The organism is Rhizobium sp. SYY.PMSO, assembly GCF_046840415.1.
In the GTDB taxonomy this organism is placed as follows: domain Bacteria; phylum Pseudomonadota; class Alphaproteobacteria; order Rhizobiales; family Rhizobiaceae; genus Rhizobium.
The window spans coordinates 3,277,544-3,367,500 of record NZ_CP177349.1; the positions used below are offsets into that span (position 1 = coordinate 3,277,544).

The 89,957-nt window shown below is 61.9% G+C and carries 78 protein-coding genes; 36 read left to right on the plus strand and 42 right to left on the minus strand.

All coding sequences use genetic code 11. The annotated features are described in order from the left end of the window. Positions 1–140: 140 nt before the first annotated feature. The 4 genes from purH to htpX all read right to left on the minus strand — a co-directional run bounded on the left by purH (position 141) and on the right by htpX (position 6,132). On the minus strand, positions 141–1,757 hold the full coding sequence (purH, locus tag ACJJVH_RS15885) for a bifunctional phosphoribosylaminoimidazolecarboxamide formyltransferase/IMP cyclohydrolase (protein WP_412064328.1): 1,617 nt from the start codon (positions 1,755–1,757) through the stop codon (positions 141–143). A 173-nt stretch (positions 1,758–1,930) separates the two neighbouring features. Next, positions 1,931–3,577, minus strand: coding sequence for a heparinase II/III family protein (locus ACJJVH_RS15890; RefSeq protein WP_412064329.1), 1,647 nt, complete (start codon positions 3,575–3,577; stop codon positions 1,931–1,933). Between the two features lie 150 nt (positions 3,578–3,727). Continuing rightward, positions 3,728–5,137 (minus strand): RsmB/NOP family class I SAM-dependent RNA methyltransferase, encoded by a 1,410-nt coding sequence (locus tag ACJJVH_RS15895; protein WP_113372181.1) that lies wholly within the window; start codon positions 5,135–5,137, stop codon positions 3,728–3,730. Further along, complete coding sequence (gene htpX / locus ACJJVH_RS15900) at positions 5,134–6,132, minus strand: zinc metalloprotease HtpX (protein WP_113360477.1); 999 nt, start codon at positions 6,130–6,132, stop codon at positions 5,134–5,136. The genes ACJJVH_RS15895 and htpX overlap by 4 nt, the downstream gene beginning before the upstream one ends. 110 nt (positions 6,133–6,242) lie before the next feature. Here htpX and ACJJVH_RS15905 point away from each other — a divergent pair, with 110 nt between their 5' ends. Further along, positions 6,243–6,461, plus strand: a complete 219-nt coding sequence (locus ACJJVH_RS15905) for a DUF1674 domain-containing protein (RefSeq protein ID WP_112795785.1) — start codon at positions 6,243–6,245, stop codon at positions 6,459–6,461. A gap of 163 nt (positions 6,462–6,624) precedes the next feature. Here the strand turns inward: ACJJVH_RS15905 and acs are convergent, their stop codons facing one another. Continuing rightward, positions 6,625–8,583 (minus strand): acetate--CoA ligase, encoded by a 1,959-nt coding sequence (acs, locus tag ACJJVH_RS15910; protein WP_113405141.1) that lies wholly within the window; start codon positions 8,581–8,583, stop codon positions 6,625–6,627. A gap of 223 nt (positions 8,584–8,806) precedes the next feature. Here acs and ACJJVH_RS15915 point away from each other — a divergent pair, with 223 nt between their 5' ends. Beyond that, positions 8,807–9,520, plus strand: coding sequence for a DUF1013 domain-containing protein (locus ACJJVH_RS15915; protein WP_412064330.1), 714 nt, complete (start codon positions 8,807–8,809; stop codon positions 9,518–9,520). Positions 9,521–9,880: 360 nt separating this feature from the next. On the opposite strand, the gene ACJJVH_RS15920 is transcribed toward ACJJVH_RS15915, so the two are convergent. Beyond that, positions 9,881–10,540 (minus strand): YggS family pyridoxal phosphate-dependent enzyme, encoded by a 660-nt coding sequence (locus ACJJVH_RS15920; protein WP_412064331.1) that lies wholly within the window; start codon positions 10,538–10,540, stop codon positions 9,881–9,883. Beyond that, positions 10,519–10,704, minus strand: a complete 186-nt coding sequence (locus ACJJVH_RS15925) for a hypothetical protein (RefSeq protein ID WP_412064332.1) — start codon at positions 10,702–10,704, stop codon at positions 10,519–10,521. Before ACJJVH_RS15925 ends, ACJJVH_RS15920 begins: the two co-directional genes overlap by 22 nt. 37 nt (positions 10,705–10,741) lie before the next feature. Between ACJJVH_RS15925 and leuS the strand changes: the two genes are divergently transcribed. From leuS to holA, 3 genes are read left to right on the plus strand one after another with little or no spacing between them, the layout of a single operon-like run. Further along, positions 10,742–13,372 (plus strand): leucine--tRNA ligase, encoded by a 2,631-nt coding sequence (leuS, locus tag ACJJVH_RS15930; protein ID WP_412064333.1) that lies wholly within the window; start codon positions 10,742–10,744, stop codon positions 13,370–13,372. Next, on the plus strand, positions 13,362–13,883 hold the full coding sequence (gene lptE / locus ACJJVH_RS15935) for an LPS assembly lipoprotein LptE (protein WP_113360467.1): 522 nt from the start codon (positions 13,362–13,364) through the stop codon (positions 13,881–13,883). Before leuS ends, lptE begins: the two co-directional genes overlap by 11 nt. 13 nt (positions 13,884–13,896) lie before the next feature. After that, positions 13,897–14,934 (plus strand): DNA polymerase III subunit delta, encoded by a 1,038-nt coding sequence (gene holA, locus ACJJVH_RS15940; protein WP_412064334.1) that lies wholly within the window; start codon positions 13,897–13,899, stop codon positions 14,932–14,934. 174 nt (positions 14,935–15,108) lie between these two features. Here the strand turns inward: holA and ACJJVH_RS15945 are convergent, their stop codons facing one another. The 8 genes from ACJJVH_RS15945 to hemE all read right to left on the minus strand — a co-directional run bounded on the left by ACJJVH_RS15945 (position 15,109) and on the right by hemE (position 23,995). Continuing rightward, the gene (locus ACJJVH_RS15945) at positions 15,109–15,993 is read right to left on the minus strand and encodes a ParB/RepB/Spo0J family partition protein (RefSeq protein WP_112795771.1); all 885 of its coding nucleotides are present in this window, start codon (positions 15,991–15,993) and stop codon (positions 15,109–15,111) included. 31 nt (positions 15,994–16,024) lie between these two features. Continuing rightward, a complete protein-coding gene (locus tag ACJJVH_RS15950) occupies positions 16,025–16,822 on the minus strand; it encodes a ParA family protein (protein WP_113372190.1) in 798 nt (265 codons plus the stop codon). A 21-nt stretch (positions 16,823–16,843) separates the two neighbouring features. After that, the gene (gene rsmG / locus ACJJVH_RS15955) at positions 16,844–17,461 is read right to left on the minus strand and encodes a 16S rRNA (guanine(527)-N(7))-methyltransferase RsmG (protein WP_113372174.1); all 618 of its coding nucleotides are present in this window, start codon (positions 17,459–17,461) and stop codon (positions 16,844–16,846) included. 26 nt (positions 17,462–17,487) lie between these two features. Next, positions 17,488–19,371, minus strand: a complete 1,884-nt coding sequence (mnmG, locus tag ACJJVH_RS15960; RefSeq protein WP_412065180.1) for a tRNA uridine-5-carboxymethylaminomethyl(34) synthesis enzyme MnmG — start codon at positions 19,369–19,371, stop codon at positions 17,488–17,490. A 108-nt stretch (positions 19,372–19,479) separates the two neighbouring features. Next, complete coding sequence (mnmE, locus tag ACJJVH_RS15965; protein WP_412064335.1) at positions 19,480–20,802, minus strand: tRNA uridine-5-carboxymethylaminomethyl(34) synthesis GTPase MnmE; 1,323 nt, start codon at positions 20,800–20,802, stop codon at positions 19,480–19,482. Between the two features lie 149 nt (positions 20,803–20,951). Continuing rightward, entirely contained in the window at positions 20,952–22,217 is a 1,266-nt protein-coding gene (gene rho, locus ACJJVH_RS15970; RefSeq protein ID WP_004127423.1) for a transcription termination factor Rho, read from the minus strand. A 198-nt stretch (positions 22,218–22,415) separates the two neighbouring features. Further along, the gene (gene hemJ, locus ACJJVH_RS15975) at positions 22,416–22,961 is read right to left on the minus strand and encodes a protoporphyrinogen oxidase HemJ (protein ID WP_412065181.1); all 546 of its coding nucleotides are present in this window, start codon (positions 22,959–22,961) and stop codon (positions 22,416–22,418) included. Next, a complete protein-coding gene (gene hemE, locus ACJJVH_RS15980) occupies positions 22,961–23,995 on the minus strand; it encodes a uroporphyrinogen decarboxylase (RefSeq protein WP_412064336.1) in 1,035 nt (344 codons plus the stop codon). Before hemE ends, hemJ begins: the two co-directional genes overlap by 1 nt. 401 nt (positions 23,996–24,396) lie before the next feature. Here hemE and ACJJVH_RS15985 point away from each other — a divergent pair, with 401 nt between their 5' ends. Genes ACJJVH_RS15985 through dnaQ form a run of 5 tightly spaced genes read left to right on the plus strand, consistent with a single transcriptional unit; the run spans position 24,397 to position 28,034 of the window. Continuing rightward, a complete protein-coding gene (locus tag ACJJVH_RS15985) occupies positions 24,397–25,218 on the plus strand; it encodes a pyruvate, water dikinase regulatory protein (protein ID WP_412064337.1) in 822 nt (273 codons plus the stop codon). Positions 25,219–25,251: 33 nt separating this feature from the next. Next, positions 25,252–25,851, plus strand: a complete 600-nt coding sequence (locus ACJJVH_RS15990; RefSeq protein ID WP_412064338.1) for a Maf-like protein — start codon at positions 25,252–25,254, stop codon at positions 25,849–25,851. Continuing rightward, positions 25,844–26,701 (plus strand): shikimate dehydrogenase, encoded by an 858-nt coding sequence (locus ACJJVH_RS15995; protein WP_412064339.1) that lies wholly within the window; start codon positions 25,844–25,846, stop codon positions 26,699–26,701. Before ACJJVH_RS15990 ends, ACJJVH_RS15995 begins: the two co-directional genes overlap by 8 nt. Beyond that, positions 26,701–27,300 carry a dephospho-CoA kinase gene (coaE, locus tag ACJJVH_RS16000; RefSeq protein WP_412064340.1) on the plus strand — a complete coding sequence of 200 codons (600 nt, stop codon included), beginning with the start codon at positions 26,701–26,703 and terminating at the stop codon, positions 27,298–27,300. Before ACJJVH_RS15995 ends, coaE begins: the two co-directional genes overlap by 1 nt. Before the next feature lie 17 nt (positions 27,301–27,317). Next, on the plus strand, positions 27,318–28,034 hold the full coding sequence (dnaQ, locus tag ACJJVH_RS16005) for a DNA polymerase III subunit epsilon (protein WP_113434419.1): 717 nt from the start codon (positions 27,318–27,320) through the stop codon (positions 28,032–28,034). A gap of 82 nt (positions 28,035–28,116) precedes the next feature. Here dnaQ and secB read toward each other — a convergent pair whose 3' ends face one another. After that, positions 28,117–28,599 (minus strand): protein-export chaperone SecB, encoded by a 483-nt coding sequence (gene secB / locus ACJJVH_RS16010; RefSeq protein WP_112795756.1) that lies wholly within the window; start codon positions 28,597–28,599, stop codon positions 28,117–28,119. 96 nt (positions 28,600–28,695) lie between these two features. Further along, positions 28,696–29,214 (minus strand): FxsA family protein, encoded by a 519-nt coding sequence (locus ACJJVH_RS16015; RefSeq protein WP_113384980.1) that lies wholly within the window; start codon positions 29,212–29,214, stop codon positions 28,696–28,698. 146 nt (positions 29,215–29,360) lie between these two features. Here ACJJVH_RS16015 and ACJJVH_RS16020 point away from each other — a divergent pair, with 146 nt between their 5' ends. The 5 genes from ACJJVH_RS16020 (at position 29,361) to gyrB (ending at position 34,707) form a co-directional block, all read left to right on the plus strand. Then, positions 29,361–30,062: a Tim44/TimA family putative adaptor protein gene (locus tag ACJJVH_RS16020; protein ID WP_112795753.1), complete on the plus strand. Its 702-nt coding sequence runs from the start codon at positions 29,361–29,363 to the stop codon at positions 30,060–30,062. Beyond that, complete coding sequence (locus ACJJVH_RS16025; RefSeq protein WP_412064341.1) at positions 30,059–31,177, plus strand: murein transglycosylase A; 1,119 nt, start codon at positions 30,059–30,061, stop codon at positions 31,175–31,177. The genes ACJJVH_RS16020 and ACJJVH_RS16025 overlap by 4 nt, the downstream gene beginning before the upstream one ends. Further along, positions 31,177–31,761 carry a Smr/MutS family protein gene (locus tag ACJJVH_RS16030; RefSeq protein WP_113434416.1) on the plus strand — a complete coding sequence of 195 codons (585 nt, stop codon included), beginning with the start codon at positions 31,177–31,179 and terminating at the stop codon, positions 31,759–31,761. The genes ACJJVH_RS16025 and ACJJVH_RS16030 overlap by 1 nt, the downstream gene beginning before the upstream one ends. Then, positions 31,758–32,123, plus strand: a complete 366-nt coding sequence (locus tag ACJJVH_RS16035) for a helix-turn-helix domain-containing protein (RefSeq protein ID WP_112795749.1) — start codon at positions 31,758–31,760, stop codon at positions 32,121–32,123. The genes ACJJVH_RS16030 and ACJJVH_RS16035 overlap by 4 nt, the downstream gene beginning before the upstream one ends. 148 nt (positions 32,124–32,271) lie before the next feature. Continuing rightward, the gene (gyrB, locus tag ACJJVH_RS16040) at positions 32,272–34,707 is read left to right on the plus strand and encodes a DNA topoisomerase (ATP-hydrolyzing) subunit B (protein WP_412064342.1); all 2,436 of its coding nucleotides are present in this window, start codon (positions 32,272–32,274) and stop codon (positions 34,705–34,707) included. Between the two features lie 64 nt (positions 34,708–34,771). Here the strand turns inward: gyrB and ACJJVH_RS16045 are convergent, their stop codons facing one another. Both ACJJVH_RS16045 and ACJJVH_RS16050 read right to left on the minus strand, forming a co-directional pair. Further along, on the minus strand, positions 34,772–35,371 hold the full coding sequence (locus ACJJVH_RS16045; protein WP_412064343.1) for a nitroreductase family protein: 600 nt from the start codon (positions 35,369–35,371) through the stop codon (positions 34,772–34,774). 73 nt (positions 35,372–35,444) lie between these two features. Then, entirely contained in the window at positions 35,445–35,744 is a 300-nt protein-coding gene (locus ACJJVH_RS16050; RefSeq protein ID WP_113360439.1) for a DUF2218 domain-containing protein, read from the minus strand. A 159-nt stretch (positions 35,745–35,903) separates the two neighbouring features. Here ACJJVH_RS16050 and ACJJVH_RS16055 point away from each other — a divergent pair, with 159 nt between their 5' ends. The 11 genes from ACJJVH_RS16055 (at position 35,904) to ACJJVH_RS16105 (ending at position 48,084) form a co-directional block, all read left to right on the plus strand. Then, on the plus strand, positions 35,904–36,857 hold the full coding sequence (locus tag ACJJVH_RS16055) for a glutathione S-transferase family protein (RefSeq protein ID WP_412064344.1): 954 nt from the start codon (positions 35,904–35,906) through the stop codon (positions 36,855–36,857). Positions 36,858–36,921: 64 nt separating this feature from the next. Next, complete coding sequence (locus ACJJVH_RS16060; RefSeq protein WP_412064345.1) at positions 36,922–38,340, plus strand: pyridoxal phosphate-dependent decarboxylase family protein; 1,419 nt, start codon at positions 36,922–36,924, stop codon at positions 38,338–38,340. 132 nt (positions 38,341–38,472) lie between these two features. Further along, complete coding sequence (locus tag ACJJVH_RS16065; RefSeq protein ID WP_113384985.1) at positions 38,473–39,315, plus strand: fumarylacetoacetate hydrolase family protein; 843 nt, start codon at positions 38,473–38,475, stop codon at positions 39,313–39,315. Between the two features lie 298 nt (positions 39,316–39,613). After that, complete coding sequence (locus ACJJVH_RS16070; protein ID WP_112795736.1) at positions 39,614–40,891, plus strand: polyhydroxyalkanoate depolymerase; 1,278 nt, start codon at positions 39,614–39,616, stop codon at positions 40,889–40,891. A 335-nt stretch (positions 40,892–41,226) separates the two neighbouring features. Then, on the plus strand, positions 41,227–41,667 hold the full coding sequence (locus ACJJVH_RS16075; RefSeq protein WP_112795734.1) for a DUF2852 domain-containing protein: 441 nt from the start codon (positions 41,227–41,229) through the stop codon (positions 41,665–41,667). A 102-nt stretch (positions 41,668–41,769) separates the two neighbouring features. Next, positions 41,770–42,531, plus strand: coding sequence for a SprT family zinc-dependent metalloprotease (locus tag ACJJVH_RS16080; RefSeq protein ID WP_113372162.1), 762 nt, complete (start codon positions 41,770–41,772; stop codon positions 42,529–42,531). 412 nt (positions 42,532–42,943) lie between these two features. Next, positions 42,944–43,618, plus strand: coding sequence for a phosphoribosylanthranilate isomerase (locus ACJJVH_RS16085; protein ID WP_112795730.1), 675 nt, complete (start codon positions 42,944–42,946; stop codon positions 43,616–43,618). Then, on the plus strand, positions 43,615–44,829 hold the full coding sequence (gene trpB / locus ACJJVH_RS16090) for a tryptophan synthase subunit beta (RefSeq protein ID WP_113400332.1): 1,215 nt from the start codon (positions 43,615–43,617) through the stop codon (positions 44,827–44,829). The genes ACJJVH_RS16085 and trpB overlap by 4 nt, the downstream gene beginning before the upstream one ends. Before the next feature lie 10 nt (positions 44,830–44,839). Beyond that, a complete protein-coding gene (trpA, locus tag ACJJVH_RS16095) occupies positions 44,840–45,679 on the plus strand; it encodes a tryptophan synthase subunit alpha (protein WP_112795726.1) in 840 nt (279 codons plus the stop codon). 108 nt (positions 45,680–45,787) lie between these two features. Next, positions 45,788–46,699: an acetyl-CoA carboxylase, carboxyltransferase subunit beta gene (accD, locus tag ACJJVH_RS16100; protein WP_112795724.1), complete on the plus strand. Its 912-nt coding sequence runs from the start codon at positions 45,788–45,790 to the stop codon at positions 46,697–46,699. Positions 46,700–46,755: 56 nt separating this feature from the next. Then, entirely contained in the window at positions 46,756–48,084 is a 1,329-nt protein-coding gene (locus ACJJVH_RS16105) for a bifunctional folylpolyglutamate synthase/dihydrofolate synthase (RefSeq protein ID WP_412065182.1), read from the plus strand. Positions 48,085–48,346: 262 nt separating this feature from the next. On the opposite strand, the gene trxA is transcribed toward ACJJVH_RS16105, so the two are convergent. The 12 genes from trxA to ACJJVH_RS16165 all read right to left on the minus strand — a co-directional run bounded on the left by trxA (position 48,347) and on the right by ACJJVH_RS16165 (position 66,204). After that, positions 48,347–48,667, minus strand: coding sequence for a thioredoxin (gene trxA / locus ACJJVH_RS16110; protein WP_004127513.1), 321 nt, complete (start codon positions 48,665–48,667; stop codon positions 48,347–48,349). A gap of 74 nt (positions 48,668–48,741) precedes the next feature. Next, positions 48,742–52,308 carry a double-strand break repair helicase AddA gene (addA, locus tag ACJJVH_RS16115; RefSeq protein WP_412064347.1) on the minus strand — a complete coding sequence of 1,189 codons (3,567 nt, stop codon included), beginning with the start codon at positions 52,306–52,308 and terminating at the stop codon, positions 48,742–48,744. Further along, positions 52,301–55,492 (minus strand): double-strand break repair protein AddB, encoded by a 3,192-nt coding sequence (gene addB, locus ACJJVH_RS16120; protein WP_412064348.1) that lies wholly within the window; start codon positions 55,490–55,492, stop codon positions 52,301–52,303. Before addB ends, addA begins: the two co-directional genes overlap by 8 nt. Before the next feature lie 4 nt (positions 55,493–55,496). Beyond that, positions 55,497–56,228 (minus strand): nucleotidyltransferase family protein, encoded by a 732-nt coding sequence (locus ACJJVH_RS16125; protein WP_112795720.1) that lies wholly within the window; start codon positions 56,226–56,228, stop codon positions 55,497–55,499. A 76-nt stretch (positions 56,229–56,304) separates the two neighbouring features. Beyond that, positions 56,305–57,816: a tRNA (adenosine(37)-N6)-threonylcarbamoyltransferase complex ATPase subunit type 1 TsaE gene (gene tsaE, locus ACJJVH_RS16130; protein WP_412064349.1), complete on the minus strand. Its 1,512-nt coding sequence runs from the start codon at positions 57,814–57,816 to the stop codon at positions 56,305–56,307. Then, entirely contained in the window at positions 57,813–60,392 is a 2,580-nt protein-coding gene (locus ACJJVH_RS16135; protein ID WP_112795716.1) for a PAS domain-containing sensor histidine kinase, read from the minus strand. Before ACJJVH_RS16135 ends, tsaE begins: the two co-directional genes overlap by 4 nt. A gap of 204 nt (positions 60,393–60,596) precedes the next feature. Then, positions 60,597–61,997, minus strand: coding sequence for an adenosylhomocysteinase (gene ahcY / locus ACJJVH_RS16140; RefSeq protein WP_113360403.1), 1,401 nt, complete (start codon positions 61,995–61,997; stop codon positions 60,597–60,599). 180 nt (positions 61,998–62,177) lie between these two features. Further along, positions 62,178–62,453 carry an HPr family phosphocarrier protein gene (locus ACJJVH_RS16145; protein ID WP_112795712.1) on the minus strand — a complete coding sequence of 92 codons (276 nt, stop codon included), beginning with the start codon at positions 62,451–62,453 and terminating at the stop codon, positions 62,178–62,180. Between the two features lie 19 nt (positions 62,454–62,472). Next, positions 62,473–62,874, minus strand: coding sequence for a PTS sugar transporter subunit IIA (locus ACJJVH_RS16150; protein WP_015338202.1), 402 nt, complete (start codon positions 62,872–62,874; stop codon positions 62,473–62,475). Between the two features lie 151 nt (positions 62,875–63,025). Further along, the gene (locus ACJJVH_RS16155; RefSeq protein WP_112795710.1) at positions 63,026–63,478 is read right to left on the minus strand and encodes an HPr kinase/phosphorylase; all 453 of its coding nucleotides are present in this window, start codon (positions 63,476–63,478) and stop codon (positions 63,026–63,028) included. 7 nt (positions 63,479–63,485) lie between these two features. Further along, entirely contained in the window at positions 63,486–65,279 is a 1,794-nt protein-coding gene (locus ACJJVH_RS16160) for a stimulus-sensing domain-containing protein (RefSeq protein WP_412065183.1), read from the minus strand. Positions 65,280–65,472: 193 nt separating this feature from the next. After that, a complete protein-coding gene (locus tag ACJJVH_RS16165; protein WP_412065184.1) occupies positions 65,473–66,204 on the minus strand; it encodes a response regulator transcription factor in 732 nt (243 codons plus the stop codon). A 350-nt stretch (positions 66,205–66,554) separates the two neighbouring features. Here ACJJVH_RS16165 and ACJJVH_RS16170 point away from each other — a divergent pair, with 350 nt between their 5' ends. The 3 genes from ACJJVH_RS16170 (at position 66,555) to ACJJVH_RS16180 (ending at position 69,600) form a co-directional block, all read left to right on the plus strand. After that, entirely contained in the window at positions 66,555–68,165 is a 1,611-nt protein-coding gene (locus tag ACJJVH_RS16170) for a phosphoenolpyruvate carboxykinase (RefSeq protein WP_113372153.1), read from the plus strand. 119 nt (positions 68,166–68,284) lie between these two features. Continuing rightward, a complete protein-coding gene (arfB, locus tag ACJJVH_RS16175; protein WP_112795704.1) occupies positions 68,285–68,719 on the plus strand; it encodes an alternative ribosome rescue aminoacyl-tRNA hydrolase ArfB in 435 nt (144 codons plus the stop codon). Positions 68,720–68,991: 272 nt separating this feature from the next. Further along, a complete protein-coding gene (locus ACJJVH_RS16180; protein ID WP_113372151.1) occupies positions 68,992–69,600 on the plus strand; it encodes an alpha-ketoglutarate-dependent dioxygenase AlkB in 609 nt (202 codons plus the stop codon). A gap of 3 nt (positions 69,601–69,603) precedes the next feature. Here ACJJVH_RS16180 and coaA read toward each other — a convergent pair whose 3' ends face one another. The 7 genes from coaA to hisB form a co-directional block, all read right to left on the minus strand. After that, positions 69,604–70,599, minus strand: coding sequence for a type I pantothenate kinase (gene coaA, locus ACJJVH_RS16185; RefSeq protein ID WP_112803905.1), 996 nt, complete (start codon positions 70,597–70,599; stop codon positions 69,604–69,606). Positions 70,600–70,606: 7 nt separating this feature from the next. Next, a complete protein-coding gene (locus ACJJVH_RS16190) occupies positions 70,607–70,921 on the minus strand; it encodes a phosphoribosyl-ATP diphosphatase (protein ID WP_112803906.1) in 315 nt (104 codons plus the stop codon). A 14-nt stretch (positions 70,922–70,935) separates the two neighbouring features. Next, on the minus strand, positions 70,936–71,724 hold the full coding sequence (hisF, locus tag ACJJVH_RS16195) for an imidazole glycerol phosphate synthase subunit HisF (protein WP_113360393.1): 789 nt from the start codon (positions 71,722–71,724) through the stop codon (positions 70,936–70,938). After that, a complete protein-coding gene (gene hisA, locus ACJJVH_RS16200; RefSeq protein ID WP_113372149.1) occupies positions 71,721–72,464 on the minus strand; it encodes a 1-(5-phosphoribosyl)-5-[(5-phosphoribosylamino)methylideneamino]imidazole-4-carboxamide isomerase in 744 nt (247 codons plus the stop codon). Before hisA ends, hisF begins: the two co-directional genes overlap by 4 nt. Before the next feature lie 25 nt (positions 72,465–72,489). After that, positions 72,490–73,140 (minus strand): imidazole glycerol phosphate synthase subunit HisH, encoded by a 651-nt coding sequence (gene hisH, locus ACJJVH_RS16205; RefSeq protein ID WP_113372148.1) that lies wholly within the window; start codon positions 73,138–73,140, stop codon positions 72,490–72,492. Positions 73,141–73,142: 2 nt separating this feature from the next. Beyond that, entirely contained in the window at positions 73,143–73,640 is a 498-nt protein-coding gene (locus ACJJVH_RS16210; RefSeq protein ID WP_113393054.1) for a DUF2628 domain-containing protein, read from the minus strand. 134 nt (positions 73,641–73,774) lie between these two features. Next, entirely contained in the window at positions 73,775–74,383 is a 609-nt protein-coding gene (gene hisB, locus ACJJVH_RS16215; RefSeq protein ID WP_015338215.1) for an imidazoleglycerol-phosphate dehydratase HisB, read from the minus strand. A 215-nt stretch (positions 74,384–74,598) separates the two neighbouring features. Here hisB and hslV point away from each other — a divergent pair, with 215 nt between their 5' ends. The 6 genes from hslV to ACJJVH_RS16245 all read left to right on the plus strand — a co-directional run bounded on the left by hslV (position 74,599) and on the right by ACJJVH_RS16245 (position 83,494). Next, positions 74,599–75,126: an ATP-dependent protease subunit HslV gene (gene hslV, locus ACJJVH_RS16220; RefSeq protein ID WP_112803911.1), complete on the plus strand. Its 528-nt coding sequence runs from the start codon at positions 74,599–74,601 to the stop codon at positions 75,124–75,126. A gap of 48 nt (positions 75,127–75,174) precedes the next feature. After that, on the plus strand, positions 75,175–76,485 hold the full coding sequence (gene hslU / locus ACJJVH_RS16225; RefSeq protein ID WP_412064350.1) for an ATP-dependent protease ATPase subunit HslU: 1,311 nt from the start codon (positions 75,175–75,177) through the stop codon (positions 76,483–76,485). Between the two features lie 171 nt (positions 76,486–76,656). Continuing rightward, complete coding sequence (locus ACJJVH_RS16230) at positions 76,657–77,601, plus strand: DUF1402 family protein (RefSeq protein ID WP_412065185.1); 945 nt, start codon at positions 76,657–76,659, stop codon at positions 77,599–77,601. Between the two features lie 119 nt (positions 77,602–77,720). Then, entirely contained in the window at positions 77,721–79,115 is a 1,395-nt protein-coding gene (locus tag ACJJVH_RS16235) for a cytochrome P450 (RefSeq protein ID WP_113360384.1), read from the plus strand. 87 nt (positions 79,116–79,202) lie between these two features. Continuing rightward, complete coding sequence (locus ACJJVH_RS16240) at positions 79,203–81,206, plus strand: hydantoinase/oxoprolinase N-terminal domain-containing protein (RefSeq protein WP_412064351.1); 2,004 nt, start codon at positions 79,203–79,205, stop codon at positions 81,204–81,206. 119 nt (positions 81,207–81,325) lie between these two features. Then, positions 81,326–83,494: a malate synthase G gene (locus ACJJVH_RS16245; RefSeq protein ID WP_412064352.1), complete on the plus strand. Its 2,169-nt coding sequence runs from the start codon at positions 81,326–81,328 to the stop codon at positions 83,492–83,494. Positions 83,495–83,760: 266 nt separating this feature from the next. Here ACJJVH_RS16245 and ACJJVH_RS16250 read toward each other — a convergent pair whose 3' ends face one another. Next, entirely contained in the window at positions 83,761–84,435 is a 675-nt protein-coding gene (locus tag ACJJVH_RS16250) for a L,D-transpeptidase (protein ID WP_112803917.1), read from the minus strand. A 181-nt stretch (positions 84,436–84,616) separates the two neighbouring features. Between ACJJVH_RS16250 and ACJJVH_RS16255 the strand changes: the two genes are divergently transcribed. Beyond that, entirely contained in the window at positions 84,617–85,105 is a 489-nt protein-coding gene (locus ACJJVH_RS16255; protein ID WP_112803918.1) for an MmcB family DNA repair protein, read from the plus strand. A 62-nt stretch (positions 85,106–85,167) separates the two neighbouring features. Here ACJJVH_RS16255 and ACJJVH_RS16260 read toward each other — a convergent pair whose 3' ends face one another. The 3 genes from ACJJVH_RS16260 to hrpB form a co-directional block, all read right to left on the minus strand. Then, positions 85,168–85,755 (minus strand): ActR/PrrA/RegA family redox response regulator transcription factor, encoded by a 588-nt coding sequence (locus ACJJVH_RS16260; RefSeq protein ID WP_112803921.1) that lies wholly within the window; start codon positions 85,753–85,755, stop codon positions 85,168–85,170. 76 nt (positions 85,756–85,831) lie between these two features. Continuing rightward, entirely contained in the window at positions 85,832–87,124 is a 1,293-nt protein-coding gene (locus ACJJVH_RS16265; protein WP_412065186.1) for an ActS/PrrB/RegB family redox-sensitive histidine kinase, read from the minus strand. Positions 87,125–87,171: 47 nt separating this feature from the next. Beyond that, complete coding sequence (hrpB, locus tag ACJJVH_RS16270) at positions 87,172–89,649, minus strand: ATP-dependent helicase HrpB (protein WP_412064353.1); 2,478 nt, start codon at positions 89,647–89,649, stop codon at positions 87,172–87,174. Between the last annotated feature and the right edge of the window lie 308 nt (positions 89,650–89,957).

The following is an 89,957-nucleotide window of genomic DNA, read 5'->3' on the forward strand; positions in this document are numbered from 1 at the left end:
CCCGAAGGGCGGACGAGGGGGTTTCTCGGCGTCTTCGAAACCAGCCGATATCATTGCGAACAACATATGCCGTCCGGGTAACGCCCCCTCACCCGGCGCTATCGCGCCACCCTCTCCCCGATGGGGCGAGGGCAAAGTCGTCAATGGCGGAAATGGCGGATGCCGGTGAAGACCATCGCGACATTATGCTCGTTGGCTGCGTCGATGACCTCCTGGTCGCGCATCGAGCCGCCGGGCTGGATGACCGCGGTGGCGCCGGCGGCAATCGCCGAAAGCAGACCATCGGCAAACGGCAGGAAGGCTTCGGAGGCCACGGCGGAGCCGCGGGTCAGCGGCTCGGCAAGCCCCATGGCCTTGGCGGCTTCTTCGGCCTTGATGGCGGCGATGCGGGCAGAATCGACACGGCTCATCTGTCCCGCGCCGATGCCGGCCGTCTGGCCGTCCTTGGCGTAGACGACGGCATTCGATTTCACATGCTTGGCGACACGGAAGGCGAACTTCATGTCCTCTAGCTCCTGCACCGTCGGCGCGCGCCTGGTGACGACCTTCAGCTCCATGTCCTCGACCAGCGCATTGTCACGGTTCTGGACCAGCAGGCCGCCGGAGACGGTCTTGGCGGTCAGGCCGGGCGCGCGCGGATCGGGCAGGGCGCCGACCGAGAGCAGGCGAAGGTTCGGCTTGCGGGCGATGATCGCCTTGGCTTCCTCGCTGACCTCAGGCGCGATGATGACCTCGGTGAAGAGCTTGACGATCTCTTCGGCCGTTTCCGCGTCGAGCAGGCTGTTGAGCGCGATGATGCCACCGAAGGCCGAGACGGAATCGCAGGCGAGAGCCCGCTTGTAGGCCTCCACGAGGCTTGGGCCGGTGGCGACGCCGCAGGGGTTGGCATGCTTGATGATCGCGCAGGCCGGGCCGTTTTCCGGCAGGAATTCGGCAACGAGCTCATAGGCCGCGTCGGTGTCGTTGATGTTGTTGTAGGAGAGCTGCTTGCCCTGGAGGAGCGTCGCCGTCGAAACGCCGGGGCGGTTTTCGCCTGTCACGTAGAAAGCCGCCTTCTGGTGCGGATTTTCGCCGTAGCGCATTTCCTCGCGCAAAACGCCGCCGATGACGCGATGGCGCGGCGTGGCGATATCGAGCGCTTCGGCAAACCAGTTGGAGATCATGGCGTCATAGGCCGCGGTGCGGGCGAAGGCCTTGGCGGCCATGCGCTGACGGAAGGCATAAGCCGTCTGGCCGGCATCGCCGAAAAGCTGCTCCAGCAGCTCCGGATAGTCGGCCGGATCGGTCAGGATCGTCACGTAGGCGTGATTCTTCGCCGAGGCGCGGATCATTGCCGGGCCGCCGATATCGATGTTTTCGACGGTCGTCGGATAGTCGCCGCCCGCCTTGCGGACATCCTCGAAGGGATAGAGGTTGACGACGACGAGATCGATGCCTTCGATCCCATGCTCATTCATCGCAGCCTGATGTTCTGCGTCGTCTCGGATGGCGAGCAGGCCGCCATGCACCTTTGGATGCAGCGTCTTGACGCGGCCGTCCATGATCTCCGGAAAATCCGTCACTTCCGACACGTCGGTCACGGCAAGACCGGCTGCGGCGATCGCCTTGTGCGTGCCGCCGGTCGACAGGAGGCGCACGCCTTGCCCGCTGAGGGCACGCGCCAGCTCGACGATACCGGTCTTGTCCGAGACGGACAGAAGCGCGGTCTTCACCTTCACCTTGTCGGGAGCGGGAATTTTCTTGGAAACGACGGCCATGGGCTTTCTCCGATCTAGAGCAACTCCAGGAAAAGCATGCAGCGGTTTCCGTCCGGAATTGCGAGATAACAAAAAGCAGAGCGAAATCGCTCTGGTATGAGGAGACGAGATTGTCCGGCGGAGATGGCGCGGGACGATAATGCCGCCCCGTTAGCATAGCTGACGCGGTTAGCCTATGGCCGATGGGATAAAAACCAGCGGATTTCCGGCTTTTCAGTAACCCGGAAAACGATCTCGAGCTGATCGGAAGCACGCATGCCCGAGGGATCGGCAAAGAAGATGTCCTCCGCCACCAGCACCTCGTTGCCGGGCGAGGAGAAGACCCAGGTCTCTCCATCCGGCGCGATCAGCAGCGCGGTATCCGTTTCGGTCTGCAACAGGCTGATGGAGGGGTGGATATGGAAGCGGGCGGACGCGATGCCCTCGCCCTTCGGCTGCTGTTTCTTGCCCTCCGGCACGAAAAACCGGTCGCGGCCGGCAACGATCGTGCCGCTGGCATTGAGGCTCAGCTCGCGCTCGTGCACATAGCCGAAGGCGGAGAGATAGCCGTCATGCGCCGCCCGGACGTAGTCTCGCCCGTCTTCGGTCTCGGCGCGCTCGACGATGACCTTCTTCACACCGCCGACCATGATCGGTCCGAGCGACTTCGATTTTGAAAACTGGCACGAGGACGTGTCGTTGAGCGTCACGGTCGAATGTGCCGCGGTCGCCCGCGCCGCCTGAAGGTAACGCTCGCCGGCGAACTCGGGCGAACCGGAATTGATGATGAAGCGGGTTTTGCCGGACGACATCTCGAAGGAAAGGCAGCCCGCATGCGCCGTGCGGCTGAGATCGACCGAGGCGGGGCTGCCGACATCCATGATGACGACGGCCTGACCGGCCGCCAGCCGGTGATATCTGGTGTGCGGCAGTGCCTTGAAAGCCTGTCCCGCCGTCTCGTCATAGCGCAGCACCGACATCAGCTCGTTGGCGAGCGTCGACGTCGCGCCGTTGAACAATGCCAGATCGCCATCCTGATGGCGGAAGAAGCGCAGTGCCGGATACATGCGGTCGATGCCGGGGATGAGCCGCACCGGCACGTCGTGGCCAAGATTGACATAGGTCTGGCGCAGCGGCAGCAAATCGAGCAGCAGTTCCAATGACGCGCGCGGATTGCGGGAGATATGCCCGCCATCCTGCAGGATCTGCCGGTCGATCTCGCGGTCGAGCGCCTGGCCGGCCCGCTTCAGCGTCAGCGCGCTGCTCGGCATGGCGACCGAAGACATGGCGAGCGCGATGCGCACGCGGAACCGCGTGATGCCATCGGGCGCCGAGGCTGCCATTCGCCGCAGAAAACGCACATGGAAGACGAGCATCCGCATGAAACGGCGGTAGAAGCCGCTATCGGTGCCGTGCAGAAGCACAGGCGAATGCGACAGAAGCGCGATCAGCCGTTGCGCCGCTATATCCGGCGACCAGGCAAGGCCGTGCAGCCGGCGTCCGTGAACGGCAATCCAGTCGGTGAGGATCGCGCGCGCCATGGCCGATGCCTGATCGCTCTTTTCCGCCCGCAAATGCCGCAGCCAGCGAAAGTTATGCAGCTTGGCGGCAAAGGCCAAAGACGGCAATTCGAGAGAGAAGGGCGACGCCCCTTGCGTTTCCAGAACACGCCCGGCAAGCAGGATGCGCCCGTTCAGAAGCTCTTCGACGAAAAAGGGATCGACACTGCGCAGGTCGGTCGGCGCCACGATCAGCCGTTCCGGCACACGCATCGTGTGGCGGGTGAGACGCAATCGCGTCAACGCCGCGCGGCGCGACATCCGCCGCCATGCTTCCCGCATGTATGAACTCACTAAACCCTGCCGCAGATCTGCATATTTGCTTCTGCATACTCTCATTACCCGTGGTTAAAAAGAGGTTACGAATATACCAACTAAGGACATCTTCGCCGATTTTTTAACCGTTCGATGACTGACGGCCCAAACCGCAGGCTAGCGCATGCGGCGCAGCGCGACTGCGAAGAAGCCATCCAGGCCCGAGGCAAAACCATCGGTCTGCGGCAGCATGTCCGGCGTGGTGCGGAACGCTCCGAGCGGCGAGATCGCCGCTTCCAGACCGGGCCAATCGCCCGCCGCGATCGGGACGCGCTCGACATTGCCGCTTTCGGCCAGCAGACGCGCAACCAGATCCTCGCCTTCTTCGGGATCGAGCGAGCAATTGGAAAACACCACCAGACCGCCCGGCTTGACCAGCGTCAGAGCATGGCGAAGCAGGCGTTCCTGCAGGCCGGCAAGCTTGGCGATATCCTCCGGTCCCTTGGTCCACAGCACATCGGGATGGCGGCGCGTCGTTCCCGTCGAAGAGCAGGGAGCATCGAGGAGTGCGGCGTCGAAAAGTTCGTCGGGCCGATATTTGCTCATGTCGGCAACGACCGTCTCGGCTTCGAGGCCGAGGCGCGCAAGGTTGGCGGATAGTCTCTTCAGGCGATTGGCGGATTGATCGAGAGCCGTGACCTTGGCCCCGGCGAGGATCAGCTGGGCGGTCTTTCCGCCGGGCGCCGCACAGAGATCCACCACCCGCTTGCCGGCAAGAGGGCCGAACAGCTTTGCCGGAATGCTGGCCGCGGCGTCCTGAACCCACCATTCGCCTTGCTCGAAGCCATCCAGCGAGGGAATGGACCCTTCGAAGGCGGCAAGCCGCACGCCGCCGGTCGGCAAGACGACGCCGTTCAGCCGCTTCGCCCAACCTTCGGCATCGGATTTCACGGTGAGATCGATGGCCGCCGGCTCAAGCTGTGTGTCCGAAATCCTGCGCGCGGCAGGGGCGCCATAGGCGGCTTCCAGGCGGGACAGGAACCAGCCCGGCATGGCGGGCACGCTCGCAACGCGCTCAAGGATGTCCTGTTTTTCGCGGCCGATGCGCCGCAGGATGGCGTTGACCAGCTTGGCGAAGCGGCGGTTGCGGGGATCGCGGTTGGCCTGCTCGACGGCAAGATCGACGGCGGAGTGATCCGGCACGTCGAGATAAAGGATCTGCGTCGCACCGACGACAAGGACGTGATGCAACGCGCGGGCACCCTCCGGCAGCGGGGAATCGAGCAGCGACGAAATCGCCGCCTCGATGCGCGGCAGGTGCCGCAGCGCGCTGTTCAAGATGGCACGCACCAGCGCACGGTCGCTGTCGCCGAGCGTCGTATAGGCGGCACTTCCGCCTTCGGCGTCGAGCATGCCGTCGAGCGGCGTCTTGCGGTCGAGCACGGCTCCCAGAATCTTCGCCGCCGCTGCGCGAGCCGCAAAACCCGGCTTGGGAGGAGCCCCATCGAGCGGCCGGGAATGCCCCTGCTGCTTGCCTGATCGTTTTCCGTCTCTGTTGGAAGCTTTGTTTTTCTTGTCTGAACTCAAGACCAGGGACCCTTCGGCGGTTGCGAGCCACCGCGACCCGTATTGGGCACGGAGCGCGATTTGCGCCCCGGATTAGCAGTCAGAACCGGTCCCGTCGAGCCAAAGCCCGAAGATGGGCCTGAGGACGGCGCCATCGTCGAGGAGCTGCCGCCGCCGTAACGCGCCATTTCCTGCAGGGCGGCGATGCGGTTTTCCGTGTTCGGATGCGTGGAAAACAGATTGTCCATGCGCTCGCCGGAAAGTGGATTGATGATGAACATATGCGCCGTTGCGGGATGGCCTTCGGCCTCTTCATTCGGGATATGCGCCGCGCCGCGGGCGATCTTGCCGAGCGCTGAGGCGAGCCAAAGCGGGTTGCCGCAGATTTCCGCGCCGCGCCGGTCGGCGGAATATTCGCGCGTCCGGCTGATCGCCATCTGCACCAGCATCGCCGCCAGAGGAGCGACGATCATCGCGACGAGAACGCCGACCATGCCGAGCGGATTGTTGTTGTCACGGCGGCCGCCGAAGAAGAAGGCGAAGTTGCCGAGCATGGAAATGGCGCCGGCAAGCGTCGCCGTGATCGTCATGGTGAGCGTGTCGCGGTTCTGCACATGCGCAAGCTCATGCGCCATCACGCCGGCCACTTCCTCCGGCGTCAGCGCGTGCAGCAGGCCAGTTGAGGCGGCAACGGCGGCATTTTCCGGATTGCGCCCGGTGGCGAAGGCGTTCGGCTGCGGGCTGTCGTAGAGATAGACCTTCGGCATCGGCAAGCCCGCATTGCGGGCGAGATCGCGGACGATCCGGTAGAATTCCGGCGCGCTGCGCTCGTCCACCTCCTGCGCGCCATAGGTGGAGAGCACCATGCGATCGGAATTCCAGTAGGAAAAGAAATTCATGCCGGCGGCGGCGACAAACGCGATCAGCATGCCCGATTGACCGCCGATCAGATAGCCGACGCCCATGAACAAAGCGGTCATGAAGGCAAGCAGCATGGCAGTACGCATGAGATTCATCGACGGGTCTCCAACTCATCTGTCGTCCAAACCTTTTTCTTTGCGGCCGGACGCACTATGATTTGGCTATTCCTCCCTCCATTTCAATATTTCGGAGGTCGCACGAGACCATGCAGACCGCAGATAACGACAATAATATCGATACCGAAGTGGGCGAAGCCCCCCGCAAGCCGCTCTCTCCCGCAGCAAAGCGCGCGTTGGCCGAAGCAGAGGAGCGCCGCCAGGCGCAGGCTCAAGCCGACCTGCCCCCCGAAATCGGCGGCCGTGGCGGCGCCGATCCCGCCCGTTTCGGCGACTGGGAGATCAATGGGCGGGCGATCGATTTTTGATCCCGCTTTAAAGTTGTTGTCGCCCGATATGGTGCGGCGACCGCGGAATCCATCTCGCCCTTCGTAGGCGAGAAATCAATTACGAAATCCGTCACTTAGCTTTGCCGCTAAATGCTGATTATCTATCCCGCCCGCCAAGGGCGGGATAGAGCGAACGCTCGGCTTACGCCGCGTCAGCCTTGTTCTGCCTGTTGGCGATCAGATCATCCACCACAGCCGGATCGGCGAGGGTGGAGGTATCGCCGAGCGCGCCGAAATCGTCCTCGGCGATCTTGCGCAGGATGCGGCGCATGATCTTGCCGGAGCGGGTTTTCGGCAGGCCGGGGGTGAACTGGATCTTGTCCGGCGAGGCGATCGGGCCGATTTCGGCGCGGACGTGTTTCACCAGTTCCTGCCGCAGCGCGTCCGAGCCTTCCAGGCCGACCATCAGCGTCACGTAGCAATAGATGCCCTGGCCCTTGATGGAATGCGGATAGCCGACCACGGCCGCTTCCGAGACGTGCTTGTGCGACACCAGCGCCGATTCCACTTCCGCCGTGCCCAGACGATGGCCCGAGACGTTGAGCACGTCGTCGACGCGGCCGGTGATCCAGTAATAGCCGTCCTCGTCGCGGCGGCAGCCGTCGCCGGTGAAATACTTGCCCTTGTAGGTGGAGAAGTAGGTCTGGATGAAGCGCTCGTGGTCGCCATAAACCGTGCGCATCTGGCCAGGCCAGCTGTCGGCGATGACGAGATTGCCGTCGGCAGCACCCTCCAGCACATTGCCCTCGTTGTCGACCAGCTGCGGCTGCACGCCGAAGAAGGGCAGGGTGGCGGAGCCGGGCTTCAGATCGGTTGCGCCGGGAAGCGGCGTGATCATGTGGCCGCCGGTTTCCGTCTGCCACCAGGTATCGACGATCGGGCAGCGGCTGTCGCCGACCACCTTGTAATACCACTCCCAGGCTTCCGGATTGATGGGCTCGCCGACCGTACCGAGCAGGCGCAGGCTGGAGCGCGAGGCGCGCGTGACGAAATGGTCGCCGGCGCCCATCAGCGAGCGGATCGCCGTCGGTGCGGTATAGAAGATGTTGACCTTGTGCTTGTCGATGACATCCCAGAAGCGGCCCTGGTCCGGATAGTTCGGCACGCCTTCGAACATCAGCGAGGTCGCGGCATTGGCGAGCGGCCCGTAGACGATGTAGGAATGGCCCGTCACCCAGCCGACATCGGCCGTGCACCAGTAGATATCGCCGGGATGATAATCGAACGTGTATTCGTGCGTCATCGCCGCATAGACGAGATAGCCGCCCGTCGTGTGCAGCACGCCCTTCGGCTTGCCGGTGGAGCCGGACGTATAGAGAATGAAAAGCGGATCTTCCGCCTTCATCTTCGCCGGCGGACAATCACCCTTCACCTTGGCGATTTCCTCGTGATACCAGACATCGCGGCCGGGCTCCCAGCCGGTCTTGCCGCCGGTGCGGCGCACGGCGATGACGGTCTTGACCGCGACCTTCTGCTTGGCGGCGATCCTGATCGCGGTGTCGGTGTTTTCCTTCAACGGAATGGACTTGCCGCCGCGAATGCCTTCGTCGCAGGTGATGACGACCGTCGATTCGCAGTCGACGATGCGGCCGGCAAGCGCTTCCGGCGAGAAGCCGCCGAAGACGACCGAATGCACCGCGCCGATGCGGGCGCAGGCGAGCATCGCATAGGCTGCCTCGGGGATCATCGGCATGTAGATGGTGACGCGGTCGCCCTTCTTGACACCGTGCTTCTTCAAGACGTTCGCCAGCCGGCAGACCTGATCGTAAAGCTCGTTATAGGTGATCTTCTTGTCTATATAGGGATTGTCGCCTTCCCAGATGAAGGCAACGCGATCGCCGTGCTTCTTCAGATGCCGGTCGATGCAGTTGTAGGAGACGTTGGTGACGCCGTCCTCGAACCACTTGATCGAGACCTTGCCGGTAAACGACGTGTTCTTCACCTTCGTATAGGGCTTGAACCAGTCGATCCGCTTGCCGTGCTTGCCCCAGAACTTGTCGGGGTCCTCGACGCTCTGCTCATACCATTTCTGATACTTCGCCTTGTCGATCAAGGCGCGCGCCTTGACCGGCTTCGTCACCGGATGAATCTTTTCCGACATTGTCTCCTCCTCGAATCCTCACACCCTCTCTCGCAATTGCGGGTGCTCTTTCAGCGCAATAAATAGCAGGTCAAACCACGACAGCAATTGGACAAAGTGCATTTCATGCGCAAAGAATTGCAATTCCGCGACACTATCGTTATATAGAGCCGTATTTCCCGGACAATGTGGTGTTACACCCCGGACCGCGACACCGGCGCGGACTGACAGAAGGACTATATCCATGGCTCAACAATTGCTCATGCCGAAGGCAACCGCCATTTGGCTTGTCGACAATACAGCCTTGTCATTCGACCAGATCGCGCAGTTCTGCAAGCTGCATCCGCTCGAAGTGAAGGCCATTGCCGATGGTGAAGCAGCACAGGGCATCAAGGGCCTCGACCCGATCTCGACCGGCCAGCTGACGCGCGACGAAATCGCCCGCGCGGAAGGCAATCCGAACCACAAGCTCAAGCTTTCCGAGCCGAAGGTTCGCGTGCCTGAATCCAAGCGTCGCGGCCCGCGCTACACGCCGGTTTCCAAGCGCCAGGATCGCCCGAACGCCATCCTCTGGCTGGTGCGCAACCATCCGGAACTGAAGGATGCGCAGATTTCCCGCCTCGTCGGCACCACCAAGTCGACCATCGAACAGATCCGTGACCGCACGCACTGGAACTCGGCCAACCTGGCGCCGATGGATCCGGTCACGCTCGGCCTCTGCAGCCAGATCGATCTCGACATGGAAGTCGAAAAGGCCGCCAAGGGCCGGCCGCTGCCGACCGCCGCCGAACTCGGCGCGACGCTGCAGCCCGCTCAGGAAACCGAGAAGCTCGGCTTCACCTACGAGCGCGAAGAGAAGGAAAAGGAAATCGACGCCGACGCCGTTTTCGCCAAGCTGAAGTCGCTGAAGTCGCTGAAGTCGACCAGCCGCGACGACGAGGACGACGACCAGTTCTAAGATCCGATCTTATCGAAGATTTGCGAAGCCCCGGTGAAAACCGGGGCTTTTTTGTCGGGAGACACAGGGCCATCCTCACCCTTCGAGGCTTCGGCTTACAGCCTCCGCCCCTCAGGGTGAGGATGGAGTAAGCACCGCCGCGTAGAGCCCCTTCCCACCACATCAGGCACAGTTCAGTGTGCCGTCCTGCGCAGACGGTTAGCCCTCATGGTGAGGTGCGCAGGCTCCCGAGCTTGCCGAAGGGGCCGGAGCCTCGAACTACGAGGGCGGATGATGGATGATGGATGATGGATGATGGATGATGGATGATCACACATCTCAGCCTGACTCGTACGGCAATGCTTTTGTTTTTGATTTAGTTTAACGCGCGCCGAAAATCGCCGAGCCGACGCGGACGCTTGTCGCGCCAAAGGCGATGGCGGTTTCATAGTCGCTCGACATGCCCATGGAGAGCTTTTCGACACCCGCCTCTCCGGCAAGCTTGGCGAGCAGCGCGAAATGCGGCCCCGGATTTTCCTCGGCCGGCGGAATGCACATCAGGCCCTCGATCGAAAGCCCAAGCTCCTTCCGGCACAGCTCGACGAAAGCGACGGTATCGTCCGGCGCGATCCCGGCCTTTTGCGGCTCCAGCCCGGTATTGACCTGCACGTAGAGCTGCAACCTCTTGCCCTGCCGCTTCATTTCATCGGCGACGGCGCGCGCGATCTTTTCCCGGTCGATGGTTTCGATGACGTCGAACAAGGCCACGGCATCCGCCGCCTTGTTCGATTGCAGCGGCCCGATCAGGTGCAGCTCGATTCCGGGCGTTTCAGCCTTCAGCTCCGGCCACTTGCCCTGGCTTTCCTGCACGCGGTTTTCGCCGAACACCCGCTGGCCGGCCGAAATCGCCGGGCGGATCTGATCGGCGTCGAAGGTCTTGGAAACGGCAACGAGCCGCACGGCTCCATCAGGCCGGCCGGCCTGGCGCTCGGCCGTCGCGATATGGGAACGGACTTCGTTCAGGCGCTCTTGAAGTTCCATCTTTTCGCCTCGATATGTTCGCTTGCTCTCAACCCCTTGCAGTAATGAGGCGGGCAGGCTTTGCCAAGGGCGAAATGCGCCAGAATCCGGCTTTGCTTTGCAAGATAAAGCACTTGCTGCAACCGCCAAACTTGACGCTTGGGTGGTTTCATGATGAAGGTCACGCCTGACTCCCCATGATTTTCCGGAATACAAGATCAGATGACGACCGAACGTTATAACCCGCGCGATGCCGAGCCCCGCTGGCAGGAAAAATGGAACGAAGAAAAGGTCTTCGTGACAGACAACGCGGATCCGCGTGAGAAATATTACGTTCTGGAGATGTTTCCCTATCCGTCGGGCCGCATCCATATGGGCCATGTGCGCAACTACGCCATGGGCGATGTCGTTGCCCGCTACAAGCGCGCCCGCGGCTATAACGTGTTGCATCCGATGGGCTGGGACGCCTTCGGCATGCCGGCGGAAAACGCCGCGCGCGACAACAAGGTGCATCCGAAGGAATGGACCTACCAGAACATCGCCTCGATGCGCACGCAGCTGAAGGCCATGGGCCTGTCGCTCGACTGGAGCCGCGAATTCGCAACCTGCGACGTCGATTACTATCACCGCCAGCAGATGCTCTTCATCGACATGATGGAAAAGGGCCTGGTCTATCGCAAGAAATCCAAGGTCAACTGGGACCCGGTCGACAACACCGTTCTCGCCAACGAGCAGGTCATCGACGGCCGCGGCTGGCGCTCCGGCGCGCTCGTGGAACAGCGCGAGCTGACGCAATGGTTCTTCAAGATCACCGAATTCAGCCAGGAACTGCTGGACGCCCTGGACACGCTCGATCATTGGCCGGAAAAAGTGCGGCTGATGCAGAAGAACTGGATCGGCCGCTCCGAAGGCCTGACCGTCCGCTGGGAAATCGTCGCCGAAACCGCGCCGAACAGCGATCGTGAAATCAGCGTCTATACGACACGGCCCGACACGCTGTTCGGCGCCTCTTTCCTGGCGATCTCGGCCGACCATCCGCTGGCCAAGGAAGCAGCCGCCAAAGACCCGGCCATCGAAGCCTTCTGCGAGGAGTGCCGCCGCGCCGGCACCTCGCTCGCCGCGCTCGAAACCGCCGAGAAGAAGGGCATGGATACCGGCATCCGGGTCCGCCATCCCTTCGATCCGTCCTGGGAACTGCCGGTCTACATCGCCAATTTCGTGTTGATGGACTATGGCACGGGCGCCATCTTCGGTTGCCCGTCCGGCGACCAGCGCGACCTGGATTTCGCCCGCAAATACGAACTGCCGGTCGTGCCGGTCGTCATGCCGAAAGATGCCGATGCCGCGAGCTTCGCCGTCGGCGACGTCGCCTATGATGGCGATGGCGTGATGATCAACTCGCGCTTCCTCGACGGCATGAGCACCGAGGAAGCCTTCGAGACGGTCGCAACGAAGCTTTCCGCCACCAGCCTCGGCAATGTGCCGCAGGCCGAGCGCAAGGTGAATTTCCGCCTGCGCGACTGGGGTATTTCCCGTCAGCGCTATTGGGGCTGCCCGATCCCGGTCATCCATTGCGACGATTGCGGCGTGCTGCCGGTGCCGAAAAAGGATCTGCCGGTCAGGCTGCCCGACGATGTCACTTTCGACCAGCCCGGCAATCCGCTCGATCGGCACGCCACATGGCGGCATGTCGCCTGCCCGCAATGCGGCAAGGATGCGCGCCGCGAGACGGATACGATGGATACATTCGTCGATTCCAGCTGGTATTTCGCCCGCTTCACCGCACCGTGGGAAAACCAGCCGACGGACAAGGCAGCCGCCAACCACTGGCTGCCGGTCGACCAGTATATCGGCGGCATCGAGCATGCGATCCTGCATCTGCTCTATTCTCGCTTCTTTACCCGCGCCATGCGCGAAACCGGCCATCTCGACGTGAAGGAGCCCTTCAAGGGCCTGTTCACGCAGGGCATGGTGGTGCACGAGACCTATAGCCGCGGCAATGGCCTGACGCGCGAATGGGTGTCGCCCGCCGATATCAAGATCGAGGAAGTGGACGGTCAGCGCCGTGCCACCCTGCTGTCGAATGGCGAGGACATCACCATCGGCTCGATCGAAAAGATGTCGAAATCGAAGAAAAACGTCGTCGATCCCGATGACATCATCGCCTCCTACGGCGCCGATACGGCCCGCTTCTTCGTTCTCTCCGATTCGCCGCCCGATCGCGACGTCATCTGGTCGGAGGCCGGTGTCGAAGGCGCGCATCGTTTCACCCAACGCATGTGGCGCCTCGTCTCCGAAGCCGCCGAGGCCCTGAAGTCGGTCGAATCGACTCCGGCTAAGGAAGGTGAGGCGCTGGCGATTTCGCAGATCGCGCATCGCACGCTGAAAGCGGTGCAGGGTGACTACGACAAGCTCGCCTTCAACAAGGCGGTGGCCCGCATCTATGAATTCGTGAACGCACTGGCGGCGCCGCTTGCCAAGGTGGCCGCTGGTCAGGCCGAAGCCGTCTATCGCTCGGCCGTTCGCGAAGCGGTGGAAATTCTGATTGCCCTGGTCGCGCCGATCACGCCGCATCTGGCCGAAGAATGCTCGGCCGCGCTCGGCAACACCCATATGATTGCCACCAGCCGGTGGCCAGCCTATGACGAGGCGCTCGTTGTCGAGAACGAGATCGTCTACCCCGTCCAGATCAACGGCAAGAAGCGCGCCGAATTGACAATCGCGCGCGATGCAGACCAGAATGCCGTGCAGCAGGCTGTGCTCGCCCTGGATGCCGTCAACAGCGCATTGAATGGTCAGGCGCCAAAGAAGATCATCGTCGTTCCACAGAGGATCGTAAACATTGTCGTCTGATAATCTTTTCAAGTTCGCCCGCATTGCCGGTCTTGCGTCTCTTGTGGCCGTTGCAGGGCTTCTGTCCGCTTGCCAGGTTCGGCCGCTCTATGCCCTCAGCACGGGCGTAACGCAGAAGTTGTCGGAAGTTTCCTTCTCCGACGCCGGCTCGCGCGTCAGCCAGGAGGTCCGCAACCAGCTGATCTTCATCGCCGGGCGCGGGGCGGGTGAAACGAAGACGCCGAAGTACAATGTCGACCTGAGCGTTACCTCCGGCACCGGCGGCGTACTCTATCTCCCATCTTCGGATACGTCCGGGGCGGGCCGTACGACCGTAACGGCCTCCTTCACGCTAAAGGAAATCGGTACGGGCAAGGTCATCAAGTCCGGCAGCCGCGCAGTCACCTCGCTCGTCGACTTCCCGACCCAGGAATTCGCCAAGCAGCGCGCGATCCGCGATTCCGAAGACCGTGCAGCCCGCGAAGTCGCCGAGATGATCGCTGCCGATATCGCAGCGGCGCTCAGCCGCTGAGCACGAGTGCGGCATGGCGGAAATCAAGTCCCACGAATTCGACGGATTCCTCCAAAATGCCGCGCGAAACTATCGGATCTTCGTGATCTATGGCCCTGATCGCGGCCTTGTTTCCGAGCGCGCCGCGCAAATCGCCGCGAAAACCGGAGTTGACCTTACCGACGCCTTTTCCCTCATCAAACTTGATGTTGCGGACTTGCAGAACGATGCTGGTCGCCTGCTCGACGAGGTGAATGCCATCGGTCTGTTCGGCGGCGAAAAGCTCGTCTGGATTCGCGGCGCCGCCAACGAAAAAGCGCTGATCGATTCGCTGCAGATCATTGCCGGCAATCCCCCGGATGCCAGCTTCGTCATTATCGAAGCCGGCGATCTCAAGAAAGGCTCCGGCTTGCGCAAGGCCGCGGAGCCGGCCCGCTCCGTGGCAACCATTCCCTGCTATGCCGACGATGTCAGGGCTCTCAACAGCCTGATAGATACCGAGCTGGCAAATGAAGGACTGCGAATTGCCCCCGCCGCCCGCCAGGCATTGCTGGAGCTTCTTGGCGGGGATCGCATCGCATCGCGCAACGAAATACGCAAGCTGGCACTTTACTGCCGCGGCCAGGACACGATCGAGGAACAGCACGTTCTGGAAATCATCGGCGATGCCAGCGCCATTTCCTCGGATGACGCCGTCGATGCGATCCTGAGAGGCGATTCCGAAGCCTTCCTTCATGCGATGCAAAAGATCGCCGCGTCGAAGACGCCGATGTTTCTCGTTCTGCAGGGTTGCCTGAGGCAATTTCAGATGCTCGATACCATGCGGGCGGAGATGGATGAAAAACGGCTGACGCCGGCTCAGGTCATGCAGACACTCGGGCGTCACCTGCATTTCCGGCGCAAGCCCGTCATCGAGCAGGCACTGAGAAGCTGGACAGCACCTGCGATTGCTCGCGAGATGAACAGGCTGCAAGCTGCCATTCTTCAGACCCGCCAGCGCGCCAGCCTTGAGGACACCATCGCGACGCAGACCTTGCTGTCCACCACATTGCAGTCAGCCCGCAAGGGCTGAGTTTCACGAAAAACAGGCCGCCGGCGATTGACACCGCGCCGGATCCAGCACCTCGCGCGACGAAATCAACGCGAAGCGTCCTAGACTAAATGCGGAAATCTTACGACGGTTTTTTCGCCCGGAATTGTTTAAAAAACAAAGAGATAGAGCGATTCCGTGAAATGCGGACCTGCCCTAGCGCCGTTCCAGCAGCCGGCAAATCTCCTCCAGCTGCTCAAGCGTCTTATAGCTTATCTTCACCTGGCCGCCATTGCCGCGATGATTGATCGAGACGTCGAGCCCGAGTGTATCCGACAGGGTGCGTTCAAGCGCCAGCGTATCGGAATCCTTTTCATCCCTGCGAATGCCGGCCGGGCGAGGATCGTTCTGGGCCTTGATATCGTTCTGCGCCAGCCGCTCGGCATCGCGGACGGACATTCCCTTGGAAACGACCGTACGCGCCAGCGTCGTCGGATCCGACGTCGAAACCAGAGCGCGCGCATGGCCGGCGGAAAGGCTGCCGGCGGCAAGCATATCGCGAACCGGATCGGGAAGCTTTAACAAACGCAAGGAGTTGGCGACATGGCTACGGCTTTTCCCGATAATCTCGCCAAGGTCGTTCTGGGTGTAACCGTGCTCGGCAATCAGCTGTTCGTAACCGAGCGCCTCTTCCAATGGATTGAGATCGGCGCGCTGCACGTTTTCGACGATGGCAATTTCGAGCGCCGTCTTGTCATCGACATCGCGAACGATGACGGGAATCTCGATCAGACCGGCAAGTTGTGCCGCACGCCAGCGTCGTTCGCCGGCTATGATTTCATATCGATCGCTCGCGATCGTGCGGACGACGACCGGTTGTACGATCCCGTGCTGGCGAATGGAGCTGGCCAGATCATGCAGCTCCGTCTCATCGAAATAGCGGCGCGGGTTTCGTGGATTACGGCTGATGAACTCGATCGGCACGAGACGGTCGGGATTGACGGCAGGTCGTCCCGTATCCACTGGCGTCGGCTGATCCATCTCTCCGATGAGTGCCGCCAATCCGCGTCCGAGACGCCGCTTCGAAAGATCATCATTCATCGCCGATACTCACTCTGGAACAAATATACTGTCATGCCGCAGCTTTTCGCTGCCGCTCTCGCTGGATCACTTCCGAAGCCAGCTGCAGATAGGCCTGGCTGCCCGCACACTTCAAATCGTAAAGAATGGCCGGCTTGCCGTAGGAGGGCGCTTCGGACACGCGAACATTTCGCGGAATCAACGTATGGTAGACCTTCTCGCCCAAATGTGTGCGGACGTCGCTGACGACCTGCTGTGCCAGATTGTTGCGGGAATCGAACATGGTCAGAACGATGCCCTGGATATCGAGCGACGGGTTAACCGTACGGCGAACCTGATCGACAGTTTCCAGCAATTGGCTAAGGCCTTCCAGAGCGAAAAACTCGCATTGCAGCGGCACCAGCACGGAATGCGCTGCCGCCATGGCATTCATGGTCAAAAGGTTGAACGATGGCGGGCAATCGACAAGAATATAGGAAAATGCGAGAGCTTCGGGAGCATTCAGCGCGCGCCGGAGCTTGAAGACGCGATCCGGCTGCTGCGCGATTTCCATCTCGACACCGAGCAAATCCATCGTCGACGGCACGATATAGAGGTTCGGGACAGCCGTTTCCTGAACCGTATCCATAATCGAATGACTGCCGACCAGCAGATCATAGGAGGATAGCTTGCGATCCCGCCGTTCGATGCCCAGCCCCGTGCTGGCATTACCCTGCGGGTCGAGATCGACGATCAGCACGCGTTCGCCGATGGCCGCAAGGGCCGTCGCCAGGTTGATCGCCGTCGTCGTCTTGCCGACGCCGCCTTTTTGATTTGCGATGGTAATAATCCGGTTTCGCTCGCCGATCATCTGCCCCATATCCAACTATGGTTAAATCAGGCGTCGAAGGCCGCTCAGCTCCAGAATAACAGAATCTCGCTCGACGACGCTCTGATGTTTTACCAGATCGAATTCCCAACGACCACGGGCTTTCTCCAGCTCGCGTTCATAATCCCGGCCTTTATGCAGCAGAAGGCGCAGATTTTCATTGCGCTCGCGCCAAGGCGCTGCGTAATCCAGCAGCACTTCGAGTTCAGCCAGAGCACGAGCTGAAATCACGTCACAATTCTGGATGATTGCAGGTGCATCTTCGATTCGAACAGCGTGGACCGCGCCACGAGCCTCGCATTCTCGCAGGCAGACACGCAGAAACGCCGCCTTTTTCTGATTGCTTTCCACCAAATCGACATGGCCGGCCCCGCGTTCCGCCAACAGAATTGCCGTTATAACGCCTGGAAACCCGCCGCCACTACCGAGATCGACCCAATGATTCGTCAAAGGGCGGAGCTGAAAAATCTGGGCGCTATCGGCAATATGGCGACGCCAGAGATCATCGATGGTGGAAGGCGCGACCAGATTGATCGTCTTCGCCCATTTCTGGAAGAGCCGTGCGAAATGTTCCAGCCGCCCCTGTGTTTCACGTGAAACACGCACACCGTTCAATTCCATAGCCTGGACTCTCAAACCTTGTGCCGTCACGAAACCAATCTCTGCTCATCCTGGTTGTCTCCCATCTTCCTGAGATGGGCCAGCAATAAGGAGATCGCCGCCGGCGTCATTCCATCGATGCGCGATGCCTGCGCAATATTCTTCGGCTTCGCCGCACTCAGCTTCTGTTTCAGCTCGTTCGACAAGCCAGAAAGAGTGGTGAAGTCAAAACTGGCCGGAATGGTGCGCTCTTCCTCTCTCCGAACCCGAACGATATCCGACGTCTGCCGATCCATATAGACTGCATACGCGGCTTCGATTTCGACGGCCTCGACGACTCCGCGCTCAATAGACCTCAGCTCCGGCCAAAGCCGTGACAGGCTCTCGACGGACTGATCCGGATGAGACAGAAGCTCGTAAGCGGAGCGTCGCTGGCCGTCCTTGTTCAAATGTATTCCAGCCTTATCCGCCTCATTCGGCGTGATGCTCAAGCCCTTCAGGCGAGCCCGCGCCTCGTCGAGCTTCGTCAGATAACGTGCGAAGCGCGCGGCCCGATCGACGTTCACGCAACCGATGGCGAGACCAACCGGCGTCAAACGCACATCCGCATTGTCGGCGCGCAACGACAGACGATATTCCGCACGCGAGGTAAACATGCGGTAGGGCTCCGCCACTCCACGCGAGGTTAGATCATCGATCATCACACCGATATAGGATTCCGTACGACTGAACTCAACAGCATCGCCGCCCGCAGCAAGGCGAGCCGCGTTCAGCCCCGCAACTAGCCCCTGCGCGCCAGCTTCCTCGTATCCGGTCGTACCGTTGATCTGGCCAGCCAGGAAGAGACCAGGAATCTTTTCCACCTCCAGCGAAAGCTTCAGCTCGCGTGGATCGACATGATCGTATTCGATAGCATAGGCATGCTGAAGAATGCGGACTCGTTCCAGGCCCGGAATAGTTTTGATGAATTCCTCCTGCACGTCCTCGGGAAGCGAGGTCGATATGCCATTCGGATAGACAGTCGTATCGTCGAGGCCTTCCGGTTCCAGGAATATCTGATGCCCATCCCGCTCGCCAAATTTGACGATCTTGTCCTCGATCGAAGGGCAATAACGCGGACCGACACCTTCAATCTGGCCGGAATACATCGCTGAACGCTTCAGATTTTCGGCGATGATCTTGTGTGTTTCCGGCGTCGTTCGCGTCACGCCGCATTCGATCTGCGGATTCACGATCACGTCGGTCATGAAGGAAAACGGCGTCGGATCCTCATCCGCGCCCTGCCGGCCCACCGAGGTCCAATCGATCGTCGTGCCGTCGAGCCGGGCAGGGGTTCCGGTCTTTAAACGTCCAAGGGCGAGACCATGCCGGAGCAGGGTAGCCGACAAGCCGACCGATGGTTCTTCACCAACCCGGCCCGCGGGAATCTTCTTGTCGCCGATATGGATCAAGCCGCGGAGGAAGGTGCCGGTTGTGATAACGGCTGCTCCGCATCGGATCGTCCGTCCGTCCTTCAAGATAACAGCAGACACACGGCCATGTTCGAAAGCAAGATCGAACGCATCGCCCTCGATAATGTCCAGATTATCGATAGCGGCAATTTCAGCCTGCATAGCCATGCGGTAGAGCTTGCGATCCGCCTGCGTACGCGGACCGCGCACTGCAGGGCCCTTTTTCCGGTTGAGCATACGGAACTGAATACCGGCGGCATCCGCGACACGCCCCATAAGGCCATCGAGCGCATCGATCTCCCGCACCAGATGCCCTTTGCCGAGGCCGCCGATTGCCGGATTGCAAGACATAACTCCGATGGTATCGCGCTTATGCGTTACCAGCGCCGTCCGTGCACCCAACCGCGCGGCCGCCGCTGCGGCTTCGCTGCCCGCATGGCCACCACCCACGACGATCACATCATATGTCTTGTCGAACATCATCAAGTCCTCGGTCATGCCGCTTGTTTGGCATACCAATTTCAGGAGTCAAGAAGGTTTCACGTGAAACATCCGTGCCTATTCCAGTGAGGCGCTGTTTCACGTGAATCATTTGCCGATACAAAATTCCGAGAAGATAACATCCAGCAGATCCTCGACATCGACGCGCCCGGTTATACGTCCAAGGCTGGTTGCTGCCTGACGCAAATGTTCTGCCCTGATATCCAGACCCATATCCACAGTAGCAAGTGCAAGCGAGACCGCATCAAGACTTTCCTTTAGCAAGGTGCGATGCCGCACCCGGCTCGGCAGAGCCAGAGATAGCGACCCGGAGCGATCCTGCAGGTCCTGTCGAAGAAGGTGATGCAATTCGGTGAGGCCGGCACCCGTGGTCGACGAGATACGCACGTCATAGATGCCGTTATCCGCATCACGGTGAAGATCCGCTTTCGTTCCGACGGTAGCAACCTTGCCGCTAAAGCCGGGAAAATTCAGTTGCGGGCTGCCTCCGATTTCGGCAAGAGACAAAACGAGATCGGCGTCGGCAACAGTCCTGAGCGCACGCCTTATTCCCTCCCGTTCGACGACTTCATCCGTTTCCCGCAAACCTGCCGTGTCATAGAGCTTGACGGCAAATCCCTCGATATTCAGATCGACATGCAGAACGTCCCGCGTCGTTCCGGCGATATCCGTCACGATTGCCACTTCGCGCTTCGCCAAGGCATTCATGAGGCTGGACTTGCCGGCGTTTGGCGGTCCGGCGATCACCACTTTCAAACCGTCCCGGATGATCTCGCCAAGGTCCGCGCCGGTGAGATGATCGGACAACTCGGCCGCCAGCTTTTTCATATCAGCCCAGACCAGCTCCGATACCGAACCGGGAACGTCATCCTCGTCGGCAAAATCCAGCTCTGCCTCGATCAGGGCGCGCGCCCGGGTCAATCTGTCGGCCCAGGCATTATATCGCCCTGATAGACCGCCCGCCGCATGCTCGAGAGCGAGCCGCCGCTGCATCTCGGTTTCCGCGCTGATGAGATCAGCCAGCCCTTCCACCTCGACAAGATCCATTTTTCCGTTCTCGAGCGCACGGCGCGAAAATTCCCCATGCTCGGCAAGACGGCACTGATCGAACGAAGAAAGCTCATCCAACAGGGCATTTACCACGGCCTTGCCGCCATGAACCTGTATCTCCGCACAATCTTCTCCGGTGAAAGAGGCCGGAGCCGGAAAAATCAGGAGGAGGCCGCGATCGATCGCCAATCCGTTACGAGTCCGAATCGTTTTGAGTGCGGCCTGGCGGGGAGCGGGGAGCGATCCGGCAAGACATTCGGCTATCGGCAATGCCAGACTTCCGCTGATTCGGACCACCGCAACGCCGGCGGGCAAGCCGCCGCTGGAAAGTGCGTAGATTGTCTCGTTCACGATCGCCATGAAATTGATCCGCATCCGAATCGATTGGACTGCAGGCCTCGACCAACCGCAATCAGCCCTTCAAACAAAAATCGGGCCGCAAACAGGCGACCCGATCATACCAATTTATTCGCATCGCCATACGGCGTTCTACCGAATCCGGCTAAGGATCATGTATTCATCGAATCGAAGAAATCCGGGTTGTTCTTCGTCTGCTTCAGCTTGTCGATCAGGAACTCGATTGCGTCGGTCGTGCCCATCGGCGCAAGGATACGGCGAAGCACGAAGATCTTCTGCAGATCCTGGCGCGGCACCAGCAGGTCTTCCTTACGCGTACCGGACTTCAGAATATCCATGGCCGGGAAGATGCGCTTGTCGGCAACCTTACGGTCAAGGACGATTTCCGAGTTGCCGGTACCCTTGAATTCTTCGAAGATCACTTCATCCATGCGGCTGCCGGTATCGATCAGCGCCGTCGCGATAATCGTCAGCGAACCGCCTTCCTCGATGTTGCGGGCCGCACCGAAGAAACGCTTCGGACGCTGCAGGGCGTTGGCATCGACACCGCCGGTCAGGACCTTGCCGGAAGAGGGGACGACCGTGTTGTAGGCGCGGCCGAGGCGCGTGATCGAATCGAGCAGGATGACGACGTCGCGACCATGCTCGACAAGACGCTTGGCTTTTTCGATCACCATTTCGGCGACCTGGACGTGACGCACCGCCGGCTCGTCGAACGTGGACGAGATGACCTCGCCGCGAACGGAACGCTGCATGTCGGTCACTTCTTCCGGACGCTCGTCGATCAAGAGAACGATCAGGTAGCAATCCGGATGATTGGCGGTGATGGAATGGGCGATGTTCTGAAGAAGAACGGTCTTGCCGGTACGCGGCGGCGCGACGATCAAGCCACGCTGGCCCTTGCCGAGCGGAGCCACGAGATCGATGACGCGCGGCGAAAGATCCTTAGACGTGGGAACGTCCAGTTCCATGCGGAAACGCTCGTTCGGATAGAGCGGCGTCAGGTTGTCGAAGTGAACCTTGTGACGGATCTTTTCGGGATCGTCAAAATTGATGGTGTTGACTTTCAGCAGAGCAAAATAGCGCTCGCCTTCCTTCGGTCCGCGGATCGGCCCCTCGACCGTGTCGCCCGTCTTCAGCGAGAAGCGGCGGATCTGGGAGGGAGAGATATAAATATCGTCCGGGCCGGGAAGATAGTTGGCGTTGGCGGAACGCAAGAAACCGAAGCCGTCCTGCAAAACCTCGACGACGCCCTCGCCGATGATTTCCACGTCCTGGCTCGCCAGCACCTTGAGAATTGCAAACATCAATTCCTGTTTGCGCATCGTGCTGGCGTTTTCCACCTCGAGCGATTCGGCAAAGGCCAGGAGATCGGTCGGGGATTTATTTTTCAGTTCCTGAAGCTTCATTTCAGCCATGAAGGGAATTACTCATTTTTCTGGATGGGAAAGGCAATGTTGCTCGTATTCAGAACCGCGACAGGGGCGTTCGCGGGCGACAGAATGGATACATGCCACGAAGAGAAGATGGCCGGAAAATAGCGACTCACTTTCTGAACCGCAAGGGGGGCGGGCAAAATGAAGGAAATTTAACTTCGCCCCTGATACAGCGTCGCCTCACGCAAAGGGTTTCACGACCACCAGGATGACGATTGCGATCATCAGAAGCGTCGGCGCCTCATTCATCATGCGCCAGTAACGTGCCGAATGCTTGTTCTCGTCGCGGGCGAAGGCGCGCGCCGCACTGCTGAAATGACCGTGAACAGCGGATAGCACTACAACGAGCCCGATCTTGGCGTGCAGCCAGCCACCCTGGAAATCATAGACGGACCAGGCGAGATAAAGCCCGAAGATCCAGGTCAGGATCATCGCCGGGTTGATGATGTAGCGCAGCAGCCGCTGCTCCATCACCTTGAACGTCTCGGATTGCTGCGAGCCCGGCTCGGCATCGGTGTGATAGACGAACAGCCGCGGCAGATAGAACATGCCGGCCATCCATGAAATGACGGCAATGATGTGCAGCGCCTTGATCCAGAGATAGAGATCGGCCGGATGCCAGGCAAAAAGCCCGATCGCCAGAACGGCAAAGACCAGGATCATGACATAGGCGCGCCGTCCCGCCCTTTGGCCAGGAGCGGAATCCGTCTGCTTTTCCATCGCCATCATTTCCTCCATCCGCGCACGCGTTCGACAAGCCTCGCAACATTGGCGGGGTCCGCCTGCGGCGTGATGCCGTGCCCGAGATTGAAGATCAGCGGACCGTTCCCGAGCTGCTGCAAGATATCGTCAATCCCATCTTCCAGAGCCTTGCCGCCGGCAACGACCCGCATCGGATCGAGATTGCCCTGCACCGGCCCGTCCTTCTGAAGCTCCACGGCGAAAGCCAGCGGCACCGACCAGTCGAGACCGATCGCATCGGCACCCGTCTTCTGCCGGTAATTCTTCAAAAGATAACCCGCTCCCTTGGCGAAGGCGATGATCCGTGCATGAGGCCGCCGGGCCTTGACCGAAGCGATCATTCTGGCGACCGGCGCCACGGCAAACGCATCGAATTCCCGCTCGCCGAGAACGCCTGCCCAGGAGTCGAAAATCTGCACGGCGTCGGCGCCGGCATCGATCTGCGCCACCAGGTAATCGGCGGAGATATCGGCAAGCAGCATCAGCAGGTGCTCGAACGCCTTAGGATGCCGATAGGCAAACAGCCGGGCAGGAGCCTGATCCGGCGTGCCGTGGCCGGCGATCATATAGGTCGCAACGGTCCAGGGAGCGCCACAGAAGCCGAGAAGCGTCGTCTCGTCCGGCAGATCCCGCCGCAGCCGCCGCACCGTTTCCATGACCGGTCCCAGATATGCTGTCACGCCGTCAGGCTTCAATGTCAGGATGCCGGCCTCATCGATCGGATCCATCTGCGGCCCATGCCCTTCCGTGAAGCGAACGTTTCGTTTGAGCGCATCGGGAATGACGAGGATATCGGAAAAAAGAATGGCAGCGTCGAAGCCATAACGGCGGATCGGCTGCATCGTCACCTCGACGGCATGGTCGGGGGTATAACAGAGATCAAGGAAGCTTCCGGCCTTGGCGCGCGTCTCGCGATATTCGGGCAGATAGCGGCCTGCCTGCCTCATCAGCCAGAGAGGGGGAGGCGTGAGCGTTTCTCCGCTCAATACCCGCATGATCTTCCGGCGCTCATCGCTCACAGAGGTCGTCCTATATAAAACCAAACATATTTTAAAAGGTTTCTATTTCTTAGAGTCGGTGAGTAGCAAGGATTAAAGTTCATCCCTTGCCTGTCCAATTTGTCGCGCCTCGCGCCATGGTTTGCAAAGATTCCGAAGCGTTTAGCCGATATGTGGAAAAGGAACAGGATTTTTCAATCTTTTGAGCAGGTTGCACGGGAATCTGTTTTGTCCTGCTCTGGGGACAAGCCGGGGACGAACGTGGCGCTTTCCATCTTGTCCACATTGCCCACAGCCGCCACGAAATCCTTTTTGCGAAAACGCCGAATGTGGAAAACTCGGCTGTTTTCCACTTGCCCTGGATGGCCGCCTTCTCGTACCTCTCTTTTCTCCCGAGATATCAACAGGCGATGGAAAGTAGCGTGGAAAACCGGACAAGCTTCTTTCATCTGCACCTGATTTCTGACTCAACGGGCGAGACTCTCATCTCCGCCGGCCGCGCTGCATCCGTTCAATTCCAGGGAAGTCAGCCGATCGAGCACGTCTATCCGCTGATTCGGAATCGCAAGCAGCTGCTGCCGGTTCTCGAAGCGATCGATCACAGTCCCGGCATCGTGCTTTATACGATCGTCGATCGCGAGCTTGCCGATTTCATCGCCGAACGCTGTGGAGAAATGGGCGTGCCGAGCGTCAACGTCCTGGAGCCGGTCATGAATGTCTTCCAGACCTACCTCGGGGCAACGTCGCGTCGGCGCGTCGGCGCGCAGCATGTGATGAATGCGGATTACTTCAACCGCATCGAAGCGCTGAACTTCACCATGGATCATGACGACGGCCAGATGCCGGATGACTACGACGATGCCGACGTCGTCATCATCGGCATCAGCCGTACCTCGAAAACGCCGACCAGCATCTATCTCGCAAATCGCGGCATCAAGACGGCGAACATTCCGATCGTGCATGGCGTGCCATTGCCGGAAAGTCTCGTCAAGGCGACCAAGCCGTTGATCGTCGGACTGGTCGCGACCACCGACCGGGTCTCGCAGGTTCGCGAAAATCGCATCCTCGGCGCGACGCCCGGCTTCGACCGCGGCGACTACACGGATCGAGCCGCGATCTCCGAAGAACTGAAATATGCCCGTTCCCTCTGCGCGCGTCACAACTGGCCTGTCATCGACGTCACACGCCGATCGATCGAAGAGACCGCGGCTGCCATTGTTGCCCTGCGGCCCAAGCTGCGCTAAGCGCTGCACACGATTCTCTCGGAGGCAATCGTCATGACCATGCCCCTTATTCTCGCGTCGTCCAGCCCGTTCCGGCGGATGCTGATGGAAAATGCCGGGCTGCATTTCCAGGCCATAGCTGCCGATATCGATGAGCGGGCGGTCGAAGCGCCGCTGGAGCGGGATGGAGCGAGCCCGGATGCCGTAGCGCTGGTATTGGCAAAAGCGAAGGCAAAGGATGTGAGCGATCGCTTCCCCGATGCGCTGGTCATAGGCTCGGATCAAACGATGTCGCTCGGCTCACAGGTCTTTCACAAGCCGAAGTCGATGGCCGATGCGGAAAACCATCTGCAGACTTTGTCGGGAAAGACGCATCGGCTGAACAGCGCCATCGCGCTCGCACGCAATGGCGACATTGTCTGGGAGCATGTGTCCCACGCCGATCTGACCATGCGGGAGCTGCCGGCCGATTTCATTCCGCGGCACCTGAGCCGCGTCGGAGAAAAGGCAATGTCGAGCGTCGGCGCCTATCAGCTCGAAGGTGAAGGCATCCAGCTGTTCTCGAAAATCGATGGCGATTATTTCACGATCGTCGGATTGCCGATGCTGCCGCTCCTTGAAAAACTGCGCGAACTGGGAGCAATCGATGGATGATTCACGTGAAACACAGAGCGTAAACGCTTTCGTAACGGGTTATCCGGTCAAGCATTCACGCTCGCCGCTGATCCATGGCTACTGGTTGCGGCAGCTTGATCTCTCCGGCAGCTATCGCGCGCACGAAGTCTCTCCTGAGGATTTCGCCGGCTTCATCACTTCTCTGAAAGACGGCTCCAGCGAGTTCGCCGGCGGCAATGTGACGATCCCCCACAAGGAAGCGGCCTTCAAACTGGCAGACAGGCCGGATGCGCTTTCGGAAGAGCTTGGCGCTTCCAATACCCTGTGGCTTCAGGACGGGTTGCTGCATGCGACCAACACAGACGGCCGCGGCTTCACGGCAAATCTCGATGAGCGCCGTCCGGGTTGGGACCGCAGCGATCGAGCCGTGATCCTCGGGGCAGGGGGCGCCAGCCGCGCCGTTATCCAGGCCGTGCGCGATCGCGGCTTCAAGGAAATTCACGTCGTCAACCGCACGGTCGAGCGGGCGCAGGAGCTTGCGGATCGTTTCGGCGAACGCGTTCATGCCCATCCGATGGCCGCGCTCGGCGAGGTGATGCGTGGCGCCGGCCTGTTCATCAACACGACCTCGCTCGGCATGGACGGCGAAGCGGCGCCGCAGATCGATTTCTCGCCTCTTGCGCAAGGCGCCGTCGTCACCGACATTGTCTATGTGCCGTTGAAGACACCGCTTCTGGCGCAGGCCGAGCAACAGGGTTTTGCCATCGTCGATGGTCTCGGCATGCTGTTGCACCAGGCGGTTCCGGGTTTCGAAAAATGGTTCGGAAAGCGGCCGGCGGTCGATGAGGCTTTGAGGGCTTTGATCATTGCCGATATGGACAGACACTGATGATCAGGATCGGACTGACCGGATCGATCGGCATGGGAAAGTCGACCTCGGCGAAACTCTTTGCCGAGGCCGGAATTCCGGTGAACGATTCCGATGCGGTCGTGCATGATCTGTATAACGGCGAAGCTGTTCCTCTGGTCGAAGCGGCTTTCCCCGGCTCGACCGGCGACGGCAAGGTGGACCGGCAGAAACTCAGCCTGAAGCTTGCGGACGATCCCTCCGGTTTCAAACGTCTCGAAGCCATTGTCCATCCGCTCGTTCATAAGCGCGAGCGCCAGTTCCTGGAGCGTCAACGGCAGGCCGGCGCCGATATGGTGGTGCTGGATATTCCGCTGCTGTTCGAGACCGGCGCGGACAAGAGGGTGGACAAGATCGTCGTCGTCAGCTGCGATCCACAGATTCAGATAGAAAGGGTACTTGCCCGGCCGGGCATGACGGAGGAGAAATTCAATATGATTCTCTCCCGCCAGACGCCGGATGCGGAAAAGCGGGCGCGTGCCGATTACGTCATCGATACCGGTCGAAGCATCGATGCGGCCCGCGCGCAGGTAACGGAGATCATAGCCGACCTTCGGCGCAAGCCGCAGATCGAGGAATAGGAAAGCGGAGCCCCGACATGCGCGAAATCATTTTCGATACGGAAACCACCGGCCTCGACAACAGGGCAGACCGCATCATCGAAATCGGCGGCATCGAACTCTTCAATCACTTCCCGACCGGCAAGACGCTGCATCTCTACATCAATCCCGGCGACCGCAAGGTGCATCCGGATGCGCTTGCCGTGCACGGCATTACCGACGAATCGCTGAAGGACAAGCCGCCCTTCGAAGAGCTTGCCGATCGGATCCTCGAATTCTTCGGCGATGCCAAATGGATCGCGCACAACGCCACCTTCGACATGGGTTTCGTCAACGCCGAATTCGCACGGCTTGGCCGGCCGCCGATCCTGCCCGACATGGTGATCGATACGCTGGCCATGGCCCGCCGCAAGCATCCCATGGGCCCGAATTCGCTGGACGCGCTCTGCCGTCGCTACGGCATCGACAATTCCCACCGCACGAAACACGGGGCGCTGCTCGACTCCGAACTACTGGCCGAAGTCTATATCGAGATGATCGGCGGCCGGCAGACCGCGCTCGGCCTCGGCAGTGGCATCGGCTCGTCGGCCCGCTCGAACCGGAATGACGATGCGCAGGATATCGTCGCCGATGTCCTCGTGCGGCCCGCGCCGCTGGCGAACCGCTTGAGCGAGGAAGAGCTGGCCGCCCACGCCGCGCTGGTCGCCAAGCTCGGTGCGAAGGGAATCTGGTCCAAATACAGCCCTTCCGAATAGAAGGCGCTTTCTCCGGCAGATAAAGAAAATGCCCGGATTGCGGTCCGGGCATTTCTGTTTCCAGCGATGGAAAAGGTGAGGCTTAGTTCGGAACGGCCGAAACCTGGGCGCGGGCCTGTTCTTCGGCCATGCGCTGCGTGAACATCTGCGCGAAATCGATCGGGTCGATCATCAGCGGCGGGAAGCCGCCATTGCGCGTGACGTCGGCGATGATCTGGCGCGCGAAGGGGAACAGCAGGCGCGGGCACTCGATGAAGAGCAGCGGCAGCATGTGTTCCTGCGGGAAGCCAGTGACGCGGAAGACGCCGCCATAGACCAGCTCGGTATGGAAAAGAACGCGCTCGCCGTCCTTGGCTTCGGCGTTCAGCGTCAGCACGACGTCGAAATCCGATTCCGACAGCGGGTTGGCGTTGACGTTGACGTTGATATTGATGTCGGGCGCGTTTTCCCGGGCCTGAAGCGAGCGCGGAGCACCCGGATTTTCGAAGGAAAGATCCTTGGTGTACTGAGCAAGGATGCTGAGGCTCGGGCTGTCTGCACCGTTGCCGTTGGTCTCGTTGGCCATGGGGGTGTCCTCTCACGTCTCGATGGGTGTCGCCATCTAGCATTTCGAATAGGGGCTTACAACCCTTATGGCTCCGGCGATTCCGGGGCCGCTTCTCTAGTCTTTCAGTCGTTTTTGATCGGACCAGGGCGAGTTCCTGTCCGGCTCGCGATGGAAATCGCCTTCATCCAGATCGACAACCGTTCCGGGGCTTTTCGGCCTGGCCTGCGGTCCGGCTCCCGGTCCCGGACCGCGCCGGAAGGGCCGCGAGTTGCCGACGACGACGATGCGCCTGCGCAGCATCTTCCAGGCAAGATCGCGCACGGCCGGAATGAAAAGCAGCAGGCCGATGATATCGGATATGAAACCCGGCAGCATCAGGAAAAAGGCGGCAACGACGATCATGGCGCCATGCACCATTTCGCGCCCGGGGTCGCCCCCGTTGCGGCTCTCGGCTGAAATCCGCTGAAGAATGCCGATACCCTGAATTCTCAGGAGAGCGGCGCCGAGCAGCACGCCGAGGATGACAAGTCCCAGTGTCGCCCAGACACCGATCATCTTTCCGACGACGATGAATCCGGCGATCTCGGCCAGCGGCATCAGAAAAACGAAGATAGGAAGAAGCGATAGGCGCATGTTACGGTGGTCCTGAGAGCGGGTTTGTTCGCGTAGACGTTGGTCTGTGGCTTATAATAAAGAAACTGGTCCGCCATTTGAATGATAGATGGATGCGGACTATATGGGGATTGAACTTTTAATTTTAACGGTGGTTCCGATACGAGATGGGTGCAAACGACTTTGTGACGATCTTTTTCCTGGTGGCGGCGGTGCTGATCTTCTTTCAGCTGCGCAGTGTCCTTGGCCGCCGCACGGGGAATGAGAAGCCGCCGCGCGATCTCTACGGTTCCGCGGATCCGGCAAATGGCCCGACGCCGCCGGACGCCGGCAAGGTCGTGACCCTGCCGCGGCGCGACGCCACCGAGGAGGAAGATCGTTTTGCCGCCATCGATGCCTTCACGCCGGCCGGCACGCCGCTGAATGATTCGCTGCGCGAGCTGAACAAGTCCGATCCGTCCTTCAATCCGAAGGAATTCGTCAACGGCGCCCGCATGGCCTATGAAATGATCGTGATGGCCTTCGCCGAGGGTGACCGCAAATCGCTGAAGGACTTGCTGTCGCGCGAAGTCTATGACGGCTTCGATGCCGCGATTGCCGATCGCGAGGCCAGGGGCGAGAAGGTCAAGTCCACCTTCGTCGGCATCGACAAGGCCGATATCCTCAGCACCGAGGTGAAGGGAACCGAAGCCCTCATCACCATGCGCATCGTCAGCCAGATGATCTCCGCCACCTATGACAAGGCGGGAACCCTGATCGATGGCGATGCCGAAGCCGTGGCCGAGGTCAGCGATCTCTGGACCTTCGCCCGCGACACGCGCTCGCGCGACCCGAACTGGAAACTGGTGGCGACCGAATCCGAACAATGACGAGCTCATCGCAGGAATTCAGGCTGGAGCCGGCAACCTTCGCCGATCTGAAGGGCTGGGAGGAGGACGATCCTTCCAGCCTTTTTCGCGCAATGAAGGACTGTCGGACCCATATCCGCTCGGTAAAGCCCTATCGCACCGGCGCCGCCGGACTGACCGCCGACGATCTGCTGACGCTTCTTGACGCCGCAGAGGGAAGAGAGCCGCACTCCGCGACCGAAGCCCGGGCGTTCTTCGAAGAGCATTGCCAGCCCTTCTTCATCCGCCGCGATGGTGGCGCGACCGGTTTCGTGACGGCATTCTTCGAGCCGGAGATCGAGGTTTCGGCCACACAGGACGAAACCTATCGTTATCCCTTCTATCGCCGCCCCGATGATCTGGTCGATCTGGACGACAGCAACCGGCCTGGCGAGCTTGATCCCTCCTACATGTTCGGCCGTCTTCGTGATGGCGTGATCGCCGCCTATCCCGATCGCGGCGAAATCGATCGCGGCTATCTCGATGGCAGGGGGCTGGAAATCGCCTGGGCAAAATCCAGGGTCGATATCTTCTTCGTGCATGTTCAGGGCGCGGCTCGCCTGCGCTATCCGGATGGACGCATGGGCCGCATCACCTATGCCGCCAAGGCCGGGCATCCGTTTTCGGCGGTCGGACGCCTGCTGATCGAGCGCGGCGAGCTCGACCGCGCGACGATTTCCATGCAGACGATCCGCGACTGGCTTTATGCCCATCCCGGGCAGGTCGACGAGGTTCTCTCGCACAATCGATCCTATATCTTCTTCCGCGAGGCGGATGTCGGCGATCCGGCCCTCGGCCCGATCGCGGCGGCCAAGGTGCCGCTGGTCGCCGGCCGGTCGCTTGCTGTCGATCGGCTGATCCATACCTTCGGCTTTCCCTTCTTCATCCGCTCGGAAAGCCTGACGCATCTCGACGGCGGCAAGCCTTTCGCGCGACTGATGCTGGCGCTCGATACCGGCTCGGCGATTGTCGGGCCGGCGCGCGGGGATATCTTTACCGGTTCGGGCTACGATGCCGGGGAGCTGGCCGGCACCGTGCGCAATGACGCCGATTTTTATATACTCATTCCAAAGGCGGCGGCGCAGAGGTTCGGCTGATGGCCCCGGAACGGCAGAACAAGGAACGCAAGCTCAGCACGGAGGACCGTATCCTTTGGGGTAAGGTCGCCAAGAGCACGCGTCCCATGCCGGGCAGGATGACCGATATCGAGGCGTTCGAAGCGGCGCTGCAGGCCGAAGCCGAAAGCGAGGAGAACATCCGTGCCGCAAAGGCAAAGGCGGCGCCTGTGACTGCGCAAGCGCAGGAAGTCCCGGCGACGGCGAAACAGCCCGCCGGCCGCCATCATCCGCTGGAACGCCCGGTCAAGCGCAAGATCGCCAAGGGCCGGCTGGCGCTCGAGGCCCGCATCGATCTTCACGGCCTCATCCAGAGCGAAGCGCATGGCATGCTGCTGGATTTCCTTCTGCGCGCCCATGGCCGCGGCCTTCGCCATGTCCTCGTCATAACGGGCAAGGGCAGCTCCATGGGCAGCGAAGGCGCGTTGAAGCGCGCCGTACCGCTCTGGTTTTCCAAGCCGGAGTTCCGGTTTCTCATCTCCTCCTATGAAACGGCAGCGCAGCATCATGGCGGCGAGGGCGCGCTCTACATCCGCCTGTCGCGTGCGAAGGGGGACAAGCTTTGACCCCGTTCGGCGAAGCGGTGCGGAAATTGAGATTGCGCAAGGGCGTCTCGCAGAAGCAGATGGCCGCGGCGCTCAATGTGACTCCGGCTTATTTATCCGCCCTGGAGCACGGAAAGCGCGGCTTGCCGAGCTTCGACCTGCTGCAGCGCATTGCCGGATATTTCAACATCATCTGGGACGAGGCCGAGGAATTGTTCCTGCTGGCGCGATTTTCCGATCCGCGCGTCGTCGTCGATACGTCGGGGCTCGCGCCCGAATATACCGCCTTCGTCAATCATTTGGCCGGGAAGATCCGCAACCTTGACGCGGCAACGATCCGCGAGCTATCCCGAGTTCTGGAAAATGCCGGAAAAACCGGCTGAAAACCGCCTTAATCCCCTGTTTTATACCTGATTTAGGGGCCTTCCGTTTGGAACTTCAGGGTGAAACATCCTATATTCAAGGCAGGGAAAACCGCTGATTCGCCAGGGATCGGCCGGGTTATCTAAAACACTGGAAAGACTTCAATATATGACCGACACATCCGTAACCGATAACGGCGGCAGCGCCGAATATGGCGCAGATTCCATCAAGGTTCTCAAGGGCCTTGATGCCGTGCGCAAGCGTCCCGGCATGTATATCGGCGACACGGATGACGGCTCGGGCCTGCATCACATGGTCTATGAGGTCGTCGACAACGCCATTGACGAGGCCTTGGCCGGTCATGCGGATATCGTCACGGTGACGCTCAATCCAGACGGTTCGGTCACGGTGACGGACAACGGCCGCGGCATCCCCACGGACATTCACAGCGGCGAAGGCGTTTCGGCGGCCGAGGTCATCATGACCCAGCTTCACGCGGGCGGCAAGTTCGACCAGAACTCCTACAAGGTGTCCGGCGGATTGCACGGCGTCGGCGTCTCGGTGGTCAATGCGCTCTCCGTCTGGCTGCGCCTGAAGATCCGCCGCCAGGGCAAGATCCATGAGATGAGCTTCACCCATGGCGTGGCCGATGCGCCGCTGAAGCAAACGGGTGACGCGGGCGATGCGACCGGCACCGAGGTCAGCTTCATGCCGAGCTCCGACACCTTCACCATGATTGAGTTCGACTACGGCACGCTGGAACATCGCCTGCGCGAACTCGCTTTCCTGAATTCCGGCGTCCGCATCCTCTTGACCGACAAGCGCCATTCCGACGTCAGGCAGGAAGAGCTGCTGTACGACGGCGGCCTGGAAGCCTTCGTTTCCTATCTCGATCGCGCCAAGAAGCCACTCGTTCAGAAGCCGGTGTCGATTCGCAGCGAGAAGGATGGAATTACGGTCGAAGTGGCGATGTGGTGGAACGACAGCTACCACGAAAACGTGCTCTGCTTCACCAACAACATCCCGCAGCGCGACGGCGGCACGCATATGGCCGGCTTCCGTGCGGCTCTGACGCGCCAGATCACCTCCTATGCCGATACCTCCGGGATCACCAAGCGGGAAAAGGTGACGCTGACCGGCGACGACTGCCGCGAAGGCCTGACGGCCGTGCTGTCGGTCAAGGTCCCCGATCCGAAATTCTCGTCGCAGACCAAGGACAAGCTGGTTTCCTCCGAAGTTCGCCCGGTCGTCGAAAGCCTGGTCAACGAAGCGCTGAGCACCTGGCTCGAGGAGCATCCCTCGGAAGCGAAGGTGCTGGTCGGCAAGGTCGTCGAGGCTGCGGCTGCCCGCGAAGCGGCCCGCAAGGCGCGCGAACTGACGCGCCGCAAGGGCGCGCTGGATATCGCGTCGCTGCCCGGCAAGCTTGCCGATTGCTCCGAGCGCGATCCTGCCAAGTCGGAAGTCTTCCTTGTCGAGGGCGATTCGGCGGGCGGTTCGGCCAAGCAGGGCCGTTCGCGCGAAAACCAGGCCATCCTGCCGCTCCGGGGCAAGATCCTGAATGTCGAGCGCGCCCGTTTCGACAAGATGCTGTCGAGCCAGGAAATCGGCACGCTGATCACGGCGCTTGGCACCGGCATCGGCAAGGATGAGTTCAACGCCGAAAAGCTGCGCTATCACAAGATCATCATCATGACGGATGCAGACGTCGACGGCGCACATATTCGCACGCTGCTGCTGACCTTCTTCTTCCGGCAGATGCCCGATCTCATCGAGCGTGGCCATCTCTACATCGCCCAGCCGCCGCTCTATAAGGTGACGCGCGGCAAGTCGGTGCAGTACGTCAAGGACGAGAAGGCGCTGGAAGAATATCTCATCGGCCAGGGCATCGAGGATGCGAGCCTGCATCTCGGCAACGGCGAAGTGCGGGCCGGTCAGGATCTGCGCGAGGCCATCTACGATGCGCTTCGCCTGCGCACGCTGATCGACAATCTGCATTCCCGTTATAACCGCACCGTCGTCGAGCAGGCGGCGATCGCCGGCGCGCTCAACGCCGAAATGGTCAGCGATCCCGCGCGGGCGGAAGCGCTTGCGAGCGACGTTGCCAAGCGGCTCGATGTCATCGCCGAGGAAACCGAGCGCGGCTGGAGCGGCGCCGTGACGGGCGAAGGCGGCTTGCGCTTCGAGCGTACGGTACGCGGCGTCAAGGAAGTCGTCTTCCTCGACATGGCGCTTATCGGCTCGCAGGATGCCCGCCTCATCGACCAGATCGGCACGCGGCTGAAGGAAGTCTACGGTACGCCGCCGAAGCTCATTCGCCGCGACGGCGAGACGGAAATTTCGGGACCCCGCAAGCTGCTGGATATGATCTTCGCCGGCGGCCGCAAGGGCTTGACGCTGCAGCGCTACAAAGGTCTGGGCGAGATGAATGCCGAGCAGCTCTGGGAGACGACGCTCGACCCGAACGTCCGGTCGCTGCTGCAGGTGAAGGTTACGGATGCGACCGATGCCGACGGCCTGTTTGCCCGGCTCATGGGTGACGAAGTCGAGCCTCGCCGCGAGTTCATTCAGGAAAACGCGCTGAGCGTTGCCAATCTCGATATCTGATTGCCGGTTTTCGGAAGAAAAAAAGCCCCGCGATGATCTCGCGGGGCTTTTTCTTTTCCATCAATTACTTGGCGACGAATGTGCCGTTGAAGGCAAGTTCGGAGAGCGGCTTGCGTTGGCTCGGCACCTCGCGTTCGCGCAGCTTTTCCGGAAGCTGGTTCTTGTCGCCGACCTTACCGATCGCGACAGCGGCCTCGACGCGGAATCCTTCCGGTATGCCCAGAACTTCATAGGCTTTTTCGACGTGGAAGCCGGTCATGCCGTGTGCTTCGTAGCCGGCTAGATGAGCCTGGATCGCCAGGAAGCCCCAGGCGGCACCCGCGTCGAAGGAATGGCTGTAGCTGGGTTTCTGTTCGGCGGAGCCAAGCTCGCCGTTATGGGTGCGCGAAATGACGAAGAGCAGCGCGGATGCCGATTTCACCCAGCCCTGGTTGAACTCGACCAGCACGCTGAGGAACTTCTCCCAGTGTTCGGAGCCGCGCAGGGCATAGAGGAAGCGCCAGGGCTGAAGGTTGGAAGCGGACGGTGCCCAGTGCGCCGCTTCCAGAATGGTCAGCAGTTCGGTTTCCGGAATGGCCTTGTTGGAATAGGCGCGCGGCGACCAGCGATCGAGAAAAAGCTTGTCGATCGGATATTGGGATTCGCGGCTGTTGCTTGATGTCATAGGGCTTCTTTCGTCAGAGAGGGCCTGCGGCGGTCGGTGAAAACCGCTCGTTGGCTGGCTATGGAGAGGGAACCTATATTCCGGCGGCGCCGGCAATCCAGGCTATATCGAGCTCTTCGCGGAAGGCGAAACGCTTGAGGTGATCGGCGACGACATTCTGCATGCGCTCGACATCTTCCGGTTTCTCGACCGTCAGCGTCATGACCAGGACGCCGGGCTCGGCGACAAGGTCGAGGGAATTTTCGGGGCTGAACGGCACCTTGCCGGCCGTCGCATCGAATTCCACGCTGAACCGATGGCTCCAGTGCTTGCAGAGCTGCTGGAGGTATCGGCTGGCGTGGTCGGTCTTAACGGTGGAAACGGATGTTGCCATGAGTTGCTCCAATAAGCCTCGAGCGCAAAACGCAGTTTTCCATACATAGAAGTATCCGCATCCGCGAGGTAGACAGTCTGTTTCAAGTTTACGTTATTCCCGTGAAATTCTGTTCCGCTATGCTGCGCCCATGAAAAACGTGCGAGTGGAGACGGAGCCTTGCTGGTAGACGGGAAATGGACTGAAGACTGGCAGCCGGTGCAGGCCAAGGACGAGAAGGGCGGTTTCGTTCGCCAGACTTCCAGTTTCCGCAATTGGGTAACGCCGGATGGCGCGGCAGGGCCGACAGGCGAGGGCGGCTTCAAGGCGGAGGCCGGCCGCTATCATCTTTACGTCGCGCTGATCTGCCCCTGGGCATCGCGCACCTTGATCGGCCGCAAGCTGAAGGGCCTGGAAGAGGTCATCTCCATTTCCATCGTCGAACCGGTGCTCTCAAGGCAGGGTTGGCGGTTCGGTGATTATCCGGGCGCCACCAGGGACGCCGTCAACGGCGTCGCTTATATGCACGAGATTTACACCAGGGCCGATCCGCATTTCACCGGTCGCGCCACCGTCCCGGTCCTCTGGGACAAACAGGCCGGCACGATCGTCAACAATGAATCTGCCGATATCCTGCGCATGCTGAATGGCGGCTTCGGCGACCTCGCCCGCAACGACATCGATCTCTATCCGGCCGGCAAGCGCGAAGAGATCGATGGTTTCAACGCCCGGATCTATCCCGCTCTCAATAACGGCGTCTACCGCGCCGGCTTCGCCACCACGCAGATCGCCTATGAGGAAGCCTTCAACGAGGCGTTCGCCTGCCTCGATCAGGTCGAAGCGGAGCTGGAGGGCAGGGATTTCCTCTTTGCCGATCATCCGACGGAGAGCGATATCAGGCTGTTCGTCACCCTTGTCCGTTTCGACGTCGCCTATCACGGCCTGTTCAAGTGCAATCTCCGCCGGCTGTCCGACTATGCCAATCTCCAGTCCTTCTGCCGGCGCATGCTCGATTGGCCGGGGATTGCGGAGACGGTCAGCTTCGATCATATCAAGCGTGGCTATTACTCGATAACCACGCTTAATCCGGCCGGCATCGTGCCGCTTGGGCCGGCGCTGGACGAGCTGTTCTGATACTCGACCATATACCAAAACCGGTCTAAGGTCCGCCTCGTTCGACAGAGCGGGGAGGACCGTCATGGATTGGGAGGAGTTCCGGCAGTGGTCGGAGAAAGCGGCAAATTGGGGCGCGGATTATCGCGCGTCGCTTCGTGACAGGCCGGTACGGGCGAAGATGGCGCCGGGCGAAATATCGGCCCATATCGCAGATTCCCCGCCACTAAAAGGCGAAGCCATGGGGGATATCTTCAAGGATTTTGAGGATATCCTCGTTCCCGGCATGACGCACTGGCAGCATCCCCGCTTCTTCGCCTATTTCCCGGCCAATGCCGCCCCCGTCTCGGTGGTCGCCGAATATCTGGTCAGCGCCATCGCCGCCCAATGCATGCTCTGGCAGACATCGCCTTCCGCAACCGAGCTGGAAACGAAGGTGGTCGATTGGCTGCGTCAGGCGCTTGGCCTGCCGGAAACATTCACCGGCGTCATTCAGGATTCCGCCTCGACAGCGACCCTTGCCGCCGTTCTGGTCATGCGCGAAAGGGCGCTCGACTGGCAGGGCAACAAAAGCGGGCTCGCGGCCAGCAAGGCGGTGCGCGTCTATTCCACCGATCAGGTCCACACCTCCATCGACCGCGCGATCTGGATTGCCGGCATCGGTGACGAAAATCTGGTACGCATCCCCTCTGGCGGTCCCAGCAAGGCGATGGATGCGAAGGCGCTTGCCGCCGCGATCGAGCGGGATCGCGCCGCCGGATTGCTGCCGGCGGGTGTCATCGCCTGCGTCGGCGGCACCAGCGTCGGCGCCTGTGACGATATCGCCGCCGTCGTTGAGGTCGCGCATGCACATGGGCTTTATGTGCATGTCGACGCCGCCTGGGCGGGCTCGGCAATGATCTGCCCGGAATTCCGCGCACTCTGGCAGGGCGTCGAGCAGGCCGACTCGATCGTCTTCAATCCGCATAAATGGCTCGGTGCGCAGTTCGATTGCTCGGTCCAGTTCGTGCGCGAGCCGGAGGCGCTGGTGCGTACGCTGGCGATCCAGCCGGAATATCTGCGCACCCACGGTCATGACGGCATCATCAACTATTCGGAATGGTCCGTGCCGCTCGGCCGCCGCTTCCGCGCCCTGAAACTCTGGTTCCTGCTGCGCTATCATGGGCTTGAAGGCTTGCGGACGATGATCCGTAACCATGTTTCCTGGTCGCGGAATCTGGCTAAGCTTCTTGCCGCCGAGCCTGATTTCGAAATCGTCACCGAGCCCTTCCTGTCGCTGTTTTCTTTCGATCACAAGGCGCCGGCAGGCGTCGGGCAGGAAGAGCATACGCAGCGCCTGCTCAATGCGATCAACAATGACGGCCGCATCTACCTGACGCAGACCCGCGTTTCCGGGCGTCTGGTCATCCGCTTCCAGGCAGGTCAGTTCGAGGCGACGGAGGCGGATGTCGATACGGCTTTTGACGTGATCGTCGAGATCGCCAGATCGTTGTCTGGAGCTTAGGGGGCGCTATTTTTCGCTACGGAGAGCCGGGTCATGTTAGGCTCCACGAAATCGATTGGTGACACTGGTGAATAATTCGTTCATATATGATGGCATCAATCTCGTCTTTGAAAATGCAGGGAAGGAAAATCCATGAAACTGTTGCGTGTTGGCGAAGTCGGCAAGGAAAAGCCGGCGCTTCTGGATAGCGACGGCAAGATCCGCGATCTCTCCGCCCATGTCGCCGATATCGGCGGCGAAGCCATTTCGCCCGCGGGTCTGGCGAAGATCGCCGCCCTCGATCCCAAAAGCTTGCCCGAATTGCCGGAAGGCCGTCTCGGCGCCTGCGTTGCCGGCACGGGCAAGTTCATCTGCATCGGTCTCAATTTCTCCGATCATGCCGCCGAAACCGGCGCCACCGTACCGCCTGAGCCGATCATCTTCATGAAGGCCAGCTCGGCCATCGTCGGCCCGAACGATAACGTGCTGATCCCGCGCGGCTCGGAAAAGACCGACTGGGAGGTCGAGCTCGGCGTCGTCATCGGCAAGACCGCGAAATATGTCAGCGAAGCCGATGCGCTTGATTACGTCGCCGGCTACTGCGTCTCGCATGACGTTTCCGAACGCGCTTTCCAGACGGAGCGCTCGGGACAGTGGACCAAGGGCAAGTCCTGCGACACCTTCGGTCCGATCGGCCCCTGGCTCGTCACCAGGGACGAGATTGCCGATCCGCAGAATCTCGGCATGTGGCTCAAGGTCAATGGCAAGATGATGCAGAACGGCTCGACCAAGACCATGGTCTATGGCGTTGCTTATCTCGTTTCCTATCTCAGCCAGTTCATGTCGCTGCATCCGGGCGACGTCATCTCCACAGGCACGCCTCCCGGCGTCGGCATGGGCATGAAGCCGCCGCAATACCTGAAGCCGGGCGATGTGGTCGAACTCGGCATGGAAGGCCTCGGCACGCAGCGCCAGACCTTCCTCGCCGACGCCTGAGCCACCGAGACTCAGGAACTTTAACTTTTTGAGATCATTGTTGATGCCGGAGAAGCGATTCTCCGGCATTTTTATGGAAACAACCGCCGCTTTTTATGTTGCCCTGCAGCAAAAGCTGCTAGGCTGATAGTAAGAGCTTAAAGGATGAGGATCGCGCCCGAGGAGCCGTGATCATCCTGCTGCGAGTGCGACCGGAGGAGCGCCGCGGTGAAGGCAGCGACACGCAAGGCGCGTGCGTTTCAATGATCCAGGTGATTTGCGGGGTCGAGATACCCGCATCACGAAAGGTAAAGCCCCCATGTTTTATCAGTTTTACGAACTCAATCACGCCGCTCTCGCCCCTTTCCGCGCGGCAGCCGACATGATGCGCCTGGCCTATGCCAATCCCCTTAATCCCCTTTCGCATACGGTGTTCGGCCGCACCTTGACGGCGAGCCTTGAGGTTTTCGAGCGCACGACCAGACGCTATGGCAAGCCGGAATTCGGGCTGCACGCGACGCAGATCGCGGGCAAGCAGGTCTCGGTGCATGAAAAGATCGTCTGGAAGAAACCTTTCTGCAACCTCATCCATTTCGAGCGCAGCCTGCCCGCCGGCCATAGCGCCGATCCGCGTATCCTGATCGTCGCGCCAATGTCCGGCCACTATGCGACGCTGCTGCGCGGCACGGTGGAGGCCCTGCTGCCGGGCGCCGATGTCTACATTACCGACTGGATCGATGCCCGCATGGTGCCGATGACGGAAGGCACCTTCGATCTGGAGGACTATATCGACTACGTCATTGGGATGCTGCATCACCTTGGCCCCGATACGCATGTCGTCGCCGTCTGTCAGCCCTCCGTGCCGGTGCTTGCCGCCGCTGCCGTGATGGAAGCGGCGGGCGACCGTCTGGCGCCCTCTTCGATGACGCTGATGGGCGGACCGATCGACACCCGCATCAACCCGACCGCCGTCAACCAGCTCGCCAAGGAAAAGCCGCTGGAATGGTTTGCCGACAATGTCATCATGAACGTGCCGTGGCCGCAGCCGGGCTTCATGCGGCCGGTCTATCCCGGTTTCCTGCAGCTGTCCGGCTTCATGTCGATGAACCTCGACCGCCACATGATCGCCCACAAGGATTTCTTCGTGCATCTCGTCAAGAACGATGGCGAGCCGGCCGAAAAGCACCGCGATTTCTACGACGAATATCTGGCCGTCATGGATCTGACCGCGGAATTCTATCTGCAGACGGTCGATCAGGTATTCATCAGGCACGCCTTGCCCAAGGGCGAACTCATGCACCGCGGCGAACGCGTCGATCCCTCGGCCATCCGTAATGTCGCGCTTTTGACCGTCGAAGGCGAAAACGACGATATCTCCGGCGTCGGCCAGACGCATGCGGCGCAAACCATCTGCACCAATATCCCCGACCATATGCGCATGCATTATCTGCAGCCGGATGTCGGCCATTACGGCGTCTTCAACGGCTCGCGCTTCCGCCGCGAGATTGCGCCGCGCATTCTGGCCTTTACGCGCGAGCATGCCCGCACCGGCAGGCCGGTCGTCAAGCGGGTCATCAAGGGCGGCAAATCGGCCTGAAGACGTTCAAGAAATGAAGGATAAGGCATGATGGCGTTCGAAAGACGCCATCATGACCGGGAAAGCCCGAATTCCCGTCGGTGCAAAATATTAGCTTTTGTTGAATTATCCGGGCAAATTCAATCACTTGTCTGAAACCGTCCGGCAGTCCCATTGAACCCTCACGAAGTGGTTACCATCTCGATTCCAGCGGTACCGTAGAGATCGGGCCGTTTGCCGCGCCGCGCGTCCTTGGAACGCGCTGAGATGCAGGTAGAGCTTTAAAAACCGCGCAGGAGCCTTTCCGTCGATCGGTATCGGTCGGGGGGCGATGCGCCGTGCGAGGATACCTGAAAATGAACCAATCTGCATTGCTTCGCCCGGATTGGACTCCGGCTACTATTGCCCTCATGGTGCTTGGCTTCGTGGTCTTCTGGCCGCTCGGCTTTGCCATGCTCGCCTATATTCTCTTCGGGGAACGTTTGCGGGACTTCAAGCGGGATGTGAACGAGAGGGCCGACGGCATGTTTGCCGGCTGCGGCCGCCATCGCAACCGTCATCGCCATTCCTACTCCGCGACCGGCAACGTCGCTTTCGACGACTGGCGCAAGGCCGAGCTTGAGCGCCTCGAAGAGGAGCGCCGCAAGCTGGACGAAATGCGCGCCGAGTTCGACACCTATGCCCGCGAGTTGCGCCGCGCCAAGGACCAGGAGGAGTTCGACCGTTTCATGCGCGAACGCAACAGCGTCAAGCGCAACGACAATAGCGGGCCGACTGCGGAGTTCCAGACTCCTTGACGGCCGCCGTGACGGTCGCCATCGCATATAATCGAAACCGGCATCGACCGATGCCGGTTTTTCTTTGCCAGAATCGACCGCGAATCATATAAAACTGCCGTCATGTTTCCGCTGCTCTCCAGATCCCGTAAACCGCAAGCCAAGCCGCTTGCGCCGGAAACGCGCACCCTCGATGTCGCTGGCCGGTTGATGCCGCTGACGATTCGCCAGCACGAGCGGGCGACGCGGATCACGCTCCGGATCGAGCCTGGCGGAAGGGCGCTGAAGATGACCATACCGCGCGGCCTGGCCGCCCGCGAGATCAATGCCTTTCTCGACCGGCATCAGGGCTGGCTGCTGACGAAGCTCGCGAAATTCGCGACCGATAGCAGCCTCCGGAGCGGTGCCGAAATTCTGCTGCGCGGTGTGCGTCACCGCATCGAGCATACCGGCAGCCTGCGCGGTCTCACCGAAGCCATTGTCGTCGAAGGCGTTCCGGTGCTGCGCGTCAGCGGCATGCCGGAACATGCCGGCCGCCGCATCGCGACTTTCCTGAAGAAGGAAGCCCGCGCCGATCTCGAAAAACTCGTTGCTGTCCATGCCAAGACGATCCGCGCCACGGTCGCTTCCATCACCATGAAGGATACCCGCAGCCGCTGGGGCTCCTGCTCCTCGCAGGGGAACCTCAGCTTTTCCTGGCGTATCGTCATGGCGCCGCCGCTGGTCATCGACTACCTCGCCGCCCACGAAGTCGCGCATCTCAAGGAAATGAACCACGGCCCGCGCTTCTGGGCGCTCTGCCGCAAGCTCTGCCCCGATATGGACGAGGCCAAGGCCTGGTTGAAGCGCCACGGCAGCCATCTGCACGCAATCGACTTCGATTGAGTGGCGTGCCCCGATAGACGAAATAAGAGGATATGCCATCATCCCCCCTCGTGGTTCGAGGCTTCGGCTCCTTCGAGGAGCCTGCGCACCTTACCATGAGGGCTAATCTTCCACGCAAAATAGCATTTTGACCGGAAACCGGCTTCATGCAGCCGGAGCCGACTTAGTGCGACATTGCTTATTCCATCCTCATCCTGAGGTGCGAGCCTGTAGGGCGAAGCCTCGAAGGACGAGGATGGCCCCGGGGCAATGGAGCTTGGCGCTGTCGCTCGCTATCCCCGTCAAAACGGGGAGAGGGCTGGGATGAGGGGCACTCCTTATTTCATGCGCGGTGGTTCTGAAGCCACGCAAAAATCCCGCCAGCGTCGCCTTTAGGCTCGACTCTTTCGAAATTTCGTGTCACTCCGCTGCCATGAACCCCGATGTCAAAATTTGCGGTCTGAAGACGCCGGAAGCGGTGGATCGCGCTCTTGAGCGCGGCGCTACCCATATCGGCTTCATCTTCTTTGAAAAGAGCCCGCGCTATATCGAGCCGGATCTTGCCGGCCAGCTGGCGGAGCGCGTGCGCGGCAAGGCGAAGATCGTTGCGGTAACGGTCAATCCCAGCAATGACGATCTCGACGAGATCATGTCGCTGGTGAAGCCGGATATGTTGCAGCTCCACGGCAATGAAAGCCCGGAGCGTGTGCTGACCATCAAGGCGGTGCATAATGTGCCTGTCATGAAAGCCATGTCCGTGCGCGAGGCCGACGATCTGAAGCGGGTGGAATCCTATATCGGCATTGCCGACCGCTTCCTGTTCGATGCCAAGCCGCCGGCGGGCTCCGAGCTGCCGGGCGGAAACGGCGTGTCCTTCGACTGGAGCCTGATGAGCTGGGTAGACGATCGGGTCGACTACATGCTGTCGGGCGGTGTCAACAAGGACAATGTCGCCGAGGCGCTGGCCTCCACCAAGGCCAGCGGCATCGATCTTTCCTCCGCCATCGAAAGTGCGCCGGGCGTGAAGGATCTAGGCAAGATCGACCAGTTTTTCGACGCTTTTGCAGAAGCATGTCTGCCGGAACCGGCAGCAGGGAGTAGAAAGTGAACCAGACGCCCAAACCCAATTCCTTCCGCTCCGGCCCCGATGAGGATGGTCGTTTCGGCATTTATGGCGGTCGTTTCGTAGCCGAAACGCTTATGCCGCTGATCCTGGACCTGCAGGAGGAATGGGCGAAGGCGAAGGACGATCCGGCCTTTCAGGCGGAGCTGAAGGCTCTCGGCACGCATTATATCGGCCGTCCGAGCCCGCTTTATTTTGCCGAGCGCCTGACGGCAGAGCTTGGCGGCGCGAAGATCTATTTCAAGCGCGAAGAGCTGAACCACACCGGCTCGCACAAGATCAACAATTGCATCGGCCAGATCCTGCTTGCCAAGCGCATGGGCAAGACCCGCATCATCGCCGAAACCGGCGCCGGCCAGCATGGCGTTGCCTCGGCGACGGTTGCTGCCCGCTTCGGCCTTCCCTGCGTCGTCTACATGGGCGCGACCGATGTCGAGCGCCAGGCGCCGAACGTCTTCCGCATGAAGCTGCTGGGCGCCGAGGTCATTCCGGTGACGGCCGGCAGCGGTACGCTAAAGGACGCGATGAACGAAGCGCTCCGCGACTGGGTCACTAATGTCGAAGACACCTATTACCTGATCGGCACGGCCGCCGGCCCGCATCCCTATCCGGAAATGGTTCGCGATTTCCAGGCGGTGATCGGCACCGAAGCCCGCGCCCAGATCCTGGAGGCCGAAGGCCGCCTGCCGGATCTCGTCGTTGCGGCCGTCGGCGGCGGTTCGAACGCCATCGGCATCTTCCATCCCTTCCTCGATGACGAGAGCGTCAAGATCGTCGGCGTCGAAGCCGGCGGCAAGGGTCTTGAAGGCGACGAGCATTGCGCCTCCATCACCGCCGGTTCGCCCGGCGTGCTGCATGGCAACCGCACCTATCTGCTGCAGGACGGCGACGGCCAGATCAAGGAAGGCCACTCGATTTCGGCCGGCCTCGATTACCCCGGCATCGGCCCGGAACACTCCTGGCTGAACGATATCGGCCGCGCCGAATACGTACCGATCATGGACCATGAGGCCCTGGAAGCCTTCCAGACGTTGACGCGCCTCGAAGGCATCATTCCGGCGCTCGAGCCGAGCCATGCGCTCGCCGAAGTGATCAAGCGCGCCCCGAAGATGGGCAAGGACGAGATCATCCTGATGAACCTCTCCGGCCGCGGCGACAAGGATATCTTCACCGTCGGCAAGATTCTGGGAATGTGAGTTAGACGCCATGACCGCACGTATGGACAAACGCTTCGCCGCTTTGAAGGCTGAAGGCCGCCCGGCACTCGTCACCTATTTCATGGGCGGCGATCCCGATTACGAGACCTCGCTCGGTATCATGAAGGCGCTGCCGGAAGCCGGCGCCGACGTCATCGAGCTCGGCATGCCCTTTTCCGATCCCATGGCCGACGGCCCGGCGATCCAGCTTGCCGGCCAGCGCGCCTTGAAGGCCGGCCAGACGCTGAAGAAGACGTTGCAGCTCGCAGCCGATTTCCGCAAAACGGATGCCGATACGCCGATCGTGATGATGGGCTACTACAATCCGATCTACATCTACGGCGTCGAAGAGTTCCTGGACGATGCGCTTGCCGCCGGCATCGATGGCCTGATCGTCGTCGACCTGCCGCCGGAAATGGATGACGAACTTTGTATTCCGGCCATCCGCAAGGGCATCAACTTCATCCGCCTGGCGACGCCGACCACCGACGACAAGCGCCTGCCGACGGTTCTCAAGAACACGACCGGCTTCGTCTATTATGTCTCGATGAACGGCATCACCGGTTCGGCCTTGCCGGATCCATCGCTGGTTTCGGGCGCGGTCAAGCGCATCAAGCAGCACACCGACCTGCCCGTTTGCGTCGGCTTCGGCGTCAAGACGGCCGAGCATGCCAAGCTGATCGGCGCGTCTGCCGATGGCGTGGTCGTCGGAACCGCGATCGTCAACCAGATCGCGACCAGCCTCACCAAGGATGGCAAGGCGACTGCCGACACCATCCAGGCCGTGGCGACGCTGGTGCGCGGCCTTTCGACAGGCACCCGTTCCGCCCGCCTTGTTGCCGCCGAATAGTTTCCCCATATAGGTCCTTCAGCAATCCCTTGCGGATTGAGGAAAAGGCCTATGGGCATTTGGTGACGACTGGGATATCGATTAATTCGGTCGATTAGGAGTTTCGAATTGAACTGGATCACGAACTACGTCCGCCCGCGGATCAATTCCATGCTGGGCCGTCGCGAGGTTCCGGAGAATCTCTGGATCAAGTGCCCGGAAACGGGCGAAATGGTCTTCCATAAGGATCTGGAAGAGAACAAGTGGGTCATCCCCGCATCCGGCTTTCACATGAAGATGCCGGCCAAGGCCCGTCTTGCCGATCTCTTCGACAACGGCGAATACGAAGCACTGCCGCAGCCGAAGGTGGCGCAGGACCCGCTGAAATTCCGTGACTCGAAGAAATATACCGATCGCCTGAAGGACAGCCGCATCAAGACCGAGCAGGAGGATACGATCCTTGCCGGTCTCGGCAAGGTGCGTGGTCTGAAGCTCGTGGCCGTCGTGCATGAGTTCAACTTCATCGGCGGCTCGCTCGGCATGGCCGCAGGCGAAGCCATCGTGAAGGCTTTCGAGCGTGCCATCGCCGAAAAATGCCCGCTGGTCATGTTCCCGGCTTCGGGCGGCGCACGCATGCAGGAAGGTATCCTGTCGCTGATGCAGCTGCCGCGCACCACCGTTGCCGTCGACATGCTGAAGGAAGCGGGCCAGCCTTATGTCGTGGTTCTGACCAACCCGACGACCGGCGGCGTCACGGCTTCCTACGCCATGCTGGGCGATATCCATCTTGCCGAACCCGGCGCCGAAATCGGCTTTGCCGGCAAGCGCGTCATCGAGCAGACGCTGCGCGAAAAGCTGCCGGAGGGCTTCCAGACGTCGGAATACCTGCTGGAGCACGGCATGGTGGACATGGTCGTCAAGCGTCACGACATTCCGGATACCCTGGCGACGCTTCTGAAAATCCTGACCAAGGCTCCCGCGAACGACGTATCCATCAAGAACAAGAATGGTGCGGCGCTGCCGGTGGCTGCAAGCGCCTGACCTTATCGTTTGCCGACTGGCGGAGGTGCGGGATGACATCTATGGATCAATCCGCAATGAGCGAGGCAGCACGGGAAATCGAGAAGCTCATGGGGCTGCACCCCAAGGGCTTCGATCTCTCCTTGGAGAGAATAACCCGGCTGCTCGACACCCTCGGCAATCCGCACACTAAATTGCCGCCGGTGATCCATGTCGCCGGCACCAATGGCAAGGGCTCGGTCACGGCGTTCTGCCGCGCCCTGCTCGAAGCCGGCGGTCATAGCGTGCATGTCCATACCTCGCCGCACCTCGTCAATTGGCACGAGCGCTATCGGCTCGGCGTCGAGGGCAGCCGCGGCAAGCTTGTCGACGATGCCGTATTCGCCGATGTGCTGAGGCGCATCGCCAAGGCCAATGACGGGCAGAAGATCACCGTCTTCGAAATCCTGACGGCCGCGACTTTCCTTCTCTTTGCCGAGCATCCGGCCGATGTCGCCGTCATCGAGGTCGGCCTCGGCGGCCGTTTCGACGCCACCAACGTCATTACCGACCCCGCCGTCTCGGTCATCATGCCGATTTCGCTCGATCACCAGCCCTATCTCGGCGATCGCGTCGAACTGATCGCCGCCGAAAAGGCGGGCATCATGAAATCAGGCCATCCGGTCGTCATCGGCCATCAGGACTACGATGCCGCGCTCGATGTGCTGATATCGACGGCCGAGCGGCTGCGCTGCCCGACCGCGGTTTTCGGGCAGGATTTTTCCGCCCATGAGGAATATGGCAAACTGGTTTACCAGGACGAATTCGGCCTGGCGGACTTGCCGCTGCCGCGCCTGCCCGGCCGCCATCAATATGGCAATGCCGCTGCTGCCATCCGTGCGGTCAAGGCTGCCGGTTTTGTCGTTACCGAGGCGATGATGGAAAAGGCGATGACCTCGGTCGAATGGCCGGGACGCCTGCAGCGGCTGACGGAAGGCGAGCTGGTGGCGCGGGCACCCGAGCGCGCCGAGATCTGGATCGATGGCGGCCATAATCCCGGTGCCGGCGAGGTCATCGCCGAGGCTATGGCGAACTTCGAGGAGCGCCGGCCGCGGCCGCTGTTCCTGATCACCGGCATGATCAATACGAAGGATCCGGTCGGCTATTTCCAGGCCTTCGCCGGCCTTGCGGAAAAGGTTTACTGCGTGCCGATCCGTGGCAGTGAAGCGATGATCGATCCGGTCATCCTGGCGAATGCCGCCTATGATGCCGGCCTTATCGCCGAGCCGATGTCGAGTGTCGGCGAGGCGCTGGACACGATCAACGCGCTCGCCACGCCGGGCTTGCCCGCTCCGCGTATTCTGATCGGCGGATCCCTCTATCTGGTCGGCGACGTGCTTGCCGACAACGGTACGCCGCCACGGTAGTCGCGGTAAGTCGCTATTCGCCCTCGTGATTCGAGACGGCCCTGCAGGCCTCCTCACCAAGAGGGCTGTTCCCCTTATCTGGCTCGCAACTTGTTCCGCCCTCATCCTGAGCCCGTCGAAGGATCGGGCGGCCATGTGGCGAGCGCAAACACGACACGGTTGCTGAGGTGCGAAGTCTCGAAGGGCGAGGATGGCCCGCGTTCTCGGACCAACAAAAAAGCCCCGCCGAAGCGGGGCCATTTTTTCATTCAGTCGATACCGATCAGGATGCGCTGGAGATCCAGTTCTGAAGGGCCGTCTTGGGAGCGGCGCCGACCTTGATATCGGCGACTTCGCCGGCCTTGAACATGGCGAGCGTCGGGATCGAGCGAACGCCGAACTGGGCGGCCAGTTCCGGGTTTTCGTCGATGTTGAGCTTGGCAACCTTGACCTTGCCTTCGAACTGCACGGCAAGCTCTTCGAGAGCCGGAGCGATCATCTTGCACGGGCCGCACCATTCGGCCCAGAAATCAACGACGACAGGCTCTGCGGACTGCAGCACTTCGGTAGCGAAGTTGGAGGTATCGACTTTAACGGTAGCCATAGGCTGCTCCTTACCAGAATTTACGGTTGCTAGATATGTGATGGTGCGGTGCCCGGATTTCAATATTTGGTATTTCACTTTGTCTTGAGCTCCGCAAGCGCCAATGCAAGCGCCTGCTCGGACAGCGTGTAGATCGAGGCGTTTTCGGTATAGACCAGCATGCAGTCGATGCATTTTCCGGGGTAGAGCGGCGAAAGGATCTCGCGGTAGATCGCGAGCTGGGCCTTGTGGGCGAACGGAATGGCGCTCTCCTCGCCGGGCGGCACGCGATTCGTCTTGTAGTCGAGAATGACGACGCGGTCCTCCAGCACGGCCAGGCGATCGATGCGGCCCGATACGGCGTAGGATTGGCTGTCTAGCTTCAGCGTGCCCATGAGCGAGACCTCGGCCTGCGCATGGGCGCTGAAGGTGCCCTGCAGATCCGGATGCGCCAGCAGCGCCATGACCGAATTGATCAGCGCCTCCCGCTCGGCCGGCGGCCAGAAGCGCGCCGCGCGCTCGGCATAGCGCCTTGCCGCGTCGGCACGCTCCGCCGGCGCGATCTCCGGCAAGGTCTGCAGCATGCGGTGTATGAAGCGGCCCTTTTGCAGGGCGCGGTCCGATTTCGTCTTTTCGCCGAAGAGCGCCGACGTCACGAGCAGATCGTCGGCTTCCTCATCGATGACGGTGCCGACGCCGGATGGGCTCAGCGGTCGCGGCAGGTTTCTTTGCGGTGGCAATGGCCGGCTGAGACCCGCCGGCAGTTCCAGCCGCTCTGAACGCTTCTCATGCTCTCTGGCGGTTTCGAAATCGAGCTGGACCTGGGCGATACGCCAGCTCAAGCCCTCCCAGTCGCCATCGGGTCCGGAGAAGGTCTTCTGCGTGCAATGCACCTCGTCCCCGCGCAGGGCGGCGGAAATCATGGCGTGCCAGGTATCGGCATTTTCGCGGATGCCGCGGTAGCCGCAGATGATCAGCCGGTCGGCCGCGCGCGTCATGCCGACGTAGAGCAGGCGGCGATACTCCTCTTCCGCCAGCGCCTGCAGCCGCGCCGTATCGGCCTGCGTCAGCGAATTGGCAAGCGCCGAAAGCGGGACCCAGACAGGCAGCGGGATCTCGTCCCTGCCGGTTTCGATCAGCCGCAGCTTCGGCAGGTGCGTATGGGTAAAGGCCTTGCCGCCGCCATCGACGAGGAAGACGATCGGCGCTTCCAGCCCCTTCGAGGCATGCACCGTCATGATCCGCACTTCGTTGCGGCCCTTGTCCTGCTCGCGCTTGACGGTCGGCGCTTCCAGTTCCAGCGTCGAGATGAAGGATTGCAGGCCGGGCAGGCCGCTCGTCTCGTGGTCAAGCGTGAAGGTCAGGAATTCATCGAGAATGTCGCTGACCTCGGTGCCGAGCCGCGCCAGAAACTTTCGCCGGCCGCCGAAGCTGCCGAGCACGCGCGCATAGAAATCATGCACGGGAAGGCTTTTCGACAGGGCAAGGAAGGTTCTCAGGCGTTCGACCGCGTGGCTGAAGCGCTCATGGCCGTCCGTTGCAAAGGTCTGTAGATGGCTCCAGACGCTTTCCGCGTCGTCGCGGTAGGCGGCAACCGCGAAGACATCCTCTTCGCTGAGGTCGAACAACGGGCTCTTCAGCAGGGCGCAGAGCGAAAGATCGTCTTCCGGCAGCAGCAGGAAGCGGCCGAGTGCCAGAAGATCCTGAATGGCGATATGGCTGGTCAGGACCAGCCGGTCGGCGCCCGCGACGGGAATATTGCCGCGTCGTTTCAGGGCGCGGGTCAGCGCGTTGACGAAGCTGTCGCGCTTGCGCACCAGCACGAGAATGTCGCCGGCCTCGATGAAACGCGCTTTGCCTTTCTCGATGATCTTTTCCCGGCCGACGAGATTGCCGATCGTGTGCGCCATCCGTCGCGCAAGGATAGCGGCAGGGGCACTCTCAGGCGTCGAATCGAAGGGCGCCGTCCAGTCCTCTTCCCTGGCGGCCGGTTCCGGCGCGATCATTTCCCAGAGGTCGACGGCGCCGGGGTGGCCGATGCGGCTGGAGCGATGCACCACCGGCTCGTTGACGGCGCTGAGGCCTCGGGCATTCTCCGGGCTGGTAAAGACGTGGTCGACGGCGCCGAGCACATCGGCCGTCGAGCGGAAGGAGAGGGGCAGGCGGATCGACGAGAATTGCCGGCCGCTCGCTGCCACCCGCCGCCGCGTGCGGTCGCTTTCCTCGGAAAAGCGCTCGGGACGGGCGCCCTGGAACGAGTAGATCGATTGCTTCTCGTCGCCGACGGCAAAGATGGTCCGCATCGTCGGTCTTGCACTGTCGCCGGAGAAGAAATCCTCCGCCAGCGACTGGATGACGCTCCACTGGATCGGGCTCGTATCCTGGGCCTCGTCCACCAGGATGTGATCGATGCCCTGATCCAGCTTGTAGTGAATCCACGGTCCGACATCCTTCTTGGTCAGAAGATCGGCCGTGCGGGTGATGAGGTCTTCGAAATCGAGCTGGCTGCGCCGCTTCTTCAGTTCTTCATAGTCGCGGTTCAGCCGGTCGGCGAGAACGAGAGCGGCGCTGGTGGCCCGATACATACGCATCAGCTTAAGCCGGTCACGGCAGGCAACGACATGGGTGCGTGCCTCAGCCACCGCCTCGGCCAGCGCCGGAGCGTCGGCGAGCATCGCCTTGACGAAGAACTGGCTGTCCGACTTTGGCTCGCCTTTCGCGGTGAGTACGGCCTTTTCGAGAATCTCGGCGCGCGCGAGCGGATCTGCCTCGCGCTTGGCAAGGCGCAGCGCATAAGCGACTTCCTGCGCCTTGGCGCCACCCTTCTGGTCGGCGAGCGTGAGATAAAGTTCCAGTGCAGCGCCGGAAAGGCCGGGAAGCGGCCAATATTGCTCCGCTATGCTCGTTTCCGTCTCGCCGGGGGAAAGGCCGAGCCGGGCTAGCAGCGCATTTTCGAGACCGCCCTGGCGTTCGGCCGCCTCGGTGAAGCGACGGATGGCATTGCGGTTGGCGACGATATCGCCGAGCAGCGTCTCAAGCCCCGATTCGTCGCCGAGGTCGAGCACATAATCGAAGGCGCGCGCCAGTTCGGCATCGCCCTGCGGCGTCGTCGAGGTCAGGAGTGCGCGGCGCGCATCGTCGAGCAGAACTTCGGCGGCCCGGTCGTCGAGCACGGAGAAATGCCCGGCGACGTTGGCCTCGAGCGGGAATTGGTGCAGCAGGGCCTCGCAAAAGGCATGGATGGTCTGGATCTTCAACCCACCCGGCGTTTCGAGCGCCTTGGCGAAAAGCCGGCGCGCCTCGGCAAGCTTGAAGAGATCCGGTTGCCTGCCCTCGATGTCGGCAATACGTGTCTTCAGCTCCTCGTCCGGCATCGTCGCCCAGGCCGCCAGCCGGTCGAAGACGCGGTTCGACATCTCGGACGCGGCGGCCTTGGTATAGGTCAGGCAGAGAATGGCCGAAGGGCGGGCGCCAGCCAGAAGCAGGCGAATGACGCGCTGCGTCAGCACATGCGTCTTGCCGGAGCCGGCATTGGCCGAGACCCAGGCCGAACGCTCGGGATCGGAGGCGATGGATTGCTGGATGGTCGTCCAGCTGATCCAGACGCCGGGGTCGTCGCTTTCCGGCAGTGTGGCGATATCGTCGGCGGAAAACTCACTCATCGCCGCCGCCCTCCTGTTCGTTCTCGGCCGTCGACCATTCCGACACGCGGGCAAGGTGATCGTAGTCGCCGCCATACTCGAACTGCTGCGCCGGGATCAGCCGCGAGGAAAAGCCCTTTTCGCCCGATTGCAGCAGCGAGACGAATTTGACGAGCTGGTCCATCGATTCCTGCGCCAGATCCATAGCCGACTTCGTTTCCGTCTTGCCGCCGCGGGTGGAATGTTCGTTGTTGACTTGATCGACCTTGAAGCGGTCGCCGGGCCGGAGACGAACGTAAAGCAGGTTCTCGGGGAGCAGCGCGCCGATGTTGCGGAACGCGCCCGCCTTCAGCGCATAGGCTTCCAGTGCCAGCTGCGGGTCGAGCAACGCGCGGGCCTGCGGTGGCGACGGGTTGGAGCCGGTCTTGTAGTCGATGAGATCGGCGCCCTTGTCGCTCTTGATGTCGATGCGGTCGGCAACGCCTGTCAGCCGAATGCCGATCGGTTCGATCTCGACACCGGCCGGCACTTCCGTCGCCGTTTGGCGAAGCTGAGGCCGCCGTTCCGCTTCCCATTCAAGGAAAGCCCGCGCCACTTCGCGGAACCGTGGCCGCCAGACGCTGTCGATGTGAACGGGCAGCCGCTCGGCATCGAAGAGATCGACGATGATGCGATCCATGGCCAGCGCCGCGTCCGGCGTGCCGGCGATATGCCCCTCGCGGACGAAGCGGTCGATGATCTTGTGGTAGAGCGTGCCGCGCTCGGCCGGGCCGGGATCGCGGTTGAACGGATCGACCGGATCGAGCCGCAGCACGCGCCGGGCATAGATCGAATAGGGGTCGCGCCGCAGTCGCCCGACTTCGCTGAAGGAATAGCTCTTGGGCTGCAACTCCACGGGCGGTTTTGGTGCCGGTCGCAGGGCCGGTGCCTGATTTTCGCCCTCGTCGATCATCGCGGCCCAGTGGCGATACTGGTCGCCGCGGGCCTTCATGTCTTCTTCCAGCTGCTTGCCGCCGAGCGCGATCAGCCGCTGTAGCCAGCGCGAGGCCACCGTCGGCGTCGAGCCCTGGCGCAGCGCACGGGAATAGATCAGGTCGCGGGTGCCGTTCGCCATTTCGAAGTCGTGCGCAAGCTGGCCGATGCGCCGCTCCGGCGGCTCCAGGCCGATCTCCGTCTTCATGCTGCGGGAAATGAAGGGATTGTTCGCCGTCTGCCCCGGCCATGACCCTTCGTTCAATCCGCCGAGGATCAGCGTATCGACGCTCTGCAGGCGTGCTTCCAGCGTGCCGAAGATGAAGAGGCGGGGATGGCTGAGTGCGCGCGGTTTCACCGCCTGACCGACGCAGAGCGCTGCCATGATATCGATCCATTGTGGCCCATCGGCTTCCAGCTGCCCATCGGTCTCGATAACGTCTCTCAACAGGCTTGCAAGCGTGTCCCCGGCTTCGCCCGACCAGAGCCCGGTAAGGTCGCCGCGTTCGTCCGTTGCTACGGCTTCCAAGGCCCGGCCGGTGCGTTCGGCCCAATCCGAAAGGGTAAGGAGACCCTGCCCGCTGAGCGCGGAAAGCGCCGATATCAGCGGTTCGCACGCGGCAGTCACCCGCTGCGCCAGGGCGCATGCGCGTTCGCCGGATTCCGCCGGCAACGATTTGCGCCATTGCGGCGGGTGACGATCGTTGACCTGCCCCGCCACCCGCTCGTCGAGCAGCGCTTCCAGCCTGCCGATGTCGACATTGGCGACGCCGCCGCGGAGCGCCAGGATTTCCAGCGCGTCGACGCCCGGCTGGCGTATCTCCGCCGGCAGGCCGAACAAGGCGAGGGGATGCTTGAACAACGCGACGACTGCGACGGGATCGCCGGGGCGAAGCGCGGCCTCCAGCAGCAATTGCAGCAACGTGCCCTGCGGCGTGGCGTTCAGCGGTGTGCCTGCCGAATCGTCGGCGGTGATGCCGAAGCGGGCCAGCTCTGCGGTCACGCGCCGGGCGAGATTGCGGTCGGGCGTGATCAGCGCCGCCTGGCTCTCGCCGCCGTGGCGTCCGGGTTTTTCCAGCGCCAGCCGCAAGGCGATGGCGATCGCGGTCGCTTCCTCGCGCTCGTTGGCGGCCTCGATGAGGGCCACATCGGCAAATGCGTCCGCCATCGCATGGGGAGCGAGCGTCTTGCGCCAGCTTCCCCAACCGCTCGTCGCCTTGGCCGGCGCCAGCGCGCGCGACAGGACCTGGGCGCGCATCTGCATGGTTTCCGCCGTGTCCGCGATGGTTTCGACATCGCGCCGCGTGACGCGTAGTCGCTTCAGCAGCAGCGAAAGACCGTATTGCGGATGGCTGCGCGTGGTCGGGTCGGCTCTCTCGCCGATCCCTGTCTCCGGCGCAACGAGCTGCCAATCCTCTTCGGGCATCGTCAGATCGAGGCCGGGAAGCACGATCACGCCTTGCGGCAGGTCGGCGACCGCGGCAATCAGCTCCGCCGTCGCGGGGACCGAGCCGGTCGAGCCGGCAATGATGACAGGCCCCGGATGCCGCATGGTGGCGATCCGCTGCGCTTCGGCCCGCAGAATGGCATTGCGGTTGCGGGCAGGGGAAGACTTGCCGAGTTCCTCGAGCCGGGCCGGCCAGAAGGCGCTGGCGATCGCCAGGAATTCGGCCGTCAGCTGCCACCAGAGCGCATGGTCCTCGGCGCTGAGATTGGCAAGCTCGCCCCAGTCGCGATCTTCCGTCTCAAGCGAATCGATGAGTTCGGCCAGATTGCGCGCCAGCCAGATGGCATCGGCCGGGCTCGCGGGCGCCACCAGCGGCGAGTCGGAGTGAATGTCGCGCACGATCTGCGGCAGTTTGTTGCGCCAGGCAAGGATCAGCCGTGCCAGTTCCAGCAGCCGTGCCGTATTGGCAAGCGGCTGCGCCAGATCGGCCGTCTCCGGCAGGGCTTCCTCGAAATAGCCGCTGTCGTCGTCGGTCTCGCCGAGCGGGCGAATGACGGGCAGGATGGCCGAGCGGCCGCCGAGCAGATCGACGAATTCCGAGCGCAGCACGCGCGCCGCACGCCGTGTCGGCAGGAAGATGCTGACCTTGGCAAGCGACAGCGGGTCGTCCGGATCATGGCGGAAGTGTTCGGTCAGCCGGCCGTCGCACAGAGCCGTCGCAAGGGTCTTCAGGAAGGGCAGACCCGCCGGAATCGTCAGGATGCGCTGCCGGTGTCCGCCCGTCATCGGCTCACGCGAACGCCCGGTAGGTCCGGATCGCTTCCTCCGCCTCGCCGACCGCCTCCGGCGTTCCCACCGTCAGCCAATGGCCGGCGAGCATGGTGCCGTAGAGCCTGCCGCAGGCAATGGCTTTGTCGAAGTAGATGTTGAGGTTGAAGGCGTCATTCGGCGCGTCGTCAAAAAAGGCTGGGCTCATGGCAATAGCACCGGCATAGACGACCCCGTCGCGTCCGACATCACGGAAGCGGGCGAGCCCTCCGTCTTGTGCCATGGCGAAATCATTCTTGCCATTATGGCCCGTGGTGCGTTCGAGGTCGACGCAGAGCATCGCCATATCCATGCGCTCGCTGTCGTAGAATCCGGCTAAGCGTTCGAGATTTGTTGGGTGACCGGGCTGCTCGCCGATCCAGAACAGGTCGGCATTCATGACGAAGACCGGATCGCGACTCAACAGCTTCAGGCCTTTGACGAGGCCGCCGCCGTTGTTCATCAGCGCGTCTCGCTCATCCGAGATCAGGATATCGAGACCGCGATAGCCGCGCAGATGCGCCTCCATCTGGTCGGCGTGGTGGTGGACGTTCACGACGGCCCGCTCGACGCCGGCCTCGACCAGCGCATCCAGCGTATAATCGATCATCGGCTTGCCGGCGATCTTCACCAGCGGTTTCGGGATGGTGTCGGTGATCGGCCGCATGCGGGTTCCGAGCCCCGCGGCCAATACCATGGCTTGCTTGATGGTCATCTCGTCTCGAACTCGTGATTCGCTCTTTGCTCTCCTTTAGCACAAGGCAGGAAAGCCGTCGCCGGGTCTTCGGTCGCTATGCGCGGCCGATACCCGCCTTCTCGCACCATTCGCGTAAAGGGGTGAGCGCTTCGTGCTCGAAGGCGATGGCGAGGTAAGTGAGTGTGCGCGGCATGTGCTTCAGGTATCCAGGCTTGCCGTCGCGCTGCAAGAGCCGTACCCAGAGGCCGGCCAGCTTGCAGTTGCGCTGCGCCGACATGATCGCCCAGCTCTTCAGGAATTTCGCCTCGTCGAAGCCGCCCTGGGCATGCCGGAGCGCGAGATAATCGGCCATCAGCTGGTCGTGCAGATCGCGCTCGATCGTCACCCGCGCATCCTGCACCAGCGAAGCCACGTCATAGGAGGTCGGCCCGATCATCGCATCCTGGAAATCGATGAGGCCGACCCGCTGGATACCCTTTTCCTTCGCCCGCCAGATGATATTGGGCGAATGCATGTCGCGCAGCAGCAGGTTCTTTTCGGCATCCTCGAGCTGATCGATCAGCCCGTCCCAGATCGCCAGATAATCCGCCCGTTCCTCGTCGCTGGCCGGCGTGCCGCGTTTCCAGGGCAGGTGCCAGTCGAGAAGGAGGCGCGCTTCCATCTTCATCGCCGTCCGGTCGAAGTCCGGAATGTGGTGGGTGTGGTCCGGCGTTACCGGAATATCGTGGGGAATGGAAAGCCCGTGCAGATGCGCGAGGCACGCGACGCCGGCGCGGTAACGCTCGGCAATCGGCTTGCCTTGTGCATCGAGCACGCCTTCCGTGCCGAGATCCTCGATGAGAAGGATACCCTGGTCATAGTCGGCGGCATAGATTTCCGGAGCGGCAAAGCCGTTCTCGCTGAGGACATTGGCGATTGCCACGAAGGGATAGGCATCCCAGGCAAGATGCGCGACCTTCGGATAGGGCTTGCCGTCGAGCACGGCCGGCCCTTCCGGCAGACGCGGCCAGTCCATCAGGATCACACGGCTGCCGCCATCCTTCGGATAGATCGATTCATAGGCGCGCAGCGAGGCATCGCCGGTCAGGAAGCGCCGATGCGCGCCGCCATAGCCGTGCTGATCGAGAAAGGCGCGGATGGCCAGGACGCGCTCGATGCGCGCCGTCTGCCGGTCCGGCGCCGTGATCGTGGCCCGCCGCCCCTCGCCCTCGTGCGTGAGCCTGAGGTCGATGCGCTCGGCTGGCAGCTCGCCTTCGGCCATTTCGGGCCATTCGACAAGGCAAATCCCGGACTGCAGGGCCTCGTCGAAACCAAGCTCCGTCAACTCGCTGGGGTCGCCGAGGCGATAGAGATCGAAATGCGAGACCGGAATACGCAGCTCATAGGATTGTACGAGCGTAAAGGTCGGGCTCGGCACGTCCAGTTCGGCATCGTCGGCCATGGCGCGCAGCAGCGCGCGGGCGAGCGAGGATTTGCCGGCACCGAGATCGCCCGATAGCGCCAGACAGTCGCCGACCTTCAATGCCAGCGCCAGATCCTCTCCGAGCTGGGCCGTGGCCGTATCATCTGCGAGGAAAAGGGAAATGCTGCTGTCGGAAGCTGTCATTCTGCTGCGACGGAGTGAGGCAGTTCGGCAGAGGGAATCCGGCAGGTGACTATCGTTCCCTTGCCCGGCTGGCTTTCGATCGAGACTTCGCCGTCATGCAGGCTGACGAAACTTTCGACGATGGAAAGGCCGAGACCCGCGCCGCTGCGCTTGCTGCCCTTGCCGCCGGAGGCGAAGCGGTGGAAGACGCTGTGGAGCAGATCTTCCGGTATGCCCGGGCCTTTGTCGGAAACGGAGAAGACGAAATCCGTGCCTTCGCGTCCGCATTTCAGCGAGATCGTCGAGCCTTCGGGCGCGAAATTGGCGGCATTGGTCAGGAGCTTGAGCAGGATCTGCTTCAGCCGCTGCTGATCGGCAACGATGGAGCCGAGGTGGGACGGCACTGTGATTTCGAGCGTCACGCCGCTTTCCTGCAGCCGGTCGGCGATCTGCATCGACACCTCGTCGAGCAGGTCGTTGAGCACGATCTCGGAATAGTTCAGCCGCATGATGCCGGCATCGACCGTCGCGAGATCGAGAATGTCGTTGACCAGCGTCAGAAGCACGGAGGAAGAGGTGGAGATATGGTCGATATATTCGGCCTGCCGCTCGTTCAGCGAGCCGATGCCGGGCGTCTTCAAGAGGTCGGTGAAGCCGATGATGTTGGTCAGCGGCGAGCGCAGCTCGTAGGAAACATGCTGGACGAAATCGTTCTTCAGCTCGTCCGCCTTCAGCAGCGCTTCGTTCTTCTCGGTCAGGGCCCGTTCGGCGCGCACGCTGTCGGTCTTGTTGACGAAGGTCAGCATGGTCTGCGCGTTCGGCAGCGGAATGACGGCGTAGTCGAGCACCAGGTTGGAATAGAGCTCCAGCGTGCCCTGCGAGGAGGGCCGCTCGTCGTCGAAGCTGGTAATCTGTTCGGCAAACCGCTTCCAGCCGTCAGGCCGGTCGTAGGAGGGCGCGCACGCTTCGGCCAGCGCCTGAATATGCGTGCCCGGCTTGGCCTGCGCTTCGGTAATGTTCCACAGGATGCGGAAGGCCGGGTTGGACAGGCGGATGCGGCCATCGGGACCGAAAACGGCGACACCTTCGGAAAGGTGGTCGATGGTTTCGCCCTGCACCTTGACCAGCGTGTTGTAACGGGTTTCGAGATCGACCTGTTCGGTCAGGTTCTCGAAGACCCAGGTGGCGCCACCCTGCGGATGCGCCGTGGCGAAAACCCTCAAGATCTGGCCGTTGGGCAGGTGCCATAGATCGGTCTGCGTATCGAGCGCGCGATAGACCGAAAGGACGCCGTCCTTCCATGTCTTCCAGTTGAGCTGTTCGGGCAGCTTCTTGGCGCTGCGCAGCCTGTCCAGCAGCTCGCTGTTGTCGGGGCGCTTTTCCAGAAACGCGATGTCGAGCTCCCAGAGCTGGACGAAAGCCTGATTGTAGAACTGCAGACGCCGCTCGCCGTCGAAGATCGCAACCGGAGTGGCCAGATGATCGAGCGTCTCGGCATGGCTTTTCAGCGTGCGCGCAAGCTCGGCCCGCACCGATTCCGCCTCGGAAACGTCGACGGCGATGCCGGCGGAGCCATTCGGCGCCTTCGCGTCCACCACGTCGAAGAAGGTGCGGTTGCCGTGCACGACCGTGGAAATCTTGTCGTGAAAAGGCGATTCCGGAGTGGCTGCCGCGCGTATGCGCTCGCGCGCCACGGTCGTCAGGAATTCGCGGCCCTCGCGGATGGCCTCCTCGGCCGAAACCGCTTCCACGGCCTCGCTGTAGGCCTGGTTGACCCAGGTGAGCTTGCCCTCCGCGTCGCGCTGCCAAACCGGCAGGTCGATGGCATCGAGCAGGTTCTGGAAGGTGGAGATCGAGGTCATCAGCCGGTCGCGCTCGATCTTCAGCTCGGCCAGCTCGGCGCGCAGATTGTTGAGCGCGATGAAGCGGACGAAGGCCCGTCCGCCGGAAATGCGCCCTTGCGCTTCCAGGATTTCGTCGCGGTTGGTCTCGACCACCATGTCGAAGCTCTGGCCGCTGCCGCGCAACTTGTCGATCGCCTTGTCGAGCTCGCCGGCCGACCATGATTTCAGCCAGCGGCCGAAGGCGAGGAATTCGCTGTCCTGGGGCGCGCCGGTCTCGACCGGGAGCTGTCCGAGCAGTTCGGGACGCGCATTCTGGCCATCCCAGATGACGATGCGGCGGTTCTTGTCGGCAATCAGCGCCTGGTATTGCGAAATGCGCTGGTTGGCGTCGGAAAGCGCCGTGCGGATCTCGCGGCTTTCGCTTTCCATGTTGCCGCGTTGCCGGACCATCCACATGGTCGACAGAAGCGCGGCGGAGATGACGCCGATGATGACGGAGAAGAGGGCCATTTCCGACGAAGTGAAAAGACGCATGCTCGTCTGCGCCGCGGCATTGCCCTGTGCGAGGACGGGTCCTGCCAGACCGGTCGCGAGGCCGCCGAAAACGCTGAGCCGCAGCAGGCGGCTGAAGCGAGCCAGCCGGCCCTTGCCCTGCTTCGCGCTTGCCGAAAGCCGATATGCACCGCCCTGCTGCAACCGCGCCGCCGCTCGGCGTAACGCTGGTCGATGCAGGTTGTCTTCCCCTTCAATCATAAGAGGTCTGTCTCCGTCCTATAATGTGCCGCATCCTGACAAGACATCCCATTTTCATGGCTCCGGGCGTGCCCGGTTCGTCACGAATCAAGTGTAAAAACAATACTGCCTAAGGGAATCTGCGGGAAGGGAGCTGGCTAAAAAATAAGCCTCGGCATTTGTCAATGCCGAGGCCACAAGATGTTGTGGATATTGATTCGGTAATCAGTATCTGTAGTGGTCGGACTTGAACGGACCCTTTGGCGTCACGCCGATATACGAAGCCTGCTCTTCGGAAAGCTCCGTCAGCTTCACGCCGAGCTTGGCGAGATGCAGGCGGGCGACCTTCTCGTCGAGGTGCTTCGGCAGCACGTAGACCTGGTTCTTGTACTCGCCGGGCTTGGTGAAAAGCTCGATCTGCGCCAGCGTCTGGTTGGTGAAGGAAGCCGACATCACGAAGGACGGATGGCCGGTGGCGTTGCCGAGGTTCAAGAGGCGGCCTTCCGAGAGCAGGATGATGCGGTTGCCCTTGGAGAACTCGACCATGTCGACCTGCGGCTTGATGTTCGTCCACTTCTGGTTCCGCAGCGCGGCGACCTGGATTTCGTTGTCGAAGTGACCGATGTTGCCGACGATCGCCATGTCCTTCATCGCGCGCATATGGTCGATGCGGATGACGTCCTTGTTGCCCGTCGTGGTGATGAAGATATCGGCGCTCGAAACGACATCCTCGAGCTGAACGACTTCATAACCGTCCATGGCGGCCTGCAGGGCGCAGATCGGATCGACTTCAGTGACCTTGACGCGGGCGCCGGCGCCGGAAAGCGAGGCGGCAGACCCCTTGCCGACGTCGCCATAACCGCAGACGACGGCAACCTTGCCGGCCATCATGACGTCGGTGGCGCGGCGGATGCCGTCGACCAGCGATTCCTTGCAGCCGTACTTGTTGTCGAACTTCGACTTGGTGACGCTATCGTTGACGTTGATGGCCGGGAAAGGCAGCAGGCCCTTCTGGCTGAGCTGGTAGAGGCGGTTGACGCCGGTGGTGGTCTCTTCGGTCACGCCCTTGATGGCGTCGCGCTGCTTGGTGAACCAGCCAGGCGTTGCCTGCAGGCGCTTCTTGATCTGCGCGAAGAGGATTTCCTCTTCTTCCGAATGCGGATGGGAAAGCACGTCCTCGCCGGCTTCGGCGCGGGCGCCGAGCAGGATGTACATCGTGGCGTCGCCGCCATCGTCGAGGATCATGTTGGAAAGGCCGCCGTCGGTCCACTGGAAGATCTTGTCCGTATAGGTCCAGTAGTCCTCGAGGCTCTCGCCCTTGACCGCGAAGACCGGAACGCCGGAGGCGGCGATCGCGGCGGCGGCATGGTCCTGCGTCGAGAAGATGTTGCACGATGCCCAGCGCACCTGGGCGCCGAGCGCCACCAGCGTCTCGATGAGAACGGCGGTCTGGATCGTCATGTGCAGCGAGCCGGTGATGCGCGCGCCCTTGAGCGGCTGCGCTTCGCCGAATTCGGCGCGGCACGCCATCAGGCCCGGCATTTCGGTTTCGGCGATCGAGATTTCCTTGCGGCCGAAATCGGCAAGGCCGATATCCGCGACGACGTAGTCCTTTTCAGTGCTCATGAAGGTCTCCAGCCTGAACGATGCAGTCGCGCCGCAGGCGGACGCCTGGCCGAATGCAACAAGAATTGCACGCTGTCAGCGTGTGGAATGATGCCGTGTAGCAGGCTTCAGGGTGGAAATCAATGATGACATAAAGAAGTCTTTATGTCTTTATATCTCAGCGGCAAGCTGGAGGAAGGCTTACATTTCCTCGCCGAACTTGTTGGCGACCAGCTGGTCGAGCGCTTCGAGCGCTTCTGCGGCCTGATTGCCGCTGGCCGTCACCAGCACGCTGCAGCCGGGGCTGGCGGCCAGCATCATCAGTCCCATGATCGAATTGCCGCCGACCGTGGTCCCGTCTTTCGAAACGGTGATCGCGGCGTCGTATGCTTCGACGGTCTGTACGAATTTTGCCGAGGCGCGGGCGTGCAGGCCTCGTTTGTTGATGATCAGAAGTTCCCGGGAAAGCTCGGTCATGTGGGCGGTGTTTGTCTCGTCATTTGCCGCTGAGCACGCGGCTGGCCACGTTGATGTATTTGCGTCCGGCTTCCGAAGCCTCCACCAGGGCCCGCTCCATGTTGTTGTCGCCGCGAACGCCTGCGAGCTTGATGAGCATCGGCAGATTGACGCCGGCAATGACCTCGGTGTGACCGCTGTTCATGACGGAGATGGCGAGATTGGAGGGGGTGCCGCCGAACATGTCGGTCAGGATGATGACGCCGTGCCCGTCATCGGCGCCGGCTACGGCCTGCAGAATGTCCTGCCGGCGCTTGTCCATGTCGTCTTCGGGACCAATGCATACCGTCTCAATGAACTTCTGCGGACCAACGACATGCTCGACAGCATGCCGAAACTCTTCAGCCAGCTTGCCATGAGTGACAAGCACAAGTCCAATCATGATATTACTGCTCCCATCGCATACGCAGACAGGTGGCCCATACCGCAATGCAGCAATGTCGTCCACCGTGGGGGGACATCTTGGCGATGAAAAGACGAAGTGCAAGCTTAAAATATGGGATTTGGGCGCCTGTGCGAGCCTAAATGGCCGATTAACCCAAACTTGTGCCGATTTTCGCCATGATTACGGCCAGCGGATTCGCACAGGTTGCAGCCAGGCGGATCAGCGGCAACCGCACGGTGGCGGTAATCTCCATCTGTTCGTCCTCGGGTGGCAGCCTGTCGGCCGTCGCCGGGTCGACCGGCCGGACGGCGACATGCATGTCGCCCTCGGACAGGTAAGGCAGGCGAACAATCCCTGTATGGCGGATTTCCATCAGCCCGGCGATGGAGGGCGGGCATGTCGCGATCACACGCGCATCGTCATTCGAGATCAGCACACGATCGTCGGCGATCAGGAAGGCGGCAAGTCCGAGCGGCTTGGCTGCCGCAAGGCAGGAAAAGGCGAGCGAGGATTTGCCGCTGCCGGAAGGACCGAGAAACAGCAGCCCGGTCTTGGCGACGACGATCGCCGTGGCGTGGATATTGGTCGCTTCGCCGGTCATGCGGCTCTCACGCCGTCGTCTTGGCGGGCAGCGAGAGGATGAAGCGTGCGCCGAGCAGGGTCGCGCCATCGCTGTCGACGATATTCTCGGCGCGCAGCGAACCGCCATGGGCTTCGGCGATCTGCCGGCTGATCGACAGGCCGAGGCCGGAATTCTGCCCGAAGCCCTCGGATTCGGGCCGGTCGGTATAGAAACGCTCGAAGATGCGGTCGATATCCTCGGCCTGGATGCCCGGGCCGTTGTCTTCGATATAGATGACGCAGCGCATCCGCGTGCGCGTCAGCCGAACGGTGATCTTGCCGGTATCGATCGGAACGAAGGACCGGGCGTTTTCGATGAGGTTGGTGATGATCTGGCCGATACGAAGATCGTGACCATCGACGATGAACTTCGCCTTGTTGGCCGGTTTGCGGTCGACGATATATTCGATCTCGACCGCTTTCTTGCTGTGTCCGACCTGCCTCGAAATCTCGATCATGTCACGCAGCAGCACTTCCAGATCGAGCGATTTCGCATCCGAGCGGGCAAGTTCCGCATCGAGCCGCGATGCGTCGGAAATGTCGCTGATCAGGCGGTCGAGGCGGCGAACGTCGTGCTGGATCACGTCCATCAGCCGCTTCTTGGAATCGTCGCTTTTGGCGAGCGGCAGCGTTTCAACGGCACTGCGCAGCGATGTCAGCGGATTCTTGAGCTCGTGGCTGACATCGGCCGCGAAGCTTTCGATCGCATCGATGCGGTCGTAGAGCGCCGAGGTCATGTCGCGCAGCGCGATCGAGAGATTGCCGATCTCGTCCTGACGAGCGGAAAAGTCGGGGATTTCCTCGCGCTCCTTCGCCCCGCCGCGGCGCACGCGGATGGCGGCGGCCGAAAGCCGGCGCAGCGGATTGGCGATGGTGGAGGACAGAAGCAGCGACAGCACGACGTTGACCAGCGTCGCGACGCCGAAGACGCGCATGATCGCCAGCCGCTCGGCATGGACGATCTTGTCGATATCGCCGGCCTGGGTCGACAGCAGCAACACGCCGAGAACGGCCCGGAAACGCTGGATCGGCACGGCGACCGAGACGATCAGCTCGCCCTTCTCCGTGGTGCGGACCACGGCGCCGCGCACGCCGGTCAGGGCGTTCATGACTTCCGGGTAAATCGATCCGTCGCCGCCGGGCGCTTCCTTATAGACCGGCAGGTTGCCCGGCTGCAGCATCTTGTTGAGCAGGCCGCTAAACCAGTCCGACCAGCTTTGCTTCTCGTCGTCGACCGGCGGCAGATCGTAGCGCAGCACCTGGCCGCGGGAGTAAAGATGGCGGCTGTCGAGCAGCAGGTTCGCATCGGCATCGAAAATGCGGGCTCGGGTGCGCGTCGGCGAAATCAGCCGTGTCAGCACCGGAGCCACCTTTTCCGGATCGATCGGGAACTCCAGGTCCTCGTCGTTCGGAACCGGCGTGATGCTTTGGCCGGCTTGCAGTTCCAGCAGTTTCTGCGGATCGATGGTGATGGAGTTCGTGTCGACCGATGCCGAGGCGGAAACGGCGCCGGCGATGATCTCGCCCTGCGTCAGCAGGCTTTCGACGCGCGCGTCGATCAGGCCTTCGCGGAACTGGTTGAGGTAGAGAATGCCGCCGACGAGAACGACCAGTGCGGCAAGGTTGAAGAACAGGATGCGCCGCGTCAGGCTCGAAAAGACGGCATTGCCGAAGATGCGGCGGATCAGAACGAACGGATGAGTCCAGCGACGGCGCGCGATTCGTGCGCCGCTCGGGCTTTCCGAGTCGTCTATGTCTCTGTCCTGCACCAGCTGTGCCAAGCCAACGGCCCTTTCGAAGAACGGGATCCGCGATCCCGTCCGCATGCTTTATTCCATTGTCCGCCGCATGGTCCAGTTAACTATTCGGGCATGATACCGAAAGTGTGAGGGGTCTTCGGACGACATCATGCTCCATGTTTGCTTCAGGAGCGGATACGGATTTCAGGCCCGTTCGACCCGAAACCATCCGGCTCTAGGCAGCCTCGCGGAAGCGATAGCCCACGCCATACAGCGTCTCGATCATATCAAATTCGAGGTCGACCATCTTGAATTTCTTGCGCAAGCGTTTGATGTGGCTGTCGATCGTGCGGTCGTCGACATAGACCTGCTCGTCGTAGGCCGCGTCCATCAGCGCATCGCGGCTCTTGACCACGCCGGGGCGCTGCGCCAGCGAATGCAGGATGAGGAATTCGGTAACGGTCAGCGTCACCGGCTCGCCCTTCCAGGTGCAGGTATGGCGTTCCTGATCCATGACGAGCTGGCCGCGTTCCAGCGAGCGGGCCTGTTGTGCCGCGCCCGGCTTCGAGGCTGCGTTGCCGCCTGCCGCGTTCGCCGCTTCGCGGGCCGAAGCGCGGCGCAGCACCGCCTTGACGCGCTCGACCAGCAGACGCTGGGAGAACGGCTTGGTGATGAAGTCGTCGGCGCCCATCTTCAGGCCGAAGAGCTCGTCGATCTCTTCGTCCTTCGACGTCAGGAAGATCACGGGCAGATCCGATTTCTGGCGCAGGCGGCGCAGAAGCTCCATCCCGTCCATGCGCGGCATCTTGATATCGAAGATCGCCAGTTGCGGCGGCCGGGCAAGCAGGCCGTCCAGCGCCGAGGCTCCGTCCGTATAGGTCTCTACCTTATATCCCTCCGCCTCCAGGGCAATCGATACGGAAGTCAGGATATTGCGGTCGTCGTCAACGAGCGCGATTGTCAACATGGTGTTCGTCTCCGTCATCAGTGCGCGTCTCCCGGATTTGGAATCCAGCCCAGGCGGTCTGCCAGTTCGGTCGGCGGTAACCTGGCGCGCTTATGGGGATAAAGGTGGAACAAATTGTGGCAAAGATAAAGGGGAGGATTGCCGAGGCGAAACGCCTGTGATCGGAGGTTGTGCGACGAAACGTCCCGTCCCCCGTCATTCAAACGATTTAAAATTGGCGCGATTTATTTAAATCGATTAAATATATGATATCATTAAATATTTTTTGTTTTCGGCTCTTGTGCTTTTAAAAAGACGTCTCTACGCTTTAAGCAATTCTAACGGTCATGCCCCTTGTAGAGGAAAAAGTGATGGAGCAAATCGGCGTCCGCAATCCCGCAACTGAACTGGGATCGATCGGCCTGGGAGCCGCCGCCAGTGTGCGCTATAACCTCATGGAAGCTCATCTTTATGAGGAAGCGATTCGCCGCCGCGAAGCCGATCTGACCGCCGACGGCGCTCTCAGGGCTTTGACCGGACAGCACACCGGCCGTTCCCCGAAGGACAAGTTCGTCGTGCGCGACGCCGCCACCGAGGACCAGATCTGGTGGGACAACAACAAGCCGATGTCGCCGGAGCATTTCGCGCTGCTGCATGAGGACATGCTGGCGCATGCACGCGGCAGGGACCTGTTCGTGCAGGACCTGATCGGCGGCGCCGACGCCGAATATGCCCTGCCGACGCGTGTCGTCACCGAATTTGCCTGGCACTCGCTGTTCATCCGCAATCTGCTGATCCGCCCCGAGCGCTCGGCGCTCGAAAGCTTCGTCCCGAAGCTGACGATCATCGACCTGCCGAGCTTCCGCGCCGATCCGGAGCGGCATGGCTGCCGCACGGAAACGGTGATCGCCTGCGACTTCGTCAACGGCATCGTCCTGATCGGCGGCACGTCCTATGCCGGCGAGATGAAGAAATCGGTCTTCACGGCACTGAACTACATGCTGCCGGAGCGCGGCGTCATGCCGATGCACTGCTCGGCCAATGTCGGGCCCGAGGGCGATGCCGCGATCTTCTTCGGCCTGTCCGGCACGGGCAAGACGACGCTGTCGGCCGACCCGACCCGCACGCTCATCGGCGATGACGAGCATGGCTGGGGCGAAAACGGCATCTTCAACTTCGAAGGCGGCTGCTACGCCAAGACCATTCGTCTTTCGGCCGAGGCCGAGCCGGAAATCTATGCAACGACGCGCCGCTTCGGCACCGTGCTCGAAAATGTCGTGCTCGACGAGCACGGCCAGCCGGATCTCGACGACGGTTCGCTGACGGAAAATACCCGCAGCGCCTACCCGCTGCATTTCATCCCGAACGCCTCGGAATCCGGCATGACGGGCCATCCCGAGACGATCATCATGCTGACGGCCGACGCATTCGGCGTCATGCCGCCGATCGCCAGGCTGACGCCGGATCAGGCGATGTACCATTTCCTCTCCGGCTACACCGCCAAGGTCGCCGGCACGGAGAAGGGCGTCGTGGAGCCGGAAGCCACTTTCTCGACCTGCTTCGGCGCTCCCTTCATGCCGCGCCATCCGGCCGAATACGGCAACTTGCTCAAGGAGCTGATCGCCCGCCACGGCGCCCGTTGCTGGCTGGTCAACACCGGCTGGACCGGCGGCGCCTACGGCAAGGGAAGCCGCATGCCGATCAAGGCGACGCGTGCGCTGCTAGCCTCGGCGCTGAAGGGTGATCTCGACAATGTCGAGTTCCGCGTCGATCCGAATTTCGGCTTTGCGGTTCCGGTCGCGGTCGAAGGCGTCGACAGCGCCATCCTCGACCCGCGTTCCACCTGGGCCGATGGCGATGCCTATGATGCGCAGGCCGCCAAGCTGGTGCAGATGTTCGTTACCAACTTCGCGAAGTTCGAAGATCACGTCGACGGCAATGTCCGCGATGCGGCGCCGGGACTGCGGGTCGCTGCGGAATAATCATCCAGAGCGGGAATGACTCACGTGAAACCCCGGCGGCCAGTTCGCCGGGTTTCATTTTATCCGGCAGCAGTTTTCAACCGCGCTTCGATGTGGGATAGACAGGCGCGGAGAAAACTATGGCCAGCGAAGCGCTTTACATCAACGACCGGATCACCATTGCCGGCTGGGAACTGACGGAACAATTCGTTCTGGCGGGAGGTCCCGGCGGTCAGAACGTCAACAAGGTCGCAACGGCGGTCCAGCTTTTCTTCAACGTCCAGAATTCCCCCTCGCTCAGTGACCGCGTCAAGGCGAATGCGATGAGGCTCGCCGGCCGGCGCGTTTCCAAGGAAGGCGTGTTGCTGATCGAGGCCAGCCGTTTCCGCAGCCAGGACCGCAACCGCGAGGACGCGCGCGAGCGGCTGAAGGAGCTGATCCTCGAAGCGGCAGCCCCACCGCCGCCGCCGCGCAGGAAGACCAAGCCGACAAAGGGCTCCATAGAGCGGCGGCTGAAGGAAAAATCCGGGCGCTCCGAGGTCAAGAAGATGCGCGGCAAGGTCGGCGGCGACTAGGCTCGCTTTTCGGGCTGCGGTTTCGATTTGATTGGGCCAAGATGATGATAGTCAGGCGAGTTCGATTTCGCGCGGATGCTATCTGCCTGGCCCCTCATCCTAGCCTTCTCCCCGCAGGCGAGGAGAAGGGACGACAGCGTGATACGGTGGGTGGACGGTTAATTTGAGGCAGGGAGACACCCTCTCCCCGCAAGCGGGGAGAGGGTTGGGGTGAGGGGCCATGCACAGCGATGCCGCGCTCACTTAGCCAGCAGTGCCCAAAGGAAAGATCGATGCAGCTCCCAAACGGAATTCGCCATCTGCCCGGCTACCTTGATCGCCCCGCCCAGGAAGCGCTGGTCGAGGCGATCCGCGCCGTCGTGGCCGACGCGCCGCTCTTCACGCCGGTCATGCCGGGCACCGGCAAGGAAATGTCGGTGCGCATGACCAATTGCGGTTCGCTCGGTTGGGTGACGGACAAGCAGCGCGGCTATCGCTACCAGCCGACGCATCCTGTCACCGGCCGCCCCTGGCCGGCCATACCGTCGCAGCTGCTGGATTTCTGGCGGGACGTGGCTGGCTATGAAAAGCCGCCCGAAGCCTGCCTCGTCAATTTCTACAGCGACGACGCGCGCATGGGCCTGCATCAGGATCGCGATGAGCAGGATCTCAAGGCGCCCGTGCTGTCGGTCTCGCTCGGCAATACCTGCCTCTTTCGGGTCGGCGGTCTCAGCCGCAATGATCGCACGCTGTCCTTCAAACTTTCGAGCGGCGATATCGTCGTTCTCGGCGGCGAGGGGAGGCTGTGCTTCCACGGCGTCGACCGGATCTATCCGGCCACATCGACCTTGCTGAAGAGCGGCGGGCGGATCAACCTCACCCTTCGGCGCGTGCAGCCCTGATTCTCAGAGCTTCCTCAGCGCCACCTGTTCGATCAGATGGTTCTTGCCCTTTTGCAGGATGAGGTCGGCGCGCGGCCGCGTCGGCAGGATGTTCTGGCGCAGGTTCTTCAGGTTGATGTTCTTCCAGAGCCCCTCGGCGATCGCCAGCGCCTCTTCCTCGCTGATCGAGGCATAGCGGTGGAAGAAGGAGTTGGGGTCGCGGAAGGCGGTCTCGCGCAGCCGCATGAAGCGGGCGACATACCAGTTATGGATGAGTGGTTCGTCCGCATCGATATAGATCGAGAAATCGAAGAAATCCGAGACCATCGGCACGATCTTGCCGTCGGCCGGCAGATGCCGCGACTGCAGCACGTTGATGCCTTCGAAGATCAGGATATCCGGCCGGTCGACCGTCTTGAACTCGTTCGGCAGCACGTCATAGACGAGGTGCGAATAGGAGGGCGCCTGCACGTTCGGCTGGCCGGCCTTGATCGCCGAGAGAAAGCGCAGCAACGCCGCCGTATCGTAGCTTTCCGGAAAGCCCTTGCGCTGCATCAGGTTTCGGCGCTGCAATTCGGCGTTCGGGTAGAGAAAGCCGTCCGTGGTGACGAGGTCGACCTTCGGGCTCGACGGCCAGCGGCGCAGCAATTCCTTCAGGATGCGGGCCGTGGTGGATTTGCCGACGGCCACCGAGCCGGCAATGCCGATGACGAAGGGCGTCTTGGCGACGTTGGAAAGGCTCAGGAAGCGGTTGCGCTGCTCGAACAGGATCTGCGAGGATTCCACATGCGAGGACAAAAGACGCGACAGCGACAGATAGATGCGCCGGACCTCGTTCAGATCGATCGGATCGCCCATCGAGCGCAGCCGCGTCACTTCGTCTGATGTCAGCGTCAACGGCGTGTCGGCGCGGAATTTCGCCCATTCTTCCGAGGAGAAGAAATAATAGGGCGAATAGGCTTTCGCCTCAAAAATATCGAGTGTTTCAGGCGCGGGCGGGGTCTTGGTCGCTATCGTCATCGCGTTCTTACCGGCTGGCCTTCTCTTGAAGGCCGGATTGGGCGGTGCGCCTTTCGAGCTCACCCATGACATTCTGCAACGGAATGCCGGCAATCTTCAATACGACCAAAAGATGATATAGCAGATCGGCGGCCTCATAGGTGAGGTTGTCGCGATCGTTTGCAACCGCGGCCATGACGGCCTCGATCGCTTCCTCGCCCAGTTTCTTGGCCGCTTTCGGCTGGCCGGCGGCAAAAAGCTTGGCGGTCCAGGATTCCTCCGGCGAAGCCTTGGAGCGCTCCTCGACGATTCGTTCGAGGTCGGAAAGGGTAAATCCGCTCATCGGTATGCTGCCTCCTAATCCAGCCGCATCGGAATGCCGCGCTCTGCCATGTAGCGCTTCGCTTCGCCCACCGAATAGGTGCCGAAGTGGAAGATCGAGGCCGCAAGCACGGCGGTCGCATGACCGTCCTTGACGCCGGCGACGAGGTCGTCGAGATCGCCGACGCCGCCGGAGGCGATGACCGGAACGCGCACCGCATCGGCAATCGCCCGCGTCAGCTCCAGATCGTAGCCGACCTTGGTGCCGTCGCGGTCCATGGAGGTGACGAGCAGTTCGCCGGCGCCGCGCTCGACCATCTTGCGGGCAAAATCGACGGCGTCGATGCCGGTCGCGTTGCGGCCGCCATGGGTGTAGATTTCCCAGGCGCTCATATTGTCGCCGCCGAGCGCTTCCGTGCGCCGCCGCTTGGCGTCGATGGAAACGACGATGCACTGGTTGCCGAACTTGTCGGCTGCCTCGGCCACGAAATCGGGATTGTTGACTGCCGCCGAGTTGATCGAAACCTTGTCTGCCCCGCAGAGCAGCAGCTTGCGGATATCGGCGATGGTACGTACGCCGCCGCCGACGGTGACAGGCATGAAGCACTGCTCGGCGGTGCGCGCCACTACGTCGAAGATGGTATCGCGATTGTCCGAGGAGGCGGTAATGTCGAGGAAGCAGAGTTCGTCGGCACCAGCGGCGTCATAGGCCTTGGCGGCTTCGACCGGATCGCCGGCATCGACGAGATTGACGAAGTTGACGCCCTTGACGACGCGGCCGTCCTTGACGTCGAGGCAGGGGATGACGCGGGCTTTCAGGGTCATTGCGCTGCCTCCTTGGCCTGCTTGATCAGGGCCAGAGCTTCCTTCGGGTCGATCCGGCCATCATAAAGCGCGCGGCCGGAGATCGCACCTTCCAGTTTGCGGGCATCCGGCTGGACCATGCGGCGGATATCGTCGAGCGAGGCAAGGCCGCCGGAAGCGATGACCGGAATGGAAACGGCATCGGCCAGTTCCAGCGTCGAGTCCCAGTTGATGCCTGTGAGAATGCCGTCCCGGTCGATATCGGTATAGATGATGGCGGCGACGCCGGCGCCCTCGAATTTCTGGGCGAGTTCGATGACGCCGAGCTCGGAAGCCTCGGCCCAGCCCTCGACCGCCACCTTGCCGCCCTTGGCATCGATGCCGACGGCGATATGGCCCGGAAACTTCCTGCAGGCTTCGATGACGAGGGCCGGATCGCGCACGGCCACCGTGCCGAGGATGACGCGCGCAAGCCCGCGCGACAGCCAGTTTTCGATATGATCGAGCGTGCGGATGCCGCCGCCGAGTTGTACCGGATTTTTCGTCGCCCTGAGGATGGCGTCGACGGCGGCGCCGTTGACGGTCTCGCCGGCAAAGGCGCCGTTGAGATCGACCACATGCAGCCACTCGAAGCCCTGGTCTTCAAAGGCCTTCGCCTGCGCGGCGGGGTCTGGGTTGTAAACGGTCGCCTGCTCCATGTCGCCGAGCTTGAGGCGCACGCATTGGCCGTCTTTCAGGTCGATAGCGGGGAAGAGAATCATGATTTCTGTCCTTGGAGCGCGAGCCTTACGGCTTCCAGCGCAGGAAATTGGCGATCAGGGCGAGACCGAGCTTCTGGCTCTTTTCCGGGTGGAACTGCGCGCCGGCGATATTGTCGCGGCCGACGAAGGCGGTCATCGGCCCGCCATAGTTCGTCGTCGCGATGACGTCATCGCTGTGGTCGGCCGCCAGATGATAGGAATGGACGAAATAGGCGTGCAGGCCGTCCGGCCCGGTCGCGATCCCGTCGAACAGCGCATGCGGGTGGCGCAGATCCAGCGTATTCCAGCCGATCTGCGGGATTTTCAGGCTGGGGTCGTTTGGCGTCATTTCCTTGACGTCGCCCTTGATCCAGCCGAAGCCCTGCGTGATCGTCTTTTCCAGACCGCGCGACGACATCAGCTGCATGCCGACGCAGATGCCGAGGAAAGGGCGGCCCTTGTGTTCCACGACATCGACGATTGCTTCCGACATGCCGGGCACGGCATCGAGGCCGCGGCGGCAGTCCGCATAGGCGCCGACGCCGGGAAGCACGATGCGGTCCGCGGTGGCCACGCGCTCGGCATCATCGGTCAGGTCGATCTCCGCGTCGATGCCGGCTTCGCGAGCGGCGCGCTCGAAAGCCTTGGTGGCCGAGCGCAGATTGCCGGAACCATAGTCGATAATCGCGACGCGCATGGTCAGCGTCCTCCATCATAGCCGGGAAGGCCGAAGCTCGGGCCTGGGCGGCCGGTATTCTTACTGGTGGCAGGGATATCCCAATTTTTCGGATGGATATCCGGATTTGGTTCCTGCTCCAGCTCGGAAAAGTGGATTTCCTCCGCCGTCGCCAGATCGTGCGCCGAGACGAGATTGCGTACGTTCCAGCCGCGCCCGACAAGGCGATCGCCGAGCGTATGCGGGCCTTCGAGGGCGGCGAGAACATGCACCCCGAGCAGCAGTGCCGCGCCGGCGGCAAGGAAGCCCGGCTGCCGCATCAGCTCCAGCGCAATGCCCTGCAGCAGGAAGGCAGCAATCGCATGCAGCCAAAGCCGATGGAAAAGCATCCAGACCGTCGGAAACAGGAACGCCTTCCATGAAAAACCGTCACGGATGAACCGCGTCCCGTCGCGATACCGGTCCGATGTTTCGGATCGGTTCGGCGCTCCGGGCGGAGTCAAAATCAGATAGCTTGCCATTCTTCACTTCCCCAGGTTGGGGCTTAGAGTATGATGCCGAAAAGTGTACGCGGTTTTCGGACGGCATCATGCTCTATTTCTTTGATTTTAAAGCCGGATGATTTTCGGTCGAAGCGACCGAAAATCATCCGGCTTTAGGCGAGCGTGCCTTTGGTCGAGGGCACCCGTCCTGCCTGCCGCGGATCGATCTCGGTTGCGGTGCGCAGCGCACGCGCAACGGCCTTGAAGCATGTCTCGGCTATATGGTGATTGTTGGCGCCATAATGATTGAGGATATGTAGCGTGATGCCGGCGTTTTGCGCCAGCGCCTGGAAGAATTCGCGCACCAGTTCGGTATCGAAGGTGCCGATCTTCGGGGCGCTGAACGAAACGTTCCAGACGAGGAACGGCCGGCCGGAAAGATCGACGGCCGCCTTCGTCATCGTCTCGTCCATGGCAAGGTCGATGGAGGCGTAGCGGGTGATGCCGCGCCGGTCGCCCAGCGCCTTGGCAATCGCCTGGCCGATCGCGATGCCGGTATCCTCGACGGCATGATGATCGTCGACATGCAAGTCGCCCTTAGTGTCGATCTCCATGTCGATCAGCGAATGTCGCGACAGCTGCTCCAGCATATGGTCGAAGAAGCCGACTCCCGTCGAAATCGTCGATTTGCCGCTGCCGTCGATATTGACGGAAACGGAGACCGAGGTCTCGTTGGTCTTGCGGGAAACGCTTGCCGTGCGGCTCGCTGCGGTCTCTGCCATGGGCTGCTCCATCGGAATGACGGCCGTTCCTTATCAGGCGCATCGGGAAATATCCAGAAGTTACGCGCGGGCCTGGCGCGTTTAGCCGGCGTGCCGCCATCATTCGGCCGTGACTGCCATTTGCAATCGCGCAAACCCCTCTTACATAGGGTGCTGACGGGGCTGATGCGCGGCCCGGCAGAACGCCCGCCGGAACGGGGGCAAACAGGTGTTAAATGACGACAATCGTGACTATTCGCAAGAACGGCAAGGTCGTGATGGCTGGTGATGGCCAGGTGAGCCTTGGCCAGACGGTAATGAAGGGCAATGCGCGCAAGGTTCGCCGCATCGGCAAGGGCGATGTCATCGCCGGTTTCGCCGGCGCGACCGCCGATGCCTTCACCCTGCTCGAGCGCCTTGAAAAGAAGCTCGAACAATATCCCGGCCAGTTGATGCGCGCCGCCGTCGAGCTCGCCAAGGATTGGCGCACCGACAAATATCTGCGCAACCTCGAAGCCATGATGCTGGTTGCCGATAAAAACGTAACGCTCGCGATCACCGGCAACGGCGATGTGCTCGAGCCCGAACATGGCGCCATGGCAATCGGCTCCGGCGGCAATTTCGCGCTCGCCGCCGCGCGTGCGCTGATGGACAGCGACAAATCCGCCGAGGATGTCGCCCGCCGTGCCCTCGATATCGCTGCCGACATCTGCGTTTACACCAATCATAACGTGATCGTCGAAACGCTGGATGCCGAAGCCTGAGACGGTTCCTCTCTTGATAGTTTCTAGCCCTGACAGGGAACACGCGAAATGACCACTTTTTCCCCCCGCGAGATCGTTTCCGAACTCGACCGCTATATTGTCGGCCAGCATGAGGCCAAGCGCGCCGTGGCGATTGCGTTGCGCAACCGCTGGCGCCGGCAGCAGCTCGAACCCGAGCTGCGCGACGAAGTCATGCCCAAGAATATCCTGATGATCGGGCCGACCGGCGTCGGCAAGACGGAAATCTCCCGCCGCCTCGCCAAGCTTGCCGGTGCGCCCTTCATCAAGGTCGAAGCCACGAAGTTCACCGAAGTCGGCTATGTCGGCCGCGACGTCGAGCAGATCATCCGCGATCTCGTCGAAGTCGGCATCGGCCTGGTGCGCGAAAAGAAGCGCGCCGAGGTGCAGGCCAAGGCGCATATGAGCGCCGAAGAGCGCGTGCTCGATGCGCTTGTCGGCGCCACGGCGTCGCCGGCAACGCGCGACAGCTTCCGCAAGAAGCTGCGCGATGGCCAGCTCGACGACAAGGAAATCGACATCGAAGTGGCCGATACCGGCTCCGGCATGCCCGGCGGTTTCGAAATCCCCGGCATGCCCGGCGCCAATATCGGCGTGCTCAACCTCTCCGAAATGTTCGGCAAGGCCATGGGCGGCCGTACGAAAAAGGTACGCACGACGGTCAAGGATTCCTACAAGGAGTTGATCCGCGACGAATCCGACAAGCTGATCGACAATGAGGCGATCCAGCGCGAAGCCGTGCGCTCGGCGGAAAATGACGGCATCGTCTTCCTCGACGAGATCGACAAGATCGCGGCCCGCGATGGCGGCGTCGGCGCCGGTGTTTCCCGCGAGGGCGTCCAGCGCGACCTGCTGCCGCTGGTCGAAGGCACGACGGTTTCGACGAAGTATGGCCCGGTCAAGACCGACCATATCCTCTTCATCGCCTCCGGCGCCTTCCATGTCGCCAAGCCTTCGGATCTGCTGCCGGAACTGCAGGGCCGCCTGCCGATCCGCGTCGAACTCCGTCCGCTGACCAAGGAAGATTTCCGCCGCATCCTCACCGAGCCACAGGCGAGCCTCATCCGGCAGTACAAGGCGCTGATGGAAACGGAAGACCTGAAGCTCGACTTCACCGACGACGCCATCGACGCTCTTGCCGATGTCGCCGTGCATCTGAACTCCACCGTCGAGAATATCGGCGCCCGCCGCCTGCAGACGGTCATGGAGCGGGTGCTCGACGAGATTTCCTACAACGCGTCGGATCGTGCCGGCGTATCGGTGACCATCGATGCCACCTATGTCCGAGAGCATGTCGGCGACCTCGCAAGCAATACCGACCTGTCCCGCTTCATCCTGTAGCGGACCGGCAAAGACGGTTTAAAACAGTAAACACTCGACAGCGGGCCGTTAACTTTTTAGTTAGGGGCCCGTTTCTTTGTGTCGGATGGCTTTATTCGGCCAAGATTATCCGTCAGGCAGCCGCACGGAAACATCGGTTGAAACTTCGACAGGACAGCCATCTTGCGACGTATGCTGATCATTGCTCTTCTGGCCGTTGCCAGCCTTTCCTGGATCCCCGCCCATGCGGATGCTGCAACGACGGTGCCTCCGGGCAACCGCAATGCCGAGCAGCCGCCGGTTCCCGGCGCCTCCGTTCGCCGCACGCGCGGCACCAACTCCACCTTCGAGCGCAAATACCAGAAGGTCCGCGAGTTGCTGGCGACGGATACCAGGCTGATGTCGAAGATCAAATCGACGGCGCGGGCCTACGGTATCGACCCCATTCACATCATCGGCGCGCTCGTCGGCGAGCATACCTACAACGTCGATGCCTATGACGGCCTGCAATCCTACTACGTCAAGGCCGCATCCTATGCCGGCCAGAACTTCCGTTTTGCCTATGACGGCGAAAACGTCGACGATTTCGTCGCCCGGCCGCAATTCGACGCGTGCAAGAGCAAGAAGGATTCCTACAGTCTCTGGATCTGCCGCGAGGATGTCTGGGAAGACGATTTTCGCGGCAAGACGGTCGGCGGCAAATCCTATCCGGACAATCGTTTCAGCGCGGTCTTCTTCCAGCCCTTCTATGCCGGCCAGACCTTCGGTCTCGGGCAGGTCAATCCGCTGACGGCGCTGGAACTCTCCGATCTCGTCAGCCGCACCTCGGGCATTGCGAAGCTGGATGAGAAGGATGCCGGCGGCGTCTACAAGGCGATCATGGATCCCGACCTTTCGCTGGCTTTTGTGGCGGCCTCGATCCGCAAGTCGATCGACGACTATCGCTCGATTGCCGGCATGGATATTTCGGACAATCCCGGCATCACCGCGACGCTCTACAATCTCGGCAACTCCCGCAAGCGCGCCGCCGCCTTGGCCGCCAGGAACCGCGGCTCCTCGCAGCCGGTCTGGCCCGAAGAGAATTACTACGGCTGGCTTATCAACGATAAGCTGAGCGACCTGAAGTCGCTGCTTTAGACATCGGACGCGACGTTTTATCGTCTGGATTTTGCCGGTGGCGTTCACCATATCGGATGGGTGCGCCGCTTCGGCCGCATGAATGGAGCAAAGCCCGGTCTTCGAGGAGAATTGATCCGATGGACATGCTACCGGAAGCCTTCTCCCCGCCGGCGCCGATCCCGCGCACCATCCCCCCGTCGCGCTGGACGATCATCAAGACCATCCTGCGCAATCCGCTCGAACTCTGGGGCGAGCCCTCCTATACGCTGCCCTGGATCAAGGCGAAGTTCTTCAGCGAGCAGACGCTGATCGTCAACGATCCCGGTCTGATCAAGCATGTTCTGGTCGATAATGCCGCCAATTACCGCATGGCCGATATCCGCCAGCTCGTGCTGCGGCCGATCCTGCGTGACGGTCTGCTGACGGCGGAGGGCCCGGTCTGGAAGCGTTCGCGCAAGGCGGTGGCACCGGTATTCACGCCGCGCCATGCCCAGGGCTTTGCCGGCCAGATGCTGAGCCAGAGCCTTGAATACCTGCAGAAATACGAGGATATCGGCAGCGAAGGCGCGGTGTTCGATCTCGCCGTGGACATGACCGAAATGACCTTCGCCATTCTGGCGGAAACGTTGTTTTCAGGCGAAATCGTCACGGAAGGCGAGCATTTCGCCGACGATGTCAACGAGCTGCTGCATCGCATGGGCCGGGTCGACCCGATGGATCTCCTGCGCGCGCCTGGATGGGTGCCGCGCATCACCCGCATCGGCGGCCGGCGCATGCTCGACAAGTTCCGCGGCATCGTCCGCAACACCATGGACCTGCGTCTGGAAAAGATGCGCAGCGACCGTGCCGGCGCGCCGGACGACTTCCTGACGCTGCTTCTGGAAAAGGCCGGCCCCGACGGCCTGACGATGGAGGAGATCGAGGACAATATCCTCACCTTCATCGGCGCCGGCCATGAGACGACCGCCCGCGCACTGGCCTGGACGCTCTATTGCGTGGCCAACAGCCCGCACATCCGTCAGGCCATGGAAGAGGAAATAGACAGGGTGCTTGCGACCGATGCCGAACCGGTCGCCTGGCTCGACCTGATGCCGCATGTCCGCGCCGCCTTCGAGGAGGCCATGCGCCTCTACCCGCCGGCGCCGTCGATCAATCGCGCCGCGATCGCCGACGACGAATGGACGAGCGCCAAGGGCGAGCGCGTGACCATCCCGAAGGACATTACCGTCCTCATCATGCCGTGGACGCTGCACCGCCACGAGCTCTACTGGGAAAAGCCGCGCGCCTTCATGCCGGAACGCTTTCTTCCGGAGAACCGCGGCAAGATCAATCGTTTCCAGTACCTGCCCTTCGGCGCCGGCCCACGCGTCTGCATCGGCGCCACTTTCGCGCTTCAGGAAGCGGTCATCGCCCTTGCCGTGATGATGCGCCGCTTCCGCTTCGACCCGACCGAAGAGACCGATCCCTGGCCGGTGCAGAAGCTGACGACCCAGCCGCGCGGCGGATTGCCGATGCGGGTGACACGACGGTAAGACTGTTTTTGCCGCTTGCCAGCTAGCGGCCCGGCCCGGAAGGGTGCAATAACGGCATCGCAGTGCATTCAAGGGCTGGATATTGTCGTGACCTCTCATTTCCTGCTCGGCATCGATACGGGTGGAACCTATACCGATGCCGTTCTCTTCCATGAAACCGATGGCGTGATCGCCAAGGCGAAATCGCTGACCACGCGGCATGATCTCGCCGTCGGCATTGCCGGCGCCGTCGATGCCGTCATCGCCAAGACCAAAATTCCCGTCTCGGCGATCGGTCTGGTATCGCTGTCGACCACGCTCGCAACCAACGCGCTGGTGGAAGGGCAGGGCGGCCGCGCCGGGTTGATCATGATCGGCTTCGGCCCGGACGATCTCAAGCGCGACGGCCTTGCCGAAGCGCTCGGATCCGATCCCGTGCTCTATCTCCCCGGCGGCCACAATGTTCACGGCACCGAAAATCCGCTCGATCTGACGGCATTGCGCGACGCATTGCCGGATCTGGCGAAATCGGTCTCCTCTTTTGCCGTTGCCGGCTATTTTGCCGTGCGGAATCCGGCTCATGAAATCCGGGTGCGCGATTGTATCCGCGAGCTCTCGCATCTGCCCGTCACCTGTAGCCACGAACTCTCCTCCAAGCTCGGCGGCCCGCGCCGCGCCTTGACGACACTGCTCAATGCCCGCCTCGTCTCGATGATCGACCGTCTCGTCGGCGCCTGCGAAGGATTTTTGACGACGCGCGGCATTTCCGCGCCGATGATGGTGGTGCGCGGCGACGGCGCGCTCATTTCCGCTGCGGAGGCCAGGCTCCGGCCGATCGAGACCATTCTGTCGGGTCCCGCCGCAAGTCTTGTCGGCGCGCGCTATCTTACCGGTCTCGACGCAGCCGTGGTTTCCGATATCGGCGGCACCACCACCGACGTTGCCGTCATGGAGGATGGCCGGCCGCGGCTCGATGCCGATGGCGCGGTGGTCGGGGGCTATCGCACCATGGTCGAGGCCGTCGCCATGCGCACCTATGGCCTCGGCGGCGATTCCGAGGTGAAGATCAACGATCGCGGCCTCATCGCCGCCTTCGAACTCGGCCCGCGCCGTCTGCTCCCGCTGAGCCTCGCCGCCCACATGCATGGCGAAGCGGTACTCGATGTCTTGGAACAGCAGTTGCGAGCGCCGCATCTGGGCCGCAATGCCGGCCGCTTTGCGCTGCGTACCGGTGTGCCGGATCATCTGGCGAGCGGTCTCACCGCGCCGGAGCAGGCGCTGTTCGACAGGATCGGCACCGTTCCTGCGGCGCTCGACAAGCTTCTGACGATGACGTCGCAGAAGGCGACGCTGGACCGGCTTGTCGCGCGGGGCCTCGTGCATCTGAGCGGCCTGACGCCTTCGGATGCCATGCATGTGCTCGGCCGGCAGAGCCAGTGGAACGAGCCGGCGGCCCGCCTCGGACTGGCCCTGGCGATGCGGCTGAAGGATGGCTCCGGCCGCGCCATCGCCGCATCCGTCGAGGAGCTCGCGCAGAAAATCGTCGATCGCCTGACCCGACAGTCGGCCGACGTCATTCTTGCCGCCTGCCTCGCCGAGGATGGCGTTGCCGATCTCGATCCGGCCAGATCGATCTCCATCGACCGTGCGCTACGCCGTGCGCCGGGGATCGCCCGCTTCACCATTTCGCTCGATCGCCCGCTTGTCGGGCTCGGCGCTTCCGCCTCCGTCTACTATCCCGCGATTGCGGAGATGCTGGCGACCGAAAGCGCCATTCCCGCCGATTCGGATGTCGCCAATGCCGTCGGCGCCGTGGTCGGGCAGGTGCGGGCCAGTGCCGTTGTCTTCGTCACCATGCCGGAGGATGGCATCTACGTCCTGAACGGCGCCGGCGAGAGCCTGCGCTTTACCGACGAGAACCGGAGCTTTGCCGATGCCCGTTCGCGCGCCGTCGAGGCCGCGATGGCGCAGGCACGGTTGAATGGCGCGGTCGACCTCGTCGTGGCGATGGACGAACAGGTGGATGCGCCGGAGGTCGAGGGCAATCGCAAGCTGATCGAGGCGCGGTTCATAGCCACCGCCAGCGGCCGTCCGCGCATCGCGGCGGATTGACTGTTTCCAGAGAGGCATAAATCTTTCGAATTATTTCCAAATTGACGGAAGGCGAAACAATCAACAAAGTGGCAGCATATGAAAATTGAGCCGTAACACGGCCTTGAGGAGTATTTGGCATGAGCCGCATTGAGAAAAACGGGCTTCAGATCGAACCGGTACTGTATGATTTCCTCGTCAAGGAGGCCCTTCCGGGTTCGGGCGTGGATCCGGATGCCTTCTTTGCCGGCCTCTCCGAAATCGTTCACGATCTTGCGCCCCGGAATCGCGAGCTGCTTGCCAAGCGCGACCGCATGCAGGCATCGCTCGACGACTGGTATCGCAAGAACGGCGCCCCCGTCGATCTCGCCGCCTATGAGGCCTTCCTCCGCGATATCGGCTATATCGTGCCCGAAGGCCCGGCCTTTACGATTTCGACGGCCAATGTCGATCCCGAAATATCGGAGATTGCCGGCCCGCAGCTCGTCGTTCCCGTCATGAATGCCCGCTATGCCCTGAACGCGGCCAATGCCCGCTGGGGATCGCTTTATGACGCCCTCTACGGCACCGATGCCATTCCCGAGACCGACGGCGCCGAGAAGGGCAAGGGATATAACCCCAAGCGCGGCGAAAAGGTCATTGCCTGGGTCCGCGATTTTCTTGATTCCGCCGTGCCGCTCGACGGGGCGAGCTGGAAGGATGTTACCGGCCTTGCCGTGAAGAATGGCGCGCTGGCGATTGCCATCAGGGGCGGCGCCGCGAAACTGGCGGATGGCAGCCATTTCGCCGGTTATCTCGGCGATGCGGCAGCGCCGACGCATATCCTGCTGAAGCAGAACGGCATCCATATCGAAATCGTCATCGACGCCACCACCGCCATCGGCAAGACCGACCCGGCCGGTATTTCCGACGTCCGCCTGGAATCGGCGATCACGACGATCATGGACTGCGAGGATTCGATCGCGGCCGTCGATGCCGAGGACAAGGCCGAGGTCTACCGCAACTGGCTCGGCCTGATGAAGGGCGACCTGACGGAAGAGGTCGCCAAGGGCGGCAAGACCTTCACGCGCCGGCTCAATCCGGATGTCGCCTATACCGCGCCTGACGGCAGCACCTTCGACCTGCACTGCCGCTCGCTGATGCTGGTGCGCAATGTCGGCCACCTGATGACCAATCCGGCGATCCTCGACCGTGATGGCAACGAGGTGCCGGAGGGCATCATGGATGCCGCCATCACCGGCCTGATCGCGCTCTACGATATCGGTCCGAACGGCCGCCGCAAGAACTCGCGCACCGGCTCCATGTATGTCGTCAAGCCGAAGATGCATGGTCCCGAGGAAGTCGCCTTCGCGGTCGATATCTTCGCGCGCGTCGAAGACCTTCTCGGGATGGCGCGCAACACCATGAAGATGGGCATCATGGACGAGGAGCGCCGCACCACCGTCAACCTCAAGGAAGCCATCCGCGCCGCCCGCGAGCGCGTCGTCTTCATCAATACCGGCTTCCTCGATCGCACCGGCGATGAAATCCATACCTCGATGGAAGCCGGCCCGATGATCCGCAAGGGCGACATGAAGCAGGCGGCCTGGATCGGCGCCTATGAGAACTGGAACGTCGATATCGGCCTTGAATGCGGTCTCTCCGGCCATGCCCAGATCGGCAAGGGCATGTGGGCCATGCCGGATCTGATGGCGGCCATGCTCGAACAGAAGATCGCCCACCCGAAGGCTGGCGCCAACACCGCCTGGGTGCCGTCCCCGACGGCCGCGACGCTGCATGCCACCCATTATCACCGCGTCAACGTTGTCGACGTGCAGAAGAGCCTGAAGAGCCGTGGCCGTGCCAGGCTCTCCGATATTCTCTCCGTGCCGGTCGCCTCCCGACCGAACTGGACGCCTGAGGAAATCCAGCGCGAGATCGACAACAACAGCCAGGGCATTCTCGGCTATGTCGTGCGCTGGGTGGATCAGGGCGTCGGCTGCTCCAAGGTGCCGGATATCAACAATGTCGGCCTCATGGAAGATCGCGCCACCCTGCGCATCTCCGCGCAGCATATGGCGAACTGGCTGCACCACAAGGTCATCACCGAAGCGCAGATTATCGAGACGATGAAGCGTATGGCGGCCGTGGTCGATCGGCAGAATGCCGATGATCCCAACTACATCGCCATGTCAGGCAATTTCGACGGTTCGATCGCCTTCCAGGCCGCCCTCGATCTCGTCCTCAAGGGGCGTGAGCAGCCGAACGGCTATACCGAACCGGTCCTGCATCGTCGCCGCATCGAACTGAAGGCAAGGCAGGCGGGGTAAATCTTCGCTTGCGGCATTTTGCGCCGAAGAGGCGATGCTTGGCAAAAAGCTCCCTCTCCCCGAGGGGAGAGGGCAGGGTGAGGGGAGCCACCGCCAGCACGCAATATTCCAGTTTAAGTATTATCTCTTTGCCGCGCCTCCCCCTCATCCGCCCTTCGGGCACCTTCTCCCCGAGGGGAGAAGGGGGGCAATGTCCAGCCTCAAGAACAAAAAGGCCGCCGGATCGATATCCGGCGGCCTTTTCGTTCAATTCAAGTAGCCAGCGATTACTGGATCACGATGACCTTGGTGCTGCGGCCCGGAAGAACGCGGCTGTAGAGATCGATCACGTCCTGATTGATCAGGCGGATGCAGCCCGAGGAGGCAGCGGTGCCGATCGAAGCCCATTCCGGCGTGCCGTGCAGGCGGAACAGCGTGTCCTGGCCCTTTTCGTTGTAGAGATACATGGCGCGCGCGCCGAGCGGGTTGGAAAGGCCCGGGTTCATGCCGCCATCGACATATTTGGCGATTTCCGGACGGCGGACAGCCATTTCCTTCGGGGGATGCCAATTCGGCCATTCCTGCTTCCAGGCGACATAGGCGGTGCCGGACCAGGAGAAGCCCTGCTTGCCGACGCCGATGCCGTAGCGCATCGCTTCGCCATTGCCGAGGATGTAATAAAGATGACGCTCGCGCGTGTTGACGATGATCGTGCCTTCGGCCTCGTCCGTCTTGTATTCGACGATCTGACGGCGGAACTGCGGCTTCACCTTCTGGATCGGGATCGCCGGCAGCTGAAAGCCGTTGTCGCTGGTCACACCGTAGTCGCCATCGAAAGTCTTGATGGTCTCGGTGGCCGAATTTGCGGTTGCGGCCGGCGCTGCTGCGGCGGTGGTGGCATAGCCAGCCGATGCGAGCATTGCGACAAGGCCGAGTGCGGTCATAGCATTACGGATGCGCATGGTAGTCTCTTGAATTTCGTGGCGGGGAACTGGATGGCTATCAACCATCTTTGTCTACGGTTTATTTTCCATTAAACTTGGCTTTGCAAGCTGCTGTGGCACTACAAAAATAGCGTCAGCGCGCAAATTAGAAGGACATGGTTTTTTTGCAACAACGCTTGGCCTGTCCCCGGGACAATTCATGACGATTTTGAACGTTTACAATAACAATCCGTTAATAGACGGCAGGCAGTCGGAAAGAGCCATGCTCGTGCGCAAGGGCATGCAGTTGTTGCTGCATGAGATGCGCCATGCCGTGCTGCCGGAGCTGCCGCTTGCCAGCGGTCGCCGCGCCGATCTCGTCACTCTTTCGGAAAAGGGCGAAATCTGGATCATCGAGATCAAGACGTCGATCGAGGATTTCCGCGTCGACCGCAAATGGCCGGACTATCGCCTGCATTGCGACAGGCTGTTCTTCGCGACGCACAAGGACGTGCCGCTCGATATATTTCCGGAGGAGTGCGGGCTGTTTCTGTCCGACGGTTACGGCGCCCACATGATCCGCGAGGCGCCGGAGCATCGCCTGCCGCCCGCGACGCGCAAGTCGGTGACGCTCAATTTCTCGCGCGCCGCCGCGCAGCGCCTGCTTCTGGCAGAATGGGCGACGGGCAAGTCCTTTGCTTCCGAATAGATCAGTGAGTCTCCGGCACAATTCCGGACGGAAAACCGCTGCACACTTTTCCTGGAATTGCTCTATTTCGGCGCGCGCTTGGCCAGGATGCGCTGCAGCGTGCGGCGATGCATGTTAAGCCGGCGGGCCGTTTCGGAAACGTTGCGCTCGCACATCTCGTAGACGCGCTGGATGTGCTCCCAGCGCACGCGATCCGCCGACATCGGGTTCTCAGGCACTTCCGCCTTTTCGCCGGGCCGCTGCGTCAGCGCGGCATAGACGTCGTCGGCATCGGCGGGTTTGGCGAGATAGTCGAGCGCGCCGAGTTTGACCGCAGTGACCGCCGTCGCGATGTTTCCGTAACCCGTCAGAACGACGATATGCGTGTCGTCGCGCCGCTGGCGGATCGCCTCGATCACGTCCAGCCCGTTACCGTCGCCAAGGCGAAGATCGACCACGGCATATTTCGGCGGCGTCGCCTTGGATTTGGCAACGCCTTCCGCCACCGACTCCGCCGTCTCGACGTCAAAGCCGCGCGTTTCCATCGCGCGCGCCAGCCTGCGCAGAAAGGGGCCGTCGTCATCGACGATCAGCAAGGTTGCGTCCGGGCCGATATGGGCCGCGTCTTCCTTGGCCCCGACCTGCGGGGCAACGCTTTCTTTATCCGTCATTTTATCTTCTATCCCGGCGATCATCCGCCTGCATATTCTACCGATTTTTGACGATCGCTGTTTTAAGCCGTGAAAATCATTTTGTCGAATTACTGTCGATCAACACGCGCGGCCATTCGACGCGGACGCGCGCGCCCGGCGTCTCCGGATCGCGATTGCCGAAGGAAAGCGCAGCCCCCGAGCGCTCCAGCAGCGTCTTGGCGATGAAGAGGCCGAGCCCGAGGCCGCCGGCGGTGTCGTCACGCTGGCGCGAGGTGACATAGGGTTCGCCGATCCGCGCCAGGATTTCCGGCGAATAGCCGCTGCCGTCGTCTTCGATGGTAATCGCCAGGGTATCGGCGGTATATTCCACCGTGATCGTCACCGTCTTGCGGGCGTAATCGACCGCATTTTCGATGAGATTGCCCAGCCCGTACATGATGCCGGCATTGCGGCCGAGAACCGGCTCGCCGGCACGCGGGCTCTTTTCGATCAGCTCCAGCGCGATCCCGAACTCGCGATGCGGCGCGATGATTTCTTCCATCATGGAAGAGAGCGTCAGCCGCCGCATATGGGCCTCGTCCTCGGAGGAAAGGGTCGTCAGCCGCCTGAGGATGTCGCGGCAACGCTCACTCTGGCTGCGCAGCAGCGCCACGTCCTCACGGAAACGATCGTCCTCGCGCAGTTCCCGTTCCATCTCCTTGGCAACGACGCTGATGGTCGCAAGCGGCGTGCCGAGTTCGTGTGCGGCCGCGGCGGCCAGCCCGTCGAGTTGCGACAGGTGCTTTTCCCGCTGCAGCACGAGTTCGGTCGCCGACAGCGCATCGGCAAGCTGCGAGGCTTCCATGGAGACGCGATAGGCGTAGAAGGCGGCAAAAGCCATGGTGGAGGCGATGGAGCACCAGACCCCGAGCTGCATGACGCTGTGGACGTTGACGGCGACGCCCTGATACCAGGGCAGTGGAAAGGGCGAGAAGGCCAGACCGGTGATGCAGATCATCGCCAGCAGGATCAGCGGCATGCTGTAGCGGATCGGCTGCGAGGCGAAGGAAATGATGACGGGCACGCAGACCAGCGCCGAAAAGGGGTTGGCAAGGCCGCCGGTGATCAGCAGCAGCCCGCAAAGTTGCAGAAGGTCGAGGCTGAGCAGGGCGAAAGCCGCCGGCGGCTCCAGCCGGTGCGTCGGCGGATAGCGCAGCGTCAGGAAGAAATTGATCCAGGCAAGGCAGGCGATCAGCACGCAGCAGGGCAGCAGCGGCATGGGGAATTTCAGCCAGAAGGCGACGATCATCACGGTCACCATCTGGCCGCCGACCGCAAGCCAGCGCAGGCGCACCAGCGTTTGCAGCCGCAGCCGCCGGCTGGTGTGATGGCCCTCCTGTGCCTTCATTTCGGCCTCGGACAGTTTTTCCAGTCCGCGGAAGAAGCGTGCCATTGTCAGGTTCCCCTCGGCTTGGCGCGTGTCGTGGGCAATGCCTCGGCCGGGTCCTCCGGCCAGGGATGCCTCGGATAGCGCCCGCGCATGTCGGCGCGCACGTCCTTCCAGGAACCCGCCCAGAAGCCGGGCAGGTCGCGCGTCGTCTGGATCGGGCGGTGCGCCGGCGATGTCAGCTCCAGCAGCAGCGGCAGCCTGCCGCCGCCGATGGCCGGATGCTGTTTCAGCCCGAACAGCTCCTGGACGCGAATGGTCAGCAGCGGTTCCTCGCCATCATATTGTATGGGATGGCGCTGGCCGGTCGGCGCCTCGAAATGCGTTGGCGCCATGCGGGCGAGATCGCGCTGCAGCTCATGCGGCACCAGCGACAGCAGCCCATTGGAAAGCCCTCCGGCGGTGATATCCGAGAGACCGCGCGCGTCCGCCTGAAACGGCGTGAACCAGTCGTCGAGCCGCGCAAGCAGGGCCTCGTCGCTCATGTCGGGCCAGGGCTCGCCGATCGTCCTGTATAAGAAGCCGATCCTTTCGCGCAACTGCGCGGCGTCCTTCGAGAACGGCAGGACGCCGATGCCGAGTTCGCGAATGCCGTCGGCCAGCGCCTTTGCCGCCTGCTCGCCGGAGGGGCGCGGGAGGGGCGTTTCCTCGAAGATGATGGCGCCCAGCCGCGTTGCCCGCCGCGCCCGCACCTGACGGCTCGCTCTGTCGAAAAAGCTCTGGTCTTCGGTGCGAATCTCGCCAGGCAGATGCTCTTCTATATCGGCGCGCGAAATCTCCGCCGCGGCCAGAATGCGCGCCTGCGCCGCACGGCCGGTCAGATCGGCAATGACAAGCATCTGTGCGCCGGCAAGCCGCTCGGTCTCGGGCAGTTCCGCGCCGCGCCCGTTGGCCATGACGAAGCGGCCGCGGCCGCCGCGCTGCAGGGCGATCCGGTCGGGAAAAGCATGCAGCAGCAGCACGCCCGCGAGCGGAGGGGTGGGAGAGGCTGGGCCGGGATTGCCGCCCGATGCCTGGGCGAGGCGTGCGGCCAGCCGGCGCGCAGCCTCGGCACGCTCGCCCTTTTCCGTCTTGAAGCGGCGCAGCCGGTCCTCCAGATCGATGCTCTGGCCGCCAAGCCCCTGTTCCGTCAATAGCACGGCCAGCAGCGCCGCCTCGCGCGCCTGGCCGAATTCGGCCGCCGATATTACCATCGCCGCCAGCCGCGGCGGCAGGGCGAGCTCGCGCATCAGCCGGCCGCGCGCCGTCAGCCCGTTCTCCGCGTCGAGCGCTCCCAGCTGACGCAGCAAGGCTCGCGCCTCGGCAAGCGTCGTCGCCGGTGGCTGGTCGACGAAGGCAAGCGTTGCCGGGTCCTGCACGCCCCAATGCGCCAGATCGAGCGCCAGCCCGGAAAGATCGCTCGAAAGGATCTGCGGCGGCGTAAAGGCCGGAAGTGCGGCCGTCTGCCCCGGATGCCAAAGGCGAATGGCGACGCCCGGCTCGGTTCGCCCGGCACGGCCGGCGCGCTGGTCCGCAGAGGCGCGCGATACGCGCACCGTTTCGAGCCGCGTGATGCCGGTCGAGGGCTCGAAGACTGGCAGCCGCTGCAGGCCGCTATCGATGACGATCCGCACGCCGTCGATGGTAATGGAGGTTTCGGCGATCGAAGTGGCCAGCACGATCTTGCGCGTGCCCTTTGGCGCGGGCCTTATCGCCGCGTCCTGTTCCTTCTGGCCGAGATTGCCGTAAAGCGGCGCGATTGCCGTTTCCGCTCCGAACCGGCCGTCGAGCCGTTCCGCTGTCCTAGTGATCTCCGCCTGTCCCGGCAGGAAGGCGAGGATCGAGCCCTGCTCGTTCGCATGTGCATCGCGGATCGCCCGCGTCACCGTGTCCTCAATGCGTTCGCCCGCCGGCCGATCCTGATGGCGGATGTCGATCGTAAAGCTGCGGCCCATGCTTTCGATGACGGGCGGATGGCCGAGCAGGCTGGCGACCCGTTCCACATCCAGCGTCGCCGACATGACGAGGATGCGCAGGTCCTCCCGCAGCGCCGATTGCACGTCGAGCGCCAGCGCCAGGCCGAAATCCGCGTCCAGCGAGCGCTCGTGGAATTCGTCGAAGATGACGGTGGAAATACCGGAAAGTTCGGGGTCCTCGAGAATCATCCGCGCGAACACGCCTTCCGTCACCACCTCGATCCGGGTTTTGGACGAGATGCGGTTGTCGAGGCGCATGCGGTAGCCCACGGTATCGCCCACCTGCTCGCCAAGCAGCGAGGCCATGCGGGCGGCGGCTGCCCTTGCGGCCAGCCGCCGTGGCTCCAGCAGAATGATCCGGCCGTCGCCGCGCCATTCCTGGCCCAATAGATAAAGCGGCACCAGCGTCGTCTTGCCGGCGCCGGGCGGTGCGGAAAGCACCGCGCGCCGCTCTCCGGCGAGCGCGCTGCCGATATCGGCAAGTACATGCGAGACCGGAAGTTCCGGCAGGGAAGGCGTCCTGTTGCTCACACTTGGCGGTCCCGCATATATCGGTCGGCAAGAATGGCGGCGGCCGGATGTTTGAGGGCTGCAGGCAGCGCCGGCCGGGACAGCCCGGCTCGTCTCTGCCCTTCACTGAGAAGCAACATGCTTCACTCCATCTGATTGCTCGATTTCTATTAGGTCCTGGGCGCTCGCCTGGCAATGAGAGCCGGACGGGAGGTGCTGACGGAAGCGCAGGGGCCGATTTGCACGCAGTTGCATGCCCGATTCCGAAGGCAGGCGCAAAACGAATCCCCGGAACTGCCTACTCTTAAGAAATTATGCTCTAATTTTTG

Excerpts from the sequence above, each read along its gene's own strand:
- ACJJVH_RS16150 (WP_015338202.1), bottom strand. The coding sequence starts at position 62,874 with ATGATTGGACTTGTGCTTGTCACTCATGGCAAGCTGGCTGAAGAGTTT.
- ACJJVH_RS16250 (WP_112803917.1), bottom strand. The coding sequence starts at position 84,435 with ATGCGCATCCGTAATGCTATGACCGCACTCGGCCTTGTCGCAATGCTC.
- ACJJVH_RS16235 (WP_113360384.1), top strand. The coding sequence starts at position 77,721 with ATGGACATGCTACCGGAAGCCTTCTCCCCGCCGGCGCCGATCCCGCGC.
- ACJJVH_RS16015 (WP_113384980.1), bottom strand. The coding sequence starts at position 29,214 with ATGCGCCTATCGCTTCTTCCTATCTTCGTTTTTCTGATGCCGCTGGCC.
- ACJJVH_RS16155 (WP_112795710.1), bottom strand. The coding sequence starts at position 63,478 with ATGACCGGCGAAGCGACCAATATCCACGCCACGGCGATCGTCGTCGCC.
- ACJJVH_RS16050 (WP_113360439.1), bottom strand. The coding sequence starts at position 35,744 with ATGGCAACATCCGTTTCCACCGTTAAGACCGACCACGCCAGCCGATAC.
- rsmG (WP_113372174.1), bottom strand. The coding sequence starts at position 17,461 with ATGGAATTGAACGGTGTGCGTGTTTCACGTGAAACACAGGGGCGGCTG.
- dnaQ (WP_113434419.1), top strand. The coding sequence starts at position 27,318 with ATGCGCGAAATCATTTTCGATACGGAAACCACCGGCCTCGACAACAGG.
- coaA (WP_112803905.1), bottom strand. The coding sequence starts at position 70,599 with ATGACGATAGCGACCAAGACCCCGCCCGCGCCTGAAACACTCGATATT.
- mnmE (WP_412064335.1), bottom strand. The coding sequence starts at position 20,802 with ATGGCGATCGTGAACGAGACAATCTACGCACTTTCCAGCGGCGGCTTG.
- hisA (WP_113372149.1), bottom strand. The coding sequence starts at position 72,464 with ATGATTCTCTTCCCCGCTATCGACCTGAAAGACGGCCAATGCGTGCGC.
- hisF (WP_113360393.1), bottom strand. The coding sequence starts at position 71,724 with ATGACCCTGAAAGCCCGCGTCATCCCCTGCCTCGACGTCAAGGACGGC.
- ACJJVH_RS15995 (WP_412064339.1), top strand. The coding sequence starts at position 25,844 with ATGGATGATTCACGTGAAACACAGAGCGTAAACGCTTTCGTAACGGGT.
- ACJJVH_RS16145 (WP_112795712.1), bottom strand. The coding sequence starts at position 62,453 with ATGACCGAGCTTTCCCGGGAACTTCTGATCATCAACAAACGAGGCCTG.
- ACJJVH_RS16165 (WP_412065184.1), bottom strand. The coding sequence starts at position 66,204 with ATGTTGACAATCGCGCTCGTTGACGACGACCGCAATATCCTGACTTCC.
- ACJJVH_RS16060 (WP_412064345.1), top strand. The coding sequence starts at position 36,922 with ATGGATTGGGAGGAGTTCCGGCAGTGGTCGGAGAAAGCGGCAAATTGG.
- ACJJVH_RS16125 (WP_112795720.1), bottom strand. The coding sequence starts at position 56,228 with ATGACCATCAAGCAAGCCATGGTATTGGCCGCGGGGCTCGGAACCCGC.
- trpA (WP_112795726.1), top strand. The coding sequence starts at position 44,840 with ATGACCGCACGTATGGACAAACGCTTCGCCGCTTTGAAGGCTGAAGGC.
- mnmG (WP_412065180.1), bottom strand. The coding sequence starts at position 19,371 with ATGTTCGACAAGACATATGATGTGATCGTCGTGGGTGGTGGCCATGCG.
- trxA (WP_004127513.1), bottom strand. The coding sequence starts at position 48,667 with ATGGCTACCGTTAAAGTCGATACCTCCAACTTCGCTACCGAAGTGCTG.
- ACJJVH_RS16080 (WP_113372162.1), top strand. The coding sequence starts at position 41,770 with ATGTTTCCGCTGCTCTCCAGATCCCGTAAACCGCAAGCCAAGCCGCTT.
- rho (WP_004127423.1), bottom strand. The coding sequence starts at position 22,217 with ATGGCTGAAATGAAGCTTCAGGAACTGAAAAATAAATCCCCGACCGAT.
- ahcY (WP_113360403.1), bottom strand. The coding sequence starts at position 61,997 with ATGAGCACTGAAAAGGACTACGTCGTCGCGGATATCGGCCTTGCCGAT.
- ACJJVH_RS16230 (WP_412065185.1), top strand. The coding sequence starts at position 76,657 with ATGCTGATCATTGCTCTTCTGGCCGTTGCCAGCCTTTCCTGGATCCCC.
- ACJJVH_RS15950 (WP_113372190.1), bottom strand. The coding sequence starts at position 16,822 with ATGATCGGCGAGCGAAACCGGATTATTACCATCGCAAATCAAAAAGGC.
- purH (WP_412064328.1), bottom strand. The coding sequence starts at position 1,757 with ATGGCCGTCGTTTCCAAGAAAATTCCCGCTCCCGACAAGGTGAAGGTG.
- ACJJVH_RS16190 (WP_112803906.1), bottom strand. The coding sequence starts at position 70,921 with ATGAGCGGATTTACCCTTTCCGACCTCGAACGAATCGTCGAGGAGCGC.
- ACJJVH_RS16045 (WP_412064343.1), bottom strand. The coding sequence starts at position 35,371 with ATGACATCAAGCAACAGCCGCGAATCCCAATATCCGATCGACAAGCTT.
- ACJJVH_RS16180 (WP_113372151.1), top strand. The coding sequence starts at position 68,992 with ATGCAGCTCCCAAACGGAATTCGCCATCTGCCCGGCTACCTTGATCGC.
- ACJJVH_RS16135 (WP_112795716.1), bottom strand. The coding sequence starts at position 60,392 with ATGATTGAAGGGGAAGACAACCTGCATCGACCAGCGTTACGCCGAGCG.
- addA (WP_412064347.1), bottom strand. The coding sequence starts at position 52,308 with ATGAGTGAGTTTTCCGCCGACGATATCGCCACACTGCCGGAAAGCGAC.
- ACJJVH_RS15890 (WP_412064329.1), bottom strand. The coding sequence starts at position 3,577 with ATGCGGGAAGCATGGCGGCGGATGTCGCGCCGCGCGGCGTTGACGCGA.
- ACJJVH_RS15990 (WP_412064338.1), top strand. The coding sequence starts at position 25,252 with ATGACCATGCCCCTTATTCTCGCGTCGTCCAGCCCGTTCCGGCGGATG.
- ACJJVH_RS16025 (WP_412064341.1), top strand. The coding sequence starts at position 30,059 with ATGACGAGCTCATCGCAGGAATTCAGGCTGGAGCCGGCAACCTTCGCC.
- hisH (WP_113372148.1), bottom strand. The coding sequence starts at position 73,140 with ATGCGCGTCGCGATTATCGACTATGGTTCCGGCAATCTGCGCTCGGCC.
- ACJJVH_RS16260 (WP_112803921.1), bottom strand. The coding sequence starts at position 85,755 with ATGACGGATAAAGAAAGCGTTGCCCCGCAGGTCGGGGCCAAGGAAGAC.
- ACJJVH_RS15945 (WP_112795771.1), bottom strand. The coding sequence starts at position 15,993 with ATGAATGATGATCTTTCGAAGCGGCGTCTCGGACGCGGATTGGCGGCA.
- ACJJVH_RS16030 (WP_113434416.1), top strand. The coding sequence starts at position 31,177 with ATGGCCCCGGAACGGCAGAACAAGGAACGCAAGCTCAGCACGGAGGAC.
- addB (WP_412064348.1), bottom strand. The coding sequence starts at position 55,492 with ATGACGGGCGGACACCGGCAGCGCATCCTGACGATTCCGGCGGGTCTG.
- hisB (WP_015338215.1), bottom strand. The coding sequence starts at position 74,383 with ATGGCAGAGACCGCAGCGAGCCGCACGGCAAGCGTTTCCCGCAAGACC.
- leuS (WP_412064333.1), top strand. The coding sequence starts at position 10,742 with ATGACGACCGAACGTTATAACCCGCGCGATGCCGAGCCCCGCTGGCAG.
- arfB (WP_112795704.1), top strand. The coding sequence starts at position 68,285 with ATGGCCAGCGAAGCGCTTTACATCAACGACCGGATCACCATTGCCGGC.
- ACJJVH_RS16070 (WP_112795736.1), top strand. The coding sequence starts at position 39,614 with ATGTTTTATCAGTTTTACGAACTCAATCACGCCGCTCTCGCCCCTTTC.
- hslV (WP_112803911.1), top strand. The coding sequence starts at position 74,599 with ATGACGACAATCGTGACTATTCGCAAGAACGGCAAGGTCGTGATGGCT.
- ACJJVH_RS16065 (WP_113384985.1), top strand. The coding sequence starts at position 38,473 with ATGAAACTGTTGCGTGTTGGCGAAGTCGGCAAGGAAAAGCCGGCGCTT.
- ACJJVH_RS16085 (WP_112795730.1), top strand. The coding sequence starts at position 42,944 with ATGAACCCCGATGTCAAAATTTGCGGTCTGAAGACGCCGGAAGCGGTG.
- acs (WP_113405141.1), bottom strand. The coding sequence starts at position 8,583 with ATGTCGGAAAAGATTCATCCGGTGACGAAGCCGGTCAAGGCGCGCGCC.
- ACJJVH_RS16245 (WP_412064352.1), top strand. The coding sequence starts at position 81,326 with ATGAGCCGCATTGAGAAAAACGGGCTTCAGATCGAACCGGTACTGTAT.
- gyrB (WP_412064342.1), top strand. The coding sequence starts at position 32,272 with ATGACCGACACATCCGTAACCGATAACGGCGGCAGCGCCGAATATGGC.
- htpX (WP_113360477.1), bottom strand. The coding sequence starts at position 6,132 with ATGAATCTCATGCGTACTGCCATGCTGCTTGCCTTCATGACCGCTTTG.
- ACJJVH_RS15905 (WP_112795785.1), top strand. The coding sequence starts at position 6,243 with ATGCAGACCGCAGATAACGACAATAATATCGATACCGAAGTGGGCGAA.
- ACJJVH_RS16105 (WP_412065182.1), top strand. The coding sequence starts at position 46,756 with ATGAGCGAGGCAGCACGGGAAATCGAGAAGCTCATGGGGCTGCACCCC.
- ACJJVH_RS16255 (WP_112803918.1), top strand. The coding sequence starts at position 84,617 with ATGACGATTTTGAACGTTTACAATAACAATCCGTTAATAGACGGCAGG.
- hslU (WP_412064350.1), top strand. The coding sequence starts at position 75,175 with ATGACCACTTTTTCCCCCCGCGAGATCGTTTCCGAACTCGACCGCTAT.
- secB (WP_112795756.1), bottom strand. The coding sequence starts at position 28,599 with ATGGCCAACGAGACCAACGGCAACGGTGCAGACAGCCCGAGCCTCAGC.
- holA (WP_412064334.1), top strand. The coding sequence starts at position 13,897 with ATGGCGGAAATCAAGTCCCACGAATTCGACGGATTCCTCCAAAATGCC.
- ACJJVH_RS16075 (WP_112795734.1), top strand. The coding sequence starts at position 41,227 with ATGAACCAATCTGCATTGCTTCGCCCGGATTGGACTCCGGCTACTATT.
- ACJJVH_RS16170 (WP_113372153.1), top strand. The coding sequence starts at position 66,555 with ATGGAGCAAATCGGCGTCCGCAATCCCGCAACTGAACTGGGATCGATC.
- ACJJVH_RS15915 (WP_412064330.1), top strand. The coding sequence starts at position 8,807 with ATGGCTCAACAATTGCTCATGCCGAAGGCAACCGCCATTTGGCTTGTC.
- ACJJVH_RS16020 (WP_112795753.1), top strand. The coding sequence starts at position 29,361 with ATGGGTGCAAACGACTTTGTGACGATCTTTTTCCTGGTGGCGGCGGTG.
- ACJJVH_RS16265 (WP_412065186.1), bottom strand. The coding sequence starts at position 87,124 with ATGAAGGCACAGGAGGGCCATCACACCAGCCGGCGGCTGCGGCTGCAA.
- ACJJVH_RS16210 (WP_113393054.1), bottom strand. The coding sequence starts at position 73,640 with ATGGCAAGCTATCTGATTTTGACTCCGCCCGGAGCGCCGAACCGATCC.
- hemJ (WP_412065181.1), bottom strand. The coding sequence starts at position 22,961 with ATGGCGATGGAAAAGCAGACGGATTCCGCTCCTGGCCAAAGGGCGGGA.
- ACJJVH_RS15920 (WP_412064331.1), bottom strand. The coding sequence starts at position 10,540 with ATGGAACTTCAAGAGCGCCTGAACGAAGTCCGTTCCCATATCGCGACG.
- tsaE (WP_412064349.1), bottom strand. The coding sequence starts at position 57,816 with ATGACAGCTTCCGACAGCAGCATTTCCCTTTTCCTCGCAGATGATACG.
- coaE (WP_412064340.1), top strand. The coding sequence starts at position 26,701 with ATGATCAGGATCGGACTGACCGGATCGATCGGCATGGGAAAGTCGACC.